Raw genomic sequence first — 115,343 nt, forward strand, 5'->3', positions numbered from 1 at the left:
TCGCCCCACCATATCGGCTTCGATCTGCGGACCACGGTGGAGCTGTTCGCCCGGATATTTTCGTTTCAGCTCGAAGCGCGCGAGCGCGAAACCGAGATCGCCTATGAGGCGCGGGCGCAAAAACTGCATCAGCGCCTGGTGACGACGATGGCCGCCGAGGCCGCCGTGATCGAATCGCTGGTCGACCATCTGGACGACATCGCCGACCTGTTGCTGTGCGACGGCATCGGGCTGTGCATCGACGGCCGGGCGACGTTGAAGGGGCTGACGCCGACGACCGAGCAGTTTCTCGGGTTGGTCAAGCATCTGAGCGCCGCCGAGATTGCCGAGGTCTATTCGAGCTATGCGATCGCGGCGGACTATCCCGAGGCCGAGGCGTTCGGCGACCGCGCCGCCGGAATGCTGGTGGTGCCGCTGTCGCGGGCCCCGGGCGACTATCTGATCTTCTTTCGCAAGGAGACGCTACGCGGCGTGAACTGGGCCGGCGACCCGGCCAAGCCGGTCACCACCGGGCCGATGGGCAGCCGCCTGACGCCGCGCAAGAGCTTCGAAATCTGGAAGGAAACCGTGCGCGGCCAGAGCGCGCCATGGCTTGCGGTTGAGCGCCGGATCGCGGAGAGCCTGCGCGTGAGCCTGCTGGAAGTGATCTTGCGGCTGTCCCATGTGACAGCCAAGGAAAGAACGCTCGCGCAAAACCGTCAGGAACTGCTGATCGCCGAGCTCAACCACCGGATCCGCAACATTCTCAGCCTGATTCGCGGCGTGGTCCATCAAAGCAAGAATGCCCAGGGCAGCGTCAGCGAATTCACCGCCGTCGTTGGCGGGCGGATTCAGGCACTTGCCCGGGCGCATGATCTCATCACGGCGGAAACATGGGGGCCGGCCTCGCTCAAGAGTCTGATCGAAGCCGAGGGCGCCGCCTATCTGGGCGGCAGGGGCGACCGGATCGTGGTCAGCGGGCCCGACGTGCATCTGGAGCCGCAGGGATTCACGACAGTCGCGCTGGTGTTGCACGAGATGATGACCAATTCGGCCAAATATGGCGCGCTCAGCGTCGCCGTCGGCCGTGTCGAGATCCGGCTTGCGCTCGACACCCAGGGACGGCTCGACATCCACTGGCAGGAATTCGACGGTCCGCGGGTCGCTCCGCCGACGCGGCGCGGCTTTGGCTCGACAGTGATTCAGCGCTCGATTCCGCATGATCTGAACGGCGAGGCTGAGGTCACTTACGCGTTGAGCGGTCTGCAGGCGCGTTTTCTGGTGCCTGATACGTATGTCAGAACCCCGAGCGCGACCGCCGCGCCTCTCGGTCGGCCCCATGTTAAGGCCGAACCGAACGAGCCCGATGGGGCACTGATACCGGCCATGAAAGTGTTGCTGGTGGAAGACAACATGATCATCGCGCTCGACACCGAGGAATTGCTGATTGAGATGGGCGCCGCCGTCACGGTTTGCAGCGGCGCGAGCGCGGCCCTTGAGGAGATCTCCCGGCAACGGCCGGATCTTGCGCTGCTGGACGTCAATCTCGGCGTCGAGACCAGCTTTCAATTGGCGCACCATCTGCGCAAGATCGGCGTGCCGGTCGTGTTCGCCACCGGCTATGGCGAGCAGATCGCCTTTCCCACCGAGTTTGTCGACGTCCCAAGGCTGCGCAAGCCCTATTCGTCGGACGACCTGCGCAAGGCGTTGGTGCGCAACGCGCCGGGCCGCAGCGATCCGCTGCCTTGAGGCCGTGATCTGGCTTGTGCGCCCCGCTTCGGTTCGCCTGCCTTGCTAGTCGTCCCCTGACCGGGGCAGAGCCGCGGGATTCAACCCCATCCTTGATGCCGTTTTGAAACGGCAGGCGCGAACGGCCTTTAGGGCTGGCAGGGGTACGGCATGTCGGCCGCGTTGCCGGGGCATTCAACCCGCATCGACGTCGTTGTCTTGTCCTGACCGGCGCCGGAAAGTCGAAATACCTACGAAATTAACATGGAATTTACTCCTCCTCTTCTATCGATGGTGAGTGGATACGAGAGCAGTAGGCCGCTGACACCGATGCGCATCGCGACAAGTCCCAAGGCGGCCGATCCATCCTGCGCCGCGTCCTTGTAAGGTCTGGTTGTATTAAAATGGACATTGATTCTGATCCATTGCGACTACTTCGTCTTCCCGCGGACTTCAGTATCGCCGGCATTCGTGACATCCATGATCTGATCTGCTCCACGCTCGGCTCGCAGGACGCCCTGGAGATCGACTGCTCGGGCGTCGAAAAGGCTGACGTCACCGCGGTCCAGCTGCTGCTGTCGACCGCCAAGACTGCACAGCAGCAGGGCTTTCGTCTCAATCTGACCGCCATCTCGCCGGTGCTGCAAGCGACGATTGAGCGCGCCGGCGTTTCCAGCGAATCCATGGGCGACGAAGCCGCCGAACCACAGGGCGAAGCAAGCTAATGGCCAATATCCTCACGGTCGACGATTCTCCGAGCATCCGCCAGATGATCAAAGTGGTGCTCGCGCCCGCCGGTCACAACGTGGTGGAGGCCAGCGACGGCGCCCAGGGGCTTGCCAAGGCGAAGGCGACCAAGTTCGACCTGGTGATTACTGATCTCAATATGCCGGTCATGAACGGCCTGGAATTGATACGCGCGCTGCGCAAGGAGCCCGCACTGGTCGGGCTGCCGATCGTGTTCCTCACGACCGAGTCCAGCGACGCGGTCAAGACCGAGGCCAAGCAGGCCGGCGCCACGGGGTGGATCACCAAGCCGTTCAAGCAGGAGCAACTGCTCGCCGTGGTGAGCAAGCTGGTGCGATCATGACGACTTTGGACCCGACAGAAATATTCCGACAGGAAGCCAGCGACTTATTCGACGTGCTTGAGTCCGCTCTCCTCGACCTCGGATCGCGACCGGACGACCGCGAGCTGGTCGATACCGCGTTCCGCGCTCTGCATACCATCAAGGGCTCGGGTGCAATGTTCGGGTTCGACGCGGTCGCCGCGTTCACTCATGAATTCGAGAGCGCGTTCGACCGCGTGCGCAAGGGTGAAATCAAGCCGACCCAGGATCTGATCTCGGTGGCGCTTTCCGCCAAGGATTATATCCGCGCGCTGATCGAAGAGCCGGAATCGACCGACAGCATTATCGGCGACGCGATCCTCGACGATTTGCGCCACTTTGTCAGTCCTGGCGAGCATGTCGAGACCGGCTCGTCCGCGGTCCAGGAAAGCCCCGTTGCCGAGGGCGGCGGGATCGGGTGGCAGCTGCATCTGGAGTTTGACGGCGATATCCTGCGCAACGGATCGAACCCGCTCGATTTGCTAGACGATTTGCGCAAGCTAGGCGCCTGCTTCGTCATCGCGCAGACCGATGACGTGCCGCTGCTGGATAAATTGGAGCCGGAATACTGCTTCCTGAAATGGGATGTCACGCTGCATAGCGATTGCGATCGCGCCGCGATCGACGACGTCTTCATGTTCGTGATGGATGAAATCAAGCTCGATTGCACCCCGCTGGTCGCGGCCGATGAAGCTGCGCTGGCACCCAGCGACAAGCAGGCGGGCTACACGTTGCAACTCGACGCTGAGCCGCCGGCTGAGCCGGACCACAAACCAGCGGCCTCGCCGGAAATTGCAAAGCCCGCCGCTGCCTTGCCGGAAAAAAAGCAGGACGAGCAACGCCGCCATGATGACAAAGGCATTGCGACGGTCCGCGTCCAGGCCGAGCGGCTCGACGAGTTGATGGACCGCGTCGGCGAGTTGGTGATCGCGCAGGCGCGGCTCAGCCAATTGGCCGCTGCCACCGACGATATCGCCATAAAGGGCATCGCCGAGGAAATTGAACGGCTCGCCTCCAGCCTGCGCGACACCACGATGGGGGCCCGCATGGTGCCGATCGGATCGTTGTTCGGCCGCTTCCGGCGGCTGATCCATGATCTGTCCCGCGACCTCGGCAAGCCCGTGGACTTCGTCACCACCGGCGAGGAAACCGAACTCGACAAGACCATGATCGAGCGTCTGGCCGATCCGCTGGTCCATCTGATTCGCAATGCGATCGACCATGGCATCGAGGCCACCGAGACCCGCAACGCATCGGGCAAGACGGACATCGGCCGGATCGAGATCGCGGCGATTCATTCCGGCGCTCAGGTGTTGGTGACGGTGCGCGACAACGGCGCCGGGCTCAACACCGCGCGGATCCGCGCCAAGGCCGAAGAGCAGGGCCTGATCGCGCCGGGCGTCGCGATGTCCGATCAGGACATCTATCAGCTGCTGTTCGCTCCCGGCTTCTCCACCGCGCAGACGATTTCCGCGTTGTCGGGCCGCGGCGTCGGCATGGACGTGGTCAAGCGCACCATCGAGGCGATGCGCGGATCGATCGATATCGGCACCCAGCCGGGTCAAGGCACCACGGTCACGCTGCGACTGCCGCTGACGCTGGCGATCATCGAGGGCCTGCTGATCCGGGTCGGCGAGGGCCGCTACATCATCCCGCTGTCGGCTGTCGAAGAATGCGCCGAGATGACGGCCGACGACCAGCGCGTCCGCGGCCGCGACTTCCTCAATATGCACGGCGATCTGGTGCCGTTCCTGCGGCTGCGCGGGCTGTTCGACGCCGTCGGCGAGCCGGACCAGCATCAGAAGATCATCATCGCGTCTTCGGGCGAAAGCCGGGTCGGCCTGATCGTGGACCAGATCATCGGCAGCCATCAGTCGGTGATCAAGTCGCTGTCGAAATTGCACTCCGGCGTCACGATGTTTTCCGGCGCCACCATCTTGGGCGATGGCAGCGCCGCGCTGATCCTGGATGTCGCCCAACTGATCGTGACCGGCCAGAGCGCGGCGGAATCCCACTCGGTCAGCGAGGCGGCCTAAATGGAACAGATCGTGAATGAGCGCGGCGCAGCCGACCACGCACTGGCCGGCCTGCACCAGGTGGTGATGCTGGGCATCGGTGACGAAGTGTTCGCCCTCGACACCCGGCTAGTACGGGAAATCATCGACCCGGTGCCGGCGACACGGGTCGCGGGCGCCCCGGCGTTCCTGCCCTGCGTCATCAACGTTCGGGGCAATGTGATTCCGCTCGCCGATCTGCGCGCGCGATTCGGCATGCCGAAAACCGAGGACACCGCCGATACCCGCGTCGTGGTGCTCGAGATCGAGATCGAAGGCGACCCGGTGCTGGTCGGCGTGGTCGCCGACAGGGTCTACGAGGTCACCGAGATATCCAACGCCGACGTCCAGCAGACCCCTCGGGTGGGAATGCGCTGGAATCCGGAATTCATCCGATTCATCGCGAAGTGGCGGGAAGAGTTCGTCATCGTCCCGAACATGGAACGCATCCTGAGCTGAACCCGACTTTGCATCGGATAATTGGGGCTAGAAATGAGACTCACGGTCAAGGCTAAGCTCGCCGGCGCGTTTGGCGCCGTGATCCTGCTGTCGATGATTATCGGCGGCATCGCCTATATGAAACTGACGACCCTCGATGCCTCGCAGCACGCCATTGTCGAGCAGGGTACGCGCGTGCAGAGGGTCGGCGAGTTGCTGGCCGAGATGCAGTATCAGGTCCGCTCCGAATTTCGCATGCTTCTGGCGACTTCAGACCAGGACACCATCGACAACCATAAGCACATGATCGAGCGCCAGGACAAGGCACTGAAGATCGCCGAAAATCTCTTCGCCATGGCAAGCGAAGATGGCAAGCGCCTGATGGATGTTGCGACGGCAAAGCTGAAGCGCCTGAACGACCTGCAGCAGCAGGCCGGCAAGTTCGCGCTGCTGAACTCGAACAATCACGCCAACAGACTTTGGAAGACGGAAGGCCTGGCCGGACTGGCGGATCTCAACGCCGCGGCGGATACGGCCTTCGCCGAGGTCGAAAAATCAAGCGGAAAAGTCGCTGGTGCGCAGGCGCTGCTGGCGATCGAGGCCGCAAAGTTCGAGATCGCGCGGCTGTCGCGTTACGTGCTCGCCACCTTCACCGCCTCGAGCGTCGAGGAACTCGACTCCCTATACAACACCGCGTCGCAGGAGGTAGGCAGACTTAAGATTGCTGTTGCGCAGGCTTCGGCGCAGATGATGACGGTCGGGGTTGCTGGCACCGGGATCACGACCCAAAGCGAGCGCTACACCGCCCTGGTCGAAAAAATCCTGGCGACTGCGCATCAAGGCGGCACGTTGCACGCATTCGCGATCACCAACGGCGAAGGCCGCAAGGCGCTCAACGAGGCGCTGTCCGCGTTCGATAATTATGTTGGCTTCGTCAACAAGCGAATGGCCGATCTTGCGGCTGCCGGCACGGAAGAGGCAGCCTTCGCCAAGCTGCTGCTGATCAGCAGCATCATCGCCGCACTGCTGATTGCAGTCGGATCGGCGCTGTGGATCGCGCTCAATATCAGCCGCGGCCTCGGCCGCGCTGTCGGCCTGGCCAACGCGGTTGCGATCGGCGATCTCAGCCAGACGATCGAGGTCTCCAGCAACGACGAGATCGGTGACCTGGTGAAGGCGCTGAACAGCATGACCATCAATCTCAACGCAACCGCGAAGATCGCCGATACGCTGGCCAGCGGCGATCTGACGGTCGACGCCAAGCCGCTGTCGGACAAGGATACGCTCGGCCTGGCGCTGGAGCGCATGGTGGAGAAGCTGCGCGCCGTCGTCAGCGACACGATGATCGCAACGCAGAACATGTCCGCCGGCAGCCAGGAACTCTCTGCCAGCGCCGAGCAGCTGTCGCAGGGTGCCACCGAACAGGCCTCTTCGTCCGAGGAGGCCTCGTCCTCGATGGAGGAGATGGCGGCCAATGTGAAGCAGAACGCCGAAAACGCCAGCCAGACCGAGAAGATCGCGCACCAGTCGTCGCAGGACGCCGAGGCCAGCGGCGCGGCCGTCAGCCGCGCAGTCGAGGCGATGCAGACTATCGCCGGCAAGATCACCATCGTGCAGGAGATCGCCCGGCAGACCGACCTGCTGGCGCTCAATGCCGCGGTCGAAGCCGCCCGCGCCGGCGAACACGGCAAGGGGTTCGCCGTGGTAGCGTCCGAAGTGCGGAAACTGGCTGAACGCAGCCAGACCGCGGCCGCTGAAATCGGCGCGCTGTCGAGCGAAACCGTGAAGGCTGCGCAGGAAGCCGGCGCGATGCTGTCCCGCCTGGTGCCGGACATCAAGAAGACCGCGCAACTGGTCGAAGAGATCACCGCCGCCTGCCGCGAGCAGGATGTCGGCTCCTCTCAGATCAACCAGGCGATTCAGCAGCTCGACAAGGTCGGCCAGCAGAACTCCGCGGCGTCGGAGCAAGTGTCGTCGACGGCCGAGGAATTGGCGTCGCAGGCCGAACAGCTGCAATCGACCATCAGCTTCTTCAAGATCGATCAGGAGGCGCATCAGGACGGCGGGCGTCCGCCGATCGCCACCGACAGGGCGGTGGCACAACTGCGCGCCAAGGCTTCGCACATGTCGGCCGCAGACCGCGGCAAGAGACCGTCCGCCAAGCCGGCGCGGGCGCTGAAGGTGGCCAGCGGCGGCTTCGCACTCGAAATGGATGCCGGCGATGAGCGCGACGCCGAGTTCCATCGCTGACGATTCAATCGGCACGGCCCGTCTCAAGCGGGTCGTGCAGACGTTACCGGCGACGCGCCGGGCAGAACGCGGCCTATCGCCGAACCAAACGCCTAGTGATGGTCCGATAATCGCTCGGCGAAGCGTCTCCAGCAAAGTGAACGACTGAACCGATTTGGACTATTATCGCAGGGGCTGATCATGAGATTTTCCATCAAAGCAAAACTGGCCATTGCCTTCGGTGCCGTGACCATCTTGTCCGTCATCGTCGGCGGCGTCGCCTACCGCGAGCTGACGTCGCTCGACACATCGCAGCAGGCGATCGTCGGTCAGGGGGTTCGGCTGAAGAAGACTGCGGCCTTGATGGACCAGATCCAGTTCCAGCAGCGTGACGAAATGAGAATGATCACCGCCGCTACCGACAAGGATACCGCGGACAGTACCCGCGACATGATCCTGCGCCAGGAAAACACCATCAAGCTCAAGGACGAGCTGTACGGCCTTGCCTCCGAGCAGGGCAAGCGCATGCTCGAGACAGCCAGCGCCAAGCTGAAGCGCTTCGATGAGTTGCAGCTGCAGTCCAGCAAGTTGGCGGCATTGAATTCGAACAACCGCGCGGTCGAGATGTGGCATGCGGTGGGATTGCCGGCCCTGGCGCAATTCAATGCGGCGCTCGAGACCGCGATGGCTGAACTGAAGAAGTCGCCGACCGCCGATCATCTGCAAGGCATCCTGGCGCTGCAATCGCCGAAGTTCGAGGCGGCCCGGCTGTCGCGACTGCTTGCGACCACGTTCGCAGTGTCGCGCATCGAAGACCTGGAGCCCGCCATCAAGGCCGTCAACGGGCAGCTCGCCGTGATGAAGGCGAGCGCAGCCCAGGCGGCGACGCAGGTCGCACCGCTCGGCATCGCGGTCGACGCCATCAACGCCCAGGTCGAGCGCGTCGGATCTGCCACCGCTCAAATCGCCGCCATCGTCGCCGAAAGCGGCAACATCAAGGCGCTGGCTTTGACGGGCGGTGAGGGGCGTGCCGCCTTCAACGAGGCACTGAACGCCTTCGAAGCCTATGGCAAATTCGCCAACGACCGGATGTCCGAGCTTGCCGCTGCGGGCACCGAGGAGGCGGCGTTCGCCAAAATGCTGCTGATCAGCATCATCATCGGCTCGGTGCTGATCGCGATCGCGTCCGCGACCTGGATCGCGCTCAACATCAGCCGCGGCCTCAACCGCGCGGTCGGTCTCGCCGATGCGGTCGCCACCGGCGACCTGACCAGGACGCTCACCGTGACCGGCGACGACGAGGTTGCCGACATGGTCCGCTCGCTCAACAACACCGTCGAGCGGCTCCGTGCGGTGGTCGCCGACACCATGATGGCGTCGCAGAACATGTCCGCCGGCAGCCAGGAACTGTCGGCCAGCGCCGAGCAGCTGTCGCAGGGCGCCACCGAACAGGCCTCGGCGTCCGAAGAGGCCTCGTCCTCGATGGAGCAGATGGCCGCCAATGTGAAGCAGAACGCCGAAAACGCCAGCCAGACCGAGAAGATCGCGCACCAGTCGGCGCAGGACGCGGAAGCCAGCGGGGTCGCCGTCAGCCGCGCCGTCGAGGCGATGCAGACCATCGCCGGCAAGATCACCATCGTGCAGGAGATCGCCCGGCAGACCGATCTGCTGGCGCTCAACGCGGCGGTCGAAGCCGCGCGCGCCGGCGAACACGGCAAGGGGTTTGCCGTGGTGGCGTCCGAAGTGCGGAAACTGGCCGAGCGCAGCCAGACCGCGGCCGCCGAAATCGGCGCGCTGTCCGGCGAGACGGTGAAGGCCGCGCAGGAAGCCGGTTCGATGCTGTCCCGCCTGGTGCCGGACATCAAGAAGACCGCGCAGCTGGTCGAAGAGATCACCGCCGCCTGCCGCGAGCAGGATGTCGGCTCCTCTCAGATCAACCAGGCGATTCAGCAGCTCGACAAGGTCGGCCAGCAGAATTCCAGCGCCTCCGAACAGGTGTCATCGACCGCGGAAGAGCTCGCGTCGCAAGCCGAGCAATTGCAGTCGACCATCGGCTTCTTCAAGGTCGATGCTGCCGGCCAAAGCGAGCCGGCGCGCACCTCCGGCACCGACAAGGCGGTGGCCCAACTGCGCTCCAAGGCTGCCCAGATGGCGGCGCGCGGCGGCCGGACTCCTGCCAAGGCCAGGCCGGCGCGCGCGCTGAAGGTGGCGGGCGGCGGCGGCTTTGCGCTCGAGATGGATGCCGGCGACGAGCGCGACGCCGAGTTTCATCGCTGATCGACGATTCGGCCTCGCCGCTCGGCGAGGCCGCCCAATCTGACCAACCGGGTGGAGCGTAACATGGCCGAAACGGCGCAATATCTGACGCTTGGTCTCGACGGCGAGACATTCGGGATCAGCATCCGCAACGTCCGCGAGATACTCGACATGCGGCCGATCGCCAAGATCCCGCATGCGCCGAACTTCCTGCTCGGCATGATCGACGTCCGCGGCTCAAGCTATCCGATTGTCGACCTGCGCACCAAGCTGGACCTGCCGAGCGTGCCGGCGACCGAGGCCACCCGCATCATCATTCTCGACGTCCCCATGAACGGTCGGTCGGTCGGCGTCGGCTTTGTCGCCGATTGCGTGTTCGAGGTCACCGGGATCGACGAGAGCCAGATCGAGCCGCCGCCCTCGGTCGGCGGACGCTGGCGTTCGGATTATCTCGCCGGAATCGGCCGCAAGGGCGACGGCTTCGTGATCCTGTTCGATCTGGAAAAGCTGATGGCGGCGACCGAGACGCTGGCGGATCGCGAGCCGGTCGCGGCGTTCGCGGCGGCTTGATATCATGCCGACCGCTGCGCCGGATCTGATCACCCATCTGAGCGACCGGCACTTTCGCTCGATCGCCGAACTGATCGAGCGGGAGGTGGGCATTCGGCTGCCGTCGTCGAAACGCATGATGCTTGAAGGCCGGCTGCAGAAGCGGGTCCGGGCGTTGCGCTATTCCGACATCAACGCGTATGTCGATCACCTGTTCGACGCCGAGCATTTCGCCATCGAACTGGTCCACCTGATTGACTGCGTCACCACCAACAAGACCGACTTCTTCCGCGAGCCGGCGCATTTCGAATTCATGCGCGCCTACGCCGTTCCGCAGATCCTGCACAGGTCGCGCGGCGTCCGTAGCATCAAGGTCTGGAGCGCGGCGGCCTCGACCGGGATGGAGGCCTACACCATCGCCATGGTGCTCGACGACATGGCGCGAACCGGACCGAATTTCCAGTTTCGCATCCTCGGCACCGATATTTCGTCGGGCGTGCTGCGGGTGGCCGAAGACGGCATCTACACCCACGCGATGGTCGAGCCGGTGCCAGGCGAGATGGCGAGGCGCTATTTGCTGTCGCCGAAGGTGCCTGCGCGAGGCGAGGTCCGGGTGGTTCCCGAACTGCGTCGGTCGGTGAATTTCATGCGGATGAATCTGATGGACCCGGTCTATCCGGTGGATCGCGACGTCGACATCATCTTCTGCCGCAACGTGCTGATCTATTTCGACAAGGCGACCCAGCGCAAGGTCGTCGACAGGCTGTGCGAACATTTGCGGCCGGGCGGTTACCTGATCGTCGGCCATTCCGAATCGATGGTCCCCAACGAATCGGGCAGGCTGAAGCAGGTCCTGCCCACAATTTTTCAGGTCTAGGCAACGGAAGGCGGTCAGATGCTGCGGCCCATGATTCGCGTCCTGATCGTCGACGATTCCGCTTCGGTGCGTCAGACGCTGAGCGCAATTCTCAACGACGACCCCGAAATCGAAGTCATGGGGGCGGCGGCCGACGCCTTCGCGGCGGCGCGCCGGCTGCAGGTCGAAGTGCCGGATGTGATCATTCTCGATATCGAGATGCCGCGGATGGACGGCATCACCTTCCTGCGCAAGATCATGGCGCAGCATCCGATCCCGGTGATCATTTGCTCGACCTTGACCGAGGAAGGCTCGGACGTGATGTTCGAGGCGTTCGAGGCCGGGGCCGTCGATATCCTGCCGAAGCCGCGGGTCGATACCCGACAGGCGTTGCAGGAATCCGCCGCGCGGCTGCGCGAAGCGGTGAAGAGTGCGGCGCGCGCGCGGATCCGCCCGCGCCGGCTGCCGCGCACGGTGATCGAAAAGAAGCTGACGGCCGACGCGATCATGCCGCCGCCGGTCGAAGGGCGCACCAAGGTATCGACCGAGCGGATCGTCTGCATCGGGGCGTCCACCGGCGGCACCGAAGCGTTGCGCGACGTTCTGGAAGTGCTGCCGCGCCGGGCGCCGGGAATCCTGATCGTGCAGCACATGCCGTCCGGATTCACCGAGGCGTTCGCCAGGCGTCTGAACGGGCTTTGCGAAATCGACGTCAAGGAAGCCGCCGACGGCGACGTCGTGGTGCAGGGTTGCGCCTATATCGCACCGGGCGGCCGGCACATGCTGCTGCAGCGCACGGGCCAGCGCTATCGGATCGCGATCAAGGACGGCCCCCCGGTGTCGCGGCATCGGCCTTCGGCCGACGTGCTGTTCCGCTCCGCCGCGCAATATGCCGGCCGCAACGCCCTCGGCATCATCATGACCGGAATGGGCGACGACGGCGCCAGGGGGCTGTTGGAAATGCGCAAGCTCGGGGCGACGACTCGCGCGCAGGACGAGGAAAGTTGCGTGGTGTTCGGCATGCCGAAGGAGGCGATCGCCTGCGGCGCCGTGGAAAAGGTGGTGTCGCTGTCGCAAATTCCGAAGGAGATCATGCTTTGGCAGGATGCCCGTCACCCGATCGCGGTGGACTGATCATGGCCGGCGCCGACCTCACGGACATCGCGGCCGGTGCGATCGCGTCGATCGAAGATCTCGGCGGCCAGATCGAGAATGCCTTCGCGCAGGTCGGCGGCCATCTCGGCCGGACCCATTCGATCTTCGGCGACCTGAATTCCGGGCTGGAATCGCTGTCGCAGGAACTATCCGGATCGAAGATCGAGGGCGCATCGGTCGCGTTCCAGGAGATCGCCGCGCGGTTGCGGTCGCTGGTGGAGATGCTGCCGCAGGAAGCCGCGTTGCTCGGCACCATCGGAACCGGCGCCGCGCAGGCCTCGAAGCTGTTGACGCTGCTGATCAAGCATACCGGGATGGTGAGCGTGATCGCGCGCAGTTCGCGGATCGAGGCCGCGTCGCTGGAGGGAGATCGGGCCGACTTCGTCAGCTTCACCCGGGAGGCCTCCGATCTTGCAACCTCGGTGCAGAATTCCATCGTAGCCTGCGCCAAGGATCAGGAGAAGCTGTCGGCGGCGATCGCCAAAGTGCAGGGCGAGCAATTGCAGTTCGATCGGAACTATCGGCATCAATTGCAGTCGGTGAGCGACGAACTGATGCTGTCGTCGTCGGACATCACCGGCCGTCAGGTGCGGAGCGGCCAACTTGCGGAGTCCGCCAAGGCCAGCACTTCGCGAATCGGCAGCGCGGTCGGCGGCGCCATCGTCTCGCTGCAGGCCGGCGACAGCACGCGACAGCGGCTCGAACATATCTGCCTCGGCCTGCGCATGATCACCGCGTCCGCCGGCAGCATCGTGCCGGCCCAGGTCGTGCTCGATCCGACGGCGGCGCAGCGGCTGGCGACGTTGCAGGCGGCGCAGCTGAAGGACGCGATATCCGGGTTCACGGTCGATATCGCCAGCATTTCCCAGACGCTGACCAGACTCGCCGCCAGTTCGACCAGCATTGTCGGACAGGGTCATTCGCTTTACGGCGGCGAAGGCGCCGATGCGAATTCGTTTTTCGAGGTGATGAAGCAAAGGCTGGCGCGCGCCACGGTGCTGATCTCCGCCAGTGCCCAAGCCAAGCAATCGGTCGACGACTCGCTCGCGGTGCTCGAAACCATGCTCGGCAAGTTCCGGGCGGCGATCGCGGAGCTGGACGAAACCGTGATCGACATCACGCTGATCGGCATGAATGCCGGGCTCAAGGCCGGCCATCTCGGTGGCAAAGCCCGCGCCTTCGTGGTGATCGCCAATGAGCTGAAACTCTCTGCCGACCAGATTTCGGAAACGGCGAAACGGCTCGATCCCGTGCTCGACCAGATCGGCCAGGCGGCGGACCAACTCAAGAACATGCGGAGCGACGATGGGGCGACTCGGGTGGCCGACCTCGAAAGCCAGATCATGCTGGCGATGCGGGAGATCGAGCTCGGCAACGGCCGACTCGTCCAGATGATGGATCACCTGACACGCGAAAGCGCAGAATTCGAATCCCTGATGCTGAGCGCCAGGACGATGATGGCGACGCTGGGCGACAAGCTTGCGAACCTTCCCGGTATCGCCACCGACCTCGAGCGACGCGACGCGACGATCAAAACGCTGGCGCCCGATCAAGCGCTGGCGATTGGTGGACTATTCGACGAGCTGTACCTGCAATATACGATGGATGCCGAACGCGACGTGCATCTGAAATGCTCCGGCCGGCTCGGCCTGCCGCACACCGCGGTGGCGCCCGCGGCGGTATCCGACGAGAGCGAAGACGCGCTGTTCTTCTGAACCTGCGTCGTGCTCCGGTTTGATCCGTGGTCTGACCGCACCGATCCCCTCGGCCGCCCTGGTTGGCAATTGACGCCTTGCTAATCGGTCTCGATCGGAGAAGACTCGTCCGCTCCCTCATGAACGCGATCGAGGCCGTTTTTGATTGACAAGCTCGAACTGCTTCTGGCGTTGGCCAAGGAGCGCCATTTCGGCCGCGCCGCCGAGGTCTGCGGCGTGACCCAGCCGACGATGTCGACAAGCATTAAGCAGCTCGAGGAAATCCTCGGCGTGATGCTGGTGCAGCGCGGCTCGCGGTTCCAGGGCTTCACGCCGGAGGGGGAGCGGACGCTGGACTGGGCGCGCCGAATCGTCGGCGACGTCCGGGCGATGCGTCAGGAGATCAACGCTCTGAAGCAGGGGCTATCGGGCGAAATTCGGATCGCCGCGATTCCAACCGTGCTCGGCATGGTGGCCTCGCTGACCACGCCCTTTCGGGCACGGCATCCGGATGTCCGGTTCCGGATCGTGTCCTGCACCTCGTCGGCGGTGCTCGGGCTGTTGGAAAATCTCGAGGTCGACGCCGGACTGACCTATATCGAGAACGAGCCGCTCGGGAAGGTGCGGACCATTCCGCTATATCAGGAAAGCTACCGGCTGGTGACCTCGCCGGAGGGCCTGTTCGGCGATCGCGACCAAGTGAGTTGGCGCGAGGTCGGCCAGGTTCCGCTGTGCCTGCTGACCCCCGACATGCAGAACCGCCGCATCATCGACCGCGCGCTGAAGGCGGCGGGCGCTGAGGAGATGCCGACCTTGACCTCGAATTCGATCATCGTGCTCTACACCCACGTGAAGACTGGGCGCTGGGCCAGTGTGATGCCCGGCAAGCTCGCCGAAACACTGGGGCTTGGCGACGCGGTGCGGACCATTCCGATCGTCGATCCGGTGGTGTCGTTCCGGATCGGCTTGGTGGTGCCACCGCGCGAGCCGCTGACGCCGCTGATCGCCGCGCTGGTGCAGACCGCGCGGGAAGTGGCGCCGACGCTGGAGTCGTAGGCGCTGCAACGACGTTTGCATCGCAACATGAGCGGTCGTTGTCTATTCCGTATCGCAGCATTGGTTTGCTTTATTGATCTTTGGAATGATTCTGCTTTTGATTGTCAGGTAAATCACCACGACCAAAGAGTGCAGATGCAAGAGGAAACCTGGGAGACCGCCCGCGCGGCTGAGATCATCGCCACGCATGCAGGCAAGGAAGGAGCCACACTGGTCATTCTGCACGCGCTGCAGGAGGCATTCGGCTATGTGCCGGAGCCGGCGATTCCGATGATCGCCGAGGCGCTCAACCACTCCCGCGCCGAAGTCCATGGCGTGTTCACCTTCTATCACGACTTCCGGAAGCAGCCGGCCGGCCGTCATGTGCTGAAGCTGTGTCGCGCCGAGGCCTGCCAATCGGCCGGCGGTGATGCGCTCGCCGCGCGCGCCGAGGACAGGCTCGGGGTTGCGATCGGGAACACGACGCCTGATGGCGGCGTTACCCTGGAGCCGATCTATTGCCTCGGCCTGTGCGCAACGGCGCCGGCCGCCATGATCGATGGTCGCGTGGTCGGCCGGCTCGACGCCGCACGGCTCGATGCTCTGTTGACGGAGGCGCAGCGATGACGCTCCGGATCTTTATTCCGCGCGATGCCGGCGCGGTCGCGGTCGGCGCCGACGATGTCGCGCAAGGCTTGGCCGATCTCGCGCAGCAGCGCGGCCTAGCGCTCGATCTGGTCCGCACCGGCTCGCGCGGGCTGTATTGGCTGGAACCGATGCTGGAAGTCGCCACCGATGTCGGCCGCATCGCCTATGGGCCGATGACAACCGACGATCTCGGCTCGGTGCTTGACGCCATCCTCGCCGACGGACCGCATCCCCTGCGGCTTGGCCTCACCGAGGAGATCCCCTGGCTGAAGCGACAGACACGGCTGACCTTTGGGCGTTGCGGCGTGATCGATCCGCGCTCCAGCGACGATTACCGCGCCCATGGCGGCTATAAGGGGCTTGAGCGCGCGCTGGCGATGAGCTCCAAGGACATCATCGACGACATCGTCAAATCCGGCCTGCGCGGCCGCGGCGGCGCCGGCTTCCCCACCGGGATCAAATGGCAGACCGTCGCCAATGCCGGGCGTGGCCAGAAATATATCTGCTGCAACGCCGACGAGGGCGATAGCGGCACCTTTGCCGACCGCATGATCATGGAAGGCGATCCCTTCATGGTGCTGGAAGGCATGACCATCGCGGGCATCGCGGTCGGCGCCACCAAGGGTTACATCTACATCCGCTCCGAATATCCGCACGCCATCGAGGCGATGGAGGCGGCGATCGCCGCGGCGCGGCGCACCGGCTATTTGGGCGCCAATATCTGCCGCTCCGACGACAGTTTCGACGTCGAGGTTCGGGTCGGCGCCGGCGCTTATATCTGCGGCGAGGAAACCGCGATGCTGGAAAGCCTCGAGGGCAAGCGCGGCGTGGTCCGCGCCAAGCCGCCGCTGCCGGCGCATAAGGGCCTGTTCGGCAAGCCGACCGTGATCAACAATGTATTGTCCTTCGCGGCGGTGCCGTTCATCCTGGCCGGCGGCGCCCAGGCCTATGCGGATTGCGGCATGGGCCGCTCGCGCGGCACCAAGCCGATCCAGCTCGCCGGCAACATCAAGCATGGCGGGTTGTTCGAGGTCGCCTTCGGCATCACGCTTGGCGAACTGGTCGACGAGATCGGCGGCGGCACGCTGAGCGGACGCCCGGTGCGGGCGGTGCAGGTCGGCGGCCCGCTCGGCGCCTATTTCCCGCGCGCTTTGTTCGATACCCCCTATGACTATGAAGCCTTCGCAGCGCGCAGCGGCATGGTCGGCCATGGCGGCATCGTGGTGTTCGACGACAGCGTCGACATGGCCAAGCAGGCGCGCTTCGCGATGGAGTTCTGCGCCATCGAATCCTGCGGCAAGTGCACCCCATGCCGGATCGGCTCGGTGCGCGGGCTCGAGACCATCGACAAGATCATCAATGGCGATCGCTCCGTCGCGAACATCGCCGTGCTGGAAGACCTCTGCCAGACCATGAAATTCGGCTCGCTCTGCGCGCTCGGTGGCTTTGTGCCGTTTCCGGTGCTGAGCGCGCTGCAACATTTTCCTGAGGATTTCGGCCTGACGCCGACACGGCTGCAGGCCGCCGAATAGGAGTCCGCCATGTCACTGATTGAAGAAATCGATTTCGGCACGCCGCGCTCGAAGTCCGAGACGATGGTGACGCTCACGATCGACGGCCAGAGCATCACGGTGCCGGAGGGCACCTCGATCATGCGCGCCGCGATGCAGATGGGCACCGCGATTCCGAAACTCTGCGCCACCGACATGGTCGACGCCTTCGGCTCCTGCCGGCTCTGCCTGGTCGAGGTCGAGGGCCGCAACGGCACCCCGGCATCGTGTACCACGCCGGTCGCCGACGGCCTTGTCGTGCACACCCAGACCGACCGCCTGAAGACCATCCGCAAGGGCGTGATGGAGCTTTATATCTCCGACCATCCGCTGGACTGCCTGACCTGTTCGGCCAATGGCGATTGCGAATTGCAGGACATGGCCGGCGCGGTGGGCTTGCGCGAGGTGCGCTACGGCTATGACGGCGATAAGCACCCCAATCCGGGACTCGACGTTTCGAATCCCTATTTCACTTACGATCCGTCGAAATGCATCGTCTGCTCGCGTTGCGTGCGCGCCTGCGAGGAAGTGCAGGGCACTTTCGCGCTGACCATCGCCGGCCGCGGCTTCGATTCGGTGGTATCGGCCGGGATGCAGGAATCGTTTCTGGGCTCCGAATGCGTGTCCTGCGGCGCCTGCGTGCAGGCCTGCCCGACCGCCACGCTGAACGAGAAGTCGGTGATCGAGATCGGCACGCCGGAGCATTCGGTGGTGACCACCTGCGCCTATTGCGGCGTCGGCTGCTCGTTCAAGGCGGAGATGCGCGGCGAGGAAGTGGTCCGCATGGTTCCCTACAAGGACGGCAAGGCCAATCGCGGCCATTCCTGCGTCAAGGGCCGCTTCGCTTGGGGCTACACCAACCACAAGGAGCGTATCCTCAACCCGATGATTCGCGCCAAGATCACCGATCCGTGGCGCGAAGTGTCGTGGGACGAGGCGTTCAATTACGCCGCTTCCGAGTTCAAGCGCATCCAGCAAACATACGGCCGCGACTCGATCGGTGGCATCACCTCGTCGCGCTGCACCAACGAAGAAACCTATCTGGTGCAGAAGTTGGTCCGCGCCGGCTTCGGCAACAATAATGTCGATACCTGCGCCCGCGTCTGCCATTCGCCGACCGGCTATGGATTGTCGACCACTTTCGGCACTTCGGCGGGGACGCAGGATTTCGATTCGGTCGAGCACAGCGACGTGGTGCTGATCATCGGCGCCAATCCGACCGACGGCCATCCGGTGTTCGCCTCACGGCTGAAGAAGCGGTTGCGCGCCGGTGCCAAGCTGATCGTGGTCGATCCGCGCCGCACCGATATCGTGCGCTCGGCCCATGTCGAGGCGGCGCATCATCTGCCGCTGCTGCCGGGCACCAATGTGGCGGTGCTGACCGCGTTGGCGCATGTCATCGTCACCGAGGGCCTCGCCGACGAGGCCTTCGTGCGCGAGCGCTGCGACTGGAGCGAGTTCGAGCACTGGGCGTCGTTCGTGGCGCAGCCGCATAACAGCCCGGAGGCGACCGCGATCGCCACCGGCGTCGATCCGAAGGAATTGCGCGAAGCCGCCCGGCTATTCGCCACCGGCGGCAATGGGGCGATCTATTACGGGCTCGGCGTCACCGAGCACAGCCAGGGTTCGACCACCGTGATGGCGATCGCCAATTTGGCGATGGCCACCGGCAATATTGGTCGTCCCGGCGTCGGCGTGAATCCGCTGCGCGGCCAGAACAATGTCCAGGGCGCCTGCGACATGGGCTCGTTCCCGCACGAACTGCCGGGCTATCGCCACATCGGCACCGATGCGGTGCGCGAGAGTTTTGAATCGATGTGGGGCGTGCAGCTCAACAAGGAGCCGGGGCTGCGGATTCCCAACATGCTCGACGCCGCGGTCGACGGCTCGTTCAAGGGGCTCTACGTCCAGGGCGAGGACATCCTGCAATCCGACCCCAATACCAAGCACGTCGCCGCCGGGCTGGAAGCGATGGAATGCGTCATCGTCCACGACCTGTTTCTCAACGAGACCGCCAACTACGCCCATGTGTTTCTGCCGGGCTCGACCTTTCTGGAGAAGGATGGCACCTTCACCAATGCGGAGCGCCGGATCCAGCGGGTCCGCAAGGTGGTAGCGCCGCGCAACGGATTGGAAGACTGGCAGGTCACGCTCGGGCTGGCCAAGGCGATGGGCTTCGAAATGACCTACGAGCATCCGTCGCAGATCATGGACGAGATCGCGGCGCTGACGCCGACCTTCGCCGGCGTGTCCTATGCCAAGCTCGAGGAAATGGGATCGGTGCAATGGCCGTGCAACGCGGCGGCGCCCGAGGGGACCCCGGTCATGCATATCGATCACTTCGTCCGCGGCAAAGGCAAATTCGTCATCACCGAATATGTCGCCACCGACGAGCGCACCGGGCCGCGCTTCCCGCTGCTGCTGACCACCGGGCGCATCCTCAGCCAATACAATGTCGGCGCTCAGACCAGGCGGACCGAGAATGTGGTGTGGCACCAGGAGGACCGGCTCGAGATCCATCCGCACGACGCCGAGCAGCGCGGCGTGCGCGACGGCGACTGGGTTCGGCTCGCCAGCCGCGCCGGCGAGACTACGCTGCGGGCGCAGATCACCGAGCGCGTGGCGCCCGGCGTGGTCTACACCACCTTCCATCACCCCGACACCCAGGCCAATGTGATCACCACCGACTTCTCCGATTGGGCGACCAATTGCCCGGAATACAAGGTCACGGCGGTCGAGGTCGCGCCCTCGAACGGGCCGTCGGAATGGCAGAAGGCCTATGACGAACAGGCCCGGCAATCGCGGCGCATCGCGCACGCGGCCGAAGCGGCGGAGTAACGATGCAGGAAGCGGTTCGCACCATTGCCAACACGACCTGGCGTAACGGCGACGCCAGACGCGCCGCGCGGGCGGTTCCCGAGGAGACCGCCGTGGCGATCAGCTATAATGGCGGCAGCTATGCGGTGATGATGGCGTCGCCCTGCGACCTTGAGGATTTCGCGATCGGCTTCAGCCTGAGCGAAGGAATCGTCGAGCACGCTTCGCAGATCGAATCGCTCGACATCGTGCCGCTCGACGACGGCATCGAGTTGCGGATGTGGCTGGCGCAATCGCATGCCGACCGGCTCGCCGAACGTCGGCGCCATATCGCAGGCCCGACCGGCTGCGGATTGTGCGGCATCGACTCGATCGCCGAAGCGCTGCGGCCGACCGCGCTGGTGCGTTCCAATGCCCGGTTCCTGCCGCAGCAGATTATGACGGCCGTTCAGGCGCTGCCGTCGCTGCAGGCGCTCAACATTGCCACCAGGGCGGTTCATGCCGCGGCGTTGTGGACGCCCGCGCAGGGCATCGCCTGCCTGCGCGAGGATGTCGGTCGCCATAATGCGCTCGACAAGCTCGCCGGCGCGTTGGCGCGCGGCGGGATCGCGGCGGCCGACGGCATGGTGCTGCTGACCAGCCGGGTCTCGGTCGAGATGGTGCAGAAAGCCGCTGCGATCGGCGCGCCGCTGCTGGTCGCAGTGTCGGCGCCGACCGCGCTCGCGGTGCGGATGGCGGAGGCCGCCGGCATCACGCTGGTGGCGATTGCACGCGGCGATGGCTTCGAAATATTCACCCGTCCCGACCGGATCGGCGTGGGCATCGGCCGCGGCGACGGCGGAGGAGTTGTCGATGTCGCCTGACAACCTCGTCCACATGGCCAACCAGATTGGCACGTTCTTTAAAAGTCAGGGGGCCGACGCGACCGTCCCTGGCATCACCGAACATATCCGGAAATTCTGGGATCCGCGGATGCGCACCGCGATCCTGGCGCATCTCGACGCCGGCGGCGAAGGATTGCAGCCCGAGGTGCGCAGCGCAGTGGAGGCGCTCAGAAACTAGGCTTCATAGGGATCAGACGTGTCCATCAAGGACGCGCTGTAAAAGGGGAGACGCAAGATGGGTCTGTTTTCGATGCTGGACCGGGAGCACACAGTTGCCGAGCCCGGCTATAGCCGCTGGATGGTGCCCCCCGCGGCGTTGTGTATTCATCTGTGCATCGGCCAGGCCTATGCGCTGAGCGTGTTCAACCTGCCGATGACCAGATTGCTCGGCATCACCAAATCCGCGCCCGACGACTGGAAGCTGACCGATCTCGGCTGGATTTTCTCGATCGCGATCGTCTGCCTCGGCCTGTCGGCGGCGCTGTTCGGCCGCTGGGTCGAAGAGGGCGGCCCGCGACGGGCGATGTTCACCGCCGGGCTGTGCTGGGGCGGCGGCTTCCTGGTTTCGGCGCTCGGGATCTACGTGCATAATCTGTGGCTGGTCTATCTCGGCTATGGCGTGCTCGGCGGCTGCGGCCTCGGGCTCGGCTACATCTCGCCGGTCTCCACCCTGATCAAATGGTTTCCTGATCGCCCCGGCATGGCGACCGGCATGGCGATCATGGGTTTTGGCGGCGGCGCCTTCATCGCCTCGCCATTGTCGGTGTGGCTGATGGCGAAGTTTTCGACGCCGACCCATGTGGGCGTTGCCGAGGCTTTCATCGTGCTCGGCATCGTCTACTTCCTGTTCATGATGGTGGGCGCCGCGATCGTGCGGGTGCCGGCGCCGGGCTGGAAGCCGGAGGGCTATGTGGCGCCGGTGGTGGCGCAGAAGCTGATCACCCGCAACGACGTCTACGTCTATAACGCGATCAAGACGCCGCAGTTCTGGCTGATCTGGTGGGTGTTGTGTCTCAACGTCACCGCGGGCATCGGCGTACTCGGTCAGGCCTCGGCGATGAGCCAGGAGATGTTCCCGGGTCAGGTGACCGCGGTGGCGGCCGCCGGCTTCGTCGGATTGCTCAGCCTGTTCAACATGCTGGGGCGCTTCTTCTGGGCCTCGATCTCGGACGTCATCGGCCGCAAGAACACCTATTCCTGCTTCTTTGCGATCGGCCTGGTGCTGTACTGCCTGGTGCCGTGGACCGGCGCGATCGGCAGCGTGGCGCTGTTCGTGGCGTGCTTCGTCGTCATCATGAGCATGTATGGCGGCGGCTTCGCCACCGTGCCGGCCTATCTGAAGGACATGTTCGGCACCCGTTATGTGGGCGCGATCCACGGCGTGCTGCTGACCGCATGGTCGGCCGCCGGCGTGTTCGGCCCGGTGCTGGTGAACTACATCCGGCAGTACCAGATCGACCACGGCGTGCCCAAGGCGCAGGCCTACAACACCACAATGTACATCATGGCCGGCCTGCTGGTGGTGGGCTTCATCTGTAACCTGATAATCAAGGCGGTGCATGCCCGCCACCACATGGATGACACCGAGTCCCCACGCCATCCGGCCTCCACCCCCACCCGCAACGCGTCGCCCGAACTGGCCTGAGGAGCACACCATGCAGACGAGCAATCAAAACGGTTCGATGAAACTGAAGCTGTTTCTGGCCTGGGGCTTTGTCGGCATCCCGCTGATCTGGGGCGTGCTGCAAACCGTCAGCAATGCGATGAAGCTGTTCAAATAGCCGCATACGGCGACGCATCGCCAGGCTCAGCGGAAAGGCCCCCCCAGCGGGCGCCTTTTCATCGCTCGGGCGCCGGACCCAAACGAGAGCGTTTCGAGCGAAGTGGATCTCGGTTCGCGTGAAGAAAACGCGTCAAAACAAGAATCTAGAGCTCCGGTTCTGATCTATCAGAACCGGAATTGCTCTGGCCTGCGGCTGAGCCTTCGGCCGGTTTTGCGCCGCTCAGTCCGATGCTGTGCCGCGAGCGCAAATTCCGGGCTTTTCCCGTCGTGGACAGGCGACGTGGCTTCGTTCCGGACCGCCGTCTCGATTTCCGCACGGGCGGCGCGTTTCGAATATCCAGGCCGGCAGGTCGGTCTTAATTCTTTCTTCAGAGCCATTCGTAAATATGCGCGCCAAAGTAGTTTCGACCGCAAAGGCCGTCTTGATTGCCGGACGGGGTGGCGCCCCCCAAAATCCAGGTCAAGAAAATTGGTTTTCAATTCCTTTATTTTTGTCCTTGGCTTCCTGCCGGTCGCGTTCGTCGCGTATTTCCTGACATCGCAGATCCGCCCTACCTGGGGCGTCGTGGTTTTGGCGGTCGCCTCGCTGGCCTTCTACGCCTATTGGGACTATCGCCTGGTGCCATTGCTGCTGGCATCGATCCTGACGAATTATGTGACGGGGCTTCTGATCGCAGGCGCACGGGAGCGCAATCCGGTCGCCGCGAAGGCGTGGCTGATCGCGGGGCTTTCCCTCAATCTGGGCTGTTTGTTCTTTTTCAAATATATGAACTGGCTGATCGATGCGTTCGACCAGGTCTCCGGCGGCGGCCTGGGCCTCGTCAGGGTCGTTCTGCCGCTCGGAATCTCGTTCTATACCTTTACCCAGATCGCCTTCCTGGTCGACATGTACAAGGGCAAGGTGCGGGATCGCAGCTTCCCGAATTACTTGCTGTTCGTCACTTATTTTCCGCATTTGATCGCCGGGCCGATCCTGCACCATTCGGAAATGATGCCGCAATTCGCCGATCCGGCGAACAAGCGCGTCGCCGTGAACAATCTGGTGTTCGGCATGACGCTGTTCTTGATCGGTGTGATCAAGAAGGTCGTGTTCGCGGATTCGGTGGCGCCGCTGGCCGATCGCGTCTTCGACGGAAGCGGCGCATTGAACGCCTATGAGGCCTGGTCCGGGGCCCTGGCTTACACCGCCCAGATCTATTTTGATTTTTCCGGCTATATCGACATGGCGCTCGGGATCTCGCGGATGTTCAATATTCAGCTGCCGCTGAATTTCGATTCGCCCTACAAATCCAAGTCGATCGTCGAGTTCTGGCGACGCTGGCACATCACGCTGTCGCGGTTTCTGCGCGACTACCTTTACATTCCCCTGGGCGGCAACCGTAAGGGGGCGCCGCGGCGCTATCTGAACCTGTTCGCCACCATGGTGCTCGGCGGCCTCTGGCATGGGGCGGGCTGGACCTTCCTGATCTGGGGCGCGCTGCACGGCAGCTATCTGATCGTCGATCACGCGATGTCCGCGTTCGGCCGATCGCTCGGAATTAAACCGGGCTGGTGGCTGGGCCGGCTGACGCAGGCCCTCACCTTCCTGGCGGTGGTGGTCGGATGGGTGTTTTTCCGGGCCACGACGCTGGATGGCGCCTTGCGGGTGCTTCACGGCATGATTCGGTTCGGCGCGCCCGCCGGCGATGGCCTGATTCGCGAATATCCCGACACGCTGCTCGGGGCCTTGAGCGGCGCCAATTGGGGTTGGATCGTCACGCTATTGTTGATCGCGTTCCTCGCTCCCAATTCGCAGCAGATCATCGCCTGGGCGGAAGACAAATGGGCGCGGCGCGCGACGGTCGCGGCGTCGTTCGCCCCGTTGGGTTATGTCGGCTTTGCGACGACCGTCCTGCTGTTCATCGTCTCACTTTCAGGGATGCGACATGGCGTTTCGCCGTTCATCTATTTCAATTTTTAGGACGGTCGTCGCTGGCGTAAGCGCCGTCGCGCTCGGCGTCGTTCTGGCGTTGGCGGCGATCGAACTGGGGATGCGCGCGGCGGGTTATGGCGCAGTGCAGACGCTGGCCTATGGCCGCGCCAATTATAATTCCGATCTTCCGGAAGTCGGCTATGCCGGTCGGCCGAACGCGCGCGGGGTGCAGTCAAACGAGGGAATGTCTCACGTCAGGCTCAACAGCCATGGCTTCAACGATGTCGAGCATGAGTTCCACAAGCCGCGCGGCGCATTTCGTCTGATGGTTGTCGGAAACTCCTACTCGATGGCGCTTCAGTCGGATCGCAAGGATGGCTATGTCGAGCGCCTGGGTGCGGACTTGCAAGCTTGTCCCGCTTTGGTTGGGCGCAACATCGAGACGATCAATCTTGGCGTCGATGGCTTCACCATCCATCAGCAATATCTGATGCTGCGCGACTATGGCATGTCGCTGGCGCCGGATTTCATTCTGTTGCAGACCAACTCCTTCGTCGTTCCGGGCGACCTCGATCCTTTGCGAAACCTGTCGCCGCGCCTGGAAAGGCGGCCCGACGGCTCGCTGACGGTGGATTATTCCTATCTGGATCTGCCGGAGTTCAAGCTGAAATCCTCGGCCGCGGCGGCGCTGCTGCAGGCCGTCAGCGACCAGAGCCGGCTGGTGCAATATGTGCTGCAATATCGCCGCGCCAATGCGCAGGCGGCGCTCAGCCCCGCCAAGACGCCGCCTGACGCTGCAAATGACGCCGCGACTTACCAACGCTACCAGGAAGGACGCGATCTGGCGTTCCTCGAAATGGCCAAACTAGCGCAGGCGCATGACGCTCGCTTCGCGGTGGCCGTAACCCCCGATGCCGACGCTTTGAGCAGTCAGCCGTTCGAGCCCAATCCCCTTCGCAGGGAGTGGGCGGCTCTCGCGGCCCAAACCAACACACCTTTTTTCGACGTCGAGGAGCAAGCCCGGGCTCATGTCCGCGCCACCGGGGCCTATCTGCATGGCTTTGGCGCGCAGTCCGGATCAGGCCATTTGAATCGCAACGGCAATGCCTTTTTTGCCAGCGCGCTCGCTCCGAAAATTTGCGCCTTGGTCGGCCATCCCCGCACTGCCATGCAACTGCCGTAACGGCCTGACGATTGGTGCTTCTGCGGATCGGCACGGCAAGCTCGACAAGGTCTTCAGCGAAGAGGACTGGACGGACATCGCGGGCGCGAGTTTGACGAGGGCGAGATAGTTGGCGTCGTGCTTTTCGAAGCTCGTCGTGACGGCGGGGAAATGTCTGAGCTTGACGAGGCGCTCGACCATGTTGCGAAAGCGACAGAGGTAGCGATTGAACCTGGGGACTTTGACGTGCCCGGGCATGGGTTGGATGTGGCCCCATGCGCCTCGCCTGGCGAGCTGCGCAAGAAAACCCGTCGCGACGCGTTCAGGCTTGCCGTTGAAAGATGAACGCGATTCCGTTACCCGAAATCGGCGTTTGCGCGTCATCTGGTCTAGTATCGCCACGTCCAAGGAATCGCTCGCGCGATATCAACTCGCCAGCGTCGGTCGCATCGCTGAGGCTCTCGACACCGAGGGACTCACCAAGGCCACCACCAGGTTCCCAGCCGCGCGCCACTCAGTCTGGCTGCCAGCTGACGAAATGCTTTCCGGAGTTTCGCGTCGCGTTTGCCGAACGCAGCGACCGGATCAATTGTCCCAGTGTTCTCCTTGATCTGATCATGAGTCAGAGTCAGCGTCGGCCTGACGGTAACCGGTCCCATTTTCAGGCCTTTGAGCACCTGCTTGAGCTGACGGCCACACTTCCCGCCACCATGTCCGCCATAGGTCACGATCACGGCGGGCTTTTTCGCCCATTCTTTGTAAAGGTGATCCAGCGCATTCTTCAAAGGTGCGGGATATCCCCAATTGTATTGGGGCGTGACGAAGACGAAGCCGTCCGCAGCCGCGACCTTTCGGCTCCAGGCGCGCGTATGCTCGAACATATAGTCGTCGATTGCGGGGATACCCGGCTCTTCGCACATAGGCAGCGGCCAGTCTTTGAGATCGACGACCTCGAATTGTACGTTGTCCACGACATCCCGGCCGATCTGGGCGACCCATTCGGCGACATGCGGACCGATGCGGCGGGCGCGAACGCTCCCAATGATAACGAGAACCCGCCGGGAAGGCGTTTGCCTGCCTTTCTGAGGACCGGCGTTCACGAAGCACCTCCCGGGCAGAGGCCGAGACCAACCGATTGAAGATAGGTTTCCAGCGCTGTGGTCTCCTGCGAGGAGACGATCGCGCCGACATAACCATCGGGACGGATCAGCACCCAATCCCCCGGAGACACTTTATAGGCGTCGCGGAAATGGCCACCATCGTCGAGAAGGTCGCCGCACTGACCGATTGTGCGGATATGCAGTCCCGGCCGCGCTGCCGGAGCTCGACACTCGACCTGGTAGCCGAGAAGCGTCCAATGCCGCCCCTTGAAGATCTCGAACAGGCGCGTCTGCTGGCCGGCAGCGCCTCGAACCGGCGCATCGGGGGCGCGGTCGCCTGCGAGCAGGCCGCTGCTTCGTTGCGGCTGCTCCAGCGCAAGTGAGGATTCCGGATAGCCGATATCGAGTTGATGCACGTCGCCGCCGCGCCGCATCTCGCCGCGTTTGAGGGCGTCGAGCAGCTTGGTCGCAAGGCCGAGCATGGCAGCAGCAACCGGTCGGCGTTCTTCCTCATAGCTGTCAAGCAGCGCATCGGGCGCGCCGCCGGCGACCGCCGCCAGCTTCCAGCCGAGATTATAGGCATCCTGCACACTGGTATTGAGACCCTGCCCGCCGGTCGGCGGGTGGGTGTGCGCGGCGTCGCCGACAAGGAAGACGCGGCCGACACGGTAGCGGTCGGCGAGCCGGGCGTTCATGTGAAAGGCTGATGCCCACGACACCGACGGGATGCGGATATCATCGCGGCCCGTCCGCTCGGCCACCAGCGCGGTCAGCCCTTCAGCGGAAAGATCGACATCGCCTTCAAGCGGAATCGGGCCCTGGAGTTGAAACATGTCGGTGCCGGCGAGCGGGCAGAACGATATCTGCCGTTCCATGTCACCCTCTGCGAAACGGTGCCAGACATCGCGGCCAAGCCCGGTCAGTTCCACATCGGCGACAATGGCGCGGACGCCAAGGGTCTTGCCGGAAAAGCCGATATCCAACGCCTGGCGCACGAAGCTGCGACCGCCATCGGCGCCGATGAGCCAGCGCACTCGGACGGTCTGTTCGCCATGCTGGCCCCTCAAGCGCGCCGTAACGCCGTCCGCATCCTGTTCAAAGCCGATCAGTTCGCAGCCGAACTCCGGTCGATGCCCAAGCTCGAGCAAGCATTCGCGCATCACGGCTTCGGTCAGGAATTGCGGGACCATGAGGCGCAGATGATAAGGTTCCGCCGGCGTCGCCTCTTCATGCTCGACGACATCGGAATCGGTGAAGGTTCCGTCGGCGCGGTACTCCCGCTGCTTGGGATAGACCCCGCCGGCCGCGACGACCCGGTCGAGAATGCCGAGATCCTCGAACACTTCCTGCGTACGCGGCTGGATGCCCTTGCCGCGTGAACCGCGAAACGGATCGTCCAGCTTCTCGATCAAACGGAAGGGGATGCCGCGTCGCGCCAGCTCGATGGCGAGCGTCAGGCCAGCCGCTCCCGCGCCGCAAATCAACATATCGGTTGCAAATCGCTCTGTCATTATTGGCTCCATATGTGTAGAATGCACATAACAGGAGCGATGGCATGGCGTCAACCAAGAAAGTGCAAAATACACGCATCAGCAAGCCGCTGCGCGGACTGCGTGGCGACATCGCGATCAAGTCCCTTTGGATCTGGCGTTGACGGCCAGCATTCGGCGGCCGCTGGCGATGCGAGCACTCAAGCGTCGCCGTAAGCCGGTGGTCATTCCAGGCCTGCGACTGAGAGCAGCAACCCAGAGCCTCATGTCAGCACCCGCTCGCTCAATCTGAAACCCGCACTTGATGAAGCGCTCGAGCTGAATGGATGCGCGATGATCGAACTCTCGGAAGCAGGAGCAGTCCAAACACCCAAGCCTGGTGTCCATCAAACCGGCAGCAGCTCACACCAAAAATCTGCGCTCTCAGAGCTCACGCCACGGGAGGGCAATGCGTTGGATGGCGCTGCGATCAACCACCTCGATCCGCTTGTAATGCAAGCTTACTAGTCCTCGTCGCTCAAAATCGCCAAGTATCTTGTTCACGGTCTGCCTGGTGACGCCAACTATCATCGCGAGCGCCTCTTGCGTCAGTTCGTGTTGTCCTGTTTCGCCGCCGTTTGCTCGCTTCCCTATGTCAATCTTAAGCAGAGCTTCCGCCAACCGAACTTGGGCAGGACGCGTCGCCGTGGATTCCAATCTGATGAAAAGGTCACGGACACGTTGCGCCATGAGATTGGCGAACGCTTCCCAGTGGCGGGGGGGCACTCTCGACAATTGATCGGAATGATTGATGCGAAAGGTTGAATAGTCCTACCTCGTTCACCGCAATTGCGTCTTGAATCCTCGGACCGCCATCAACTTCGCCTGCACGCAATCCCGAAGCAGGCAGCACAGGCAATCCGTAAGATCGGCGAGATCGGATGGCATCCGACGTTCTTCCTCGCTGCAACAACAACCTCGGTGTCGACCGTGTTGAAGCCTGCTGGCTTGGAGTATGCCAAAGGAATCATCACTACATATTACATGAAAGATCCAAACGATCCGCAATGGCAGAACGACAAAGGCGTCCAGGACTGGAAAGCCTTCAGGAAAAACTATCTTCCCGACGGAAATATTCAGGATCAGTCCAATGTCTACGGCTACACCGTCGCGCAGGCGATGGTTGAGGTGATCAGGCAGTGCGGAGACGACCTCACCCGGGAAAACATCATGAAGCAGGCGACAAATCTGGATCTTGCGTTGCCGATGCTACTGCCCGGAATAAAGGTGAAAACCTCGCCGACAGACTATTTCCCCATCGAAGCCCAAAGTCTGCGACGCTTCAACGGAGAAGCGTGGGAGCTTTTCGGCGAAGTGAGCGGGGATTGATGGCCGACCAAGAATCTTCGAACGCAAGAGAGGTTAAGGCTGCTTTGACCAGCAAACGGGCGCATCGATATCAAGGTTGGCCAACTCATAGCCCCGCCGGAAATCGACGATGTGCTTATCCATCCAAACGCGCGCTTCGACTGCATTGCGCGTGCGCAAAGCCAGCAGAATCTTTTCATGCGCAAATACCAGTCGTTCGCCGGCATTCAAGCGGGAGAATACGTTCAGGAACGCCGGATAAAACAGTTCGCCGATCGGTTGGCGGCTGAGCTGCAATGCGCGATTGCGGGATGCATGGGCAATAGTCTGGTGAAACTCGATATCGAGCTGCACCAGACTTTGCTTGTCCTCGAACGCAGCTCGCGTTTTCTCGACGTTGGCCTGAAGAACATCAAGTGTATCGTCGTCGATTCGTTTCGCGGCGCATTCAGCCAGCATCGGTTCCAGACAGCGCATGCTCTCCCACAGCTCGAAAAAGCTGATTTCGTGCAGCACGATCGCGGCTGTGATCTTTGAAGAAATGTCCGCTTCGCGGGGCGCCGTGACGTAAAGAAGTTTGCCGCCGTCATGGCGACGCACCAGGCCATTTTGCTCGAGCACGCGAATGGCTTCCCGGACCGTCGACCGATGCACTCCGAAATCAGCGGCCATGGCCAACTCCGCGGGCAGGCGGTTTCCCACGGACCATTGGCCGGACATGATTTTCGATTCAATGCTGCGAACAATCCCCCGATAGGCCGGTTCATTGCGCAATGAGGCGGTCGCCAAGTCAGATTGGGCCATTTTTTAGTCCGACAGAAAGATGCCAAGACGGCACTCTACCATCATTTTAGGCCCGCCTAGACATTTGACAGGCTTAGGCAACAGATATTATTGTCGGACAATAAAATGCCAGGGAGGAATCATGAACGCTTTAAAGGCGACGGGCCTGCTCGTTTTGTTCAATCTCGTCTTGTTCAATTTCGTGACGCCGGCATCGGCGCAGATCTCCGATGATGTCGTGAAGATCGGTGTTTTGAGCGACCAATCAGGTCTGTATGCGGATATTGGTGGCCCGGGGTCAGTGCTCGCCGCAAAAATGGCGGTGGAGGACTTCGGCGGGTCCGTACTTGGCAAGCGGATCGAGGTCACTTCTGCCGATCACCAGAACAAGCCCGATATAGGCAGCGCAATCGCGCGTCGATGGATTGACGCCGACAAGGTTGACGCAATCGTCGACGTCCCTCATTCGGCCACTGCGCTAGCCGTGCTTAGCGTCACCCGGGAAAAGAACAAGGTCCTGCTGCTGTCGGGGCCGGCCTACGTCGAATTCACCGGCAAGGAATGCGCGCCGACGACCGTCCACTGGACATATGACAGCTACGCCATGGCAAATGGAACGGCTAGCGCGGTCGTCAAGCAGGGCGGCGATAGCTGGTTCTTCATCACCGGTGACAACGCCGGCAGCCATTCGCAGGAGCGCGACGCGATGGCGTTCGTGCAGAAGGCCGGCGGGAAAGTGCTCGGCAGTGTCCGGCACCCGCTCAATACGTCTGATTTTTCATCGTATCTGCTTCAAGCCCAGCAATCGGGAGCCAAGGTGATCGGCCTCGCCAATGCCGGCGGCGACACCGTGAATTCGATCAAGCAGGCCAATGAGTTCGGACTGATCCAAGGTGGACAGAAGCTTGCCGGCCTCCTGATGTTCATCAGCGATGTGAAAGCGGTGGGGCTTGAGCAGGCCAAAGGACTGATCATCACCGATGCCTTTTACTGGGACGCCGACGAGCGCACACGAACGTGGTCGCGGCGCTTCATGAAACTGCGTGACGGGCGCGCGCCGACATCGGCGCAGGCAGGCGTGTACAGCGCCGTGACGCACTATCTCAAGGCCATCGAGAGCGCCAAGACTGACGATGGGCTCGCGGTCTCCGCGATGATGAAAAAACTCCCGGTCAACGATTTCTTTAGCGACAACTACACCATCCGACCAGACGGACGTCTGGTCCGGGATATGTATCTGTTGCAAGTCAAGACCCCAGAGGAGTCCAAGGAGCCATGGGACCTGTTCAAGATCCTGGCTCGGATTCCCGGCGATGAAGCCTATCGTCCGATGACGGAAGGTCAGTGCCCGCTGGCCAAATAGCCCTTGGGAAGACGAGGAAGCGTTCGTCTCGTTTGGATGTCGAAGAATGGCGGCCTGCGATCCCGGTCGGATCGGGCCGTCCCCGAGCAAGGACGCGCGGCGCCATTTAAAGCATCCAACCCGATAACCGATGCTCGTATGCGTGGAGAGTTGAAATGAACGATCTTGATTTTGCTGGCAAAACCGTGCTCGTGGTCGGCGGATCTAGCGGGATCGGAAATGCCATCGCGCAGTCGTTTCGCGCGCGCAACGCGGATGTCCATGTCTGGGGGACCCGGCCGCAGGCATCTGATTACAAGGCCGACGAGGGCTGCGACCTCTCCGGCCTTCAATATACCCAGATTGATGTCGCCGATTTCAATTCGATCGCGGCATTGCAGCCCGCCTTCGGCCGTCTGGACGTGCTGGTCCTTTCGCAGGGCATGGTCCTCTATGGGCGCCGGGAATTCGAGATCGAGGGGTTTCAGCGCATCATCGACGTCAATCTCAACAGTCTGATGGCGTGCAGCAGCAAGTTCCAGGATATGTTGAAGGCAAGCAGAGGATCACTGATCATTCTCAGTTCGATGGCGGGGTTTCGGTCCACCAAGGGCAATCCGGCCTATAATGCCTCCAAGGCGGGCGCCGTCGGTCTGACCCGCACGCTCGGTGAAGCGTGGGCCGAAGACGGCATTCGAGTCAACGGTATCGCGCCCGGACTGGTTGATACGAAGCTTACCAAAGTGACGACGGATAATCCCAAGCGGCGCGAGGGAATGGAGCAACGCGTGCCGCTGAAAAGGCTGGGCCAGCCTCAAGACATCGCGGGCACGGCGCTTTTCCTCGCCTCCCCGCTCTCGGCCTATATCGTCGGCCAGACAATCGTCGTCGATGGCGGCCTCACCCTCGCCTGAACCCAGGCTCGCGGATTTTCCTGCCCGGCCCGACCGGCATCATCACTTTTTTTCTGCCTGACGGGACAGTTCGAGATCGCGCAATACGCGCCTCCGGATCTTTCCCGCGATCGTCATCGGCAGTTCTGCGATGAACTCGATGGCGCGAGGATATTTGTACGGTGCCGTCACCGTCTTGACATGGTCCTGCAACTGACGCGTTAATTCCGGCGTCGGCTCGACGCCGGCGCGTAGCACAATGAACGCCTTGACGATCTCGCCTCGCTCAACGTCCGGACTAGCCACCACTGCGCAAGCCTGAACCGCCGGATGCTCGACGAGGGCATTTTCGACCTCGATCGGGCCGATCCGGTAGCCCGCGGAGTTGATAACATCGTCGGACCGCCCGCGGTACCAGAAATAACCGTCAGCATCTTTCTCTGCGCGATCGCTGGTCAAGTACCACCGGCCATCGGGGCCGTCGACGAAGCATGATTCCGTCTTCTCCTGGTCTTTCCAGTAGCCCAGCATCAACTGGGGGTGAGGAACTTTCAGTGCGAGATCACCCTCACGGCCGGCAGGCAGCCGCTGGCCGCTGGAATCGATCACGTCGAGATCCCCGCCCGGCGACGGCCGTCCCATGGATCCATAGCGGACCGGTTCATTGGGATAGTTCAAGGCGATCATCAGCGTTTCGGTCTGCCCATAGGCTTCGTCGATGCGGATGCCCGTGGCTTCTTGCCATCGCTCGGCGACGATTGGATTCATGGCTTCGCCCGCCGTTACCACGCGGCGCAGTGAGCCAAGGTCGCCTCGCTGAACCTCATTCACGACACGCGACAGTTCCGTACCGGGCGCGCAATAGACCGTCACCTTGAACTTGCGCAGAAGGCGCGGCCGCTCCTTCGGATCGAACGCTCCGTCGTAGAAGAACGAGCAGGCGCCGCAACTTAGCGGGCCGAAGATGATGCTGGTGCCAGCCTTGCTCCATCCCGTATCGGCCGTGCACCAGATGACCTCGCCCGGCCGCAGGTCGAGCCAGTAGATGGCCGACACTCGCCACGCGTAGATCGCGCGCGCCGCATGAATGACGGCCTTTGGATGGCCGGTTGAGCCCGACGTGTAGTACATGATTGCCGGATCCTCGGCCCCGACGGTCGCAGACGCGATCGTATGGGCCGCGCGCGGCACCTCGTCGGACCAGTCGAGCCAGCCCGCCACTTTGCCCAGCGCAATCTTAACCGGGATCGCGCTTGCCACCGCGCCGAATTTGGTGGCGTGTTCGGGCCGGCAAATCACCGCCTTGGCCCCGGCATTTTCGACACGATATTCGATGTCACGCGGGGTCAACATCTCGATGCAGGGGATTGGGACCGCGCCGATCCTCATCGCCGCGATGACGGAAATGAACCACTCCGGCAATCGCGGCAGCATGATAATGACGCGATCGCCTTTTTCGACGCCTTGGTCGCGCAAGACATTGGCAAGCTGGTTCGACAGCTGTGCGAGGTCCGAATAGCTGAAGGTGCGCTCGTCACCGGCCTCGTTCTGCCAGATCAGCGCCGGACCGTCCTGCTCGCTCGCCCATCTGTCGATCACGTCGGTTGCGAAGTTGAATGTGTCCGGAACCTGCCAGCGAAAGTTAGCGCGCATCGCCTCGTAGCTTTCCAACGACGCATCTTGTGTGGGCGACCAGACATCACGCATTGCATCCTCCCTGAGATTTATTCTTTTGGCGCTGCGCGTGCAGCCTAACCGGCGCGTTGCTTCATGATGCGGCGACCAAGAGCCCAACGGTGGACTTCCGACGGCCCGTCATAGATTCGAAAGGCGCGCACGTCTCGATAGAAACGTTCGACGATTGTGTCTCGCGTAGTCCCCAACCCGCCAAGAATTTGCAGCGAGCGGTCGGCGACGCGGGCGATAGCCTCGGAGCAAATGACCTTCGCCATGGAGCTCTCGGTCGCGGCGCGCTCGCCCTTGTCGAGAATCCACGCCGTGTGCCAGATCGTCAATTGTGCGGTATGGATGTCCATCGCGTTATCGGCCAGCATGAATGAAACGCCTTCGTGCTCGCCGATGGCTTTTCCGAATGCGGTTCGGCGGCGCGCAAATTCGGTGGCTATCTCCTGAGCTCTGATCGCTGATCCGAGCCAGCGCATGCAGTGCGTCAGCCGCGCCGGGGCGAGGCGAACCTGGGCGTGGCGAAGGCCGCCTCCGATCTCGCCCAAAACCGAATCCGCAGCAAGGCGCAGGCCGTCGAAGCGAACGACGGCATGACCGCCGACGAAGCTGGAATCGATGGTGTCGAGCGTTCGTTCGATCTTGATGGCCGGGTCGGGCATGTCTGCGAGGAACATCGTGGCGGCGCCGTCCGCATCCCCTCCGACGACCTTTGCCATGATGATCGCAAAGCCAGCTCCTTCTGCGCCGGTGATCAACCATTTCTCTCCCTCGATCACCCAGCTATTGCCATCACGACGCGCGGTGGTCTGAAGCTGCCCCGGATCGGAACCGGCACCGGGCGCGGGCTCGGTCATGCAGAAACAGGAACGGCTCACGCCGGTTGCCAGAGGCTTCAAATAGCGCTGGCGTTGATCGGGGCTCGCGATCACGTCCAGAAGATGGATATTCCCTTCGTCGGGCGCTGCGCAATGCAGCGCTATCGGGCCCAGCATCGAATATCCCGCAGCGGTAAACACCGCGGCCCGGCCGATGTGAGAAAGTTTCTGACCGCCGTATTCGCTTGGCGCATGCGGCGCCAGCACGCCGGCCTGCCTCGCCAGTTCGTTCAATTCCCGTCGCAAATCGTCGGTGGGACCGTGCGATGTCCATCGCGGATCCTGCTCGTACGGTATGACCTTGTCCTGAACGAATTCTTTGACCTTTGCGGCCAGTTCGAACACGTGCGACGGAAGGGAGAAGTTAAGATCGAGATCGGTCATTTGAAACTCCATGCCCGACATCCCGGGCGATTAACAACAGGTCTTCGCCCAGGCGTCCAAATTCAGCATAACGATTGTCTTTCACCGCGCCGTTCGTCCATTGCCGGTGCAGTTGCAGAAAGACGACGCCGAGCTTGAAGAGAGCGAGGACGCGCATTGCCGCCAAGTCGTCGAGATCTTGTCCAGTCAAGGCGGCATAGTATTCCGCGACTTCGGACCTTCGCCAAAACCCCGGATGCGCCGTGGGCATCTGCCGAAGTTTTTGCATGGCCGGTGGATCGCCAGGCTCTGCCCAGTAGCTAAGTAACGTTGCGAGATCGAACAACGGATCGCCGCGTGTGCCCATGTCCCAATCGACCAGCGCCAGAGGCGCCAGGCTCACCGGGTCGAGGATCAGGTTGTCGAGCTTGAAATCGCAGTGCAGAACGGCAGCCGGCCGCTCCCGGAAACGCTGCTCCGACAGCCAGTTCGAGATCTCCTTGAGAAGGCTTTGCGTCGAAGGCGATTCAGCAACCAGCGCACCCCGCTTCGACCAACCTGCGATCGCGCGTCCGATGAATCCTTGAGGCTTTCCGAGATCATCAAGCCCAACCGATCGCGCATCGACAGCGTGAAGGCTTGCCAGCGTCGATACCAGCATCTGGCATAACACAGGCGCTGCGTCCGGACGCCCTTCGACCGGCGACAAGTCATCGCCCCGGATCACAATCCCCGGGCGATACTCAATCAACTGAAACGGAACGCCGATCACGTTGCGTCGGTCACAGTAATGCAAACTCCGCGGAACGAAGGTGAGTGCATCGGCGAGCCGCGACAGAATCTTGTGCTCGCGCGCCATGTCGTGCGCACCGGGCGGCAGTTCTCCGTCAGGCGGACGGCGCAGCACGGCGTTTTGACCATCGACGACGACAAGATAATTACGGTTTGCGAGCCCCCCCGCAAATTGCCTGACGGGCTGCGCCGAATCGAACGTCATGCCCTGCGTCCGCAGGTACTGCGCGACGCGATCCCAATTCGCCGGTGCGGTGTCCGCCTCCGACAGCAATTCTGGACCTCGCGTCGCTGACGCCGGTTGGATGTGGTTCAAGGCCAACCTCGAAATATTGTCGGACAATAATGGATATGCGGAAGTGCCGCGAGGGTGTCAAGACCCAACAACAAAGACCTAAACCGTCAGCCAACTGGACGTTGGCTATCGTTTTTGTCCGACAATCATGCTACCATTCAGGAAAAGCGTTGCTGGCATGTCATCAACAGCAACTATGAATTGGGAGGTTAAATGACCATGAGCGCAACCGAGGGCGCGGACGCCGCCATCGCGGCAGGCTCTTTGGCAATGCTGCGCCAACCGACGGTCCATTACGGCGTCCATGCCGAGGAGGCCATCCCGCGCCTTGCAAGGGAACGAAACAGCCGCCGCATCCTTCCGATCGTCACGTCCTCGCTCCTGAACAGTCCCAAGGTAAAAGGCAGCCTCGCCGCTCTCGGACCATCGACGCTGCCGATCTTCAGCGACCTGAAACCCCACACGCCCTTCGACGGCGTGATCGCGTTGATCGAGACGATCGAGCGCACGAAGCCCGACCTGATCGTCGTTTTCGGCGGCGGCAGTGCGATCGACGCGGCCAAGATCGCCGGGCTCGCGGCCGGAAACACCGCTCGCGACCGGGAGGCGCTGCTGGCGCTTCGTGCCGTGCCGGACAGTCAGGGCGTGACGCAACCTTCCCCCGGCTGCCGCGCCGTTCCGATCCTCGCCGTGCCGACCACGCTTTCCGCCGCGGAGTTCGGCATTATCGGCGGCGCCACCGACGTTCAAACCGGCATCAAACACATCTTCAAGTCCGACACGCTGGCTCCCGACATCATTGTCTATGACCCATGGCTTGGCGCGCAAACGCCGCTCGATCTTTGGCTCTCGACCGGCATTCGCTCGGTGGATCACGGCATTGAAACCGTGCTCTCGCGCGACGCAAATCCGTTGACCGACGCGCTCGCGTTGCGGGGGCTTGCGCTGTTGCGCGAGGGGCTGGCTTCCGCGCACGTCGCTCCCGACAACATCGCGGCGCGCCACCATTGCCAGCTGGGTGTATGGCTCGCCGGTTCCAGCATCGGCCGGGTGCGTTACGGCGCGAGCCATGGGCTCGGCCATCAGCTTGGTGCCGTGGCGGGCGTACCTCATGGGATGACCTCCTGTGTACTTCTGCCGGCGGTTCTCGCTTTCAATGCGCCGGTCTCGGCCGCTCGCCAGGCCGAGATCGCCACCGCACTCGGCCAATCGGGAAAACCCGCCGCCGACGTGGTCCGACAGTTCATCCACTCGCTGGGCCTGCCGACGCGACTGTCGGAGTTGGACGTTGACGAACGGACTCTCCCTCGCGTGGCCGAGACCGGCTTGAACAATGCTTTCGTCAAGGCCAATCTTCGACCGATTGAATCGGTCGAAGACGTCATGGCCATCCTTCGCGCGGCGTCTTGATTGCTCAGAATTTACGGCTTCTTGATCATCGGACACTCACTATCGGCGAGCGGCCGGGCTGCCTCTTCGGCCGGAATCGTCGCAATCTTTTCGTAGTAGTCCCATGGGCCCTTCGACTCTTTCGGGCTCTTAACGCGGAACACGTAAAAATCGCGGAGTACGCGGCCGTCTTCGCGGATACGTCCGTTCTTGGTCATGAAGTCGTTGATTGGCAACTCCTTCATCTTCGCCATCACGACCGCGGAGTCCGTCGTCCCCGACGCCTTGATCGCCTTGAGATAATGCATGACGCTGCCATAGACGCCGGCGGGCACCATGTGCGGCATGACCTTGTTGCGCTCGAAGAACCGCTTCGACCAGGCGCGAGTTTCGTCGTTCATGTCCCAATAGAACGATTCGGTGACGAGAAGTCCCTGCGCCGTGGCGAGCCCAAGACCGTGAACATCGGGCAGCAGCGTCAAAAGCCCGACCATTTGCTGCTTGTCGGTGATGCCGAATTCTCTGCCGGCCTTGACGGCATTCTTGGTGTCCTCGCCGGCATTGGCGAGGGCGATGACCTTGGCGCCGGAGGTTTGCGCTTGAAGAATATAGCTGGCGAAATCGGATGAATTGGCCGGATGTAACACCTCGCCTAGCACCTTGCCGTTTTCGGCCTCGACCGCGGTCGAGGAATCGCGGGTCAGAGCGTGCCCAAAGGCGTTATCGGATGAGATGAAAAACCAGCTGTCCCCGCCACGCTTCACGATCGCTCGGCTGGTACCGGCCGTGAGCGCATAAGTATCGTAGGTCCAATGCACGCTGGTCGGAGAACATGCCTTGCCGGTTATGTCGGAAGACCCAGCCCCGGAGTAGATCACAATCTTGCCTCGCTCGCGCGCGAGTTCCTGCACGGCCAAAGCGACCGACGAAACCGCAACGTCGAGAATCGCCGTCACGCCGTCAACGTCGAACCATTTACGGGCGATCGTCGCGCCGATGTCAGGCTTGTTTTGATGATCCGCGGAGACCACCTCTATCTTGCGGCCGAGAACCGTTCCGCCGAAATCCTCAACCGCCATTCGGGCAGCATCGACCGAGCCCGGGCCGTCGATCGCCGCATAGGGGCCGGATTGGTCATTGAGGATTCCAATCTTGATCGGACCATCCTTGGCGGCAAACGCCGGTGATCCCAGTAGCGCAATCACGGCTCCTATACAGAGCACATTCATATTTCTCATTATCTGCCTCCCTTTCTGATCTTGGATTTGCCTTCTCAACTGCCGTCTTGCGGCCGCAGCTTGATCAGCGCATCGGAGCGTCCACGCTGGATGATTTCGTGGCGCTGGTTTCGAACCTCGAATTCTCGGTCGATCACACCGCCGGTTCCATTTTTGGTGAGGCGCTTTCCGATGATGGTCATGCGAACGCTGAGCGTATCGCCGACGAATATGGGGCCGAGGAATCGCCACTGATCGACCGAAAGCATCGCGACAACGGAGTCTTCGAAGATGCCCCAGCGGCTCATCGCGCCTGTGACGAGAGCTATGCCGAAGACACCGCCCACGACCCGCCGGCCGAATTGAGTGGTCCTGGCGTATTCCTCGTCGGAGTGCAGAGGATGCCAATCGCCCGACAGCATGCAGAAAAGGGAAAGGTCGGTTTCCGTCACCGTGCGGCCGGGGCTGTCGAAGGTCCGCCCGTCGTCGAAATCCTCGTAGTAAAGCGACTTCATTTCCCAGCTCCCGTACTCGGCGCGCCAGAGCGCTCGGCCCGCGCATCCCATGCCTTGTCGTTCGGCAAGGCCCGCAGCTTGTGCCGTTCGATCTCCTGTTTGGCGGCCGACCGCGGCAACGTGGGAACAAACTCCACGAATCGCGGCACCTTGAAGCGTGCAAGTCGCGCCGTGCACCACGCGATGACAGCATCGGGCGTCAGCGCGGCGCTCTCGGCCGGAATGATGAAGATCTTGACGTCTTCCTCGCCGAGTTCGGCGGGTACGCCCACTACGGCGGCCTCGGCTACGCCGGGACATGCGCACGCGACCGACTCGACCTCATAGGCCGAGACGTTCTCGCCCCGACAACGGAGCCAATGCGCCTGCCTGCCGACAAAATGCAGGAAGCCCTTCTCGTCGACACGCCCGAGATCACCGGTGTGCAGCCAAAGGTTCGACCAGCACTCGAGCGTGCGGACCGGGTCATTGTGATAACGCAGCATGAAGGTGTAGGGCAGGCGCGGGCGAAGCACGATTTCCCCGATTTCACCGGGCGCTTTTTCCTGATCGACCGAATCGACGACCCGGAAATCCGCCCAGCGGCCCGGCTCGCCATGCGCATCAGGTTGAGCGCTATCCGGCTTCGTATAGGTGATCAAAACGCCTCCCGCCTCGGTGAGAGAGTAAAGGTTCACCATCTTGATGCCGAAGCGGCGGCTGAAGGTCGGAGCCACGCCCGGCGGCACCTGGCCCGTTACGCCGACCGAGGCGCGAACACGATGATCGCGATCGGCTGGGCTTTCAGGTTGTTGTGTCAGCACGGTTACCATGGTGCCGACGGGATCGATCAGGGTTGCGCCTCTCGACTTGGCGCGTGCCCAGAAGCGCGTTGCGCTGAAACGCCGCTCAAGGGTGGTCGGAATGTCGGTCACAAGCGGACCCATGACGCCAAGCATTGTGCCGCCGACATGGAACAGGGGCAGCACGGAGTATTGGTGATCTTCCGCCCCGACATCGAACGCATCCTGGAACCGGTATCCCGCCGCCAGGAAAGCAAAATGCGGCATCACGACGCCCTTCGGTCGTCCTGTCGTCCCGCCGGTGTAGATGATCACGCCGGCGTCCTGCGGCGCGACGTCGACCTGCGGCGCGCTCGCGCCGCTCGAAAGGAAGCCGCCCCACGACTGAAATCTGTCCGCGCCTTCTGTCGAAATGCGCGTCGTCGGAAGTGGTACATCCTCGGGACAGTCACGAAAGCGAGCCGCAGTGTCCGCCTCGACAAAGAGCGCCTTCGGCGCGGCATCGCGCACGGTGTAGAACAGGTCGTCGCCCACGAGACCGGTATTGAGAGGGACCCAAATCGCGCCGAGTTTGACCGTCCCGAACCACACAATGAGCTGCTCGATCCGCCCGTCCATCATGCTGCAGACCCGGTCGCCCGGACCGACTCCACTGGCGGACAGCCCAGCCGCCATCCGGTCGGACTCCCGATCGATCTCGCCCCAGGACGTCAGCGTTCCGGCGACGTCCACACGGGGTGCATCGCCATGTTGTTCGGCGCGCGCGCGCATCAGCGCGTGGATGGAATTCCAGGGTACCTCAGTGCCAAGAATGCGCATTGATCTCTCGCTTGTTTTCTTACAGCTTTTGAGCTGCCGGAGTGCCCAACAGGCCGGTTGGTTTCACCAAAAGAACCGCGATGACGATGAGGTAGCTGAGGCTTGGCGCCCACAGGGCGGGCAGCACCGCGATCCACAGGCTCTCGCAAATGCCGAGAATGGTCCCGCCGATCACCGCACCGGGAAGGCTTGTCAGCCCGCCAAGCGCCGCAGCCGCGAAGCCCTTGATCAGAAGCCAACCGAAGCCTGGATCGACAAGCGTCAGCGGCGCATAGAGAATGCCCGCGATGGCGCCAAGTGCCGTCCCCATCGTGACAGCAATGGCGAAAACCATGCTGGTGCGAATGCCACACAAATTTGCGCCCATCTCGTTCTGCGACAGCGCCCGCATCGCCTTGCCCCAGCGCGTCCAGCGAAAGAAGGCCGCAAGCAGCACCATCACTACGACGGCTCCGGCAACAATGAGGAGTTGCTGACCGGTGATCACGACGGGTGTGGAAAATACAGGCCGCAACCGTTCGCTCGGCGGAAAGTAATAGCTTCCGGCCCCCCAGATAATCGTCGCGGCGCCGTTGATGATGTTGGCGACCGCGAGCGTCGCCAACACCTGAATCATATGGGGTGCAGTCAGAAGCCTCCGGTAAGCCAACTCGCTGACCATAAGGCCGACTGCAGTCACCGCGAGGATGCCAAGAAGTCCGGCGACCGGATAGCTGAGGCCAAACCGGTTGACCCCAGTCACGCACACATAAGCGCCGAGAAGAATGGCGCTGCCGTGGGCGAAGTTGATGACCCTGGTCGCCTTGAAAACGACGACCAGTCCGAGGCCGACCAGTGCATAGATCGCACCGCTCACCACCCCGGCCACCAGCAATTGTGGAAGCATCAACAGCGACATTTTATTCAATCGCAACCGGAGCCGCCGCCTTTTCGTCGCCCGGCCAATAGCCGGGCATGGCGAGCGTTTCGACCCCATCGACAATCTTGTAGATGCTCAGGCCGCGCCCTCCCGCATGATTTCCTGGTGTGAATGTCAGCGGATAACTCAAGGCGTGGCTATTCAGATTGGTAATGTGATCGAGTGCTGCCGCAAGCTTGTCGGGCGTGACATCCTTTCCGAGACTGCGGATCGCCTCGACCAGAGTTTCGGCAGCTCCGACGCCGGACACGACCAGCGGGTTGAACGTTACGTCGGGGTACTTCGCGCGCATTTCGTCCATCATCGGTTTCATCCGCGGGCCGTCGAGGACGTCTCTGGCGAGCATGCTGCCGAAATAATGCGCGAGCGCGCTCTGTGGGAGCGAGCGGTATATGCTGCTGTCGGTTACGGATGCCGAGGTCACAATCGTCGCTTTGAGGCCAAGGTCCTCGGCCTGACGGAGCAGGATTTGCGCCGGCACCTGGTAGAGAAAGGCAATCACCACATCTGGATTGGCGGCCTTGAGCTTCAGAATTTGCGCGGTCGCGTCGGTACCGCGCGACTCCAACGTCTCGTCGGCGACGATCTTCTGTCCGTACTGCGCCAGCATGGCATCAACGCCTTGGCGGCCTTCCTTGCCATACACGTCGGTCTGACCGATGAATGCCACTCTTTGCGGTTTGAGAACGTTCATCGCAAAGTTGACGAGGGCTCCGCCTTGCGCATGCACGGACGGCGCCACGAAGAAGAAGTTCGGCTTCAATCCGCCGAGTTGCGACGAACTGGACGTATAGCCACCGCTCGAGAACGACATGAACGGCAACGGCGTCGTTGGTGCGACAGCATCGCGAACCGCGACAGCGGCTGACGAACACGTCAGCCCGAGCACCGCGACGACCGAGCGCTCCGAGGCAAGCTTGGTTGCGACACCGACCGACTGTTTGGGCGAGCATCCGTCGTCTTCAGCGACGACTTCCAGCTTGCGCCCGTTGATACCGCCTGACGCGTTGACCTTGTCGAAGACGTAGCGAACGCCGGTGAGGCTGGGTACGCCATATTGCGAATAGGCGCCGCTCAGCGAATCCTGCACGGCAACGCGGATGCTGGTGTCGGTTACGCCATAGACGCCTTGTGCCCAACCGGCAGCTGGTGCAAGTGCAACAACCGTCGCCAAAATCACCGCTCTCATTTCGTTCTCCCTTTCAGATCACGGCTTGTTTTGCCAGTTTCTTGAGTTCAAATTTTTGGACCTTGCCGAGTGGCGTCATTGGGAAGTCCTCGACAAAGTGAAATCGCGCCGGAATTTTGTATTTGGCGATCCGTTCCGTACAGAAGCGCGTCAGATTGTCTGGATCGGGCTTCGCTCCCGCGCGAAGCTGGACGAAAGCAACGGGCAGCTCGCCCATGCGCTCGTCGTTAATTCCAACAATGTGGGCCTGAACGACATCGGGATGTTCGGCCAATAGCGCTTCGATCTCGACCGGATACACGTTGAACCCGCCCACGAGAATCATGTCGGTGACCCTGCCGGTAATTCGAATGTTGCCGTCGCGGCCCAGCACGCCCAGATCGCCGGTTCGAAACCAGCCGTCGCTGAAAGGCTTGGTCAGGCCGTCGTGCCCAGCAAAATAGCCCAGCATGACGTTGGAGCCGCGAACGCAGATTTCGCCATCGATCTCCGGCGCGAGAACGGCCGGGGACGCCGGCTCACAAATACGGACTTCCACGCCGGGCAGCGGCCGGCCGACAGTCCCCGTGACGATCTCCACCGGATCGCCGATACGGGTGAGAGTGATGACCGCGCAAGTTTCCGACATTCCGTAGCCGCTGAGGAGATCGCGTACTCCAAGTTGGCCGATGATGGCGTCTGCAAGTTGCGGAGGGCAGGGCGCACCGCCGACGATCCCCGTGCGCAACGAAGCGGTTCGCTCCGGACGAAACTCGGGATGATTCAGCAACATAAGATACATGGTCGGAACGCCGTAAATGACGTTACAACTCTCGCGCTCGATCGTCGCCAACGCGGCGCCGGCCTCGAAGGTTGGCATGACGACCAGGCAAGCATCATGGGTCCAGCTGGCGACCAGCGCATTGCAACACCCGAACACGGAGGGCAATGGCGCGCCGTACAGGACGCGTTCATTCGGAGAGATCCGCATCACGTCACCCACACTGCGCTCGGTCGAGATGATGGCGCTGTGGCTCAGCATGGCCCCTTTAGGCACACCCGTGGTTCCGCTGGTAAAAATGCAAACCGCCGGGTCGTCGGGCTCGACCAGCGCGGTCGCAAGATCGAAATACGCCTCATCGAGTTCCTCGGCGCTGGCCAGGAACTTCGACCATCCCACGACGTCACGATGACGGCTGCCGTCAAACGAGACGAGCCGACGCAGCGACGGTGCGCGCTCGATCTTTCCTTCGCCGATGTCGGGAAACGCAATCTGCAGAATGGAGTCGAGATCGACTTTGAGATAGGTTTTTTGAAAGAACAATATGGTCGGCTCGGCGCGCTCCACGATATTGCCGAGTTCGGTTGCGCCGTAGCGACTTTGAATCGGGACAAAGATCGCACCGATCAGCGTCGTCGCCAATTCGACGAGCACGAACTCCGGCCGGTTCGGGACCCAGATGCAGACGCGGTCGCCTCGTCGTACGCCTGCGCTCAGCAGAGCGCGCGCTACGCGACGCGCTTGCGTAACGAATTCCTGGCCACTGAAGGTGCGTCCTTCGTACGACAGAACAGGACGATCTCCGCGTGCGGCAACCTGTTCAGCCAGCTCCCGAAAAGTCTGCATCGCTAGACACCTGCTCGACGGAAACGCGGGAGGGTGACATCACCGACGTCCTCGAAGACGACCTCCACCCTGTCGTCGATCTTGGTTTGAAGCGCGTTCGGGCCGACGATGTTGCTCATCATGATCGGGCCTTCATCGACTTCGATCAGTGCCAAGGCATAAGGCGTTGCCGATGCAAAGACGGGCGTCGCCGGCCGGTGCACGACGGTCACGGAATGGACGCGGCCGCGGCCGCTAAGCTCGGTCCAGGCCAGGTTCTCGCTGGAGCAGACCGGGCAGATATAGACCGGGTAGAAAGTCAGATTGCCGCAATCTTCGCATTTCTGCATCAGCAGCCGGCGATCTCGGCAACCGTCCCAGAACGGCTTCGAAACGTCGGTCGGACGGGGGGCGATGGTGGGCATAACAGAGCTCATGGATCAGTCCCTTCCAAGGATGCAGACGGAATGGTTTGAGGCCACCGCGCTGACGTTGGTGACCAGCGCGATTTTCGCGTCCGGTACCTGACGTGGTCCACATTCGTGACGAAGCTGCCGGACACCTTCTATGAGGTGAAAGATGCCGCCCGGCATGCCGGGGTGGGCGAAAGAGAGAAGGCCACCGTGGGTGTTCACCGGCAAGGCGCCTCCAAGCTCGATTCGGCCGCCCTCGACGAACGAGCCGCCTTCACCTTTCTTGCAGAACCCAAGATCCTCGAACTGCATCAGTGCGGTGATCGTAAAGCTGTCGTAGATTTCGGCCACGTCGATGTCGTCGGTTGTAACACCCGCTTCCCCGAAGGCATCGCGTGCCGCAACTTTTTGAACGGTGTTGGTGAGATTGAACTCGCCTCTGCGATCGAGGGGATGCCCGATGGCTCCGGCGAGATGTCCCATGTGATAGTAGGATTGTGCCTGCCCTGCGCCCAGCAGCCGAATCGGACGGCGTCGCAATTCGCGTGCACGTTCGAGCGTAGTCACGATGAATGCGCCGCCACCGTCCGAGATCAAGCTGCAGTCGAGCATATGCAGCGGCGAGGAAATCATTCTCGAGTTGAGAACGTCGTCGATCGTGATCGGCTGGCGCTTCTGCGCGGCCGGATTGAGCGAGGCGTGCTTGCGGCAGGCAACCGCGATGGCGGCAAGTTGCTCCGGGGTGGTGCCGTATTCGTGCATGTGCCGCTGCGCGACCAACGCGTAAAATGCTGGGATATGCGCGCCGAAGGGCACCTCGAATTCGAGGGAGTGCGCACCAAGCTCGGTATAGGCAGCGACACCCTGTCCGAGGCCAGGTCCTGAAAGAAGATTGTCGGCTGCTACCACCAGAACGGCCCGACATCTCCCGGATTGCACTGCCCACTGCGCGAGCTGCAATGCGTAGCCGAACGCAGCCCCGCCAGTCCGCAACGTGTCGCACAGAGTCTTGCAAAACAGGCCAAGGTGTTCGGCAATGACCATGTGATGCCGCACATTGTCATCGACAACCGATGCGGTGGTGAGCAGGCCGTCGATCTCGTTTTTGTCGATCCCAGAGTCTTCGATCGCGCGCTTCGCAGCCTGGATGTAAAGTCCCGTTGAATGTATTCCCGGCAAGTTGCCGACGGCAGTCTCGCCGACTCCCGCGATAGCAACTTCGACATTTGACCTCAAACCCATTCATGGTCTCCTGTTGTATGAGAGTGGATGCCGGGACGCCGCCTAGCCGAGATACGCCTTCTGGACGAAGCTGCTGGCGGCGAGTTCATCGCCGGTGCCACCGGCGATGACGGCGCCGTTTTCAAGGACGAAGCTTCGCGCCGCCACGGATAGCGCCCTGGTCATGTCTTGCTCGGCCAGCAGGATGGCAAGCCCATCTGCGGCCAACCGAGCGATGACCGCGTAGACCGCATCGACCATGATCGGCGCGAGGCCGAGCGAAGGCTCGTCGAGGATCAGCAATTTCGGTCTCGCCATCAGTGCCCTGCCGATCGCAAGCATCTGCTGTTCACCCCCCGACAGGGTCCCCGCCGACTGCTGCGAGCGCTCAGCCAGCCGCGGAAAAATATCGAAGACCCGGGCCATCTCGTTCTTGATCTCTCGATCCCGCCGAACGAACGCGCCGAGCTCCAGATTTTCAAGCACGCTCATCTGCGCGAAGACCTGACGTCCTTGCGGCACCTGAACGATTCCAAGCTGCACCAGGCGCTCATTGTTGAGATTATGAACGGGCGCGCCGTTAAAGATGATGACTCCGCTGCGTACCGGCAAAAGTCCGGAAAGCGCCAGCATGGTGGTGGTCTTGCCGGCGCCGTTGGCGCCCAGCAGTGCCGTGACTTGCCGCGGCAACGCCTCGAACGTCGCGCCTCGAACTGCGAGGGCAGCCCCATAGGAAACCGTCAGATTTTCAACCCGTAACATCGTCAATGCTCGATCGCGGCGCTATGGCCGCCGAGATAAGCCTCAACCACCGCGGGATCAGCCAGAACGGTGGCGGGCGTACCTGACGCGATCACGAAGCCATGGTGCATGACGGTGATGTGGTCGGCGATCTGCCGGACCAGCGGCACATTATGTTCGACAATCAGAACCGCGATGGCGAATTGCGACACGATCAGTTTGAGCAGCCGAGAAAGACGCTCGATATCTTCCGACGCAAGCCCTGCCGCGGGCTCATCGAGCAGCAGAAGTCGCGGCGATGACGCCAACGCGCGGGCGACTTCAAGCAGCCGCTGTTGGCCATAGGCCAGCGTGTCTGCCTGGCGGTCCGCGAGGTCCGCCAAGCCGACAAGTTCAAGCAGATCGCCGACGCCGAGACCGGTCTCGGTCTTACGCCTGCGGGCGACGCGCACATTGTCGCCGACGCTGAGGCGGCTGAACAGTTGCGGGGTCTGAAACGATCGGGCAATGCCGTGGCGCGCAACGCTCGCCGCGTCGAGCGGCGGAAGCACTTGGCCATCGAGCCTGATCTCACCCGACGAGCGGCGCTGAAAGCCGGAAATGCAATTGATCACTGTGCTTTTGCCGGCGCCGTTCGGTCCGATCAGGCCGTGGATTTCGCTCGCGACGAATGCCATCGTCGCGTCGGCCACGGCCGTGAGGCCACCAAAGCGAACTGATACTTCCTGAAGTTCAAGAATGGCGCTCATGTCGAGCTCCTGCGCCGGGAAAACAAGCCCGCGAGTCCGCCGGGAAAAATCAGAAACACGGCCATCAGGCACAGGCCGTAACCAAGTTCGCGAAGCCCCGGAAAGTCGATCAGTACCCGATCGACGAGCGTCATAGTCACGCTGCCGAGGACGGAGCCGGCGAGACTGCCGAAACCCCCGATGGCGATGGCTGCGAGTTGCTGCAGCGTCACGGACAGTCCGAAGGAATAGGGATCGATGAAGCCGACGGCGGCAGCAAAGAGAGCGCCCGCGAGGCCCGCATAGGCACCCTGGATGGCGAAAGCGGCCGTCTTGATTACCCGGTGATCATATCCGATGCTGGCCAACGCTGGCTCCGAGTCACCGAGCGCCACGAACAGGCGGCCCAGAGACCCTGTTTCGATATATCGATAGGCAATCAGCGCCAAAACCGTCAGCGGCAGAAACAACAGATAGAGCTGCCCTGGCGCCGCCAACAATGCGCCTGCCACCGCCGGCCGCGGGATTGCGAGACCATCGGGACCATTGGTCAAGCTGTCGGCGTGCACCAAAACGAACTGGAAAATCTCGCCGAATCCGAAGGTGATCATGGCGAGATAGAGATCGCCGGCTCGCCAGGCGATCAGGCTGATCGCGGCAGAAGCGACCGTCGCCACCGCCACCGCCAATGGCAGCGCGGCGAAAAAGGACAGACCATAGCGCACCTGGCAGATTCCCGAGACGTATGCGCCGATTCCAAACAGCGCTCCGGTAAACAGCGCGAACTGCCGAGCGACCCCGATCACGAGGTTCAAACCGACGGCCAGGAGAATGTTCACCAGCGCGAGGTTGAGGGTGTAGAGCTGGTAGTCGGAAAACAGCGACGGCGGCAGCAGGAAAAGCCCGGCCGCAGCGAGAATCCAGGCTCCGCCGACGGCCATCCTCCCGCGCATCTTCGCCGCCTGCTCCCGGCTGCCTGCCAGGCTATCGCTCGACTGCAACAATTTTCCTCCCCGTCTGTTATGATGATTTATGATTCACGGGTCACCAATCATGATGCAGACGGAGGATGTGGTTGTCAATATCCGAACAGGAAGGTATCGCTGGACCCGAGGGTGAGGTTGAACCCGCCGCCTGCAACCGGGTCCAACGTCCCCAAGCGGGAGTCAGAGAACCGAAAGGACAAAAGTGGCAATTTCCAAGAAATCGCGGCGATCGCGAAAGAATCGGGCGGAAAGATCCGAGGAAATTCGCCAAGCTATCTTTCTCGCCGCGGCACGTGTGGTCGGACGCTACGGCTATGCCGACGCGTCGATCAGCAAGATCACTACGGCAGCGAAGGTGGCTCACGGGACGTTCTATAATCATTTTGAATCGCGTCAGGATTTGTTCGAGCAATTGCTTCCCGCGCTCGGGCAACTGCTGCTGTCGCACGTCACCAGCGAAGTCGCTCCGGTTGCCGAGGGGCTCGCGCGGGAAGAAAAGCGGTTGCTGGCCTGGTTCGATTTTCTCCAGGTCCATCCCGAGTTTTACCGAATTCTCAACGAGGGCGAGGTTTTTGTGCCGGCCGCGTTTCGGCGGCACGTGGAAGCATTCGGGGCCGGCTACTTGCGCGCGCTTCGCCGGGCGAAGCTGCGTGGAGAGCTTCATGATTTCGCTGACGAGGAGCTTGAACCGATCGCTTACATTCTGCTTGCGGCCCGTTCGTATCTCAGCTTCAGGTACGGATCCGTCGCGAGCGCGGCCGAGCCGCAGGTGCCCGACTATGTGCTGACGGCTTACATGAAGCTGCTTCGTCACGGCCTGTTTATTGATTCCCCAAAACCTGACGCTCCAAAACTTGACGCTGCAAAACCTGGCGCTGCAAAACTTGGCGCTGCAAAACCTGGTGCTCCAAAACCTCGTGCTCCAAGACCCGGCAAGATCGATCGCGCGGTATCAAAAAAAGCCCGCAAGGAAGCCGAAGCAGATTAGCCACGATACGACCTTGCCGCCAATCCCTCTGGAAAGCCTGACATGCGCAACGCTGTGAAATATGAAGTCATCGACCAGCACATCGCCCTGGTCACGATTAATCGCCCCGAGGCGCGCAACGCGGTGAACGGCGATGTAGCGGCCGGCCTTGAAGCTGCCGTCGATCAAACCAACGACGATCCGCGCATTCGGGTCTGCGTCCTGACCGGCGAAGGCGACAAGGCTTTCTGCGCCGGCGCGGATCTCAAGGCCGTTCGTGCGGGCGAAGTCAAATCGATCCGGACGCAAAGAGGCGGATTCGCCGGGTTCGTGTTCGCTGATCGGCGCAAGATATGGATTGCCGCCGTGAACGGCTTCGCACTCGGTGGAGGCCTCGAGATTACGCTCGCTTGCGATATGGCCGTCGCCGATCCGGCGGCGCAGCTCGGATTGCCGGAGGTCAAGCGCGGCCTGATGGCTCTGGCGGGAGGATTGGTGCGGCTTCCGCGAGCGATCCCTAAGGCGGTTGCCTACGAGGCAATTGCGACCGGTGAGCCCTTCACCGCCCAGCGGGCGTTCGAGCTGGGTCTCGTCAATTATGTCTCCGCACCGGGCCGCGCCCGCGAACGGGCACTCGAACTGGCGCATTCCATCGCGACGAATTCGCCGATCGCAGTGCAGGAAAGCATGCGGATCGCACGCAACCGGGGTGAAGTCGCCGAGGGCGAGTTGATCGACCTCGGCATGAGAGCGCGCGGTGAGCTCGAACGAACCGATGACTATGCCGAAGGACTTCGCGCGTTTGCCGAGAAACGCAAGCCTAATTGGACGGGCCGCTAACAGATTAAGCGGAAGGGAGGGATCCGGGTTCACACATGACTAACAGATCAAGATTACCGGTCATCGTCGGCGTCCATCAGATTACGGATACCAATTCGCCACCCGCCAGTGCACGCAGTCCCAAGGAGCTGATGGTCGCGGCCGCGCGCGGCGCAGCGATGGATTCCGGCGCGTCCGATCTCCTCAAGGCGATCGATGGCGTCACTGTGGTTCGTCAATTCTCCGATACGCTGCCCAGATTTGCCAGCCCGTTCGGTCGAATGGAGAATCCGCCCTGGAGCGTGGCACGCGCACTCGGATGCAATCCCCGGGAACTTCTCTACACCACGGCCGGCGGCCACACTCCCCAAGTCGTGGTCACGCGCTTCTGCGAGGAGATTGCGGCCGGACGGTTGAGTTGCGCATTGATGGTCGGGGCCGAGGCGCTTCGCACCCAGCACGCCGCTCAGAAAAATGGGACAGACCTCGACTGGTCCGAAGCTGCGCCGACGCCGCCAGAATCGTTCGGCGTGGAGCGGGCCTCGTTTTCGGACCTGGAGGGCAAATACGGTCTGAACGCGGCAATCTACGGCTATCCAATTGTTGAGCAGGCGATCCGCCGTCAACGACAATTGAGCCCGTCGGTCCATGCGCATCGCATGGGCGCCCTGATGGCGCGCCTTGCCGAGGTGGCAAGTTCGAACCCGCTGGCAACCCGGCGCACCCCGCTGACGGCGGCGGAAATTGCCAGCGTTTCGGAAAAGAACCCCTATATCGGCTATCCCTACACCCGATACATGAATGCCAATGTATTCGTGGACCAGTCGGCGGCGATTCTTGTCTGCTCGGCGAAGATGGCTGACGACTACGGCGTTCCCGATGCAAAGCGAGTCTATCTCCACGGCGCGGCGGCTGGTAACGATCACTGGTACGTCACCGAACGGGAGCCGATGCAACGCTCCCCCGCAATCCGCGAAGTGGTGCGGCGGACGCTCTCCAGGGCCGGCGTTGGCGTCGAGCAGGTGTCGTTCTTCGATCTCTACAGCTGCTTCCCCTCGGCGATCGAGATCGCATGCGCCGAGATCGGCCTGTCCGAGGACGATCCCCGCAATTTCACGATCACCGGCGGACTGCCCTTCTTCGGCGGCCCCGGCAACAACTATGTGACCCATTCGATCGCCGCGATGGTCGAGAAACTTCGTTCGTCTCCGACCGCGTATGGATTGGTGACGGCAAATGGCAGCTATCTGGCCAAGCATGCCGCGGGGCTGTATTCCGCCCGGATGCTCGAGGGGCCCTGGGACCATACAAATTCGCAAGGGCTTCAGGCGCAGCTCAATGCTGTCCCGATGGCACCGTTGATAGACGGTGCCGGCGGTGCGGCATCGATCGAGAGCTACACGCTCGCGGTCAGGGCCAATGTTGTGGAAAAGGCAATCATCGTCGGACGGCTGCGCGACGGGAATCAGCGCTTCCTCGCAAACATCGAAAATGACGACCAGGCATTGCTGCAATCCTTCATAGAGAGCGATCGCCTAGGCGCCGAAGGAACGGTCCGGACCATCGACGGCAAGTGCCGTTTCGCCCTCTAGCAACCGCGGTGAGCATTGGCCACGTACGCTGGAATCTGTCGCGCAGCGAGCGGCACCAGCTGACCCGTGCTGCATTTGGGTTGAATGCGCTTCTGCATTCGCCCTGAAAGCGCAGCTCGTGGCCCGACAGCGTAGCGACTCCCATTGGCTTGGCGCGACAGCCTGATCTGGTCCCGCTCCAACGTCCGCCGGAGCGACTGACCCCGACTCCAATGCCCCGTCCGGCTGATCCGGGCGGAGCATTAACTTGGCCGCATTGCGGACCCCAACGTCACCCTCCCTCAATTTCGAGGCGCACGCGACGATTATCGCTTGCCTCCTAGCTAGCGGCCGCCGGGAAAGGCGTTTTCGCGGCCTCCAGATACGAGCGGGACATAAAAATGAGTTGCTGTTGGAGGCCACACGCCCACGGCTTTGGCAAGCTGCGATCAAACAAGCTGCGAATAGTCCCAAAAAGCGAATTGAGGAGTGTGAGGTTGACGATCGCAAGATCGACGAACTCGGCGTCTGCCGCGGTCGCGAACATCGCGGCGGTGGCGATTTCAACGCGCTTGAAGAAATGCTCGACCAGGGCCGCGGTGTCTACCTCCGCTGCAACCAGATAAAGCGCGCGGGTCGCGTCGCATCGCACGACATTCGCGTGCCAAAGGGCCTCCACAAGCGCCTCGGCCATCTGTCCAATCGGTGCGCCGTGATGCTGCCGGCAGGCTTGTTCCACGCTGTCCGCTACGATGCCCAAATACTGCTCGGTCACCGCATACATTAGCGCCTGCTTGTTGGGGAAATACTGGTACATCGTGCCAACGGAGACACCGGCTCTTTCCGCCACGCGCGTCGTGGTCAGCCGAGCAGGGCCCGTCACCACCAAAACCTGAATGGTCGCCTCCAAAATCGCTTCCAGCGTCGCCGTTGCTCGTGCCTGACGCGGCGATTTCCGAGGGGTTAGGCGGGTCGGCGAAGCCGTAGCCATAAGCGAATCCCGTAACTGAAGAAGCCTTCATATAATGGATCGAACGCGGCTGACCAACCATGGAGTTCATATGACAACCACAAACCGCATCGCACTCGTCACCGGCGCAAACAAGGGCATCGGATTGGAGATCGCTCGCCAACTCGCGCAGGCCGGTGTCTCCGTCATCATCGGCGCCAGAGATGCCGAACGTGGCGAGGCCGCGGTCAAAGACCTGGCGTCCCAAGGCCTGAACGCAACGTTCGTTCGGATCGACCTTCTCGATGAAGCAAGCATAGTCGCCGCCGCCACCGCGATCTCTGACCAGTTCGGGCATCTCGACATTCTCGTCAACAATGCCGGAATCGTGGATTGGACCGACAGCGTTCCAAGCCGCGCCAAGCTACAAGCCGTCCGTCGAGTGTTCGAAACCAACTTTTTCGGCACTCTAGCGGTGACGCAGTCTATGTTGCCCCTGCTGCGGAAATCGACGGCGGCTCGGATCGTGAATCTGTCCAGCACTTTGGGCTCGCTAGCTGGGAACGGCGATCCGTCGTCTCCCTTTTATTCGGCGCAGCTGATCGGCTACAATGCTTCAAAGGCGGCGCTCAACATGCTGACCGTTCAACTCAGCGAAGAGTTCCGCAACACTTCGCACGTCGTGAACTCGGTAAGCCCGGGATACGTAAAAACCGATCTCACCGGCGGCAACGGCCTCTTGACACCGGACCAAGCAGCGAAGACGCCCGTCCAATTCGCGCTGCTCGGAGATGATGCTTTGTCCGGTCGGTTCGTGACATCGGACGGTGAAATCGCATGGTGAATGGCCGCGTGGGGATACGACCGATCTCGTCCATCCCGACGGCATATCCATGGCCCAAACACGTATCAGGCGGCGATTCGACAAAGTTGGGAACTCGTGGCCGTCGCTGAGTCCAGACCCGTATTTCCGAGCTTGATGTATTGCATGTCGCTCCCCTCAAGCCGCCAAAAGCGCGCGGACATTCCCTTCAAATATCTGCGTCATTTGTTGCTCCGTGAGCCCGCAGTTGCGGATATATCCCACCGTCTCGGCGTAGCTTTCGTACGATGTCAGGAAGGGGTAATCGCTCCCTACCAAGATGCGGTCGGCGCCGAGGATTTCGGCGCCCATTTTCAAAACGGGGATCGATCCGTGAATGCAGCTGTCGTACCACATACGCCGCGCAGCGTCGCTGGGCCGCTCGGCGAGGGCGTGGGTCGCGCTCAATTGATTGTCGAGGCGGGCGAGCATTGCGGGCAACGCGCCGCCCAGATGCGGAACGATGATCTTCATATTGGGAAAGCGGGACGGAATGTTAGCTGCGATAAAATGGAGCCCAATGAGCGTATCCTCGAGGACAGGCCCTGCGGCTGTTTCCAGCTTCCAGTCACACACAAAATGCGAGCAGATCCCGTTGATGCAGGGATGCAAGAAAAGCACCGCGCCTCGCCGGTTCAGTTCAGCAAAGATCGGCTCGAAATAAGGGGCGGCGACGGAGCGTTTGCCGCAGGCGCAGTTTAGCGTCACCCCGGAAAATTTCAGATCGTCCAGCGCTCGCGCCATTTCTTTCAACGATGCGTCGAGGTGAGGCAGCGGAAGCGACGCAAACGCCTTCAAGGCCGAAGGGGCCTTCGCGACAAAGGCGGCGAATTCGTCGTTGATGACCTGGGCAAGGCCGATGCCAGCAGCTTCGTCCGCCTGGTAAGGCGAGAAGCCCGGCGAGAGGAATTGCGTCTTCACGCCGGCCTCGGACATCAAGGAAAGCCGCGATTCCAAATCAGATGCCGAATCCGACCAGGGAGCCATCGTCCGCCTTGGGGCATCATCGGCGCGCGGCGGCGGCCCAAGGGGGAGTGCGGCGCCCCATTGCTTCAACGCCTGGATATATCGCTGCGGCAAAAGATGTGCGTGGACGTCAAACATGCGGAGGCTCGGTCACTGTGGCGGGGTCATTCGGGCGAATGCTTTCAGCCCTGGCCAGCGCTTCCAGACCGCCCACAGCAAAGGCGATCGCGCGTTCGATCACCATTCCATTCGCCGCCCGCAAATCGAACGCGGGAAAGACCCGGTTCAGCATATTGTCCGGAGAGACAATCATCAGCTGCCAAGGCGCGAAGGCACAAATGCATCCCTGGGCTACCGCCGGGTGATCGACGGGCAAACCCATGATTTCCGCGACGACCTGCCTGAGAATTTGCCCTTTCGGCAGGATCTCCGCTTCCAGGAACAACCTTTCAAACGTCGGGGACGGAGCGACCAGCTCGCGCAACAGAACGCGGATGACCCAGGTTTCAGTGGTTCGCTCGGTCGCCGCGGTGACCAAAAGGCTGATGATCGCGGAGAGCTGCTCACGAGCACCGTTGCCCATGACAGCAATTTTCGAGAGTGCTTGAATCTTGCCGACCTGCTGAAGCGCGTCGGCAAGCACGGCTTCGTATAAGCCAATGAGCCCGCCAAAATAATAGTTGACCGCAGCAGTGTTCACACCCGCGCGCCGGCAGATTTCCTGCCCCGTAGACGCGTGGATTCCCTTCTCCCCGAACACCTCACCCCCCGCCCGCAATAGCTCACGCTGCGTGTCGGGCCGCGGCGGCTTGTTGCGCACGCGCGTCCGGGCTGGACCATCAACCTTCGTAGTTCTCATGCGGCCAACATATACCCCCGCTTTCGCCCTTGTGCAATTCAAAATTTGAATTTAAAATCGGCATTGGAAATCGACATGCGCGCCGCGCAGGGTCGGCTTCCCCTAACGTGTAAGGAGACACCCATGTTCACGACGACCTTTGGCGGCAAAACCTACGACGACGGTGAAATCGACCTAATGGAAATGCAGCATGCGCGCGGAGCACTGAAACTGTGGAAGGAGCGGGGGCGGCCGGCGCCGGAAATCTTCACCGCGAGCGAGCTTGCTGCAACGGACGCGCTCATGAAGAAATGGATCACGGACGCCAACGGCGACCTGAAACCCAGTGACGTCATGATCGCGGCGACTGGGATGACCGCGGAGGAGTTCATCGCGCAATTCCACGAGATCACAATGGACAAGCAGTTGATGCTCGCTTCCGAACCCGAGCATTACCTGATGAGCGTTGAGAACGGAAAGATCCGCGGCATCGAAATATGCGGAGGTGAGCCTCTCGAGCTCACAATGACGATCAGCGACGAATTCCTCAGCGAAGTCGCCCCTGATCCAGATTTCCCGACGCGCCTGGTCGCAAAGGGCTTTACGCGGGCGGGTGATTTTGTCACCGCGGGAATGCATCAGTTTCGCACTACGCCAGACGGTTTCGAGGCGAAGCTCGCGCTGTACTTTGGCGGCGCCATTCCCGACCACAATGTACATCATCACCGCGAGCATCTCGCGGTAGAGCACCGTAACTGGTATCGGTTTGCTCTGGAGAAGCTTGGCAGAACGGGGTGAGCGTCTAAGCGAGCGTCGGCTGCAACCGGATAGGCATCTCGTTGGGGCTCCTGAAAACCTGGAGCCCCATGGCCTAGCCACCCTTAAAGCAGCCATTTGCAACTTGGGTGGGACGTGCATCGAGAACGCGCCCACATAGTGCGCTTGAATCACGGCGATCGGTTGGGTGGGCTTCGAGAGAGTCCGGCCAGCTCTCCAAGCAAGCCGATTTCCAAGCCAGCGCATAGGTCCTGCTTGGAAAGTTGAATGGTTGGCGCGCCCGGCGCGATTCGAACGTGTGGCGTCCAGCTTCGGAGGGCGAGGCATAGACGCCGATCGTCAATTGGCCATTTTCGCCGCGACTCCGAGTTTCCAGTTTCTGGAACGCAGCCTCGGCCTCGGCGAGGATGCCGGCGGGCGGTCTCGATGAACTCCAACCCTGCAACAGTCGGCCCGGTGCCTCCATTGGTTAGTTCAAACAATTCGGCGCCAAGCCAATATTCGATGAGGCGAAGCCGGCGGCTGAGGTGGGCTGACGAATGTTAGACTTTCCGTAGCTTGCCTAAGGCGGCGATGCTGCGACGCGATAACTTCCCATCTCAAATGTCGAAGCGCAAAGGTCTCCACTCTCGTCATTTCCTATCCGCTGAGCGGAGGTATGCGCGTCGAGGTTATGATCGCGATAGTCTGGTCGAGTATCGCCACGTCCAAGGCATCGCTCGCGCTATCCTGACTGCAAAGCAACGCGTGTAGCCGTGGCAACCCGGTAGCCACGTCGACGAAGAGCCTCGCCTGTACCGCCGTGTCGCGAGCAGTCAGTCGCCGCTCGGCGATGCACCGGTCAAGATAAGCCGCGACAGCCTGCTCTGCGCCCAGGATCGAAGTAGAACGCGCGGCCGAGGTCCGGCTGGCGTTCGGCCTCCGCAATAATCAGGCGCTGAAAGCGGATGGCATCGGGCGAGTTGACGAGTTCGCATAAAGCCGGCAATCCGCCCGGGCCGGTTCACGACGCCGCGGCACGTCTCTTCGCCTCCATGACCGCCCTCGTGACCACAGCGGTCGGCCACCGTGTTAGTGACACCGCAATTATCGCGCGCCTCACGCTCATTTTGTCGGCGACAATTCAGGGAATCTCCTCCCTCGTGGTCTCCGGACGCATTCCGGCCGCTCAGGGCGACATCCTTCTCGACGACGCCATCCGCGTCTTCTTGGCCGGAACCCCTAGCGATATGCCTTAGGAGTGGAGGGCGCCTCCAGCAGAGGCCGGTGGAGCGCTGCCTCAGCAGCGGGCCGACGGAGCCGACGCGATGGCGAACTCTTAGACCACGGAACTGCCCATTTGCTTGATAAGGGCGCTCTCCCGTCCATAGCGGGCGGGAGACTGTCCCATGGTCCGGCTGAAGGCGGTACTGAAAGCGCTGGCGGACCCGTAGCCTATCGCCTCCGCGATTTGATCGAGCGACTTCAGTCCGGCGCGCAGGGCATCGCGCGCGCATGCCATGCGCCAGTGGAGCACGTAGCTCATCGGCGGCTCGCCAACCGTCTCCATAAAGCGCCGAGAGAACCTCGATCTCGACATGCCTGCCGCACCGGCGAGGGCTTCGACCGACCAGTCCCCGCGCACATCGGCGTGAAAAGCACGCAACGCTCTGCCGATCTTGGGATCGGCAAGCCCAGCGATCATGCCCCCAGGCCAATCGCCCGCGCGCGCGAGCGGGGTCCGAAGCATCTCGATCAGCACCATCTCCATTAACCGGGTCAGCATCGACAATCGGCCGGGACGATCGGCGGAGGCCTCGCGATCTATCATGGCAAAGATGTCGGTGAGACGGCGCTGTTCTTCTCCGTCGCCGGGCTGTACGACCACAATCGGCGGCAACAGAGCGGGCAGCAGGCCTTCGTTCGCGGAGTCGAAGTCGAAATGCCCACCGACGATGTGAACCTCACCCTCGTCGGCGGTCTCGGGCCAGGTGCCGGACGGCAGCACGGGATGGACATCGTCGAAATCCAATACTGGAGCACCATCACCGTTCTGCAATGTCCATGTCGACGGCCCCGTGATGAACAGGCAGTCGCCGACACCCAACGGGCGTTCCCCGCCGTCCCGCGGTCGCAAGCGACAGGCGCCGCGCACGACCAGACCGAATGCCACGCCGCTTTGACTGTGGAAGCGCCAAGCCCAATCGCCCCGCCCCATCATCCGTTTCCAGGCCAACGCCTTCGGTCGGAGCAGTTCGACGAGTTGGGTCAAGGGGTCCATGAGATGATCTATAACGAAAATAGGAGATCTGGCTATAGAACATCCCGGAAATGGGCGTAGCGTGAAACCTCAGATCGAGGAGATTTTGAAATGGCACGGACTATTCTCATCACCGGCTGCTCGTCCGGCATGGGCCGCGCCGCCGTTGCGGCATGTCGCAGCGCCGGCTGGAACGTCGTCGCGACCATGCGCAACCCGGACGATTGGACAGGGGAAAAGGAGGACGCAGGGCTGCTGGTATGCGCCCTAGACGTGACCGACACAGCCTCGATCGATACGGCCTTCTCGACGGCGATCCAGCGCTTTGGCCGGGTGGATGCGGTCGTGAACAACGCGGGCCGCGGTCTCCTCTCAATATTCGAGGTGACGCCAGTGGAAACGATCGAGGCGGTGTTCGCAACCAACACCTTCGGCCCGATGAACGTCATGCGGGCTGCGATCGATCATATGCGAGAAGCGGGAGGTGGCCGAATTATCAATGTCACCTCTGGCTCGGCGATCGTCCCCGAGCCATTGATGAGCATCTATTCGGCGTCCAAAGCGGCGCTGGACACTTTCACCGAGTCCGTGATGTTCGAACTCGCGCCCCTGGGGATCGTGCTCAAGCTGATCGTCCCCGGTTTCGTGCCTGGAACCAGCTTTGTCGAGCAAACGCAAGCCGCCGCCCAGGCTGTCCCCGTGCCGCCAGCGTACATGAGCTACATGACTCAACGTCTCGCATCCTACTCCGCCACATCCCCCATTGCCTTTGCCACCGACGTAGATGTCGCGAATGCCATTCTCGCGGCCGCCGGTGATGAGACGGACCAGTTTCGTCGCCTGGTTGGCCCAGATGCCGCTGAGTTCGCGCATATGCGATGGGAGACGTCCGAAATTGAGTATGCGGCGTGGACGAAATCCAGATTCGCGCTGAGTGAGTGCACGTGAAGGCCGGTTCGAGATCATATCGGTCGAACGACCACGGTTGATTATTGGCCGCGATCAAATGCCGCGCAACAAGCCGAAGGGCGGGTGATGGCCGGCGGGCCCTACCAAGGCACGATTTGACCGGCGCGATCCAGGAACCGCAGCCCAGGCCGTTCGCGTTGTGCAATGAGCACGTCGACGATCTGCGGAACGGTTTCCTCGACGCCGAACGGTGCGTCGGGCCCGCCCATTTTCGTACGGATCCAACCCGGCGCCATCAGGATCGTCGCCCGCGCGTCGATCGCGTGCCGGCTTGCGTAGCTCGACATGGCCTGGTTCAGAGCCGCCTTGCTGGCGCGGTAGATGTCGTTCACGCCGCTCGCGTTGTTGGCGATGCTGCCCTGCCCGGACGACATCGCGCCGATCACGCCGCCGGTTCGGACAAGGACGCCAAAGGCTTCGACGGCGCGCATCACGCCAAGAACATTGGTAACCATGACGCGCACGAACTCGTCCGTCGACACGTCCGCCATCGTGTCTGCGGGCGAGCGATTAACGGTCCCTCCGTTGACGAACACGATGTCGAACTTGCGGTCACAAAGCCGGTCCCGGAGAGCGAGCATCTGGCCGTGGTCGGTCAACTCGATCGTTGCGATCTCGACGAGGTCGGGTCGATCGGCTGCGAGGCTGTGCAATGGGGTTCTGGCTGCGCGAACCGTGCCGAGCACGCGCCATCCGCGTTTCGCGAACTCGGCCGCCATCGCAAAGCCCAAACCGCGCGACGCGCCAACGATGAGGATGGATTGACCAGTATCGGCTGGGTTAGTGGGTTCAGTCATCGCGTGGCTCCCATGCCATCTCGTCTTACGCCTATGAGCCGTAGTCCATGTCACGCAGGTCGGTCAGCAGGTCTGGCCCCGTGGTAGCCCACCCCAGTTCCTCGCGCGTCAAAGCGCTGGAAGCGGAAAGGTCGGTTTGGGCAAGATCAGCCAGCCAGCCAAAATACGCCTTCCCCTCCTCTTGCGTGAGCGACACCACCGGCAGATTCAGACCCGCGCCAATCACCTCACAGATGTCGCGCAGGGGCACGCCTTCCTCGCCCACGGCATTGTAGCGCGCGCCCGGCCGGCCCTTCTCCAGCGCCAGTCGAAACAGCCGCACAGCGTCGGTGACGTGCACGGCGGCTAAGCCGTTCTGTCCCTCGCCGACATACGCCACTTGCCCTTTTTCTCGGGCAAGCTTGATGTGCAAGGCGATCCGGCCCTGGTGGCGTGTGTCGTGCACCTGCGACAGGCGCATAACCACGACGTGTCCGCCCTTGTCTGCAACGGCGTCGGCCGCCTCTTCCGTGGCGGCGCGCGCGACTTCGACCGAGCTGACATGGGGATCGGTTTCAAGCGCCGGGCCGCTACCGTTTGAGCGCCGCGCGAGGCCCGTCCCGGAGGCAATGACCAGTGGACGGTCCGAACCGGCCAACGCCTGCCCGAGTGCCTCGATGACCTTGCGGTCCTCTTCGCTGTGCTGTTTCAGTTTGGAAAAATCGTGGTTGAAGGCGGCGTGGATGACGCCGTCTGATGCCCCCGCGGCAGTGCGCAGGCGGTCCCAGTCGTTCACATCACCACGAAAGGCTTCCGCGCCGGCGCGGGCGAGCGTCTCGGCGCCCGCATCGGAGCGGGTGAGGCCAACCACATGATGCCCCGCCTGGATCAGCTCCGGAACAAGATAGGAGCCGATGAACCCCGTGGCGCCGGTCAAGAACACTCGCATGGTGAAATCCTCCTGATGAGCTGACTTTCGTAGCGCGGCCCTTTGGCCCCTAGCTTGCTGGCGGGAACTGATTTACCAATAAACGGAATGGCTGTCCACGTATATGGAATACCATTCCGGTTATTGAGGAGACTGACGGCGGCTATGGGCCACGAGGACGAAATTGAAGGCGCGGCAAACTGGCAGCTTCCCGTTCGCGCGGATGCCCGGCGAAATATCAACGCGCTGCTCAAAGCCGCCATGACCGTGTTCGCCACATCAGGCGTGGACGCCCCGATGCGCGAGATCGCGGAACAGGCTGGGGTCGGAGTCGGCACGATTTACCGGCACTTCCCTGTGCGGGCAGACCTGATCGTGGCGGTCTGCCGGAACGAGGTCGACACCTGCGCGGAGGCCGCCGCCACCCTGGCTGCCCAGCATCCGCCAAGGAAAGCGCTGAGCTGCTGGATTGATCGTTACATCGCTCTTGTTTCGGCGAAACGCGGCCTAGCCGCGGCGTTGCATAGCGGCGATCCCGCCTATGACGGGTTGCCCGCCTACTTCGAGAACCAGCTCAGTCCCGCGCTCGATCGCTTGTTGAAGGCGGCCGCCGCGGCGGGCGAGATTCGAAGCGATGTAAGCGCCCGGGATCTGCTTTGGGCTGTCGCCGGCCTCTGTGCGCCGAGGCGGACCGACAATTTTGAGTTGGCGCGGCGGATGATCGACTTATTGCTCGACGGCCTGCGGGCTGCGCCGGACGCTGCGATTGACGCCTTCGCCACTAAGATTTGATCTTTTACTTGATCTTCCACCGGACCGTTTCGTCCATGAAGCGGAGAACTTACCGACCGGGCAAAGAACGTTGATTTAAAGTCGCCGTTGGACCCCCGCGGTCGATCTCGGCAGTCGCTCTACGACAGAACGCAATCCGAGTCGTTCCCGCTTTGGCGCCGTATGTCGCCATGCCTTCAGCTCGCGAAGACCGACCGACCTGGCCCAGCTCACTGGGCGCGGCGCGTCACTCGGTCAAATTCCCCGTTAGATCTCGATCACGATCTTGCCGAAGTGGGCGCCGGATTCCTCGTAGCGGAACGCATCCGCCAGCTTGTCGAGCGCGAAGCTACGATCAAGAATAGGCCTGATTTCGTGCGCGCCGAGAAAGTCGACGAGATCAATCTGGTCCTGGCGGCTGCCGTCGAGGCATCCTTGCAACCGAATCTGCTTGGCAAGGATGGGAATTATCGGCAAATCGACCGAGAGGCCGCCGAGAAGGCCGATCATCGCGATATGGCCTCCAACCTTCACGGCTTCGAGGGATTGAGCCAGCGTTGTCGGCCCTCCCACGTCGATGACATGATCAATACCCTTGCCGCTCGTCCATTGATGGGCCAACCGGCCCCATTCGGGTTCGTTGCGGTAGTTGATAAGATGGTCGGCGCCAAGCGCGCGGAGCCGAGCAAGCTTTTCGTCGGACGAAGAGGTCGCGATTACGGCGGCCCCCGCTGCCTTGGCGATCTGCAACGCAAAGAGGGAGACGCCACCAGTACCCTGGATGAGCACAATCTCACCGGCTTTCAGCGGACCGTTCACCATCAGCGCGCGCCAAGCTGTCACGCCCGCCGTCGGCAAGGTTGCAGCTTCGGCACTGCTGTAGCCTGCCGGAGCGTGTGTGAACGCGCGGGCAGGGGCCGTTACCAACTCGCACGCAAAGCCGTCGACGCCGTCGCCCGGCGTTTGGGAGAAGTCACTCACTTGCGGCGAACCGGACTGCCATTGCGGGAAGACACAGCTCACGGCTGCTTCACCGGGCGCGAATTCCACGACACCGCTGCCCACTGCCTCGACAATGCCGGCGCCGTCCGTCAGAAGGATGCGTCCATCGGCGGTCGGTGACCGACCGGCCGCCACGCCGTAGTCATGATAATTCAGACAGCTCGCGCGGACCCGTACGGTGACCTCGTCCGACGCAGGCGACGGCGGCGGAGCGGTCTCGACGAGTTTTATCCGACCAAGGCCGCCAGGAGCCTCAAGAACCATTGCTTTCATCGATATATTCCGTTGCTGGGACCACCCGTGGCCGGCAGTCCGGCCGAATTGTCTATTGATCGGCGCTTTCTGAAGACGCCCAGGGCCTTTCTCGGACAAGCGACTTGGTCTCGTGCGGGGGGCTCTCAGATGCCCTTCAGCGACGGCCGCTTTAGACGAAAATTCCATTGTCTCCCGATGCGCGGTTTGATGTTGCCGTATTTTTAATTGCTACATTCTGTCGTGGCCAGTACCCACAAAAATGTGCCTATTGTGGAATTGAGAGCTTTGGGGACAGGAAATGCCGAAACGTGCGAAGGATGAGCCGATACGATGCGCAATCGAATCGGTGATCGACGTCATTGGTGGGAGATGGAAGTGCGTCGTGCTGTTTCATCTGCGAGACGGCAAAAAGCGCTTCGGAGAGCTACATAGGCTCCTCCCGAACGTCACGCAGCGCATGTTGACCCTTTCGCTACGCGAGCTCGAAGCGGATGGACTCGTCGAACGGACGGTGTATGCCGAGGTCCCGCCCCGCGTCGAATACGCCCTCACCACATGGGGCAAGAGTCTGGAGCCGACCCTCGCGGCGATGCGCGAGTGGGGCGATCGCTACAAGCGCCGCCTTGATGCGATATCGGACTCGACCGCTCGGCGCGCGAGTGGTGGCGCCTAAATTACTGAGGTTCAAGCTAGCTGGCGCAGACGATCGGCGGCGGCATTCAAAGATTGGCATGCCGATCGAGCGCTCCAATTTGGAATTGCGCGGCTCAACCTCGATTGTTCGATGCCTAGGATTCAGGCCGCTCGGTAGAAGCTGCCGTGATCCGCCGCCGCTATGGCGTAACGAAGTTGTCGAATATCAAATGACATATTAACAGCTACAGGCCGGTCCCTTTGTAGACCGACTGGCGATGTCGTGGCTCATACTAGCTACTTGGCTGCCTTGTCGCACATGATGCGACGGCTGCCCCACCATTACGTGTAGCGGGGAAACACGAAGTCCTTCGCAACCCTGGCGTTTCGCTTGGCGTCGCTCGGCTTCAACAGCCGCTGGATGACGCGGCTTGTCACCAGCCTTTGCACCAGTCGGAAAAACGTTAGGCCGAATTGCGTCTTCATATGCAGGGCGCGGATGACGGTCGGGCTCAGGCGCTTTTGCGACTTCTCGACATGAGGCCGAACAAGATTTTCATAAGCAGAAAAGGCGTCTTCAAAACCCGAACTGCGCTTGAGCTCGCCGGCGAGAACATAAGCACCGATCAAGGCGAGCGCCGCACCCTCCCCGGTGAACGGTGTCGGGCAATAAGCCGCATCTCCAATCATGACGAACCTTCCTTTGGCCCATCGGGATGCCTGGACCTGGCTCATCGGACCGCACCAAAAATCACTGACTGCGTCCAGCTCCGAGCGAACCCGCTCGGCGATCGTGCCCCTCCCTTCGAGCGCCTTGGCCACTAACGCCTTGCGAGTGGCTGCATCTTCTTGTTCGAATCCATGATCTTCTCTGAGGAAGGTCGTCAGGACCGTCGTCTCGTGGTTCTTGCCAGGCCTGAGCGTCACGAGCGTCCCCCCTGTTCCACTGACGGAACGAGCCCAATTGTCATCCTCCGAGCGCTGCGGGATATTGAAGAACGACATGTAGGCACCGAGGTAGCGAAAATGCGTCTGCTCCGGCAGCACCATCGTCCTGGTCGATGAGCTTATACCCTCCGCACAGATCACGAGTTCGAACGCTTCGACCCGACCGTCATTGAAAGCGACGGTGATACCGTCACTGGTTTCCTCAAGTGCGGTGACGAATGTGCCGAAGCGATATTCGCATCTGTCTTGCGTGGCCTCGAACATGATTTGCGCGAGATCACCACGAAGGATCTCGAACTCGGCGGTAAGGCTGGGAAACCCGCCTTTGGGAAAGACTGCTACGATATTGCCGGATTGATCGAGACATTTGACGCCTTGCTCCATCGTGTCCTTGGCCGCAATCTTATCGGCGATGCCCATGATAAAGATGATCTGTTGGGCGGCTCCTTTGATATCTACGTTCTGGCCGCCATCCCGCAGGGCTTTCGCCCGCTCGGCAATGACGACCGAAAAGCCATGCTGGTCCAACCAATATGCGCACGCGGGACCGGCGATACCGGCGCCGCAGATCAGGATTTTCTTCTCAGCTCTCACGCAGCGATCCTCGATTAACAGACCTGATGGCTTGCACGGTGCAAACCTGCGCTCAGTCCATTCCCGTCTTGCCGGGGGCCCAATATGCCTTGGTGACGACCCGGTTCGCCGGGACGCCCCGGCGTTTCAGCTCGTGGCGCAGCCGCTGTACGGTGCTAGCCTTGCCGGTCAGCACGAACGCCGCACCGGCGTTGAGGACGGGAGACAAGGCGGCCTCCATCTGTGCTAGATGGGCATCGCCCTCGCTACGCAGGAACAGGGTGACATTGCGAATCTGGAGCGCGGTGCGAACATGCTCGGCGCTCGCCTTGTTTCCAATCTCGAAATAGCTGGAGATGGATCGCGCCGGATCCTGCTGCGCCAACGCGTAAGCGAGCCCGATCGAGGTTTCGTCGCCGAACACCCCCAGCGCTCCCGTCCCATGCCCCGCATCGAGCGAGGCGCGAGGGCCGAGGATATCGCACCCATCGCCGGCGCCGACGCCTCGCACCCACGCGCTCCCCGGGCCATCGCCATGTGCAAAGCATAGGATGCGCGTGCGCCCCTGCTCCGGATCCCAGTCGATCGGCGTATAGGTTCGCGTGGCCAACGCCGTCCCCACCGCGACCTGCACCTTCTGCCCCGGCGTCCACACGACCCCTCGCAATGCTTGCCCTTCGAGGGTGACGAGCCGAAAACCCTCGGCCAGCCAATCGGCTGCGACGATCGTTGCACGCCGCATCAGCAGCCGCCTGAGCACGTTGCTCAAGCGGCTTTGCTTCGTCGAGGAAGGACGGTCATGGGAGGCGAGCGGGGGCGTCATGCGATGCACCTCGTGAACTCGTTGCTGCGGCCTTCGTCGAGCAGGAAAGCCTGCGCGAGATAGCCGTCGCGTGGATTGCCGACGTAGTCGAGATAGTTCGCCGCAAAGCCGTTCTCGGCGAGGATTGCGGCGTTGGGCAGCAGTGGGGGCTCGATGAGCTTGAGCCCGGAAGGTCGAACCGCCAGGCGCCATTGATGTGTGCAAGGTCCCGTCTCGCCACCAATTCCTGCATCCGCGCGCTGGACGCCAACTCAGGCTCTTGATGAAGCTGCATCACCAATCGAGGGACGGGTCCGCTGCTCAACGTCTCCACACTGTCTCCTTCCCGATCAGGACTCCCGGCGGGGGAGTGCACTCTGGTATAGGCGGATCGGGATATGGCGTCATTCCGTAGAACAGCCATTATATTATTCATAACCGCCATTGATGCGGTAAGGTCCACGATGCCATTTCTGAACCATGAGCTGGACGCCATCGGGTGGGTCGAGCCAGATGATGTGCCGCGCCCGTTCGTCGCCTACGGGATCGAGGAATCCAGGTCGGCGTGATCGAACTGCCCGCCCACCGACACCAGAAGGGGCAGCTAATGCTGGTCCAGCGCGGCGCCCTCAGTCGCGAAGTCGAAGGTGGTCTGTGGATCGTGCCGCCACGGAGCGCCATCTGGATACCGAGTGGCGTGACCCACGCGGTCAAGGTCGCGGGTGTGCTGGAGGGCTATGACGCCTTCCTGGATCCTGCCTTGTCGAACAAGTTAAGGCCGCCAAATCTAAAGAACCATCGTCTTTCGCGCAGTTCTTGCAGGCTGTCTTCGTAGCGCGCAATCACGTCCATGTACCCTTTTCGAACATCATGATAAAATTCTGGAGGGTAGCCGGGAACGCGAACATTCGACACGTCTTGTCCCCGCGCGGTGAGGCTCCGATAAACCTCCTCCGCCGTATAGTGCCGAAAGTAAGCTGCGAAGCTTTCAGGCATCACTCGACCTTCGAGAAGATGAACGTTGCTTTTAAGGATCGCGTTGATTTCTTCATGAATTGGGAGAAAGAACTGATCGTAAACTAGCCCAGAAACGACGCCACTTTCGTCCGGGCTCTTTCCGGCCACCATAGTGTCGTTTATGTCTGCGGTCGTATTCAGTTGGTCGGTCAACGCCACGAGTGGGGCGTAGAAATCTTTCATCTGGGCTGATGAGTGGTCTAGTTCGATCTGCAGCCGTTTGGTTCGATCCTGCCGCCAACCGTTCAGGACATAAGCAATTAGCCAACCGATGGCGGCGGTCGCAGTCAAAAACAGGGCCGGAGATTCGGGCACCACAACCTCCCAAATGAATTTGGGTTGCTTACCCTAAGCTTACCTAGAGGGAAGCCCGAAGAAACAATCGCCTTCTAAGTCCTTGATTTGGCTGGCGCACCCGACACGATTCGAACGTGTGACCTTTGCCTTCGGAGGGCAACGCTCTATCCAGCTGAGCTACGGGTGCTTGGCTGTCCATTTAGCCGATCGGTTGGCCGTCGGCAACGGGCTGGTGAGGGCGATTTGGTCTAAAATGGGCCGGCGGGGTGGCTCGGACCTCCGAGGGGCATAGGCCGGGCGTTCGAATCGTGTCCGGTCGGCCCAATGGTGGTCTCGACCCGCCGCGGCAGCTGGCGAACCGGGCGGCCGCCGCGTCAATCCCCGCGCAGGCGATAGCCGATGCCGGTCTCGGTCAGAACGAAGCGCGGCCGGTCCGGGTCCGGCTCGATCTTCTGCCGCAGCTGCCGGACATAGACCCGCAAATATTGCGGGTCGGTGGTTTCGTCCCACAGCGCCTTGAGCAGGAAGCGGTGGGTCAGCACCTTGCCGGCGTGCTGCACCAGCACGCGCAACAGCTCGTATTCCTTCGGCGACAGCTTGATCTCGTTGTCGCCCAGCTTGACGATGCGCCGCACCAGATCGACGCTGAGCTCGCCGACGCGAAACGCCGGGCGTTCGCCCTGGATCTGGAGTTGATGGCGCAGCGCCGTGCGCATCCGCGCCAGCAATTCCTCCATCCCGAACGGCTTGGTCACGTAATCGTCGGCGCCGAGATCGAGCGCCTGCACCTTGCCGGCCTCGTCGTCGCGGCTCGACAGCACCACGATCGGCACATGGTCGTTGCGCTCCTTGATCATGCGGAGCAGGTCATGGCCCTGGATGTCGGGCAGCCCGAGATCGAGGATGATCAAGGCCGGCTGCTGCTCGAGCAATTCCAGCGCGGCCCGGCCATTGCCGGCTTCGAGCACCTCGAACCCCTGGGTGCTCAGCCCCATTCGCAACAATTTGCGGATCGGCGGTTCGTCGTCGATCACCAGCACCTTGATCGGGCTTGCGCTCATGCGGCGGTCTCCAGCGCCGCGCCGGCCGGCGGCACCGGCAGCCGGATGGTCAGCACCACGCCGCTGCGGTCGTGGCGATTGGCGGCCAGGATCGTTCCACCCAGCGCCTCGACGAAACCGCGCGAGATCGCCAGCCCAAGCCCGGTGCCGGCCCGCACGTGATCGGCTTTCTGTGCCCGGAAGAACTTGTCGAACACATGGTCGAGATCGTCGGGCGGAATGCCCGGACCTTCGTCGATCACCTGCAAGGCAACAATGCCGTCGTCGCGCCAGGCCTTGATGTCGATGGTGGTCTGCTCGGGCGCGTATTTCGCCGCATTGTCGAGCAGATTGAACAGCACTTGCTCGAACAGCACCGCGTCGAGCGCCAGCATCGGCAGGTCCGGCGCGATGTCCAGCCGGACCTGATGGCGGGCGAGAATGCGGCCGGCGCGGCGCAAGGCGCTGCCGACGATCTCGCCGAGATCGTGCTTGGCGGCATTGGGGACGACGGCGCCGGATTCCAGCCGGGTCATGTCGAGCAGATTGGCGATGAAGCGGTTGAGCCGCTCGGATTCCTCGATCACAGTGCCGAGCAGTTCGGCCTTTTGCGCGTCGGTCAGATCGGCGGCGAGGTCGCGCAGCGTGCCGGCGGCGCCAAGCACCGAGGCCAGCGGCGTCTTGAGGTCGTGCGAGATCGACGTCAGCAGCGCCGCGCGCAACCGATCCGATTCGATGTCGCGCTTGGCCCGATCCATGTCCTCGACCAGGTGCACCCGTTCGATCGCCAGCGCGCCCTGGTCCATCAGCGCATCGAGCAGTCGGCGTTGATCGGGCGTCAACAGCGGCCCGCTGCGGTCGTCGTCGATCCCGATCACCCCGATGGGGCCGCGGCCGGTGCGCATCGGCAGGAACAGGCGCCTGGCGCCCGGCAGGGTGTCGGAGCCGCGTCCCGCGGGGCGATCATTGCCCCAGGCCCAATGCGCGGCGGCGAGATCGGCCTTGTCCAGCTGATCCTCCGGCGGGTAACCAGCCTTCACCGTCAGCTCGCCATCCTCGGGCAGCAGCAGCACGACGCGAACCTTCAACATCAGCGCGGTTTGATAGGCCGTGGCCCACAGCACGTCGTCGAGGGCGGCGGTGCCGGCGAGCTTGCGGCTGAACGCGTAGAGCGATTCGGTGGTCCGCATCCGATCTGACGAGGTGATCGCCTGGGCGCGGACGCGCGCGGCGAGGTTCGACACCAGCAGCGCGATCAGCATGAACAGGAAGAACGCCGCCACATTGGTCGGCTCGGCGATGGTGAAGGTGTAGAACGGCGGCATGAAGAAGAAATTGTAGCACAGCGATGCGGTCACGCTCGCCAGCATCGATGGCCATAGGCCGTAGCGCACCGCGGTGCCGACCACCGCGGTCAGAAACACCAGGTCGACATTCTCGATGCCGAAGAACGGCTCGATCAGTTCGGCGAAGCCGAGCCCGATCGCGGCGAGCAACACCGCCATCAGATAGGGCTTTGGGTCCAACGCTTCGCTACGCTCGGCAGCGCGCAGCGCGGTAGTCGGCGCGGGTTCGGTGGCCAGCGCGTCGCCGGCGATGACGTGAACGCTGATATTGCCCGCGTCGCGCACCAGCGCATGCACGATGGAGCCGCGGATCAGTTCGGACCACCACGAGCGCGGCGAGCGGCCGACGATGATCTGGGTGATGTTGTTGCCGCGCGCAAAGCTCAGCACCTCGTCGGAGATGCCGTGGCCGGATCCGGGAATCGACAGTGCCTCGGCGCCGAGCGATTCGGCGAGCCGCAGGGTGTCGGCCAGCCGGTCGCGCTGCGCTTCACTGACATGCAGGTTCCGGCTGGTCTCGATATTGATCGCGGTCCAGGGCGCCCGCAGCCGGTCGGCCAGACGCTTGGCGTAGCGCACCAGACCGGCGGAGCGCGGCTCGTCGCTGACGCAAACCAGGATTCGCTCGCCCACCGCCCAGGGGCCGGCAATCGCATTGGCCTGCATATGGGTGAGCAATTGCTCGTCGACCCGCTCGGCGGTGCGCCGCAAGGCGAGCTCGCGCAGCGCCGTCAAATTGCCCGGCGAGAAATAATGCTCCAGCGCGCGCTCGGCCTGCTTGGGGACGTAGACCTTGCCTTCGCGCAGCCGCTGGATCAGGTCGTCCGGCGTGAGATCGACCAGTTCGATGGCGTCGGCGCGGTCGAACACCGAATCCGGCACGGTCTCGCGGACCCGCACATGCGTAATCTGGGCGACGACGTCGTTGAGGCTCTCGATGTGCTGGATGTTGACGGCGGTGTAGACGTCGATGCCGTGGCTCAGCAGTTCCTCGACGTCGAGATAGCGCTTGGGGTGGCGGCTGCCGGGGGCGTTGCTATGGGCGAGTTCGTCGACCAGCGCGAGCTGCGGGCGGCGAGCCAGCAACGCGTCGAGATCCATTTCCTCCAGGATATGATCCTTGTAGCCGAGCGCCCGGCGCGGGATCACCTCGAGGCCATCGAGCAGCGCCTGGGTCTCGACGCGGCCATGGGTTTCGACGACCCCGACCACGACATCGACGCCGGCTGCCATCTTGGCATGGGCGCTTTGCAGCATTTCGTAAGTCTTGCCGACCCCGGGGGCGGCGCCGACGAAAATCTTCAGACGGCCTGCGCGATTGTCCTCCCGCCGCGCCGCCTCCAGCAGCGCGTCTGGCGAAGGTCGTTGATCAGGATCGCGGCGGGGATTTGCCATGGGGCTATATAGTCTCGCTGCGGCCGTAAGCCTAGCTCGCACTAGTTCGCGGCAAGGCGATCGAGCGCCAGATTGAGCGCCAGCACATTGACCCGCGGCTCGCCGAGCAGGCCGGCGAAGCGGCCGTGAATTTCCGCCATGACGAGTTGCTGCACCCGATTCTCGGGAAGGCGTCGCGCCGATGCGACCCGCGGCACCTGAAACAGCGCGGCCTCCGGCGAGATGTCGGGGTCGAGCCCGCTGCCGCTGGTGGTGACAAGGTCGACCGGAACGGCGAGCGCCGGATTTTCCGCCTTCAGCTTTTCAACGTCGCCTTTGACCCGGTCGATCAGCGCCTGGCTGGTCGGCCCGAGATTGGAGCCGCCGGATGCAGCCGCGTTATAGGGCGCCGGCACGGTCTTGCTGGAATCGGCGGGGTCGGCGGCGGAGGTCGCCGACGGACGGCCGTGAAAATATTTGGCGTCCTTGAAGTCCTGGCCGATCAGCGTCGAGCCGACGATGCTGCCGTCGCGTTCGATCAGGCTGCCCTGCGCCTGCTGCGGAAACAGCACGCCGGCGAGGCCGGTGATGCCGAGCGGATAAGCGAGGCCGGTGATCAGCGCGAGCGCGACCAGGATGACGATGGCGGGACGGATTTCTCTCAACATGATAAACTCCTCAAATTCCAATGTCGTCGCGTCTTGTCTCGTCATTGCGAGGAGCGAAGCGACGAAGCAATCCAGTCTCTTTTTGTCGCTTTCTGGATTGCTTCGCTGCGCTCGCAATGACGACTCTCCTCAGACCAAATGCAAGGCAGTGACCGCAAGGTCGATCGCCTTGATGCCGGCGAAGGGGATCACGATGCCGCCGAGGCCGTAGATCAAGAGATTGCGGCGCAGCAGCGCGCCGGCGCCGACCGCCCGATAGGCGACGCCCTTCAGCGCCAGCGGAATCAGCGCGATGATGATCAGCGCGTTGAAGATGATCGCCGACAGGATCGCGCTTTGCGGACTGGCCAGATGCATCACATTGAGCACGCCGAGCTGCGGATAGAACGCCAGGAACATCGCCGGGATGATGGCGAAATATTTCGCCACGTCGTTGGCGATCGAGAATGTGGTCAGCGCGCCGCGGGTCATCAACAATTGCTTGCCGATCTCCACCACCTCGATCAGCTTAGTCGGGTTGGAATCGAGGTCGACCATGTTGCCGGCCTCGCGCGCCGCTTGCGTGCCGGTGTTCATGGCGACGCCGACATCGGCCTGGGCCAGCGCCGGCGCGTCATTGGTGCCGTCGCCGCACATCGCCACCAGCTTGCCCTTGGCCTGTTCGTCGCGGATCAGCCGCAGCTTGTCCTCGGGCGTCGCCTGCGCCAGGAAATCGTCGACGCCGGCCTCGGCGGCGATCGCAGCGGCGGTCATCGGATTGTCGCCGGTGATCATCACGGTGCGGATACCCATCCGGCGCAGCTCGGCGAAGCGCTCGCGAATGCCTCCCTTGACGATGTCCTTGAGATGGATGACGCCGAGCAGGCGGCCGTCCTTCGCCACCGCCAAAGGCGTTCCGCCGGCCTTGGCGATGTCGTCGGCGATGCTCTGGATTTCGCGCGCCGCTTCGGAAACCACGCCTGAGTGCAACGCGCGCGCCGCATTGCCCGACGCCAGGGTGGTCTGATCGCCGCCCGCGACATAGTTCAGCACCGCGTCCACCGCACCCTTGCGGACCGAGGAGTGGCCGGCATCGACGCCGCTCATCCGGGTCTGCGCCGTGAAGGGGATGAAGGCAGCCGACAGTTCGGCCATGTCGCGGCCGCGCAGGCCATATTTTTCCTTCGCCAGCACCACGATCGAGCGCCCCTCCGGGGTTTCGTCGGACAGCGACGCCAGTTGCGCCGCATCCGCCAGCTCTTCCTCGCTGACATTGCGCACCGGCCGGAACGCGGTCGCCTGCCGGTTGCCCAACGTAATCGTCCCGGTCTTGTCGAGCAGCAGCGTATCTACGTCGCCGGCGGCTTCTACGGCGCGGCCCGACATCGCCAGCACGTTGAAGCGCACCAGCCGGTCCATGCCGGCGATACCGATTGCCGACAGCAGCGCGCCGATCGTGGTCGGGATCAGCGTGACGAACAGCGCCACCAGAATCACAACGGAGATCTGGCCGCCCGCATAGGCGGCGTAGCTCGGGATCGTCACGGTGGCGAACACGAAGATGATGGTGAGGCCGATCAACAGGATATTGAGGGCGATCTCGTTCGGCGTCTTCTGCCGCTGCGCGCCCTCGACCAAACCGATCATGCGATCGAGGAACGAGGCGCCCTTCGCCGCCGTGATCCGCACCACAATGCGGTCCGAGATCACCATGGTTCCGCCGGTGACGGCGGAGCGGTCGCCGCCGGATTCGCGGATCACCGGCGCGGATTCCCCGGTGATGGCCGCCTCGTTGACCGAGGCGACGCCTTCAATCACCTCGCCGTCGCTCGGAATGATATCGCCGGCCTCGACCAGCACGATATCACCGCGATCGAGGTGCTCGGCGGGCACGCCCTCATAGAGTTCGTGATTGCCCTCGATCAGCAGCCGCTTGGCCCTTGTATTGGTCAGGGTCTGACGCAGCGTGTCGGCCTGGGCCTTGCCGCGGCCTTCCGCGACGGCTTCGGCGAAATTGGCGAACAGCACGGTAAACCACAGCCACAGGATGATCTGGAACGCAAAGCCGAGATCGCCGCCGCCACTGATGATCGTCTTGATGAAGATCACGGTGGTCAGCGCGGCCACGACTTCGACCACGAACATCACCGGGTTCTTGACCATCAGTCGCGGATCGAGCTTGACGAAGGCCGACCGAATCGCCGGGACGACGATCGCCGGATCGAGCATCGCCGATCCGCCGCTCCGGCTTCTGGTTTTGACAGTTTGCATGGATTTCACTCCGTAAGATCGATCAGAACAGCTTGTTCGCGGTCATCGACAGATGCTCGACGATCGGCCCGAGCGCGAGCGCGGGCAGGAAGGTGAGGCCACCGATGATCAGAATGACGCCGATCACCAGGCCGATGAACAGGGGACCGGTCGTCGGCAGGGTTCCGGCCGATGGCGGGATCGTGCGCTTGGCCGCCAGCGAGCCGGCCAAGGCCATCGCCGGGATGATCATGAAGAAGCGGCCGACCATCATCGAACTGGCGAGCGTGAGATTGTAGAAGAAGGTGTTTCCGCTGAGGCCGGCGAATGCCGAGCCGTTATTGCCGGTCGCCGAGGTGAAGGCATAGAGCACCTCGGTAAAGCCATGCGGCCCGGCATTGGCCATCGCCGCCACCCCGGACGGCAGCACCACCGCGACCGCGGTCCAGCCCAGATACATCAGCGGCAGCACCAGGATCGCCAGCATCGCCATCTTGACCTCGCGGGCTTCGATCTTCTTGCCGACATATTCCGGCGTGCGGCCGACCATCAGCCCGGCGACGAAGATCGTCAGCACCACGAACAGCAGCATGCCGTAAAGGCCGGCGCCGACGCCGCCGACGATGATCTCGCCGAGCTGCATGTTGATCAGCGGGATCATGCCGCCGAGCGCGGTGAAGCTGTCATGCATGGCGTTGACCGCGCCGCAGGACGCCGCAGTAGTGATCACGGCGAACAGCGCGGAGGCCACGATGCCGAAGCGGACTTCCTTGCCCTCCATGTTGCCGCCGGTGAGCCCCAGCGCGTTGAGCCCGGTGGTGCCGCTGGCCTCCGCCCAATAGGTGACGCCGACGCCGACAACGAACAGCACGCCCATCACCGCGAGGATCGCCCAACCCTGGCGTTGGTTGCCGACCATGCGGCCGAAGACATTGGTGAGGCCGGCGCCGAGCGCGAAGATCGAGATCATTTGCACGAAGTTCGTCAGCGCCGTCGGGTTTTCGAATGGATGCGCGGCATTGGCGTTGAAAAAGCCGCCGCCATTGGTGCCGAGCATCTTGATCGCGACCTGCGACGCTACCGGGCCGACCGCGATGGTCTGTCGGGCGCCTTCCAGCGTGGTGGCGTCGACATAGGCGCCGAGCGTCTGCGGGATGCCCTGCGAGACCAGGAACAGCGCATAGACGATGCATATCGGGAGCAGGATGTAGAGCGTGCAACGGACCAGATCGACCCAGAAATTGCCGACGCTGCGCGCCGAGGCCCGGGCGAAACCGCGGATCAGCGCGATCGCCAATACGATGCCGGTCGCGGCGGACAGGAAATTCTGCACCGTCAGCCCGAGCATCTGCGCCAGATAGGACAGCGTGCTCTCGCCGCCATAGTTCTGCCAGTTGGTGTTGGTGAGGAAACTGATCGCGGTGTTGAACGCCAAATCCGGCGCCATCGCCGGCTGATGCGCAGGATTGAACGGTAGCCCCGCCTGCAGCCGCAGCACCGCGTACAGCAACAGAAAGCCGAATACGTGGAACAGCAGCATCGCCACCGTATAGGTGAGCCAATGCTGCTCGCTCTTGTCGTCGATGCCGCCGGCCCAATACAGGCCCTTCTCGACCGGCCGCAACAGCGGCGACAGCAGCGTGGCTTCGCCGTTGAAGACGCGGGTCATATACCAGCCGAGCGGTTTGACCAGCGCGACGACGATCGCGCAGAACAGGATGATTTGAATCCAGCCAATCAAGGTCATGACGATACGCCTTTCAAAAACGCTCGGGCCGCAGCAGGGCGTAGGTCAAATAGATCAGCAGCCCGACCGCGACGAGGCCGGCAAGTGTGTAGTCGAAGGTCATGGTGGTGGTCCTCACAGCCATTCGCAGCCATAGGCGTAGCCGACCGCCAGCGCGAACATGCAAAGGCCGATGGCAAGCATGAGAAGGTCGAGCATGGGGGGCTCCTTGGGCTCAGTGATCGCTGGCGGACGATGGGTCGTCCCGCAGCTTGCTGGCTCAACAGGTGCCACCCGGCGCGTAGGCTTTCGAGATGGGAGAGCGGGCGATGTTATAGGAATCTCATAAAGACGCCGGCTTCCGCAGGCTCGGAGAGCTGAGCGGGGAAGGGCGCCAACCTCATTGGCTGACCGTTATTTTGATCGCGCGAGAATTTTTGGGGTCAAAGCCACACGCAACACAGCATGCGTCTGAGGGGGCTACCCGGCACTCGCCGGACATGACGTGCCGGCTAAAGCCGCATCGCGAATTAAAGCGCGCGCCGCAAAATGCGGAAATCAGGTCGCGGCCGCAGATGCAGCAAGGCGGCGCAGCTCCGCCAGCCGGGTGATGGATTGTCCCGCCAGCCGCTGCGCGAATTCCAAGCTGTCGTGGTTGGTGGCCCTCTCGGCCTCTTCGAGATAGAGGGAGGTCAATTGTTCCGCACGTCGCAAGGCCCGATGTTTGATCTCTTCGAGAGTCTCGGTCGGGGGCTGCGCTTCTGCGGGATCGGAGGCGGGGAGCGGGGACGATCCGAGTTTCGACAAGACCTCTCGCGCGTCTGCCGGAATTCGCCGCGACCATTGTTCGATGTCTTTGGACAGCAGACTTTCGAGCATCGCCGCCGATAGGGCCTCGCCGCCCTCGGCGTCGATTTCAGATGCTGTCTGATCGCGGGCGGCGTGCCATGCCAGACGACGTTCGCGTCGCAACAAGTTGCAATCGTGCAGCGCCTCGCGCGCGAATTCCTCGGCGGCGGCGCGAATGCGCGGGTCCTCGGTATTGGCCGCGACGTAAGTCCAGAAGATGAAAGCGCGATCGCCACGGCGAACCGCAATCCCCCAGGCAAGATATGGCGTCGAGAGCGACGAGTTCGCAAAATTGGACAGCTCTTGCGCGAATATGCGGTCCGTCGGAAGCGATCGCAGCTGTGTCGGATCAGGTCGGGTGCCGAAAGTTGCAATACAGCGCGACGCAACTAATTCACCGCGTTGGCGCTCCCGTCGTGTCAGGGACTGCCAGATTCGCTGCACCGGCTTAACGGAATCTTCATCGGGCGCGGCGAGCCGTTCATCGAGTTCTTCATATTGTCGTGCCGCTGTATCGGCTTGTTCGAATGCGATGGCGTAAAGTTCCGCGAGATCGTTCACCGGTCCAGGCGGATCTATCGTCAACACGGGTTCACTACGCATTGCAGACTCTTTCCATTGAATGGACATTAGGCCCGGCGGAAAGCGCGACGAGCTTGCTCTAGCGCAAAGTCGCATCAGTTTCGAGTGCTATTGGAAGCGGCAAGTCACGCACATCAGAACAGCGGCGTTCTGCGCAGATTGGACCGTGCCGTTGCGAAAAGACTCCAAAATTCACATCGTCTTCGCATTCGTTGTCGTCGCTTGCTGTTGGATGGTCAGTATTGACCCGTCCGCGGCGGCCGGTCGGCTCAACGAATATATCGGCAAGGCCGCGCCAGGCGAGCTCGTCTCCGGCGCCGATCGGCTCGGTCCGCTGCAAGGCGATCCGGCCATCGCGCCCGCCTACAAGGACGACCGGCTGCTCGGCTATATCTATCTCAGCTCGGACTTCACCAACACCACGGGCTATTCCGGCAAGCCGATCGAAATGCTGGTCGGCATCGATCCCAAGGGCGTGCTGACTGGATTCAAGCTGGTCGAGCATAAAGAGCCGATCATCCTGCTCGGGATTCCCGAACAGCGCATCATGGACGTGCTCAACAAGCTGATCGGGGTCGACATCAGCCCGGTGGCGCGTCGTCAGGCGAAGCCACCGCGGGTCGATATCGTCAGCGGCGCCACCGTGACCGTTCTGGTGATCGGCGACAGTATCGTCCGCTCGGCGATCAAGCTGATTCGCAGCGGTCGGATTGGCGGCGGGAGCGTCGGCGACAGCGCCGCCGCTCTGCCCGCGGCGACCAAGACCGTCGACATGGACAAAAGCGAAGTCCGCGACTGGCTGGGCCTGCTCGCCGATGGCGCGGTGCGGCGGCTGCATCTCACCGCCGGCGACGTCAACCAGGCGTTCGAGAAGTCCGGCAATGTCGGTGCTGCGGCGCATCCGGAAGAGGGCGATCCCGATGCGACGTTCATCGATCTCTATGCCGCTGATGTCGCGGTGCCGACGATCGGCCGCAGCCTGCTCGGCGACGCCGGTTATCAGCGGCTGAAGGCAAGGCTGAAACCCGGTCAGCAGGCGCTGGTCGTGGCGGGCTCCGGCAAATATTCGTTCAAGGGCTCCGGCTATGTGCGCGGCGGCATCTTCGACCGCATCGAACTGATCCAGGACGGCAACGGCATCCGATTCCGCGATCACGACCATACCCGACTTGGCAGTTTTGCCGCCGCCGGCGCGCCGGAGTTTCCGGAAATCGCACTATTCAGAGTGCCGACCGAATTCAGCTTCGATCCAACGGCGCCGTGGTCGCTGCAGCTGGTGGTCCAGCGCGTCATCGACGTACGCGACAAGGCAGCGCTGACCTTCGATCTCGGCTATGCGCTGCCCGATGCCTTGCTGAAGATCGAGCAACTGGCGCCCGCGGCGACCGCGGCGTGTGCTGCGACCGCGGCACGTGCTGCGCCCGCGCCTGCCGCTGCCGCCAAGACGCCGCGCGTCGGCGAATCGCCCGGCGCCGACGAAGACCCGTTATGGATGCGGATCTGGCGCGGCGACATGGTTCGCATCAGCGTCACGGTGGCGGCACTCGGCGTGCTGACCCTGATCTTCTTCTTTCAGAACGTGCTGGTGCGCCGGCCGGTGCTGTTCGGCTGGGTTCGTCGCGTCTATCTGCTGTTCATCCTGGTCTGGCTCGGCTGGTACGCCACCGCGCAATTGTCGGTGGTCAATGTGATGACCTTCGCCAACTCGCTGCTGAGCGGCTTCAGCTGGGAGTATTTCCTGTCCGCGCCACACATCTTTATTCTCTGGACCGCGACCGCCGCCGGGCTGTTGTTCTGGGGGCGCGGGCCGTTCTGCGGCTGGCTGTGTCCGTTCGGCGCGCTGCAGGAATTGCTGAGCGATATCGCCAAGGCGCTCAAAGTGCCGCAATACAGGTTGCCCTGGGGCCTGCACGAGCGGCTGTGGCCGATCAAATACATCATCTTCCTCGGCCTGTTCGGGTTGTCGCTGTATTCAACCGCGCTGGCCGAACATTTCGCCGAGATCGAACCGTTCAAGACCGCGATCATTCTGAAATTCGCGCGCGAGTGGCCTTACGTTGTCTACGCGCTGACCTTGCTCGCCGCGGGGCTGTTCGTGGAGCGTTTCTTCTGCCGCTATTTGTGCCCGCTCGGCGCGGCGCTGGCGATTCCCGGTCGCATCCGGACGTTCGAGTGGCTGCGGCGCTGGAAGGAATGCGGTTCGCCCTGCGCGCGTTGCGCCAATGAATGCCCGGTGCAGGCGATTCACCCCGAGGGCCAGATCAACGTCAATGAATGCATCTACTGCATGCATTGCCAGGAGCTGTATTTCGACGACCACCGTTGCCCGCACATGATCCAGGTCCGGCTGAAGCGCGAGAAGCGCGACGCGCTGTCGTCGCCGTCGATGCGCTCAGCCAAAGGTCCCGACACCCTGATCACCGCCGCGGGCCGGCCCATTCCCGGGCTGTCCGGCGTCCGCACCGTTCCAACCCCACCCCTACCCTGAAAGCCGAGGAGGCCAAATTGACCAACAAAGAAACCAAACCAGGCGTCAGTCGTCGTACCATATTGGGAACCAGCGCGGCCGCGGCCGGCGTCGGTCTCGCCGGCGGCATCAGCCTCGCCACCAACACCACCGCGCAAGCCCAGAGCACGGCCGTGCCGAAAGCAGCGCGCGCCGGCACCCAGAAGGCCGAGGTTCTGCCCGGCGAGCTCGACGAATATTATACGTTCTTCTCCAGCGGTCAGACCGGCGAGATGCGGATCGTCGGATTGCCGTCGATGCGCGAATTGATGCGCGTGCCGGTGTTCAACCGCGACAGCGCCACCGGCTGGGGCCTCACCAATGAAAGCCTGAAGGTTCTGACCGAGGGCCTGCTGCCGGAATCCAAGGAATTCCTCAAGAACCGCGGCGGCACCTATGTGAACGGCGACCTTCACCATCCGCATCTGTCATTCACCGAGGGCACCTATGACGGCCGCTACGCCTTCATGAACGACAAGGCCAATACCCGTGTCGCCCGCGTCCGCCTCGACGTCATGAAGTGCGACAAGATCATCCAGCTGCCGAATCAGCATTCCGTGCACGGTCTGCGGGTGCAGAAATATCCGCGCACCGGCTACGTGTTCTGCAACGGCGAAGATCGCGTGCCGATCCCGAATGACGGCAAGATCCTCGACGACAAGGCCCAGTATCACGCGATCTTCACCGCGGTCGACGGCGACACCATGAAGGTGGCCTGGCAGGTCATGGTCGACGGCAATCTCGACAATGTCGATGGCGACTACCAGGGCAAATATGCCTTCGCGACCTGCTACAATTCCGAAGGCGGCGTCACCTCGGCGGAGATGACCGCCAACGAGCAGGATTGGGTGACGATCTTCGACATCAAGCGGATCGAAGAGGCGGTCAAGAAGGGCGACTTCAAGGAGATCGGCGGCGTCCCGGTGATCGACGGCCGCCACGGTTCGCCCTACACCCGCTACGTTCCGGTCTCCAACAACCCGCACGGCATCAACACCGCTCCCGACGGCATCCACATCTGCGTCGCGGGCAAATTGTCGCCCACCGTCACCGTGATGGATGTCCGGCTGTTTGAACAATTGTTCGACGACAAGATCAAGCCGCGCGACGTCGTGGTGGCCGAGCCCGAGGTTGGACTGGGGCCATTGCACACCGCCTTTGACGGCCGCGGCAACGCCTACACCACGCTGTTCCTCGACAGCCAGATCTGCAAATGGAACATCGATCTGGCGAAGCGGGCCTTCAAGGGCGACAAGGTCAGCCCGATCATCGACAAGATCGACGTGCACTACCAGCCCGGCCATAACCACTCCTCGATGGGCGAAACCAAGGAGGCCGACGGAAAGTGGCTGATCTCGCTGAACAAGTTCTCCAAGGACCGGTTCCTGAACGTCGGTCCGCTGAAGCCGGAGAATGATCAGCTGATCGACATCTCCGGCGACAAGATGGTGCTGATGCATGACGGTCCGAGCTTCGCCGAACCGCATGACGCAACCATCGTGCATCGCTCCAAGATCAACCCGATCTCGATCTGGGATCGGGCCGATCCGATGTTCGCCGACGCGGTCAAGCAGGCCAAGGCGGACGGCATCAAGCTCGAAGAAGACTCCAAGGTGATCCGGGACGGCAACAAGGTGCGGGTCTACATGACCTCGCAGGCGCCGGTCTTCGGCCTGAGCAGTTTTCAGGTCAAGCAGGGCGATGAGGTGACCGTCCACGTCACCAACATTGATGACATCGAAGACCTCACCCATGGCTTCGCGATCATCAATTATGGCATCCAGATGGAGGTCGCGCCCCAGGCGACGGCGTCGGTCACCTTTTCGGCCGACAAGGCCGGTGTGTATTGGTACTATTGTTCGTGGTTCTGCCACGCGATGCACATGGAAATGAAGGGCCGGATGTTCGTCGAGCCGAAATCGGCTTGAGGCGGGCCTGACAGATGCATCGCTTGCTGCACATCATCCCGGTGGCGCTCGTCGCCACCGGCGTTTCGGGCCTTGCGGCCGCGGAAACGCTGCGAACGGGTCCGGACCGGCCGCTACAGGCCGTGCTGGATCAGGCGCGGGATGGTGACGTGGTCGAGCTTGCGCCTGGCACCTACCGAGGGACGGTCCGGATCGAGCGTCCCATCGAATTGCGCGGCAAGCCGGGTGCGACGCTGGTCGGACCCGGCACCGGCACCGTCGTCAGGGTCATCGCCCCCGACGTGACGATTCGCGGCCTGATCATCAAGGGATCGGGCGGCGATATCTCCCAGATCGATTCCGGCGTGTTTCTCGCGCAATCGGCCAAGCGGGCCGTAGTCGCGGACAATCGCCTGGAGGATAATTTGTTCGGCGTCTATGTCCACGGCGCGGGTGGATCGCTGGTTCAGCACAATATCATCGACGGCCTGCGCAACATTCGGCTGAACGAGGCCGGCAACGGCGTCTCGGTGTGGAACGCGCCCGATGTCGTGGTCGAAGGCAACCACATTCGCTACGGCCGCGATGGCATCTACACCATCAACAGCAAGCGCGATCGTTTCATCGACAATCGGCTCGAGCAGGTCCGCTTCGCGGTGCATTACATGTACACCGACGACAGCGAGGTCAGCGGCAATGTCTCGATCGGCAATCATGGCGGCTTTGCCATCATGTTCTCCAACCGGCTGGTGATCCGCGGCAATGTCTCCGACCGCGACCGCGATTACGGCCTGCTGTTCAATTATGCCAATTACGCCGCGATCGAGGGCAACAGGGTCAGCGGCGGCCTGCTCGACAGCGTCAAGAAAGACAGCGACAAGAACGGCGGAGACGACGGAGCGGACGACGACAAGGGCATGCTGCCGAAGGCCGAACCGACGCGCGGCGCGCGCAGCGGCCCCGAGAAATGCGTGTTCATCTATAACGCCAACCACAATGTGTTCCGCGACAACTGGTTCGAGGGCTGCGGCATTGGCGTGCACTTCACCGCAGGCTCCGAAGACAACGACATCGTCGGCAACGCATTTATCGGGAATCGCAATCAGGTGAAATATGTCGGCACCCGCAATCTCGACTGGTCGAAGGGCGGTCGCGGCAATTACTGGAGCGACAATCCGGCCTTCGACCTCAATGGCGACGGCATCGCCGACACCGCCTATCGGCCCAACGACATCGTCGACCGGGTGTTGTGGACCGCGCCGTCCGCCAAGGTGCTGATCAACAGCCCCGCCGTGCAGGTGCTGCGCTGGGCGCAGAGTCAGTTTCCCGCGCTGTATCCCGGCGGCGTCATCGACACCCATCCGCTGATCGCGCCGCCGCCGCGACCGCAGGCCTCGGAGAGCCAGCCATGAGCGCGGCGATCTCGGTCATGCACGTCGAAAAGAACTTCCGCGCGGTGCGCGCGCTGCGCGACGTCTCGTTCGAATTGGCGCCCGGCCGACTCAGCGCGCTGGTCGGGCACAATGGCGCCGGCAAGACCACGCTGATCAAGCTGATGCTGGGATTGATCCGGCCGACCCATGGTGAAGTCCGCTCCCTCGGACAGGATCCGGCGGCCGGCGAATTCTCGGCGCGGCGCTGGCTCGGCTATCTGCCGGAAAGCGTGGCGTTCAATTCGGCGCTGACCGGGCGCGAGACGCTGTCGTTCTACGCGCGGCTGAAGCAGATCAGCCCGGCCGCGGGTGACAGTCTGTTCGAGCGCGTCGGGTTGAGCAATGCCGCCGACCGCAGGGTCGGCACCTATTCCAAGGGCATGCGGCAACGTCTCGGCCTGGCGCAGGCGCTGCTCGGACAACCGCGCGTGCTGCTGCTCGACGAGCCGACCACCGGGCTCGATCCGGCGCTGCGCCAGACCTTCTATGAAATTCTCGGCGAGCTGCGCGATGCCGGCGCCACCGTGCTGATTTCGTCGCATGCGCTGGACGAACTCGAGGGCCGCGCCGAACACGTGCTGATCATGAATCAAGGACATCTGGTGGCGCAGGGAACCATGGCCGAGTTGCGCACGATCTCGCAGCTGCCGATCCGCGTGACCGTGGATCTCGACGGCGAGAATGCGGCGCCACCAGCCTGGCTCACTGATGGCTTTCGCCCCGGCGAACGGCGCCAGACCGTGCTGGCGGCCGACGACCGCGCCAAGATGCAGCTTTTGCGCGCGGCGGCGAATGATCCGCGGGTCGGCAATATCGAGGTCGCGGCGCCGACGCTGGATGATCTCTATGCGCATTTTCTTCGCGCGGGGGCGCGCGCGTCATGAGAACGATCGCCATCATCGCCGCCAAGGAGATCCAGGAAGGCCTGCGCAATCGCTGGGTGCTGGCGACCACGCTGCTGCTGGCCGCTTTGGCACTGTCGCTGACATTTCTCGGCAGCGCGCCGACCGGCAATGTCGGCGTCGGCGCGCTCGACGTCGTGATCGTCAGCCTGTCGAGCCTGACGATCTTCCTGCTGCCGCTGATCGCGCTATTGATCTCGCACGACGCCGTGGTCGGCGAGATGGAGCGCGGCACCATGATTCTGCTGCTCAGCTATCCGGTCGGCCGCAGCCAGGTGATCCTCGGAAAATTCGCCGGTCATGTGCTGATCCTCGGCTTCGCCACCGTGATCGGCTACGGCGCTGCGGCGGTCGCGCTGGCCATGACCGGGGCCTCGGTGCTGGCGGCGAGCTGGGTCGCCTTCGCGGCGATGCTCGGCACCTCGGTGATGCTGGGCGCGGTGTTCGTGGCGCTCGGCTATCTGATCAGCAGCATGGTGCGCGATCGCGGCACCGCGGCCGGGCTCGCGGTCGGGGTCTGGCTGCTGATGGTGCTGGTGTTCGACATGGCGTTGCTCGGCGGGTTGGTGGTCGATCAGGGCCGCTTCATCACCGCCCATGTGCTCAACGCGCTGCTGTTTCTCAATCCGACCGATCTCTACCGCCTGGCCAATCTGAGCGGCCTCAAGGTCAGCCAGTTTTCCGGGATGTCGGGCTTGGCGGCGACCGCCAGCCTGGCGCCGTCGGTCCTGCTGCTCGGTTTGCTGGCCTGGATCGTCGCGCCGCTCGGGCTGGCAATGCTGTTCTTCACGCGGAGGGAATTATGATCCGCAAACTATGCGCCGCTATCGCGATCGCGGTTTTGCTGGCGGGTTGCGGCAAGGATGGCGGCCCAGCCGTGGTGCCGCCGCCGGTGGCGCTCAACAGCGATGCGATGGGCGTGTTCTGCGGCATGAATGTGATGGAGCATCCCGGCCCAAAGGGACAGATCATCACCGGTGGCCGGATCGATCCCTATTGGTTCACCTCGGCGCGCGACGCGGTGGCGTTTTCGCTGATGCCGGACCAGCCGCGCGACATCAAGGCGATCTATGTCTCCGACATGGCCAAGGCGCCGAGTTGGAATGAGCCGGGCGAGACCAACTGGATCGACGCCCACAAGGCGTTGTTCGTGATCGGAAGCCGCAAGCAGGGCGGCATGGGCGCGGCGGAAGCGATTCCGTTCGGCGTGCGCGCCGCCGCCGAGGCTTTCGTGGCGGGCAATGGCGGGCGCATCGTGGGCTTTGCCGAGATTCCGCCATCCTATGTGCTCGGCAGCGACGTCGATCAAGGCGCGACTGATGCTTCGCGCCCGGCCAAATGACGGAGACCACGATGACCCAGCCAATTCTCACCCGGCGGCGGATGATCGCGATCACCGCGGCGCTGTCGGCGTCAGCGTTGCTGCCGCGCGGCGCCATCGCGGGCGTCGATGGCCCGGTGCGCTGGAGCGGGTCGGTGCTCGGCGCGCAGGGCTCGATCGAGATCTTTCATCCCGATCGCCGTCTGGCGCAGCGGCTGGTGCATGATGCGCTGGTGCAGGTGCGCCGGCTGGAGCAATTGTTCAGCCTGTACCAGCCCGATTCGGCGATCTGCACGCTGAACCGCAGCGGCGTCCTTGCGGCGCCCGATCCCGATATGGTGACCTTGCTCAAGGCCAGCCTGGAATTCGCGGCGCTGACCGACGGCGCCTTCGACCCGACCGTGCAGCCGCTCTGGGCGCTTGATGCGGATTTCTTCGCGTCGGAGCGGGCGAGCGCCGACGGACCGTCTCAGAGCGAACGAGCCGAGGCGCTGGCGAAGGTCGGCTATCGCGGGCTGCTGGTCGATGCCGACCGCGTTGCGTTGCTCAAGCCCGGCGCCGGCATCACCCTCAACGGCATTGCCCAAGGCTACGCCACCGACCGGGTGGTCGAGATGCTGCGCCGGGCCGGGCTGTCGACCAGCCTGGTCAATATGGGCGAAATCCGCGCCATCGGCGCGCGTCCGGATGGCACGCCGTGGCGGGTCGGCCTCGACGATCCGGAGCGGTCGGGCGCGATCACCGAGACCATCGACCTGGTCGACCGCGCCGTCGCCACCTCGGCCGGTTCCGGATTCAGCTTCGATTCGCAGGGCCGCTTCACCCATCTGTTCGACCCGGCCACCGGCCGCAGCCCCTCGCTCTATCGCACCGTCAGCGTGGTCGCGCCGACCGCCACCGAGGCCGACGCGCTGTCGACGGCGTTCAGTGCGATGCCGATGGATCGCATCGCGGAGGTCGTCCGCTTGCGAGCGGGGGTGCGGGTTCATGCGATGGATTCGGCCGGCAGATTGAAGATCTGCGGCGCCTGAGACGCGGCGCGGTCACGCCGCCCGCGTGCGCTTGCCGCGGAGCCGACCGACGGACCATGCCGTCGGGGCAATCGAATTTGACCCGGCTCAAGCTGAACCGCGTTTCTGCCGATATAACAGCAGCAATAGGGCGGCCGCCGCATCGGCTGGCCGCGCGAATGATTGCGCGTGGCCAAGCAGAATGCAGGCCGTCGCCAGTCGTTCTCGCCATGGATACGATGATGGCCAATCAATTTGGTTTGTGCCGCGAAATTCTGGCGACCGATTCCAGTGTCCACCATCGGAGCGCCATGCAAATAGTTCGCATTTGCTTGGTGAAGAGGCCAAAACAGCCCGCAATACTCGTGATATAAGAAATACTTTGGTGGTAACGTTGAAATTAGCATTTTCTTATTTTGCTGATCCAGCCGATAGCTGCGGCGCGCACGCGGACGCATTGATGTCGCGACTGGCAATCGATCCGGGGACATGACGATGGAACAGGGGCAGACGCTTTCGCGTCGTATCGATCTATATGCGGGTTCAGACCCGCTTCGTATTGCGGTTGCGGCGGCGGTTCGGGCGATCGCGGCGGCGTCGATCGAGATTTCGGAGCTGATCGGGCAGGGCGCGCTGGGCGGGATCACCGGCCAGGCGCAGGGCTCGGCCAATGCCGATGGCGACGTGCAGAAGGATCTCGACGTCCGCGCCGACCAGATGGTGATCGCGGCGCTGAAGGATGTGCCGTTCGCGGTGCTGGCGTCGGAGGAATCCGAGGAGCTGGTGGAGGGCGATCCGAAGGCGCTGATCTCGATCGCCTATGATCCGCTCGACGGCTCGTCCAATATCGACACCAATATGACGGTGGGGACGATCTTCTCGATCATCCCCAATGCGCCCGGTGTGGCGCCGTTCTCGGCGCCCGGCAGCTGTCAGCTGGCGGCGGGCTTTGTGGTCTACGGGCCGCAGACCTCGCTGGTGCTGACGCTCGGCTGTGGCGTCGACATCTTCACGCTGGACCGCGCCGCCAGGACCTATCGGCTGATCCGCGAGAAGGTCCAGGTCTCGCACGACACCGCCGAATACGCCATCAACGCCTCCAACCATCGGCACTGGGAGCAGCCGGTGCGCGACTTCGTCGACGAATGCCTGGCCGGCGCCGACGGCCCGCGCAGCAAGGATTTCAACATGCGCTGGATCGGTTCGCTGGTGGCGGAGGCCTATCGCATCCTGACCCGCGGCGGCGTGTTCCTGTATCCGGCGGATTCGCGCCCGGGCTATGGCGAGGGCCGGCTGCGGCTGTTGTACGAGACCCACCCGATGGCCTTTGTGATGGAGCAGGCCGGCGGCGGCGCCTCGACCGGGCGCGAGCGCGTGCTCGATCTCGCCGCGTCATCGATCCATCAGCGCTCGCCCTTGATCATGGGCTCGCTCGACAAGGTCGAGCGCATCGAGCTGCTGCACAATGATCCCGATGCCGCCTCGCGCACCGCGCCGCTGTTCGCACGCCGCGGCCTGTTCCGGGTCTGACGTCGTCCGAATCCGAACTAATCGAGTCCGAACAACCCGAGGCTTAAGTATCCGGAGTCTGAAAGTCACACATGTCCCGCAAGCATCCGATCATTTCGATCACCGGTTCGTCCGGCGCCGGCACCACCTCGGTCAAGCGCACTTTCGAGCAGATCTTCCGCCGCGAAAACGTCAACGCCGCCTATATCGAGGGCGACGCGTTCCATCGCTACAACCGCGTCGACATGCGCAACAAGATGGCGGCGGAGTCCGAACTCGGCAATCGCCATTTCAGCCATTTCAGCCCCGAGACCAATCTGTTCGAGGAGCTCGAGACCACCTTTCGCGACTATGCGGCGACCGGCACCGGCAAGACCAGGCACTATGTCCATGACGACACCGAGGCCAAGCTGCACGGCGTGGCGCCGGGCAATTTCACCGACTGGGCGTCGCTGCCGCCGGATTCCGATCTGCTGTTCTACGAGGGCCTGCACGGCGCGGTGATGACCGACACCGTCAATGTCGCCCAGCATGCCGATCTGAAGATCGGCGTGGTCCCGGTGATCAATCTGGAATGGATCCAGAAGCTGCACCGCGACCGCAGCGACCGCGGCTATTCCACCGAGGCCGTCACCGACACCATCCTGCGCCGGATGCCGGATTATGTGCACTACATCGTGCCGCAATTCGGCGAGACCGACATCAATTTCCAGCGGGTGCCGACGGTCGACACCTCGAACCCCTTCATCGCGCGCTGGATTCCGACCGCGGATGAATCGATGGTGGTGATCCGGTTCAAGAGCCCGCGCGGCATCGACTTCGCTTATCTGCTGTCGATGATCCAGGGCAGCTTCATGTCGCGCGCCAATTCGATCGTGATCCACGGCTCGAAAATGGATCTGGCGATGCAGCTGATCCTGACGCCGCTGATCATGCAGCTGATCGAACGCAAGCGGGGCGCCAAATGAGCGCGCAAACAGGGCTGACGCGCCATAACGAGAATCTTGGGAGGTTGGTTTGAATATTTCGACGCGTGACATTCACGAACAGGTGTCGCATCGCGACATGGCGAATGCGATCCGCTTTCTGGCGATCGACGCGGTGGAGAAGGCCAAGTCGGGCCATCCGGGCATGCCGATGGGCATGGCCGATGTCGCCACCGTGCTGTTCAGCCGATTCCTGAAGTTCGACGCCGCCGATTCGGCGTGGCCGGACCGCGACCGCTTCGTGCTGTCGGCCGGCCATGGCTCGATGCTGCTCTATGCGCTGCTGCATCTGACCGGCAATGACGACGTCACCATCGACGAGATCAAGGCGTTCCGGCAATGGGGCTCGAAGACCCCGGGCCATCCGGAATATGGCCACACCAAGGGCGTCGAGACCACCACCGGGCCGCTCGGCCAGGGGCTGGCCACGGCGGTCGGCATGGCGCTGGCGGAGCGGCTGCTGAATGCGCGCTATGGCGACGCCGTGGTCGATCACCATACTTACGTCATCGCCGGCGACGGCTGCCTGATGGAGGGCATCAGCCACGAGGCGATCTCGCTGGCCGGGCATCTCAAGCTCGGCAAGCTGATCGTGCTGTTCGACGACAATCAGATCTCGATCGACGGCGCCACCTCGCTGTCTTGTTCGGACGATCAGGTGGCGCGCTTTGCCGCCTCGGGCTGGAATGCGACGCGCATCGATGGCCATGATCCCGAAGCGATCGCGGCCGCGATCGAACAGGCCAAATCGAGCGATCGGCCGTCGCTGATCGCCTGCCGCACCAAGATCGGCTTCGGCTCGCCCAAGGTCGAGGGCACCGAAAAGGCCCATGGCGCGCCGCTCGGCGCCGAGGAGATCGAAAAGACCCGCGCCGCGCTGGGCTGGCCCCATGCGCCATTCGAAGTGCCGGACCCGGTCCTCAAAGGCTGGCGCGCAATCGGCGCCCGCGGCCAGGGCGCGCATGCCGCCTGGACCGGGCGGCTCGGGCAGCTCGATGCCGCCACCCGCGCCGCCTTCACCGACGCGCTGGCCGGCAAGCTCTCGGCGAATTACGAGACGGCGCTGCGGGCGCTGCTCGACAAATTCGCCACCGACAAGCCCTCGATCGCCACCCGCCAGGCCTCGCAGCTGACCATCGACGCCATCGTGCCGGCCTCGCCTAATATTCTTGGCGGCTCGGCGGATCTGACCCATTCCAACCTGACCCACGCCAAGGGCACCAAATCGGTCACACCGAGCGATTACAGCGGCAGCTACATCCATTATGGCATCCGCGAATTCGGCATGGCGGCGGCGATGAACGGCCTCGCGCTGCATGGCGGCTTCATCCCGTTCGGCGGCACGTTCCTTGCGTTCGCCGATTACAACCGCCCGGCCATTCGCCTGGCGGCGCTGATGGGAATCCGGGTGATCCATGTGATGACGCATGATTCCATTGGCCTGGGCGAAGACGGCCCGACCCATCAGCCGGTCGAACACGTCGCCTCGCTGCGGGCGATCCCCAACCTGCTGGTGTTCCGCCCGGCGGATGCGATCGAGACCGCGCAGGCCTGGGATTGCGCGGTCAAATCCGAACACCGCCCCTCGGTGCTGGCGCTGTCGCGCCAGGCGCTGCCGGCGCTGCCGCGCGACAACACCAACGACAATCCGGTGGCGCGCGGCGCTTACGTCGTGGTCGATCCGGGTGCGCGCGACGTCACGCTGATCGCCACCGGCTCGGAAGTGGCGATCGCGCTCGACGCCTCGACCAAGCTCGGCGCCGCCGGCATCAAGGCCGCGGTGGTGTCGGCGCCGTGCTTCGAACTATTCGCCGAGCAGCCGGAGGCCTATCGCGCCGCCGTGCTCGGCCAGGCGCCGCGGATCGGCGTCGAGGCCGCGATCGCCTCGGACTGGTACCGCTGGATCGGCGATGGCGGCGCCTTCGTCGGCATGACCGGCTTCGGCGCCTCGGCGCCGGCCAGCGTGTTGTATCAGAAATTCGGCATCACGGCGGAGGCGGTGATGGAGGCAGCCCGGGGCGCGATCGCGCGCGCATCGCACTGAACCACAATGTTCGCAACCCACATTCAACAGGAGGCATCATGGCCCGCATCACTTTGAGGCAATTGCTGGATCACGCCGCCGAGCACGGCTACGGCGTGCCGGCATTCAACATCAACAATATGGAGCAGGGCCTCGCCATCATGGAGGCGGCAGCCGCGGTCGACGCCCCGGTGATCATCCAGGCCTCGCGCGGCGCGCGCGCCTACGCCAACGACATCATGCTGGCCAAGATGATCGAGGCGTTGAGCGAGATCTATCCGCAGATCCCGCTATGCATGCATCAGGACCACGGCAATGACGAAGCCACCTGCGCCACCGCGATCCAGCACGGCTTCACCTCGGTGATGATGGACGGCTCGCTGAAGGCCGACGCCAAGACCGCGGCGGATTACGACTACAATGTCGACATCACCAGCCGCGTCACCGACATGGCGCATTGGGTCGGCGCCTCGGTCGAAGGCGAGCTCGGCGTGCTGGGCTCGCTGGAACATGGCGGCGGCGAGCAGGAAGACGGCCACGGGCTGGAAGGCACCGTCAGCCAGGATCAGCTCTTGACCGATCCCGACCAAGCCGTCGACTTCGTTCGCGCCACCAAGGTCGACGCGCTGGCGATTGCGATGGGCACCTCGCACGGCGCCTATAAATTCTCGCGCAAGCCCGACGGCGATATCCTGGCGATGAAGGTCGTCGAGGAGATCCACCGCCGGCTGCCCAACACGCATCTTGTCATGCACGGCTCGTCTTCGGTGCCGCAGGAATTGCAGGACATCTTCAATGAATTCGGCGGCGGCATGCCGCAGACCTTCGGCGTGCCGGTCGAGGAGATCGTGCGCGGCATCAAGCACGGCGTGCGCAAGGTCAATATCGACACCGATTGCCGCCTCGCCATGACTGGCGTGTTCCGCAAGGTTGCGACGCAAAACAAGGCCGAGTTCGATCCGCGCAAATTCCTCAAACCGGCGATGGACGCCATGCGCGACCTCTGCCGCCAGCGCTTCGAACAATTCGGCACCGCCGGCAACGCCTCCAAGATCAAGGTGATCCCGCTGTCCGAAATGGCCAAGCGCTACAAATCCGGCGCGCTCGATCCGCAGATCAGCGCCTCCGCCGCGCGCGCCGCCGAATAATTCGCGCCGGTGCGAACCGCCGGCCTCAGACATTGTTGGAGACCAAAATGGACCAATCCGACCGCTACGCCAATCTCAAGCTGACCGAAAAAGACCTGATCGCCGGTGGCCGCCACGTGCTGTGCGCCTACATCATGAAGCCGAAGCCGGGCTTCGGCAATTATCTGCAGACCGCGGCGCATTTCGCCGCCGAATCCTCGACCGGCACCAATGTCGAGGTCTCGACCACCGACGATTTCACCCGCGGCGTCGATGCGCTGGTCTATGAGATCGACGAAGCCAAGCAGCTGATGAAGATCGCCTATCCGATCGAATTGTTCGACCGCAACATCATCGACGGCCGCGCCATGATCGCCTCGTTCCTGACGCTGACGATCGGCAACAATCAGGGCATGGGCGACGTCGAATACGCCAAGATGTACGATTTCTACGTGCCGCCGGCCTATCTGAAGCTGTTCGACGGCCCCTCGACCACGATCAAGGATCTGTGGCGCGTGCTCGGCCGGCCCGTCGTCGACGGCGGCTTCATCGTCGGCACCATCATCAAGCCGAAGCTCGGGCTGCGGCCGCAGCCCTTCGCCAATGCCTGCTACGATTTCTGGCTCGGCGGCGACTTCATCAAGAATGACGAGCCGCAGGGCAATCAGGTGTTCGCGCCGTTGAAGGAAACCGTGCGCCTGGTCAACGACGCGATGCGGCGGGCCCAGGACAAGACCGGCCAGCCAAAACTGTTCTCGTTCAACATCACCGCCGACGATCACCATGAAATGGTGGCGCGCGGCCATTACATCCTCGAGACTTTCGCCGACAATGCCGACCACGTCGCCTTCCTGGTCGACGGCTATGTCGCAGGCCCCGCCGCGATCACCACCGCGCGGCGCACCTTCCCGAAGCAATATCTGCATTACCATCGCGCCGGCCATGGCGCGGTGACCTCGCCGCAGGCCAAGCGCGGCTACACCGCCTTCGTGCTGTCGAAGATGGCGCGGCTGCAGGGCGCCTCGGGCATCCACACCGGCACCATGGGCTATGGCAAGATGGAAGGCGAAGCCGCCGACCGGGCGATGGCCTATATGATCACCGAGGATAGCGCCGACGGGCCGTATTACCATCAGGAATGGCTCGGCATGAACCCGACCACGCCGATCATCTCCGGCGGCATGAACGCGCTGCGGATGCCGGGCTTCTTCAAGAATCTCGGCCATTCCAACCTGATCATGACCGCGGGCGGCGGCGCCTTCGGCCATATCGACGGCGGCGCGGCCGGCGCCAAATCGCTGCGCCAGGCCGAGCAATGCTGGAAAGAGAGCGCGGATCCGGTGGCCTTTGCCAAGGACCACCACGAATTCGCCCGCGCCTTCGAAAGCTTTCCGCACGACGCCGACGCGCTGTATCCGAACTGGCGCAGCCAATTGGGGCTGGCGGCCGCCTGATCGCCGCGGCAATGCAATTTCTTCCGGGCTGAGTGCTGGCCCGGAAGCAAGATCTCAAACCAAAGACGATTGGTTTCGACTCTACCACGCGTCATGGCCGGGCTTGTCCCGGCCATCCACGCCTTTGACCCAAGCACAGCTTTCAAGGCGTGGATGCCCGGCACAAGGCCGGGCATGACGAACGACAGGCCGTGCCATGACTCAGCGGATGCCGGCGCGCAGGAAGCTCTGGATGAAGGCGCGCTGAAACAGCAGGAATGCGATCATCAGCGGTGCCGAGCTCATCAAGGCGGCGGCGCAGATCACCGACCAGTCGATGCCCTGATCGACCGAGGCGAACACCTGCAGGCCGACGGTTAGCGGCCTGGTCTCGACTGAATTGGTGACGATCAGCGGCCACAGGAAATTGTTCCAGTGGTAGCTGACCGAGACCAGCCCATAGGCGATATAGATCGGCTTCGCCAAGGGCAGATAGACCCGCCAGATAGTCTGCAAGGTGCTGGCGCCTTCCATCCGGGCCGCGTCGTCGAGTTCCTTGGGGATCGACTTGAAGGTCTGGCGCAGCAAGAAAATGCCGAAGGCCGAGGCCACATAGGGCAGGCCGATTCCGGTCAGCGTATCGATCAGGCCGAGCGACTGCAGCGTGCGGTAATTCTCCAGGATCAGCACGTCCGGCGTCACCATCAGCTGAATCAGGATCAGGCCGAACAGCACGTCGCTGCCGAAGAATTTCCACCGCGCCAGGCCGAACGCCGCCAGCGTGCAGATCAAGAATTGCGCCACCATGATGCCGATCACCAGCAGGATAGTATTGAGGAAATAGCGCGCGAACGGCGCGGCGGTCCAGGCATGGACGAAATTCTGCAGCGTCAGCGGCGCGGCGAGGTCGAAATGCGTGGCGTAAGCCGACGGATGAAAGCTGGCCCACAGCGCATAAAGGATCGGCAGCGCCCAGAGCAGGCCGAACAGCCAGGCGGCGCCGGTGCCGGCTATGGTGGCGAGGCGGTTCATCGATAGTGAACCTTGCGGTCGAGCAGATAGAATTGCGCCAGCGCGACGCTGCCGAGTACGCCGAGCAGCACCACCGACAGCGCGGCCGCATAGGCGGAATCCCAGAAGCTGAAGCCGACCTGATAGATATAGAACAGCAGCAACGTGCTGGCATTGTTGGGGCCGCCGCCGGTCATGGCGATGACCTGATCGACGATGCGAAACGCATTGATCAGCGCGTTGATGGCGACGAACAGCGTGGTCGGCATCACCAAGGGCCAGGTGATGCGGCGGAACACGGTCCAGCGCCCGGCATTTTCCATCCGCGCGGCTTCATACAGATCGGGCGGCACCTGTTGCAGCGCCGCCAGGAAGAAGATCATGAAGAATCCGGCCTCCTTCCAGATCGTTACCGCCATCAGCGACCACAACACGGTGTCGGTGCTGCCCAGCCAATTGACGCTGGCAAAGCCGAAGGCGCGGCCGATCTGATTCAGCAGGCCGTAATCCGACGTGTAGAAGAACAACCAGATATTGGCGGCCGCCACCATCGGCAGCACGGTCGGGGTGAAGAAGGCGAGCCGCAGCGCGGTTCGGCCCTTGATCTGGCCATTGACCCACAACGCCATGCCGAGCGCCAGCGCGATCGCCACCGGCACCGTGACGGCGGCATAGAGCAGGTTATTGTTGAACGCCTTCCAGAAGATCGGGTCCGCCAACATGGTGTGATATTGGTCGAGGCCGACGAACATCGCCCGCCGTCGCCCTCGCGGGGTCGAATAGAAGCTATCGATGATGGTGACGATCGCCGGAATGTGCGTGAAGGCTGCCAGCAGCAGCACCGCCGGCAATGCCAGCAGCCAGCCTTGGAGATGGATATTCACTCGGGTGCTGCGTGCGGCCATCGGGTCTCGTCGAGCAAAGAAAGAAAACGGCGGGAGCCGGACAGCTCCCGCCGCGCGGCGCTTACTTCTGATACGGCTTCAGGATGCGGGTGGCTTCGGCCTGGGCTTGGTCCAGCGCCTGCTTGGCGGGCTTTGCCCCGGTCAGCACCGCCTGCAGCGCGTCGTTGAGCGTCTTGGTGACGCGCTGGTTGTCGTGGGTCGACAATTCGGCCACTGCCTCCTTGAGCTGGTCGCGCGCGACCGCGGCGGGCGGGAAGTCGGTGGCGTAGCTCTTCATCGCCTCGGTCTGCCAGGCATCGGGGCGCACCGCGATGTAACCGGTGGCCATGCCCCAGTCGGCGGCTTTTTCCGGCGTGGTCAGGAAGCGGGCGAAGGCGAGCGCGGCCTGTTGCTTGGCTTTGTCCTTGCCCTTGAAGATATAGATATTGCCGCCGCCGGTCGGCGAACCGCCGCGCACCTTCGTCGGCAATGGCGCCACGCCGAATGCGAATTTCGCGTTCTTCTTGACGTTGGTGAGGTTGCCGGTGGTGGTCCACATCATCGCGGTCTTGCCCTCGAAGAAATCCTTCGGCGTGGTGCCCCATTCGATAATGCCCTTGGGCATCACTTGGTATTTCTGGCCGAGGTCAGCGAAGAATTGCGCGGCCTCGATCACCTTGGGGTCGTTGAACGCCACCTTGGTGCCGGTATCGTTGGCCAGGATGGCGCCGTTCTGCGTGGTCAGAGCCTGGAACAGCCAATAGGGGAAACCCGAGGACGGGATTTCGATGCCCCATTGCGAGACATTGCCGGACTCATCCTTCTTGGTCAGCTTCTTGCCGAACGACACCATCTCGTCCCAGCTGCCGGGCGCCCTGTCCGGATCGAGGCCGGCGGCCTTGAACAGATCCTTGTTCCAATATTGCACGATGGTGCTGCGCTGGAACGGAATGCCCCAGCTATGGCCTTCGGACTGGCTGTTTTCCATGAAGGCCGGATAGAATGCCTTGATCCAGGCCTTGTCGTCGGCGCTGGTGGCCAGCGTGTCGATCGGCACGATCAGATCGTCGTCGATCAGCGAGAACATGTCGGTCGACAGCAGCACCGCCAGGTCGGGGGCGCTGCCGGCCTTCGCCGCCGTCATCGCCTTGACCACCGAATCCTGATAGCTGCCGGTATAGACCGGCTTCACGGTGATATCCGGATGCGCCTTGGTGAATTCGGCGGCATAGCCATCGACGATCTTGGTGATCGGGCCGCCGACCGCGATCGGGTAATAGAAAGTGATCTCGGTTGCGGAGGCGACCGAGCCGCCGATCAGCAGTGCTGCGATTGCGGCACCCGTCATGCGGGCAAAATTCTTCATGCTGTGATGCTCCCCTGTCGTTGGGTGGAAGGATGGAACGCCGAGGCGGGCGTCGCGCCGGCGAGACGTTGGCCGCTTGCGGCATCGAAAACATGCGCCGCCATTGGCTCCCAGAAGAGGCCGACCTTGGCTCCGACCGAGGGCGCAGCGGCGCCGCGGCTGCGGGCGAGGATGGTCCGGTCGCCCAATTGGCAGCTAACCAGCGCCTCTGCGCCGAGATATTCGACCGCTGTGACAACCGCGTGAATTTGCGCGCGCAAGCCACCGCTATCGATGGCGACATCTTCCGGGCGCAGACCGAGCACGCGGCCGCGGCCGGGCGCGTTCGGCATGATCAATGACTGCGTGCCGGCGATCACGGCGCCGGCCTTGCCATCGTCGAGATCGAGCATGGTCATCGGCGCGCCGCCGATGAAGCGCGCGGTGAACATCGTGGCGGGGCGCTCGTAGAGATCCGCCGGCGTGCCGTTCTGCTCGATCTTGCCGGCGCGCATCAGGATGACGCGGTCGGCCATGCTCATGGCTTCGGTCTGGTCGTGGGTGACATAGACCATGGTGATGCCGAGCCGCTGCTGCAGCGCGCGGATTTCGTGGCGCAGATCCTGGCGCAGCTGCGCGTCGAGATTCGACAGCGGCTCGTCGAGCAGGCAGACCGGCGCCTCGGCAATCAGGGCACGGCCGAGTGCGACGCGCTGCTGCTGGCCACCGGAGAGTTGTCCGGGCTTGCGCCGCAGCAGCGGTTCCAGCCCGAGCAGCTCGGCGATCTTGTCGAGCCGCTGTCCCGTCTCCTGCTTCGACACGCCGCGCACCGACAGGCCGAAGGTGATGTTGTCGGCCACGCTCAGATGCGGAAACAGCGCATAGGATTGAAACACCATGGCGACGCCGCGCGCCGAGCCGGTGAGGCCGGCGACATCGCGGCCCTCGATCTCGATTCGACCGGAGCGCGGCTCGTCGAGCCCGGCGATCAGCCGCAACATGGTCGATTTTCCGCAGCCGGACGGTCCGAGCAAGACGACGAGTTCGCCTTTTTCAACGACGAACGAGACGTCGTCGAGCGCCCGCGTCGCCCCCCACGCCTTGGTGATCGATCGAATCTCGACGCTCATCATGATTTTCTCCGATCGGTTGGCGGCGTGCGCCAACGCTCGATATGATTGTCTGATGAAGCTTATGTGACATTCATCCAGCGCGACCCGAGGAGAGGTGACTCGCAGGGAGAGTCGCAACAACCGCAGATAGCGGGAGGGTTTTTCGCTCGCTCGGCTGCCGGCAAACATCGACCGGCTTGTGGGCCGGCGGCGCGCCGTCCAAAGTCGTAGCGCACATAAAAAGGGTAAAGCACTTGGCTGAATCACGCGAGCCGGCGAGCCGGTTCTATCAATCCCAGGGCCTGCAATTGCATTATGCTGACTGGGGCAATCCAACCGCGCCGCCGCTTGTGCTGATTCATGGCAGCCGCGATCATTGCCGCAGCTGGGACAGTGTCGCGCGCGCCCTGCAGCCGCACTTCCATGTGCTGGCGCCGGATCTGCGCGGCCATGGCGATTCGGAATGGGCCAGGGGCAGCAGCTACAGTCTCGCCGATCATCTCTATGATGTCGCCGGCTTGCTGCAGGCCGAAGCCATCGACGTGGCCACGGTGGTCGGACACTCGCTGGGCGGGATGATTGGATTAGCCTTCGCGGGGACCTATCCGCACAAGGTGTCGCGCCTGGTGGTGCTGGACGGCGCGTTCCTGCCCAGTCCGCCCGCGATTCCGATCGACCAACAGATCGCCGCCTGGGTGGCGCAGCTCGATGGCATTTCGAATGCAAATGCGCGCAGCTTTCGCACCCTCGACGAAGCGGCAGAGCGCATGTCGGCGCACAACAGACGATTGACGCCTGAGCAGGCGCTGCATCTGGCGCGCCACGGCGTCAGAAAGAATCAAGATGGCAGTTTCAGCTGGAAGTTCGACAAATATCAGCAGGTGCGGGCGCCATACCGATTGTCGGCAGAGGATTACATCGCGCTGTGGTCGCGTATCGCTTGCCCGACCCTGTTGTTGTTCGGCGACGAGAGCTTTCTTTCGGGGCCTGACAGAACGGGGCTGCTGCGGCACTTCAGTCAGGCTGAGGCGAAGACCATCGCGGGCGCGGGGCATTGGCTGCATCACGACAGGCTGGATGATGTTGTCGCCGCGCTGCGTTCGTTCCTCGAGATCGGTGGCCGTATCGAATAGGCGTTTGCACCAACACCTGTGCCGTCGGCAATGTGCAAGCCGCGCTTGGGTTGAGCGAGAGCATCCAGGGGTGTATACGGGAGTTCCAATCGATCGTGCGGGCATATGCCGCAGCGCGTGAGGCAGTCGTCGTTACCCTAAGATTGTAGGGTCGAGTGCCATAAAGATTTGTGCCGTCACTCTGTGACACGGACATCAGCGTCGGATCGAGGTCCGTCGTGTCGCAGGAGTGTGGATGAGATTGAAGCCGACCCTTGCCTGTTTGACGATTCTAAACTTGCTCGGCTCGGTGGCGTGGCCCGCGACAGCGCAGGCTTTCGATTTTTTCGGTCTGTTCGGCACATCGGTTCCCGAACCTTCGCAACAAGCGCTGCCCTATCAGGTCAAGATCGAGGTTTCGGGTGCCGCTGACGGTCTCGCGGACATTCTGCAGCAGGCCTCGGTTCTGTACCGTCTGCGCCTGAAGCCGCCGGTTGACGGGCAGGCGCTCGGCCGGCGCGTGAATGAGGATTTGACCTCGCTGATGGATGCGGTGTGGAGCGCCGGCTATTACGACGCGCGCCTGCATATCTATGTGGCGGGAACCGAGATCGGCAAGAGCTCCGGTTCCAGCCTCACGACGGCGGCGGAGAGTTTCCGCGGCCGCGAGGTGGTGCCGATCCGAATCGCGGTCGAGCCCGGACCGCTGTATACGGTGCGCAATATCCGGATCGTCGATGCGGCGACGCAACGGCCGTTTGCCGAAGATCAGCGTCTGCGCGGGCAAATCAAGCTGCAGCCCGGCGCGGCTGCGCGCAGCAACGATTTGCGCGACGCGGCGGTTGGGATCATCGAGTTTTTCCGCGCGCAGGCCCATCCGCTGGTCAAGATCCAGCGGATCGAGCCGGTTGTGTTCCATACGCTCAACGTGGTGGATGTGACCTATCAGGTCGCGCCGGGCGCCGAGGCGACGTTCGGCGATGTCGCCGTCACCGGCAATTCCGACGTCGATCCGGCGGTGGTGCGCTCCTATATCTATATCGAGCGTGGCGATCCCTATTCGCCGGTGGCGCTCGAGCAGACCCGCAAGTCGATCCAGACACTTCCGGCGATCGGATCGGTGCGTCTGCGCGAAGCCGATGGGCTCGATGCCGCGGGTGCGCTGCCGGTGTCGGCCGAACTGACCGACCGCAAACTACACGTGGTCGGATTCGGCGCGCAATATTCCACCCTCGACGGCCCGGCGCTGCGCGCCTACTGGCAGCATCGCAGCCTGTTCGGCGGTGCCGAGAGCCTGCGCGTCGAGGGCAATTTCTTCATCCCGCCGCGCAATACGACCTCGCTGCTCGATACTCTGAAGGACCTTCGTCCATCGGATATCGGCGGGCGGGTCAAGGTCGGCTTTATCAAGCCGGCGCTTCAGGGCAGCCGCAACGATCTGTTGCTGGATGCGATGGTCGAGCGCGACCGCACCGGCGGCGATGTCTATGGCGGCTATAGCAGCGACCGCGTCGTCACTACGGCGGCGGTTCGCCATCGTTTCAGCTATCATCTATCGGCCCAGATCGGGGCGGAGTATGAGCGCGGACGCTCGATCGATACGTTGGGAACGCTGGACTACACGCTGGTCGGCATTCCGGTCTCCGTCACCTACGATTCGACGGATCATCTGCTCGACCCGACCAAGGGCATGCGCGTTACCGCGGCGGTGACGCCCTATGCCTCGTTCCTGGGGTCGTCGGTGGATCTGGTTCAGAGCAGTATCCGCGCCTCGACCTATTATTCGCTCGACGAGAAATCGCGCCGGATCCTGGCCGGCCGGGTGGCGCTGGGCTCGATCCTCGGCGCCGGCATCGGCGACATTCCGGCCACGCATCGATTCTATGCCGGCGGCGGCGGATCGGTGCGCGGCTTTCGTTATCGCAGCCTCAGCCCGCTCGGCCCCACGGGCCAGGTGATCGGCGGGCGCAGCCTGCTCGAAGCGTCGTTCGAGGCGCGGCTCAAGGTCACCGATACGATCGGCGTCGTTCCGTTCATCGATATGGGCGGCGCGTTCCAATCGGCCTATCCGGATTTCAAGGAGCCGTTGCGCTACGCGGCCGGGCTGGGGCTGCGCTACTACACGGCGATCGGTCCGATCCGGCTCGATGTCGCCTTGCCGCTGAACCGGCGCCCGGGCGACGATGCCTATGGGGTGTATTTCGGCATCGGACAGGCTTTCTGACATGACGCTGATTCGCCCACGCAGCCTGGTCTATGGATTCGTCGCCACCGTGCTCCTCGCGGCGATCGCGTTTGGCTCCACCATGGTCTCCTATGGGGCTAGCGATGAAAAAGGCATTCTGGCCGCGACGATCTCCCGGGTGCTGACGACGCCAACCTCGTCGGTGTCGATCGGCGAAGTCGAGGGCGCATTGTCGTCGAACGCAACGGTGCGCGATATCGCGATCGCGGATCGCGACGGCGTGTGGTTGAAGCTCGATCAGGTGCATCTGGTGTGGCGGCGCACGGCCTTGCTGCTCGGTCGCATCGAGATCGACAGTCTCGAAGTCGGGACCTTGCAGATCCTGCGTCGGCCGGTGCCGTCGGAGGACGTGGTTGCCAGCGACGAGCCGATCCTGCCGACGCTGCCGGTCAAACTCGTCGTCAAGAATTTCAACCTTCAGACCCTCGATCTGGGCGAGCCCGTGGCCGGCGTCGCGGCGAAGCTGTCGGCCACCGGCAACGTCACATTGGGCAATCCGTCCGAAGGCCTCGCCGTCAATTTCGACGCCAAGCGCATCGATGCCGACGGAACCTTCACGCTGCGGCTGTCGCTGGTGCCGGAGACGTCGAAGCTCGATATCGCGCTGAAGCTCGACGAGCCCGCCGGCGGCCTGGTGGCGCATGCCATCAACCTGCCGGGCGATGCGCCGATCGTCGGCACGGTCAAAGGCGCCGGCACGCTGGACGATTTCGCGGCGCGGCTCGATTTCGATGCCGGCGACGGCATTCAGGCCAATGGGTCGGCGCGGCTGCTCCGCCGCGGCGACGGCCGCGATCTGGCGCTCGATCTTGCGGCGAAGATCGCCGGCATGCTTCCGGCTCCCGCGGCCCCGGTGTTCGCCGGGACCACGCGCCTCACCGGCAATATGACCTTCGCCGATAGCAGCGCGGTCGACATCTCGGCGCTGTCGCTGGTGTCCTCGGCGGCGCGTCTCGACATTCGCGGCCAGCTGTCGTCGGACCAGATCGCCGATCTGACGATCTCGGCGCGCGCGATGCCCAATGACGGCCAGCAGACCAGCCTCGACCGCGCGGCGATCAAGACCCTGACATTCGACGCCACCGTCAAGGGCGCGCTGGCCGGCCCGCGGGTCGATGCGTCGCTCGCGCTGGAAGACGGCCGGATCGACGGCTACAGGCTGGGCAGTCTGCGCGCGGCATTTCATGCCACGCCGAGCGGCGGCCTGACCGACGAGGCCACGTCGGTTCCGTTCCAGGCCAGCGCCAGCGCCAGCGGCCTCGCCTTCGCCGACCCGGCGATGACGCGCGCGATCGGCCCGACCCTCTCCGCCACATTCGAAGGCGTCACCAAGGGCGGTGTCGCCGAGATCGCCAATTCGGAAATCCGCACCGAGACCGCGCGTGCGACATTTGTCGGCACGGCGGGCTCGGCGCAGCTGCGCGGGCGGCTGTCGCTGCAGGCACCGGATCTCGCCCGCTTCGAACGTCTGCTCGACACCAGACTGCGCGGCCGGCTCGATCTGACCGCCGATTTCGACGGCACCCCGAAGACCGGGGCGATCGGCGCGCAGCTCGATGGCAAGGTCCAACGCTTCGCCTCCGGCATCGCGGCGATCGACGGGCTGCTCGGCACGGATCCGACGCTCTCCGGTTACGCCGGCACGATTGCCAAGGGCGGCTACAGGTTCCGCGACTTCAAGCTGAGCAGCGCCCATGCGGTGGCGCGGATCGATGGCGCGGCGGACCCCGCGCAGGCCGCGATCAAGGCCTCGGTCGAGATCGACAACCTCGCCAGCGCCGACAAGCGCCTGAGCGGGGCGCTGTCCTCGGCCGCCACCATCTCCGGAACGCTGGCGCGGCCAAATCTGTCGGCTTTGGTCGGCATCGATCGCGGCACCGCGCTCGGGCGTCCGCTGCGCGATATCAAGCTGCGGATCGAAGCCACCGACCTGCTGCAGGCGCCCAGCGGGCGCGCCTCGCTGGGTGGCATGATTGACGGCAAGCCGGCGCGTGGCCAGGTGCAGGCCGCCCGCGGAGCGGATCTGGGATGGCGGCTCGACGGCATCGATCTGCGGATCGGCTCGGCGACCGCGGTCGGTCAGGCGGCGCTGACGGCGGACCGGCTGGCGAGCGGCCAATTGCATCTCGACATTCCCAGCCTCGACGATCTTGCGCCCTTGTTGCTGACGCCGATGTCCGGCCAGCTTGTCAGCGACCTTGCGCTGTCGGCGGCCGATGGGCGGCAGGATGGCCGTTTCACCGTGCGCGGCACCGATCTGAAATTCGGCGCATCCCGCGTCGATCGGATCGACGGCGACATCGCCGTCAGCGATCTGCATCTGCATCCGGTCGTCGACGGCACGATCTCGATCGGCAAGGCGGTGGTGGGCGGCGAGGTCTTGAGCAAGCTGCGCTTGACCGCCAAGGGGGCGACCGATGCCAGCGACATCGCGATCACCGCGCAAGGCCGCGGCATCGCGCTGGAGGCGCGCGGCCGGTTGCTGGCCACCCAGGCCTTGCAGTTCGATCTCGCAAGCTTCTCGGCCCGTCGCGGCGCGCATCGCATCGGCTTGCAGCGTCCGTCCTCGTTGCGCTGGAGCGACGGCGATTTGCGGATCAGCGATCTGGCGCTGAGCCTCGATCGCGGCCGGCTGGCGCTCGACGGCCGGTTCGGGACGTCGCTCGACGTCACCCTGCGCGCCGACAAGGTGCCGCTCGCCATCGCCGACATGGTGGCGCCGGAGCTTGGGCTGGTGGGCTCGCTCGATGCCTCGGCGCGGCTGACCGGCACGACGGCGCGCCCGACCGGTCCGTGGACGATGCGCATCGCCGGCGTGGCCGCGGCGCAGACCCGGCAATTCGGGCTTCCGCCGGCGACCATCGTCGCGCGCGGACAATTGGCCGACGGCAAGACCACGATCGATGCGTCGGTCGCTGCCAGCGGCGCCGGAACGCTCAAGGTACAAGGCGTCGTGCCGATCGATGGCGGCGCGATGGATCTGACGGTGCGGGGCAACGGCAACGCCAAGATCGCCAATTCGGCGATCGGCGCCACCGGCCTCGCCGTCGGCGGCGACGTCGCGGTCGATCTGCGCGTTCGCGGCACGCCGAGCGAGCCCGACATCGCCGGCACCGCCACGCTGGCGCGCGGCAGTTTCAGCGACCTCGATACCGGCATCAAGCTGACGGATATCAATGGCCGGCTGTCGGCGAAGGACAAGACGATCACGATCGTCAAGCTCACCGCCCATACGCCAAAGGGTGGCGTGGTGAGCGGCAGCGGCACTGTCCGCCTCGACGCCGATGCGGGCTTTCCCGGAAAATTGCAGCTCAGCGGCAAGCGGGCGAGCCTGACCAAGGAGGATCTCGTCAGCGCGGTCGCCGATTTCGAGATGCGCTTGTCCGGGCCGCTGGCGCGCGATCCGAATATTTCCGGACGGGTCGACGTGGTCTCGCTCGACGTCACCATCCCCGAGAGCCTGCCGATGACGGTGCGGCCGATCGCCGGCACCCGGCATGTGAATGCGCCGCCCGCCGTCAAGCGCCGCCTCGCCGCCAAGGCCAAGGCCCGGCGTGACAGTCACAAGGCAGTGCCGTTCGACGCCGCGCTGGATCTGACGATTTCCGCGCCGAACCGGATTTTCGTGCGCGGACGCGGCGTCGATGCCGAACTCGGTGGCCAGCTGCGGGTTGGCGGACGGCTCAGCCAGCCGACCACGTTCGGCGCCTTCGAGCTGCGCCGCGGCCGGTTCTCGATCGCCGGCAATCAGCTCGACTTCACCCGCGGCCGGCTGACATTCGAGGGCGACCTGACGCCGCAACTGGATTTCGCGGCCGATACACGCCAAAGCGATATCACCGCGCATATCCTGATCACCGGCAGTGCCGCCAGCCCGCAATTCGCGTTCTCCTCGGACTCCGGTCTGCCGCAAGACGAGGTGCTGTCGCGCATTCTGTTCTCAAAGGCGTCCGGCAGCCTGTCGCCGATCCAGGCCTTGCAGCTGGCGCAGGCCGCCGCGCAATTCGCCGGCGCCGGCGGACCCGACGTGTTCGATCGGATTCGCCGCTCGCTCGGCGTCGACAGTCTGAACATCTCGCAGAGTCAGAACGGCGACCCGACTGTCGGGGTGTCGCGCGCGATCAACAACCGTCTCAGCGTCGGCGTCAAAGGCGGCGCGCGCCCCGAAGACAATGGCGTGTCGCTGGATTTCGATCTGACGCGGCGCTTGCGGCTGCAGGGCGAGGTCAACAGCAAGGGCGGCATCGGCGCCGGCGTCGGGGCCGAGTGGGAATATTGAGGTAACGAGCTGACAGCGGCACATTGCGCGCTTTGTCGCTGGCAACGGCCGCGACCATGTTCCGCGACCGCAGGACAGCCAATCAGCTGTCCTTCTTGCCGCCAAAGAGTCGCTTCAACAGGCCCGGCCGTTCCGGCCCCTTCACGGTCTCGAACCCGGCCTTGCGCCACGCCAGGATGCCGCCGCTGATTGCATAGGCCGCCTCGCAAACGCCCTGCGCCTTGGCGGCGATCTGCCCGGAATACATCCGGGTCCGTGCACCCGAATGGCAGAAGAAGATCGCCTTGCGGCCGCGGGCCGCTTGCAGATCGGCGCTGTTGAAAGCGGTCAGCGGCATCGCCACGGCCCCATCAATATGCTCGCGCGCGATCTCATGGCGTTCGCGGATATCGATCAGCACCGCGCCCTCGGCAACGAGGCGATGGGCCTCGAGCGCAGATATCGGTTTCACAGTCATGGCGTTGGTGCTCCGCAAAATTGAGGTCGGTCGGATCGGTAGTCGTTCAGGTCCGGGCTCGCGCCGAATTGAATCGCGCGGCGCCGGCTCGACACCGCAACGCCGTCGCGGCGCACGGGCTGCAAATCCGAGCCGCAGCTTGTGATATGCTTCTTCCGCTGGCGTCCCTGGACGTATTGGCTTGGGCCAATACCTCTTGATTCCACGCGCAGGCCGGCGCGTCTGTGACGATGTCACTGCGGCTGTTGCCGCGCAGGATTATGCGCTCAGGTTACGCCGGCGTGATCTCGATCGCGCAATCAACCGAGGGCCGAGGCGATCATGACATCCGAAGAATTCAACCGCTGGGAAGCCAGGTTCTCGAGCCCCGATTTCGTGTTCGGCACCGAGCCCAATGCCTTTCTGGCCTCGTGCCGCGAACTGTTGCCGAGCCAAGGGCGGGCGCTGGCGATCGCCGACGGCGAGGGCCGCAACGGGGTGTTTCTGGCGCAATGCGGATTGTCGGTGACGTCGGTCGATTTCTCACCGGCGGCGCAGCGCAAGGCGCAGCGTCTGGCCGAAGCAAAGGGGGGTTCGATCGCGGCGCAGACTGCCGACATCCTGGCGTGGGATTGGCCGACCGGCTTCGACGTCGTCGCCGGAATCTTTTTTCAGTTTGCCGCTCCGGAAGATCGCCGGAAGATTTTCAGCGGCATCCGCCAAGCCCTCAATCCGGGCGGGCTGCTGCTGATCCAGGGCTATCGGCCAAAACAGCTGATCTACAAGACCGGCGGCCCGAGCCGCGCCGAGAATCTCTACACCAGGCAGATGCTCGAGGAGGTGTTTGCGGATTTCGACAATCTGTCGATCAAGGAGCACGACAGCGTCATCCATGAAGGCGCCGGCCATGGCGGCATGTCGGCGCTGATCGATCTGATCGGCTGGAAGCGCCCCTGAACAACAGCGCCGCGCGCTTGCGGCGCTCAGGCCTGCGCCACCGCCTCGCTCCAGGGGTGGGCGATCTCGGCGGCGCCGCTATTGGTGTCGCCGTCGCGCTCGACCACGCTGGGGCAGGCGAATTTCATCGGGAAGGTCTGCACGCGCGCTTCTTCAAAGTCGAAGCGCTGCCGCAGCTGGTCGCGGATCGTCGCAGGCAGCCGGGCATCGCCGATCACCACCGCGCCTTCGCTGGCGTCGATCCGCGGCTGGTGGATCGCCGCGTCCAGATCCATGCCGTAATCCATCATGAAGGACAGCATCTGCGTCACCGCCGGCAGGATGCGGCGGCCGCCGGATGCGCCGAGCGCCATGCGCCGGCCATCGCCGGCCTGCGCCAGCACCGGCGTATAATTGGTCAGGCAGCGTTTGCCCGGCGCCAGCGAATTGGTGCCGCCCGGCGTCGGATCGAACCACATGATGCCGTTGTTCACGGTCACGCCGCTTTCCGGCAGCACGAATTTGGAGCCGAAGGTCGACAACAGGGTCTGGGTGACCGCCGCCATATTGCCGTCGCGATCGACCACCGAGAAATGCGTGGTGCAGGCCGGTGCGAGATATTCCGCGCCGAGGGCGCGGCGGCCGGCGGCGTCGCCCATGTCCTGCAGGCGTTCCAGATAGGCCGATTGCAGCGCCAGCGCATAGGCGATGTAGGCCGCCGCGTCCGGGCCGCCATCGCCGGCCTTCAGGTCCTGCTGCAGCAGGCGTAGCGCATGGGCCAGCGTCGGGCCGGCGGTGAGTTCGGGCGTGGCGTAGACCGTGCCGCCGCGATAGGGGATCGCCAGCGGCTCGCGGCCGTAAGCGCGGAACGCGGCGAGGTCCTCGACGGTCAGGGCGCCGCCATTGGCCTTCATGTCATTGGCGATGCTGCGCGCCAGATCGCCCTCATAGAAATCGCGCGGTCCCTGTTGGGCCAGCTGCGCCAGCGTCGCCTTCAGGCGATCCTGCGGCAGCCGGACCTCGGATTTGATGCCCCAAGGCGCCTGCGGCGGCAGGCCGTCTTTCAGATAGGCCGCCGCGCTCGCCGGATAGCGCCGCAGATCCGCCGCCGCGCTGCCGATCATCAAGGTGGTCCACCAATCGACCGCAAGGCCCGCATCGGCAAGTTCGATGCTCGGGGCCACGAGCTCCTGCCAGGGCAGCCTGGCGTGGCGCCGATGCGCCTCTTCCATGCCGGCCACGACGCCCGGCACCGCGACCGAGCCGGGGCCGTGCAGATTGCGGTCGTCCTTCACCCGCGGCCAGGGAAACAGGTCGGAGGCCGCGCCGGCGCCGCTCAAGGGATAATCTTCGGGGCGCAGGCTGTTCGGCGCGCGCATGCCGTAATCGATCACCTCGTAGCGGTCTTCCTTGGCGCGGTAGAGCACCATCGCGCCGCCGCCGCCGATCCCGCTCATCCACGGCTCCAGCACGCCCAGCGCGAAAGTCGTGGCGATCACCGCGTCGATGCAATCGCCGCCGGCCGCCAGCACCGCGGCGCCGACTTCGGCCGCCTTGCGCGACTGCGCGGCGACGATGCCGCCTTTGGACATCACCGCCGGCTTGCGGATTTGCTGGGCGTTGCTGAACTGATCGCGCATGGACCTGCTTTCGCCGCTCATGGATAAGTTGTCGGGATTGCCAATATCGATGCTTTGGGATTAGCCGATTGCCCGATCGGCGGCAACGGTCGACCACGCGAGCTTGGCGTTGGGATCGCTGCTCTGCATCTGCTGCAGCTCTGATACCGTTCTGGTTGTGGTGGCGGCGGCGCGCCGCCTCCTCTCACAGATGCGCGAGATAATGCGCCAGCGCGTAAATCTCTTCTTCGCTGAGCTGGTAGGCGACGTCGGCCATCGCCGCCATGCCGCCGCCGTAGCGCTGGCCGGATTTGAATTCGTTGAGCGCCTTGATCAAATATTCCTCGCGCTGTCCGGCGATCCGCGCGGCGGCCTTGGCGCCCGCATAGCTGTCGGTGTGGCAGGAGGCGCAGCGCCGCCCGGCCGCGGCCTCGGCCCCCTTGCGCGACAGCTCTGGGTTGTCGTCGGGCTTCTTGCCCTGCATCGGCGGCAGTGAGGCAAAATAGGCGCCGAGATTGCGGATGTCCTCATTGCTGAGCTCCTCGATGATCGGCCGCATCTGCGCGTTCTGCCTGGTGCCGCTGCGGAAGAACACCAGCTGCCACTGGATGAACAGATCGGGCTGGCCGGCCAGCGACGGCGTGTATTCGGTGTTCGAGATGCCGTTGTCGCCATGGCAGCCGGCGCACAGCTCGGCCTTTTCCTTGCCGGCCTCAATATCGGCGGCGCGAAGCGGGGCGGTGAACACGGCAAGGCCGAGTAAAGCGGCGGCCAGGCCGCGAGTGGTGATCCGCATTCTATTTTCCCTGAAAGTCCGACCGAAGAAGAAACCACAAAAATCAAGCTTGATCCGTCATTGCGAGCCGAGGTCGGCGCGCAGCGCTGTCCGACAGCGAAGCAATCCAGGGGCGCCAGGCAGGGACTGGATTGCTTCGTCGCAAGAGCTCCTCGCAATGACGGTCTTGAAGGCTTGGTTTCATGGACCGCATCTTGAGTCAGCCTCGGAGGCCGTTAGTCCGGGTGAATGTGGCGAGACGAGCCTGGCAATCGAACCTGCTCACCAACACCGTCATGGCAGGGACAAGGCCGGCATGACGCGAGGCAATGCCGAAACGGTGCGTCGACCACGCTGCGCACGCAGCTGCGGGATCGCCGCAGCCGCGTGCATCGCTGTTACTTGCTGTAGCTGATGCGATAGATCGCGCCGGCCCAGTCGTCCGCGACCAGGATCGAGCCATCCTTGTCCAGCAGGATATCGGTGGGGCGGCCGAGATAGCCCTGGTCGCCCTCGATCCAGCCCGACGCGAACACTTCCTCTTTGGCGTTCTTGCCGTCCGGATCGACGGTCACCTTCATGATCCGACCGCCCTGATATTTATGCCGGTTCCAGGAGCCGTGCTCCGCGATCAGGATGCTGTTCTTGTAGTCCGCCGGAAACTGATTGCCGGTATAGAACTTCATCCCGAGCGGAGCGACGTGAGCGCCGAGATTCAGCACCGGCGGAGTGAACTCCGAGCATTTGTGGCCCATGGCGAATTTCGGATCCGGCATGTCGCCCTGGTGACAATAGGGATAGCCGAAATGCTCGCCGAGATGCGAGCTCATGTTGAGCTTGTCGCTCGGCTTGTCGTCGCTGATCCAGTCGCGGGCGTTCTCGGTGAACCAGTATTTGCCGCTGCGCGGGTCGATGTCGCCGCCGACCGAGTTGCGCACGCCGAGCGCCACCAGCTCGGCATTGCCGGTCTTCGGATCGACCCGGCGGATCTGCGACACCGAGGTCGGCGGAATGCCGATGTTGAAGGGAGGTCCGAACGGGATGTAGAACCAGCCATCCTTGTCGGCCACCAGATATTTCCAGCCATGGGCGACGTAAGACGGCATGTCGTCATACACCACCTTGCCGTCGCCGACCTTGTCCAGATTGGCTTCGACATTGTCGTAGCGGATCAGTTTGTCGATATCGATCACGTAGAGCGCGCCGTTTTGGAAGGCGAGGCCGGTGGGCATCTTCAGGCCCTTGATGATGGTCTTGACCTCGCGCTTCTCGCCCTTGGGACTGATGGCGTAGACATCGCCGAGTCCGAACGAGCCGACGAACAGCGTGCCATTGTCGCCCCAGGCCATTTGCCGCGCCGCCAGCACGCCTGACGCATAGACCTCGATCTTGAAGCCGTCCGGCAGCTTGATCTTCTTCATCATCGATGCGAGTTCAGCGTCGGAGGCACCGGTCGGCGGACCGGCCGGCGGCGCCAGACCCTTCTGGGCCTCGGTTTCGTCGCCGAGGAACCAGTCGTCCGGCGGGTGAGTCCAGAATTCCTTGGTGCCGGATTGATAGCTCTTGAGCTTGCCCTCCGCGCTGGCCTGGCCGATCGTCGCTATCGCGAGGATCGCCGCGCACGCGGCCGCAGATCGACTGAGGATCGATTTCATGGCGCCACTCCCTTGGGCGACCGTCTAGCCGGCCGCATATTGTTTTGATCTTATGTTTTGAAGGTCGAAACTAAGTACTCAAACGTGAACATTCTGGGCTGCACAGCAGATCAGCGCGGCAATGCTAACATAACTTCTGCCGCTGTGAAGCTTGCCGCGCTGCTCCAGCCGGTCGCCATGATCAAGCGTCGGGACAACCGGCAGGGAACTCTCGACATTGCTCCACGTTGTGCCTTGCAACGAAGATTGTTGCGGCGCGCGCGTGCGCTGCGAGGACCGGGTTTGCAGCAAGGGACCGCAACTACGCGCTTGCGCGTCAGTTGTTGTCGACTTATCTTTCAATTGAGTGCGGCGACAGCACCGCAACCAACCGGGAGGACGAAAATGGCTTGGAAAACTCCGAGGATCGTCGAAGTGTCCGTGGGAATGGAAATCAACATGTATGCTTGCGCGACCCGCAAGTAACAATCGGCCACGCCCTGTGCGGGCGGGTCGGCCGAGAGCTTAGGCTGTCCCGTTCTGTTCAGGTCGATATGTTGATGCGTCGAGACTTCCCGGGAGACGAGTGATGTTGCACGCCGTCATTCTGGGGGCCGGCGCGGGTGGCGGCGTGCCGCAATGGAATTGCGGTTGCCCGGTCTGCCAGGAGGCACGCAGCGGCGTTGCGCATCTGATGCGCTCGCAGGCGTCGATTGCGGTCAGCGCCGACAATGAACACTGGTTTTTGATCAACGCCTCGCCGGATCTGCGCCAGCAATTGAATGCGACGCCGCAGTTGCATCCGAAGGTGGGGCATCTGCGACACAGCCCGGTCTGCGGCGTGATCCTGACCAATGGCGAGATCGATGCCGTCGCGGGGCTGTTGTCGATGCGCGAAGGCTCGCCATTTGCGATCTACGCCCATCCCAAGGTTCTGGCGATCCTGAAATCCAACAGCATCTTCAACGTGCTCGGTGACAGAGTGCGGCGTGAGCCGATCGCGATCGATCGGCCATTCGAGCCGGCGCTGCAGGACGGTACGCCGTCGGGTCTGGAGATCACGCCGTTCGCGGTCGCGGGGAAGGGCGCCTGGTATCTGGAGGGTCAGGCGCATCCGGGTGGTACCGACGACGCGGGCGATACGCTCGGATTGCGCATCAGCGACAAGGCGACCGGCAAGCATCTATATTTCGTCGCGGCCTGCGCGGAGGTGACGGACGACCTCAAGGCGCGCCTCGCCGGCGCACCATTGGTGTTGTTCGACGGTACGGTGTGGCGCGACGACGAATTGATCGCCGCCGGCCTCGGCCACAAGACCGGCCAGGCGATGGGACACATCGCGATGTCGGGAGACAATGGCGCCATCGCCGCATTGGCCGATCTCGGCATCGGCCAGAAGATCTTTCTGCATATCAACAATTCCAACCGGGTGTTACTGTCCGGGTCGACGGAATTTCAGATCGCCGAGCGCGCGGGATGGCAAATTCCGGTCGACGGGCTGGAGGTCATAGTATGAATGCGATGACAGCCTTTTCCCTTGCCGGGGCCGCGCCCCTGCAATCCGCCGCCGACCTCGAAGCGGCGCTGCGCCAGATCGGCGCGACGCGCTATCATAATCTGCATCCGTTTCACCGCCTGCTGCATGGCGGCAAGCTGAACAAGGGGCAGGTGCAGGCCTGGGCGCTCAATCGCTATTATTATCAGAGCTCGATTCCGATCAAGGACGCGGTGGTGATCTCGCGGTTTCGCGATCGCGCCACCCGGGTCGAATGGCGGCACCGGATCGAGGATCATGACGGCGATCTCGGCGCCGAGGGCGGCATCGAGCGCTGGCTCAAGCTGACCGATGGGCTCGGCCTCGACAGCGCCTATGTGCAATCCACCGAGGGCATTCTTCCGGCGACCAGGTTCGCGGTGGATGCCTATGTGCATTTCGTCCGCGACAAGACCCCGCTCGAGGCGATCGCCTCGTCGCTGACCGAGCTGTTCGCGCCGAACCTGCACGAGGAGCGGATCGCCGGCATGCTGGCGCATTACGACTTCGTCAATCCCGACATCATGAGTTATTTCAGTCGCCGGCTGACGCAGGCACCGCGCGACGCCAATTTCGCGCTCGACTACGTCAAGCAACATGCCACTACCCCGGCGGAGCGCGAGGCAGTGTGCAATGCGCTGATCTTCAAGACCAACGTGCTGTGGGCGCAGCTCGACGCGCTGCATCACGCCTATGTGGAGGGCTTCGTGCCGCCCGGCGCCTTCGTGCCGGCGGCGAGTTGAAGGTCGGCCGATGACGTTGCGAAGCCGCCATATCAGCGTCAGCGAGATCAGCCGCCCGATATTGCCGCGGCATGCGAAACTGCGCTTCGACGAGACGCGGCAGCGCTGGGTGGTGTTGGCGCCGGAGCGCGTGCTCGCGCCCGATAATATCGCGGTTGAAATCCTGCAGCTGTGCGACGGCGTTCGCTCGGTGGCGCAGATCATCGATCAGCTGGCGGCCAAATATGTGGCGCCACGCGAGCTGATCGGCGCCGACGTCATCGCCATGCTGCAGGATCTCGGCGACAAGGGGTTTCTGACCGAAGCACGGGAGCCGGCACCATGAGCCCGACACTGCGCGATCCGCCGCCCGCAACCGCCGATCCGTCGGATGGCGTCGCCATCCTGGAGCAGGGCAGATCGGTCGCCGAGACTTTTGGCATCCCGCTGGCGGTGCTGGCCGAACTGACGCATCGCTGTCCGCTGCAATGTCCCTATTGCTCCAATCCGCTTGAGTTGGAGCGCAGCCGCGCTGAACTGAGCACTGAGGAATGGAAGAAGGTACTCAGCGAGCTCGCCGACATCGGCGTGCTGCAGATCCACTTTTCCGGCGGCGAGCCGGCCGCGCGCAACGATCTGGTCGAGTTGGTGCAGCACGCCAGCGACGTCGGGCTTTACTCCAACCTGATCACCTCCGCGGTGCTGCTGACCCGCGAGCGGCTGAAGGCACTGGCCGATGCCGGCCTGTGCCATATCCAGATCAGCTTTCAAGGCAGCGAGGCCGGCGTGGCCGATCGCGTGGCCGGGCTGGACAAGGCGCATGACAAGAAACTGGAGGTCGCGCGCTGGAGCCGCGAACTGGATCTGCCATTGACCGTCAATGCGGTGATGCATCGGCAGAATCTGCATCAGCTTGCCGACATCATCGAGATGGCGGTGGCGCTCGACGCCGACCGGCTCGAAGTGGCCAATGTGCAATATTACGGCTGGGCGCTGAAGAACCGCGCCGCGCTGATGCCGACGCTGGCGCAGATCGACGACGCGACCCGGATGGTCGAAGCGGCGCAAGCGCGGCTGAAGGGTGTTCTCACCATCGACTATGTGGTGCCGGATTATTACGCGTTGCGGCCGAAGAAATGCATGGGCGGCTGGGGCCGGCAGTTTTTCAATATTTCGCCGACCGGCAAGATTCTGCCGTGCCACGCTGCCGAGACCATCACCGGGCTGGAATTCGAATCGGTGCGCAGCAATCACTCGATCGCCTGGATCTGGCAAAATTCGCGAGCGTTGAATCGTTATCGCGGCACCGGATGGATGAAAGAGCCTTGCGCAAGCTGTGCCTATAAGGAGATCGATTTCGGCGGCTGCCGCTGCCAGGCCTTCGCGCTGACCGGCGACGCCGGCAACACCGACCCGGCCTGCACGCTGTCGCCGATGCACGAGGACGTTTTCAAGATTGCCG

At 63.1% G+C, this 115,343-nt stretch carries 101 protein-coding genes and 1 tRNA gene (2 of these 102 only partly in view); 56 read left to right on the plus strand and 46 right to left on the minus strand.

Annotated features, from left to right (window positions below):
- The 21 genes from RBJ75_RS22770 to RBJ75_RS22870 all read left to right on the plus strand — a co-directional run.
- A protein-coding gene (locus RBJ75_RS22770) for an HWE histidine kinase domain-containing protein (RefSeq protein WP_411194482.1) crosses the window boundary here: on the plus strand, positions 1-1,728 show its 3' portion. 783 nt of this gene lie to the left of the window's left edge; only the last 1,728 of its 2,511 coding nucleotides appear in the window; the start codon falls outside the window, past its left edge; the stop codon is at positions 1,726-1,728.
- Between the two features lie 383 nt (positions 1,729-2,111).
- Positions 2,112-2,432 (plus strand): lipid asymmetry maintenance protein MlaB, encoded by a 321-nt coding sequence (locus RBJ75_RS22775; RefSeq protein ID WP_276156504.1) that lies wholly within the window; start codon positions 2,112-2,114, stop codon positions 2,430-2,432.
- Positions 2,432-2,797, plus strand: a complete 366-nt coding sequence (locus RBJ75_RS22780; RefSeq protein ID WP_044418575.1) for a response regulator — start codon at positions 2,432-2,434, stop codon at positions 2,795-2,797. Before RBJ75_RS22775 ends, RBJ75_RS22780 begins: the two co-directional genes overlap by 1 nt.
- Complete coding sequence (locus RBJ75_RS22785; RefSeq protein ID WP_044418574.1) at positions 2,794-4,851, plus strand: chemotaxis protein CheA; 2,058 nt, start codon at positions 2,794-2,796, stop codon at positions 4,849-4,851. Before RBJ75_RS22780 ends, RBJ75_RS22785 begins: the two co-directional genes overlap by 4 nt.
- A complete protein-coding gene (locus tag RBJ75_RS22790; RefSeq protein WP_152647909.1) occupies positions 4,852-5,328 on the plus strand; it encodes a chemotaxis protein CheW in 477 nt (158 codons plus the stop codon). It begins immediately after the preceding gene.
- Between the two features lie 33 nt (positions 5,329-5,361).
- Entirely contained in the window at positions 5,362-7,557 is a 2,196-nt protein-coding gene (locus RBJ75_RS22795) for a methyl-accepting chemotaxis protein (RefSeq protein WP_276156503.1), read from the plus strand.
- A gap of 180 nt (positions 7,558-7,737) precedes the next feature.
- On the plus strand, positions 7,738-9,813 hold the full coding sequence (locus tag RBJ75_RS22800) for a methyl-accepting chemotaxis protein (protein ID WP_317528537.1): 2,076 nt from the start codon (positions 7,738-7,740) through the stop codon (positions 9,811-9,813).
- Positions 9,814-9,876: 63 nt separating this feature from the next.
- The gene (locus tag RBJ75_RS22805; protein ID WP_044413264.1) at positions 9,877-10,362 is read left to right on the plus strand and encodes a chemotaxis protein CheW; all 486 of its coding nucleotides are present in this window, start codon (positions 9,877-9,879) and stop codon (positions 10,360-10,362) included.
- A 4-nt stretch (positions 10,363-10,366) separates the two neighbouring features.
- Positions 10,367-11,218, plus strand: a complete 852-nt coding sequence (locus tag RBJ75_RS22810; RefSeq protein WP_044413267.1) for a CheR family methyltransferase — start codon at positions 10,367-10,369, stop codon at positions 11,216-11,218.
- An 18-nt stretch (positions 11,219-11,236) separates the two neighbouring features.
- Positions 11,237-12,331 (plus strand): chemotaxis response regulator protein-glutamate methylesterase, encoded by a 1,095-nt coding sequence (locus RBJ75_RS22815; protein ID WP_044413270.1) that lies wholly within the window; start codon positions 11,237-11,239, stop codon positions 12,329-12,331.
- A 2-nt stretch (positions 12,332-12,333) separates the two neighbouring features.
- Positions 12,334-14,067: a hypothetical protein gene (locus RBJ75_RS22820; protein WP_044413273.1), complete on the plus strand. Its 1,734-nt coding sequence runs from the start codon at positions 12,334-12,336 to the stop codon at positions 14,065-14,067.
- Between the two features lie 141 nt (positions 14,068-14,208).
- A complete protein-coding gene (locus RBJ75_RS22825; protein WP_044413275.1) occupies positions 14,209-15,102 on the plus strand; it encodes a LysR family transcriptional regulator in 894 nt (297 codons plus the stop codon).
- Positions 15,103-15,237: 135 nt separating this feature from the next.
- Positions 15,238-15,708, plus strand: coding sequence for a formate dehydrogenase subunit gamma (locus RBJ75_RS22830; protein ID WP_044413277.1), 471 nt, complete (start codon positions 15,238-15,240; stop codon positions 15,706-15,708).
- Entirely contained in the window at positions 15,705-17,261 is a 1,557-nt protein-coding gene (locus RBJ75_RS22835) for a formate dehydrogenase beta subunit (RefSeq protein ID WP_044413280.1), read from the plus strand. Before RBJ75_RS22830 ends, RBJ75_RS22835 begins: the two co-directional genes overlap by 4 nt.
- 9 nt (positions 17,262-17,270) lie before the next feature.
- A complete protein-coding gene (gene fdhF, locus RBJ75_RS22840; protein ID WP_276156275.1) occupies positions 17,271-20,117 on the plus strand; it encodes a formate dehydrogenase subunit alpha in 2,847 nt (948 codons plus the stop codon).
- Positions 20,118-20,119: 2 nt separating this feature from the next.
- Positions 20,120-20,959 (plus strand): formate dehydrogenase accessory sulfurtransferase FdhD, encoded by an 840-nt coding sequence (gene fdhD, locus RBJ75_RS22845; RefSeq protein ID WP_044415490.1) that lies wholly within the window; start codon positions 20,120-20,122, stop codon positions 20,957-20,959.
- Positions 20,949-21,158, plus strand: a complete 210-nt coding sequence (locus RBJ75_RS22850) for a formate dehydrogenase subunit delta (protein ID WP_044415488.1) — start codon at positions 20,949-20,951, stop codon at positions 21,156-21,158. Before fdhD ends, RBJ75_RS22850 begins: the two co-directional genes overlap by 11 nt.
- Positions 21,159-21,215: 57 nt before the next feature.
- On the plus strand, positions 21,216-22,625 hold the full coding sequence (locus tag RBJ75_RS22855) for an OFA family MFS transporter (RefSeq protein ID WP_044415486.1): 1,410 nt from the start codon (positions 21,216-21,218) through the stop codon (positions 22,623-22,625).
- Positions 22,626-22,635: 10 nt separating this feature from the next.
- Positions 22,636-22,761: a hypothetical protein gene (locus RBJ75_RS22860; RefSeq protein ID WP_276156274.1), complete on the plus strand. Its 126-nt coding sequence runs from the start codon at positions 22,636-22,638 to the stop codon at positions 22,759-22,761.
- Between the two features lie 102 nt (positions 22,762-22,863).
- Positions 22,864-24,723 carry an MBOAT family protein gene (locus RBJ75_RS22865; protein ID WP_317528538.1) on the plus strand — a complete coding sequence of 620 codons (1,860 nt, stop codon included), beginning with the start codon at positions 22,864-22,866 and terminating at the stop codon, positions 24,721-24,723.
- Positions 24,689-25,858: a hypothetical protein gene (locus RBJ75_RS22870; RefSeq protein ID WP_152647687.1), complete on the plus strand. Its 1,170-nt coding sequence runs from the start codon at positions 24,689-24,691 to the stop codon at positions 25,856-25,858. The genes RBJ75_RS22865 and RBJ75_RS22870 overlap by 35 nt, the downstream gene beginning before the upstream one ends.
- A gap of 455 nt (positions 25,859-26,313) precedes the next feature.
- On the opposite strand, the gene RBJ75_RS22875 is transcribed toward RBJ75_RS22870, so the two are convergent.
- The 3 genes from RBJ75_RS22875 to RBJ75_RS29525 all read right to left on the minus strand — a co-directional run bounded on the left by RBJ75_RS22875 (position 26,314) and on the right by RBJ75_RS29525 (position 29,156).
- Positions 26,314-26,937 carry an NADPH-dependent FMN reductase gene (locus tag RBJ75_RS22875; protein ID WP_044409725.1) on the minus strand — a complete coding sequence of 208 codons (624 nt, stop codon included), beginning with the start codon at positions 26,935-26,937 and terminating at the stop codon, positions 26,314-26,316.
- The gene (locus tag RBJ75_RS22880; RefSeq protein WP_044409727.1) at positions 26,934-28,448 is read right to left on the minus strand and encodes an FAD-dependent oxidoreductase; all 1,515 of its coding nucleotides are present in this window, start codon (positions 28,446-28,448) and stop codon (positions 26,934-26,936) included. Before RBJ75_RS22880 ends, RBJ75_RS22875 begins: the two co-directional genes overlap by 4 nt.
- A 402-nt stretch (positions 28,449-28,850) precedes the next feature.
- Positions 28,851-29,156 (minus strand): Crp/Fnr family transcriptional regulator, encoded by a 306-nt coding sequence (locus tag RBJ75_RS29525; protein WP_044409728.1) that lies wholly within the window; start codon positions 29,154-29,156, stop codon positions 28,851-28,853.
- Between the two features lie 99 nt (positions 29,157-29,255).
- On the opposite strand from RBJ75_RS29525, the gene RBJ75_RS22885 reads away from it, so the two are divergent.
- On the plus strand, positions 29,256-29,795 hold the full coding sequence (locus tag RBJ75_RS22885) for an ABC transporter substrate-binding protein (protein WP_052628895.1): 540 nt from the start codon (positions 29,256-29,258) through the stop codon (positions 29,793-29,795).
- Positions 29,796-29,828: 33 nt separating this feature from the next.
- On the opposite strand, the gene RBJ75_RS22890 is transcribed toward RBJ75_RS22885, so the two are convergent.
- Complete coding sequence (locus tag RBJ75_RS22890; RefSeq protein WP_044409730.1) at positions 29,829-30,578, minus strand: FadR/GntR family transcriptional regulator; 750 nt, start codon at positions 30,576-30,578, stop codon at positions 29,829-29,831.
- Between the two features lie 121 nt (positions 30,579-30,699).
- Between RBJ75_RS22890 and RBJ75_RS22895 the strand changes: the two genes are divergently transcribed.
- A complete protein-coding gene (locus tag RBJ75_RS22895; protein ID WP_080900990.1) occupies positions 30,700-31,920 on the plus strand; it encodes an ABC transporter substrate-binding protein in 1,221 nt (406 codons plus the stop codon).
- A 155-nt stretch (positions 31,921-32,075) separates the two neighbouring features.
- Entirely contained in the window at positions 32,076-32,813 is a 738-nt protein-coding gene (locus RBJ75_RS22900) for an SDR family NAD(P)-dependent oxidoreductase (protein ID WP_044409732.1), read from the plus strand.
- Between the two features lie 42 nt (positions 32,814-32,855).
- Here the strand turns inward: RBJ75_RS22900 and RBJ75_RS22905 are convergent, their stop codons facing one another.
- Genes RBJ75_RS22905 through RBJ75_RS22915 form a run of 3 tightly spaced genes read right to left on the minus strand, consistent with a single transcriptional unit; the run spans position 32,856 to position 36,824 of the window.
- A complete protein-coding gene (locus RBJ75_RS22905; RefSeq protein WP_044409735.1) occupies positions 32,856-34,499 on the minus strand; it encodes an acyl-CoA synthetase in 1,644 nt (547 codons plus the stop codon).
- 44 nt (positions 34,500-34,543) lie between these two features.
- Positions 34,544-35,737 (minus strand): acyl-CoA dehydrogenase family protein, encoded by a 1,194-nt coding sequence (locus RBJ75_RS22910; protein ID WP_044409738.1) that lies wholly within the window; start codon positions 35,735-35,737, stop codon positions 34,544-34,546.
- Positions 35,718-36,824, minus strand: coding sequence for a phosphotransferase family protein (locus tag RBJ75_RS22915; RefSeq protein WP_152647688.1), 1,107 nt, complete (start codon positions 36,822-36,824; stop codon positions 35,718-35,720). Before RBJ75_RS22915 ends, RBJ75_RS22910 begins: the two co-directional genes overlap by 20 nt.
- Positions 36,825-37,016: 192 nt before the next feature.
- Here RBJ75_RS22915 and RBJ75_RS22920 point away from each other — a divergent pair, with 192 nt between their 5' ends.
- Positions 37,017-38,213: an iron-containing alcohol dehydrogenase gene (locus tag RBJ75_RS22920; protein WP_052628896.1), complete on the plus strand. Its 1,197-nt coding sequence runs from the start codon at positions 37,017-37,019 to the stop codon at positions 38,211-38,213.
- 11 nt (positions 38,214-38,224) lie between these two features.
- Here the strand turns inward: RBJ75_RS22920 and RBJ75_RS22925 are convergent, their stop codons facing one another.
- The 11 genes from RBJ75_RS22925 to RBJ75_RS22975 are packed head-to-tail and all read right to left on the minus strand — an operon-like array spanning position 38,225 to position 49,322.
- On the minus strand, positions 38,225-39,430 hold the full coding sequence (locus RBJ75_RS22925) for an ABC transporter substrate-binding protein (RefSeq protein WP_317528539.1): 1,206 nt from the start codon (positions 39,428-39,430) through the stop codon (positions 38,225-38,227).
- 35 nt (positions 39,431-39,465) lie between these two features.
- Positions 39,466-39,924: a MaoC/PaaZ C-terminal domain-containing protein gene (locus tag RBJ75_RS22930; RefSeq protein ID WP_044405498.1), complete on the minus strand. Its 459-nt coding sequence runs from the start codon at positions 39,922-39,924 to the stop codon at positions 39,466-39,468.
- Positions 39,921-41,525: an AMP-binding protein gene (locus RBJ75_RS22935; protein ID WP_080900847.1), complete on the minus strand. Its 1,605-nt coding sequence runs from the start codon at positions 41,523-41,525 to the stop codon at positions 39,921-39,923. Before RBJ75_RS22935 ends, RBJ75_RS22930 begins: the two co-directional genes overlap by 4 nt.
- Before the next feature lie 19 nt (positions 41,526-41,544).
- On the minus strand, positions 41,545-42,423 hold the full coding sequence (locus tag RBJ75_RS22940; RefSeq protein WP_044405494.1) for a branched-chain amino acid ABC transporter permease: 879 nt from the start codon (positions 42,421-42,423) through the stop codon (positions 41,545-41,547).
- Between the two features lies 1 nt (position 42,424).
- Positions 42,425-43,633, minus strand: a complete 1,209-nt coding sequence (locus tag RBJ75_RS22945; protein WP_080900845.1) for an ABC transporter substrate-binding protein — start codon at positions 43,631-43,633, stop codon at positions 42,425-42,427.
- Between the two features lie 13 nt (positions 43,634-43,646).
- Positions 43,647-45,239 (minus strand): class I adenylate-forming enzyme family protein, encoded by a 1,593-nt coding sequence (locus RBJ75_RS22950; protein WP_276156271.1) that lies wholly within the window; start codon positions 45,237-45,239, stop codon positions 43,647-43,649.
- A 2-nt stretch (positions 45,240-45,241) separates the two neighbouring features.
- The gene (locus RBJ75_RS22955; protein ID WP_052629055.1) at positions 45,242-45,643 is read right to left on the minus strand and encodes a Zn-ribbon domain-containing OB-fold protein; all 402 of its coding nucleotides are present in this window, start codon (positions 45,641-45,643) and stop codon (positions 45,242-45,244) included.
- Between the two features lie 15 nt (positions 45,644-45,658).
- Positions 45,659-46,873 (minus strand): thiolase family protein, encoded by a 1,215-nt coding sequence (locus RBJ75_RS22960; protein ID WP_044417646.1) that lies wholly within the window; start codon positions 46,871-46,873, stop codon positions 45,659-45,661.
- A gap of 42 nt (positions 46,874-46,915) precedes the next feature.
- On the minus strand, positions 46,916-47,614 hold the full coding sequence (locus tag RBJ75_RS22965; RefSeq protein WP_044417648.1) for an ABC transporter ATP-binding protein: 699 nt from the start codon (positions 47,612-47,614) through the stop codon (positions 46,916-46,918).
- 2 nt (positions 47,615-47,616) lie between these two features.
- Entirely contained in the window at positions 47,617-48,342 is a 726-nt protein-coding gene (locus tag RBJ75_RS22970; RefSeq protein ID WP_044417650.1) for an ABC transporter ATP-binding protein, read from the minus strand.
- The gene (locus RBJ75_RS22975) at positions 48,339-49,322 is read right to left on the minus strand and encodes a branched-chain amino acid ABC transporter permease (protein WP_152647885.1); all 984 of its coding nucleotides are present in this window, start codon (positions 49,320-49,322) and stop codon (positions 48,339-48,341) included. The genes RBJ75_RS22970 and RBJ75_RS22975 overlap by 4 nt, the downstream gene beginning before the upstream one ends.
- 187 nt (positions 49,323-49,509) lie before the next feature.
- On the opposite strand from RBJ75_RS22975, the gene RBJ75_RS22980 reads away from it, so the two are divergent.
- Genes RBJ75_RS22980 through RBJ75_RS22990 form a run of 3 tightly spaced genes read left to right on the plus strand, consistent with a single transcriptional unit; the run spans position 49,510 to position 52,685 of the window.
- A complete protein-coding gene (locus RBJ75_RS22980) occupies positions 49,510-50,295 on the plus strand; it encodes a TetR/AcrR family transcriptional regulator (RefSeq protein WP_080901247.1) in 786 nt (261 codons plus the stop codon).
- A gap of 42 nt (positions 50,296-50,337) precedes the next feature.
- The gene (locus RBJ75_RS22985; RefSeq protein ID WP_044417653.1) at positions 50,338-51,114 is read left to right on the plus strand and encodes an enoyl-CoA hydratase-related protein; all 777 of its coding nucleotides are present in this window, start codon (positions 50,338-50,340) and stop codon (positions 51,112-51,114) included.
- 35 nt (positions 51,115-51,149) lie between these two features.
- Positions 51,150-52,685 (plus strand): acetyl-CoA acetyltransferase, encoded by a 1,536-nt coding sequence (locus RBJ75_RS22990; protein ID WP_276156270.1) that lies wholly within the window; start codon positions 51,150-51,152, stop codon positions 52,683-52,685.
- Between the two features lie 319 nt (positions 52,686-53,004).
- Here the strand turns inward: RBJ75_RS22990 and RBJ75_RS22995 are convergent, their stop codons facing one another.
- Positions 53,005-53,574, minus strand: coding sequence for a TetR/AcrR family transcriptional regulator (locus tag RBJ75_RS22995; protein WP_234707353.1), 570 nt, complete (start codon positions 53,572-53,574; stop codon positions 53,005-53,007).
- A gap of 151 nt (positions 53,575-53,725) precedes the next feature.
- Here RBJ75_RS22995 and RBJ75_RS23000 point away from each other — a divergent pair, with 151 nt between their 5' ends.
- Positions 53,726-54,457, plus strand: a complete 732-nt coding sequence (locus tag RBJ75_RS23000) for an SDR family oxidoreductase (protein WP_044408295.1) — start codon at positions 53,726-53,728, stop codon at positions 54,455-54,457.
- A gap of 156 nt (positions 54,458-54,613) precedes the next feature.
- Here RBJ75_RS23000 and RBJ75_RS23005 read toward each other — a convergent pair whose 3' ends face one another.
- Positions 54,614-55,579 (minus strand): amidohydrolase family protein, encoded by a 966-nt coding sequence (locus tag RBJ75_RS23005; RefSeq protein ID WP_080900946.1) that lies wholly within the window; start codon positions 55,577-55,579, stop codon positions 54,614-54,616.
- Positions 55,572-56,261, minus strand: coding sequence for a TetR/AcrR family transcriptional regulator (locus RBJ75_RS23010; RefSeq protein WP_160297924.1), 690 nt, complete (start codon positions 56,259-56,261; stop codon positions 55,572-55,574). The genes RBJ75_RS23005 and RBJ75_RS23010 overlap by 8 nt, the downstream gene beginning before the upstream one ends.
- Before the next feature lie 162 nt (positions 56,262-56,423).
- On the opposite strand from RBJ75_RS23010, the gene RBJ75_RS23015 reads away from it, so the two are divergent.
- The gene (locus RBJ75_RS23015; RefSeq protein WP_152647653.1) at positions 56,424-57,077 is read left to right on the plus strand and encodes a hypothetical protein; all 654 of its coding nucleotides are present in this window, start codon (positions 56,424-56,426) and stop codon (positions 57,075-57,077) included.
- Between the two features lie 820 nt (positions 57,078-57,897).
- On the opposite strand, the gene RBJ75_RS29530 is transcribed toward RBJ75_RS23015, so the two are convergent.
- Positions 57,898-58,044: a TetR/AcrR family transcriptional regulator C-terminal domain-containing protein gene (locus RBJ75_RS29530; RefSeq protein ID WP_160297923.1), complete on the minus strand. Its 147-nt coding sequence runs from the start codon at positions 58,042-58,044 to the stop codon at positions 57,898-57,900.
- Here RBJ75_RS29530 and RBJ75_RS23020 point away from each other — a divergent pair.
- On the plus strand, positions 58,004-58,294 hold the full coding sequence (locus RBJ75_RS23020) for a hypothetical protein (RefSeq protein ID WP_044408283.1): 291 nt from the start codon (positions 58,004-58,006) through the stop codon (positions 58,292-58,294). The genes RBJ75_RS29530 and RBJ75_RS23020 overlap by 41 nt on opposite strands.
- Positions 58,295-58,374: 80 nt before the next feature.
- Here the strand turns inward: RBJ75_RS23020 and RBJ75_RS23025 are convergent, their stop codons facing one another.
- Positions 58,375-59,316 (minus strand): AraC family transcriptional regulator, encoded by a 942-nt coding sequence (locus tag RBJ75_RS23025; protein WP_044408280.1) that lies wholly within the window; start codon positions 59,314-59,316, stop codon positions 58,375-58,377.
- Positions 59,317-59,406: 90 nt separating this feature from the next.
- Between RBJ75_RS23025 and RBJ75_RS23030 the strand changes: the two genes are divergently transcribed.
- A complete protein-coding gene (locus tag RBJ75_RS23030; protein ID WP_044408277.1) occupies positions 59,407-60,243 on the plus strand; it encodes an SDR family oxidoreductase in 837 nt (278 codons plus the stop codon).
- A gap of 101 nt (positions 60,244-60,344) precedes the next feature.
- On the opposite strand, the gene RBJ75_RS23035 is transcribed toward RBJ75_RS23030, so the two are convergent.
- Both RBJ75_RS23035 and RBJ75_RS23040 read right to left on the minus strand, forming a co-directional pair.
- Positions 60,345-61,061 carry an SDR family NAD(P)-dependent oxidoreductase gene (locus tag RBJ75_RS23035; protein ID WP_044408274.1) on the minus strand — a complete coding sequence of 239 codons (717 nt, stop codon included), beginning with the start codon at positions 61,059-61,061 and terminating at the stop codon, positions 60,345-60,347.
- Between the two features lie 31 nt (positions 61,062-61,092).
- Positions 61,093-61,989 (minus strand): SDR family oxidoreductase, encoded by an 897-nt coding sequence (locus RBJ75_RS23040; protein ID WP_044408271.1) that lies wholly within the window; start codon positions 61,987-61,989, stop codon positions 61,093-61,095.
- A 144-nt stretch (positions 61,990-62,133) separates the two neighbouring features.
- Here RBJ75_RS23040 and RBJ75_RS23045 point away from each other — a divergent pair, with 144 nt between their 5' ends.
- Positions 62,134-62,760: a TetR/AcrR family transcriptional regulator gene (locus RBJ75_RS23045; RefSeq protein ID WP_044408301.1), complete on the plus strand. Its 627-nt coding sequence runs from the start codon at positions 62,134-62,136 to the stop codon at positions 62,758-62,760.
- Positions 62,761-63,006: 246 nt separating this feature from the next.
- Here RBJ75_RS23045 and RBJ75_RS23050 read toward each other — a convergent pair whose 3' ends face one another.
- Positions 63,007-64,014 (minus strand): zinc-dependent alcohol dehydrogenase family protein, encoded by a 1,008-nt coding sequence (locus tag RBJ75_RS23050; protein ID WP_044408268.1) that lies wholly within the window; start codon positions 64,012-64,014, stop codon positions 63,007-63,009.
- A 280-nt stretch (positions 64,015-64,294) separates the two neighbouring features.
- Between RBJ75_RS23050 and RBJ75_RS23055 the strand changes: the two genes are divergently transcribed.
- Positions 64,295-64,669: a winged helix-turn-helix transcriptional regulator gene (locus tag RBJ75_RS23055; protein WP_044408265.1), complete on the plus strand. Its 375-nt coding sequence runs from the start codon at positions 64,295-64,297 to the stop codon at positions 64,667-64,669.
- A gap of 302 nt (positions 64,670-64,971) precedes the next feature.
- Here RBJ75_RS23055 and RBJ75_RS23060 read toward each other — a convergent pair whose 3' ends face one another.
- Positions 64,972-66,171 (minus strand): FAD-dependent monooxygenase, encoded by a 1,200-nt coding sequence (locus RBJ75_RS23060; RefSeq protein ID WP_276156269.1) that lies wholly within the window; start codon positions 66,169-66,171, stop codon positions 64,972-64,974.
- A gap of 52 nt (positions 66,172-66,223) precedes the next feature.
- A complete protein-coding gene (locus tag RBJ75_RS23065; RefSeq protein WP_052629040.1) occupies positions 66,224-66,973 on the minus strand; it encodes a siderophore-interacting protein in 750 nt (249 codons plus the stop codon).
- Positions 66,974-67,559: 586 nt separating this feature from the next.
- Between RBJ75_RS23065 and RBJ75_RS23070 the strand changes: the two genes are divergently transcribed.
- Positions 67,560-67,787 (plus strand): hypothetical protein, encoded by a 228-nt coding sequence (locus tag RBJ75_RS23070; protein ID WP_234707521.1) that lies wholly within the window; start codon positions 67,560-67,562, stop codon positions 67,785-67,787.
- On the opposite strand, the gene RBJ75_RS23075 is transcribed toward RBJ75_RS23070, so the two are convergent.
- The 9 genes from RBJ75_RS23075 to RBJ75_RS23115 all read right to left on the minus strand — a co-directional run bounded on the left by RBJ75_RS23075 (position 67,688) and on the right by RBJ75_RS23115 (position 78,101).
- Positions 67,688-68,284 (minus strand): hypothetical protein, encoded by a 597-nt coding sequence (locus RBJ75_RS23075; protein WP_152647863.1) that lies wholly within the window; start codon positions 68,282-68,284, stop codon positions 67,688-67,690. The genes RBJ75_RS23070 and RBJ75_RS23075 overlap by 100 nt on opposite strands.
- Before the next feature lie 92 nt (positions 68,285-68,376).
- A tRNA-Arg gene (locus RBJ75_RS23080) sits at positions 68,377-68,453 on the minus strand.
- Positions 68,454-68,640: 187 nt separating this feature from the next.
- Positions 68,641-69,327, minus strand: a complete 687-nt coding sequence (locus RBJ75_RS23085; RefSeq protein WP_044417012.1) for a response regulator transcription factor — start codon at positions 69,325-69,327, stop codon at positions 68,641-68,643.
- Positions 69,324-72,047, minus strand: coding sequence for a sensor histidine kinase (locus RBJ75_RS23090; RefSeq protein ID WP_044417011.1), 2,724 nt, complete (start codon positions 72,045-72,047; stop codon positions 69,324-69,326). Before RBJ75_RS23090 ends, RBJ75_RS23085 begins: the two co-directional genes overlap by 4 nt.
- Positions 72,048-72,088: 41 nt before the next feature.
- Positions 72,089-72,694 (minus strand): K(+)-transporting ATPase subunit C, encoded by a 606-nt coding sequence (locus tag RBJ75_RS23095; protein ID WP_044417020.1) that lies wholly within the window; start codon positions 72,692-72,694, stop codon positions 72,089-72,091.
- 129 nt (positions 72,695-72,823) lie between these two features.
- A complete protein-coding gene (gene kdpB, locus RBJ75_RS23100) occupies positions 72,824-74,944 on the minus strand; it encodes a potassium-transporting ATPase subunit KdpB (protein WP_044417009.1) in 2,121 nt (706 codons plus the stop codon).
- Between the two features lie 22 nt (positions 74,945-74,966).
- The gene (gene kdpA / locus RBJ75_RS23105; RefSeq protein WP_044417007.1) at positions 74,967-76,670 is read right to left on the minus strand and encodes a potassium-transporting ATPase subunit KdpA; all 1,704 of its coding nucleotides are present in this window, start codon (positions 76,668-76,670) and stop codon (positions 74,967-74,969) included.
- Between the two features lie 13 nt (positions 76,671-76,683).
- Positions 76,684-76,773, minus strand: coding sequence for a K(+)-transporting ATPase subunit F (locus RBJ75_RS23110; RefSeq protein ID WP_080901225.1), 90 nt, complete (start codon positions 76,771-76,773; stop codon positions 76,684-76,686).
- A 434-nt stretch (positions 76,774-77,207) separates the two neighbouring features.
- Complete coding sequence (locus RBJ75_RS23115) at positions 77,208-78,101, minus strand: hypothetical protein (protein WP_044417006.1); 894 nt, start codon at positions 78,099-78,101, stop codon at positions 77,208-77,210.
- A gap of 211 nt (positions 78,102-78,312) precedes the next feature.
- Between RBJ75_RS23115 and RBJ75_RS23120 the strand changes: the two genes are divergently transcribed.
- Genes RBJ75_RS23120 through RBJ75_RS23150 form a run of 7 tightly spaced genes read left to right on the plus strand, consistent with a single transcriptional unit; the run spans position 78,313 to position 87,180 of the window.
- Complete coding sequence (locus tag RBJ75_RS23120; RefSeq protein WP_044417004.1) at positions 78,313-80,568, plus strand: NosR/NirI family protein; 2,256 nt, start codon at positions 78,313-78,315, stop codon at positions 80,566-80,568.
- A 17-nt stretch (positions 80,569-80,585) separates the two neighbouring features.
- A complete protein-coding gene (gene nosZ, locus RBJ75_RS23125) occupies positions 80,586-82,514 on the plus strand; it encodes a TAT-dependent nitrous-oxide reductase (protein ID WP_276156268.1) in 1,929 nt (642 codons plus the stop codon).
- Between the two features lie 14 nt (positions 82,515-82,528).
- Positions 82,529-83,905 (plus strand): nitrous oxide reductase family maturation protein NosD, encoded by a 1,377-nt coding sequence (locus RBJ75_RS23130; RefSeq protein ID WP_044416318.1) that lies wholly within the window; start codon positions 82,529-82,531, stop codon positions 83,903-83,905.
- A complete protein-coding gene (locus RBJ75_RS23135; RefSeq protein ID WP_044416316.1) occupies positions 83,902-84,810 on the plus strand; it encodes an ABC transporter ATP-binding protein in 909 nt (302 codons plus the stop codon). Before RBJ75_RS23130 ends, RBJ75_RS23135 begins: the two co-directional genes overlap by 4 nt.
- Entirely contained in the window at positions 84,807-85,634 is an 828-nt protein-coding gene (locus RBJ75_RS23140) for an ABC transporter permease subunit (RefSeq protein WP_044416314.1), read from the plus strand. The genes RBJ75_RS23135 and RBJ75_RS23140 overlap by 4 nt, the downstream gene beginning before the upstream one ends.
- Positions 85,631-86,170 carry a nitrous oxide reductase accessory protein NosL gene (locus RBJ75_RS23145; RefSeq protein ID WP_080901196.1) on the plus strand — a complete coding sequence of 180 codons (540 nt, stop codon included), beginning with the start codon at positions 85,631-85,633 and terminating at the stop codon, positions 86,168-86,170. Before RBJ75_RS23140 ends, RBJ75_RS23145 begins: the two co-directional genes overlap by 4 nt.
- Positions 86,171-86,181: 11 nt before the next feature.
- Entirely contained in the window at positions 86,182-87,180 is a 999-nt protein-coding gene (locus RBJ75_RS23150) for an FAD:protein FMN transferase (RefSeq protein WP_044416322.1), read from the plus strand.
- Here RBJ75_RS23150 and RBJ75_RS23155 read toward each other — a convergent pair.
- Positions 87,135-87,617 (minus strand): hypothetical protein, encoded by a 483-nt coding sequence (locus tag RBJ75_RS23155; protein WP_152647842.1) that lies wholly within the window; start codon positions 87,615-87,617, stop codon positions 87,135-87,137. The two genes, RBJ75_RS23150 and RBJ75_RS23155, sit on opposite strands and share 46 nt — an antisense overlap.
- Before the next feature lie 37 nt (positions 87,618-87,654).
- Here RBJ75_RS23155 and RBJ75_RS23160 point away from each other — a divergent pair, with 37 nt between their 5' ends.
- From RBJ75_RS23160 to RBJ75_RS23180, 5 genes are all read left to right on the plus strand, one after another.
- Complete coding sequence (locus RBJ75_RS23160) at positions 87,655-88,689, plus strand: class 1 fructose-bisphosphatase (RefSeq protein WP_317529045.1); 1,035 nt, start codon at positions 87,655-87,657, stop codon at positions 88,687-88,689.
- Between the two features lie 71 nt (positions 88,690-88,760).
- A complete protein-coding gene (locus RBJ75_RS23165) occupies positions 88,761-89,636 on the plus strand; it encodes a phosphoribulokinase (protein WP_317528540.1) in 876 nt (291 codons plus the stop codon).
- A gap of 49 nt (positions 89,637-89,685) precedes the next feature.
- Complete coding sequence (tkt, locus tag RBJ75_RS23170) at positions 89,686-91,698, plus strand: transketolase (RefSeq protein ID WP_044415879.1); 2,013 nt, start codon at positions 89,686-89,688, stop codon at positions 91,696-91,698.
- A gap of 38 nt (positions 91,699-91,736) precedes the next feature.
- Positions 91,737-92,825 (plus strand): class II fructose-bisphosphate aldolase, encoded by a 1,089-nt coding sequence (gene fba, locus RBJ75_RS23175; protein WP_317528541.1) that lies wholly within the window; start codon positions 91,737-91,739, stop codon positions 92,823-92,825.
- A gap of 47 nt (positions 92,826-92,872) precedes the next feature.
- Positions 92,873-94,258, plus strand: a complete 1,386-nt coding sequence (locus RBJ75_RS23180; protein ID WP_044418808.1) for a ribulose-bisphosphate carboxylase — start codon at positions 92,873-92,875, stop codon at positions 94,256-94,258.
- A 201-nt stretch (positions 94,259-94,459) separates the two neighbouring features.
- Here the strand turns inward: RBJ75_RS23180 and RBJ75_RS23185 are convergent, their stop codons facing one another.
- The 4 genes from RBJ75_RS23185 to RBJ75_RS23200 form a co-directional block, all read right to left on the minus strand.
- Positions 94,460-95,269, minus strand: a complete 810-nt coding sequence (locus RBJ75_RS23185; protein WP_044415362.1) for a carbohydrate ABC transporter permease — start codon at positions 95,267-95,269, stop codon at positions 94,460-94,462.
- Positions 95,266-96,153 carry a carbohydrate ABC transporter permease gene (locus tag RBJ75_RS23190; RefSeq protein ID WP_044415360.1) on the minus strand — a complete coding sequence of 296 codons (888 nt, stop codon included), beginning with the start codon at positions 96,151-96,153 and terminating at the stop codon, positions 95,266-95,268. The genes RBJ75_RS23185 and RBJ75_RS23190 overlap by 4 nt, the downstream gene beginning before the upstream one ends.
- 61 nt (positions 96,154-96,214) lie before the next feature.
- Positions 96,215-97,498 carry an ABC transporter substrate-binding protein gene (locus tag RBJ75_RS23195; RefSeq protein ID WP_044415359.1) on the minus strand — a complete coding sequence of 428 codons (1,284 nt, stop codon included), beginning with the start codon at positions 97,496-97,498 and terminating at the stop codon, positions 96,215-96,217.
- Positions 97,495-98,610, minus strand: a complete 1,116-nt coding sequence (locus RBJ75_RS23200) for an ABC transporter ATP-binding protein (RefSeq protein ID WP_080901160.1) — start codon at positions 98,608-98,610, stop codon at positions 97,495-97,497. The genes RBJ75_RS23195 and RBJ75_RS23200 overlap by 4 nt, the downstream gene beginning before the upstream one ends.
- 176 nt (positions 98,611-98,786) lie before the next feature.
- Between RBJ75_RS23200 and RBJ75_RS23205 the strand changes: the two genes are divergently transcribed.
- The 3 genes from RBJ75_RS23205 to RBJ75_RS23215 all read left to right on the plus strand — a co-directional run bounded on the left by RBJ75_RS23205 (position 98,787) and on the right by RBJ75_RS23215 (position 106,225).
- Positions 98,787-99,722 (plus strand): alpha/beta hydrolase, encoded by a 936-nt coding sequence (locus RBJ75_RS23205; RefSeq protein WP_317528542.1) that lies wholly within the window; start codon positions 98,787-98,789, stop codon positions 99,720-99,722.
- A 235-nt stretch (positions 99,723-99,957) separates the two neighbouring features.
- Entirely contained in the window at positions 99,958-101,925 is a 1,968-nt protein-coding gene (locus RBJ75_RS23210) for an autotransporter assembly complex protein TamA (RefSeq protein WP_276156884.1), read from the plus strand.
- 1 nt (position 101,926) lies between these two features.
- On the plus strand, positions 101,927-106,225 hold the full coding sequence (locus RBJ75_RS23215; protein ID WP_052628773.1) for a translocation/assembly module TamB domain-containing protein: 4,299 nt from the start codon (positions 101,927-101,929) through the stop codon (positions 106,223-106,225).
- Positions 106,226-106,307: 82 nt separating this feature from the next.
- Here the strand turns inward: RBJ75_RS23215 and RBJ75_RS23220 are convergent, their stop codons facing one another.
- Positions 106,308-106,682 carry a rhodanese-like domain-containing protein gene (locus RBJ75_RS23220; RefSeq protein WP_044404865.1) on the minus strand — a complete coding sequence of 125 codons (375 nt, stop codon included), beginning with the start codon at positions 106,680-106,682 and terminating at the stop codon, positions 106,308-106,310.
- Positions 106,683-107,003: 321 nt separating this feature from the next.
- Here RBJ75_RS23220 and RBJ75_RS23225 point away from each other — a divergent pair, with 321 nt between their 5' ends.
- On the plus strand, positions 107,004-107,618 hold the full coding sequence (locus tag RBJ75_RS23225) for an SAM-dependent methyltransferase (protein WP_044404867.1): 615 nt from the start codon (positions 107,004-107,006) through the stop codon (positions 107,616-107,618).
- A gap of 26 nt (positions 107,619-107,644) precedes the next feature.
- Here the strand turns inward: RBJ75_RS23225 and RBJ75_RS23230 are convergent, their stop codons facing one another.
- The 3 genes from RBJ75_RS23230 to RBJ75_RS23240 form a co-directional block, all read right to left on the minus strand.
- Positions 107,645-109,237, minus strand: a complete 1,593-nt coding sequence (locus RBJ75_RS23230) for a gamma-glutamyltransferase family protein (RefSeq protein ID WP_044404922.1) — start codon at positions 109,235-109,237, stop codon at positions 107,645-107,647.
- 184 nt (positions 109,238-109,421) lie between these two features.
- The gene (locus tag RBJ75_RS23235; protein WP_044404870.1) at positions 109,422-110,012 is read right to left on the minus strand and encodes a c-type cytochrome; all 591 of its coding nucleotides are present in this window, start codon (positions 110,010-110,012) and stop codon (positions 109,422-109,424) included.
- A 377-nt stretch (positions 110,013-110,389) separates the two neighbouring features.
- Complete coding sequence (locus RBJ75_RS23240; RefSeq protein ID WP_044404873.1) at positions 110,390-111,646, minus strand: PQQ-dependent sugar dehydrogenase; 1,257 nt, start codon at positions 111,644-111,646, stop codon at positions 110,390-110,392.
- 384 nt (positions 111,647-112,030) lie between these two features.
- Between RBJ75_RS23240 and pqqA the strand changes: the two genes are divergently transcribed.
- The 5 genes from pqqA to pqqE all read left to right on the plus strand — a co-directional run.
- Complete coding sequence (gene pqqA, locus RBJ75_RS23245) at positions 112,031-112,111, plus strand: pyrroloquinoline quinone precursor peptide PqqA (protein WP_152647564.1); 81 nt, start codon at positions 112,031-112,033, stop codon at positions 112,109-112,111.
- Positions 112,112-112,214: 103 nt separating this feature from the next.
- Positions 112,215-113,141, plus strand: a complete 927-nt coding sequence (pqqB, locus tag RBJ75_RS23250; RefSeq protein ID WP_044404875.1) for a pyrroloquinoline quinone biosynthesis protein PqqB — start codon at positions 112,215-112,217, stop codon at positions 113,139-113,141.
- Positions 113,138-113,902 carry a pyrroloquinoline-quinone synthase PqqC gene (gene pqqC / locus RBJ75_RS23255; protein WP_044404878.1) on the plus strand — a complete coding sequence of 255 codons (765 nt, stop codon included), beginning with the start codon at positions 113,138-113,140 and terminating at the stop codon, positions 113,900-113,902. The genes pqqB and pqqC overlap by 4 nt, the downstream gene beginning before the upstream one ends.
- 16 nt (positions 113,903-113,918) lie before the next feature.
- Positions 113,919-114,227 (plus strand): pyrroloquinoline quinone biosynthesis peptide chaperone PqqD, encoded by a 309-nt coding sequence (gene pqqD / locus RBJ75_RS23260; RefSeq protein ID WP_173427310.1) that lies wholly within the window; start codon positions 113,919-113,921, stop codon positions 114,225-114,227.
- Positions 114,224-115,343: the 5' portion of a pyrroloquinoline quinone biosynthesis protein PqqE gene (gene pqqE / locus RBJ75_RS23265; RefSeq protein ID WP_044404884.1), read on the plus strand. It continues 92 nt past the right edge of the window; 1,120 of the gene's 1,212 nt are visible here — the first part of the coding sequence; the start codon lies at positions 114,224-114,226; the stop codon falls past the right edge of the window. The genes pqqD and pqqE overlap by 4 nt, the downstream gene beginning before the upstream one ends.

Origin of the sequence: Rhodopseudomonas sp. BAL398 (assembly GCF_033001325.1) — a bacterium.
In the GTDB taxonomy this organism is placed as follows: domain Bacteria; phylum Pseudomonadota; class Alphaproteobacteria; order Rhizobiales; family Xanthobacteraceae; genus JARJEH01.

Bases quoted from the DNA above. Each gene is read 5' to 3' on its own strand.
- RBJ75_RS22800 (WP_317528537.1), top strand. From the start codon at position 7,738: ATGAGATTTTCCATCAAAGCAAAACTGGCCATTGCCTTCGGTGCCGTG.
- pqqA (WP_152647564.1), top strand. From the start codon at position 112,031: ATGGCTTGGAAAACTCCGAGGATCGTCGAAGTGTCCGTGGGAATGGAA.
- fdhF (WP_276156275.1), top strand. From the start codon at position 17,271: ATGTCACTGATTGAAGAAATCGATTTCGGCACGCCGCGCTCGAAGTCC.
- RBJ75_RS23000 (WP_044408295.1), top strand. From the start codon at position 53,726: ATGACAACCACAAACCGCATCGCACTCGTCACCGGCGCAAACAAGGGC.
- RBJ75_RS23215 (WP_052628773.1), top strand. From the start codon at position 101,927: ATGACGCTGATTCGCCCACGCAGCCTGGTCTATGGATTCGTCGCCACC.
- RBJ75_RS23145 (WP_080901196.1), top strand. From the start codon at position 85,631: ATGATCCGCAAACTATGCGCCGCTATCGCGATCGCGGTTTTGCTGGCG.
- RBJ75_RS23235 (WP_044404870.1), bottom strand. From the start codon at position 110,012: ATGCGGATCACCACTCGCGGCCTGGCCGCCGCTTTACTCGGCCTTGCC.
- RBJ75_RS22900 (WP_044409732.1), top strand. From the start codon at position 32,076: ATGAACGATCTTGATTTTGCTGGCAAAACCGTGCTCGTGGTCGGCGGA.
- RBJ75_RS23230 (WP_044404922.1), bottom strand. From the start codon at position 109,237: ATGCGCGATCAGTTCAGCAACGCCCAGCAAATCCGCAAGCCGGCGGTG.
- pqqC (WP_044404878.1), top strand. From the start codon at position 113,138: ATGAATGCGATGACAGCCTTTTCCCTTGCCGGGGCCGCGCCCCTGCAA.
- RBJ75_RS22990 (WP_276156270.1), top strand. From the start codon at position 51,150: ATGACTAACAGATCAAGATTACCGGTCATCGTCGGCGTCCATCAGATT.
- RBJ75_RS22880 (WP_044409727.1), bottom strand. From the start codon at position 28,448: ATGACAGAGCGATTTGCAACCGATATGTTGATTTGCGGCGCGGGAGCG.
- RBJ75_RS22985 (WP_044417653.1), top strand. From the start codon at position 50,338: ATGCGCAACGCTGTGAAATATGAAGTCATCGACCAGCACATCGCCCTG.
- RBJ75_RS22815 (WP_044413270.1), top strand. From the start codon at position 11,237: ATGCTGCGGCCCATGATTCGCGTCCTGATCGTCGACGATTCCGCTTCG.
- RBJ75_RS22905 (WP_044409735.1), bottom strand. From the start codon at position 34,499: ATGCGTGATGTCTGGTCGCCCACACAAGATGCGTCGTTGGAAAGCTAC.
- RBJ75_RS23045 (WP_044408301.1), top strand. From the start codon at position 62,134: ATGGGCCACGAGGACGAAATTGAAGGCGCGGCAAACTGGCAGCTTCCC.
- RBJ75_RS22920 (WP_052628896.1), top strand. From the start codon at position 37,017: ATGACCATGAGCGCAACCGAGGGCGCGGACGCCGCCATCGCGGCAGGC.
- RBJ75_RS23200 (WP_080901160.1), bottom strand. From the start codon at position 98,610: ATGATGAGCGTCGAGATTCGATCGATCACCAAGGCGTGGGGGGCGACG.
- RBJ75_RS22940 (WP_044405494.1), bottom strand. From the start codon at position 42,423: ATGTCGCTGTTGATGCTTCCACAATTGCTGGTGGCCGGGGTGGTGAGC.
- RBJ75_RS23025 (WP_044408280.1), bottom strand. From the start codon at position 59,316: ATGGACCCCTTGACCCAACTCGTCGAACTGCTCCGACCGAAGGCGTTG.
- RBJ75_RS23085 (WP_044417012.1), bottom strand. From the start codon at position 69,327: ATGAGCGCAAGCCCGATCAAGGTGCTGGTGATCGACGACGAACCGCCG.
- RBJ75_RS22860 (WP_276156274.1), top strand. From the start codon at position 22,636: ATGCAGACGAGCAATCAAAACGGTTCGATGAAACTGAAGCTGTTTCTG.
- RBJ75_RS22890 (WP_044409730.1), bottom strand. From the start codon at position 30,578: ATGGCCCAATCTGACTTGGCGACCGCCTCATTGCGCAATGAACCGGCC.
- RBJ75_RS23240 (WP_044404873.1), bottom strand. From the start codon at position 111,646: ATGAAATCGATCCTCAGTCGATCTGCGGCCGCGTGCGCGGCGATCCTC.
- RBJ75_RS23220 (WP_044404865.1), bottom strand. From the start codon at position 106,682: ATGACTGTGAAACCGATATCTGCGCTCGAGGCCCATCGCCTCGTTGCC.
- RBJ75_RS22830 (WP_044413277.1), top strand. From the start codon at position 15,238: ATGCAAGAGGAAACCTGGGAGACCGCCCGCGCGGCTGAGATCATCGCC.
- RBJ75_RS23140 (WP_044416314.1), top strand. From the start codon at position 84,807: ATGAGAACGATCGCCATCATCGCCGCCAAGGAGATCCAGGAAGGCCTG.
- RBJ75_RS23050 (WP_044408268.1), bottom strand. From the start codon at position 64,014: ATGAAAGCAATGGTTCTTGAGGCTCCTGGCGGCCTTGGTCGGATAAAA.
- fdhD (WP_044415490.1), top strand. From the start codon at position 20,120: ATGCAGGAAGCGGTTCGCACCATTGCCAACACGACCTGGCGTAACGGC.
- RBJ75_RS29525 (WP_044409728.1), bottom strand. From the start codon at position 29,156: ATGGCGCAACGTGTCCGTGACCTTTTCATCAGATTGGAATCCACGGCG.
- RBJ75_RS23155 (WP_152647842.1), bottom strand. From the start codon at position 87,617: ATGCGTCCGCGTGCGCGCCGCAGCTATCGGCTGGATCAGCAAAATAAG.
- RBJ75_RS22775 (WP_276156504.1), top strand. From the start codon at position 2,112: ATGGACATTGATTCTGATCCATTGCGACTACTTCGTCTTCCCGCGGAC.
- RBJ75_RS22810 (WP_044413267.1), top strand. From the start codon at position 10,367: ATGCCGACCGCTGCGCCGGATCTGATCACCCATCTGAGCGACCGGCAC.
- RBJ75_RS23115 (WP_044417006.1), bottom strand. From the start codon at position 78,101: ATGCGTAGTGAACCCGTGTTGACGATAGATCCGCCTGGACCGGTGAAC.
- RBJ75_RS22960 (WP_044417646.1), bottom strand. From the start codon at position 46,873: ATGGGTTTGAGGTCAAATGTCGAAGTTGCTATCGCGGGAGTCGGCGAG.
- RBJ75_RS23065 (WP_052629040.1), bottom strand. From the start codon at position 66,973: ATGACGCCCCCGCTCGCCTCCCATGACCGTCCTTCCTCGACGAAGCAA.
- RBJ75_RS22805 (WP_044413264.1), top strand. From the start codon at position 9,877: ATGGCCGAAACGGCGCAATATCTGACGCTTGGTCTCGACGGCGAGACA.
- RBJ75_RS22925 (WP_317528539.1), bottom strand. From the start codon at position 39,430: ATGAGAAATATGAATGTGCTCTGTATAGGAGCCGTGATTGCGCTACTG.
- RBJ75_RS23165 (WP_317528540.1), top strand. From the start codon at position 88,761: ATGTCCCGCAAGCATCCGATCATTTCGATCACCGGTTCGTCCGGCGCC.
- RBJ75_RS23020 (WP_044408283.1), top strand. From the start codon at position 58,004: ATGGCATCGGGCGAGTTGACGAGTTCGCATAAAGCCGGCAATCCGCCC.
- RBJ75_RS23130 (WP_044416318.1), top strand. From the start codon at position 82,529: ATGCATCGCTTGCTGCACATCATCCCGGTGGCGCTCGTCGCCACCGGC.
- RBJ75_RS23180 (WP_044418808.1), top strand. From the start codon at position 92,873: ATGGACCAATCCGACCGCTACGCCAATCTCAAGCTGACCGAAAAAGAC.
- RBJ75_RS22780 (WP_044418575.1), top strand. From the start codon at position 2,432: ATGGCCAATATCCTCACGGTCGACGATTCTCCGAGCATCCGCCAGATG.
- RBJ75_RS22855 (WP_044415486.1), top strand. From the start codon at position 21,216: ATGGGTCTGTTTTCGATGCTGGACCGGGAGCACACAGTTGCCGAGCCC.
- RBJ75_RS23150 (WP_044416322.1), top strand. From the start codon at position 86,182: ATGACCCAGCCAATTCTCACCCGGCGGCGGATGATCGCGATCACCGCG.
- RBJ75_RS22950 (WP_276156271.1), bottom strand. From the start codon at position 45,239: ATGCAGACTTTTCGGGAGCTGGCTGAACAGGTTGCCGCACGCGGAGAT.
- RBJ75_RS22835 (WP_044413280.1), top strand. From the start codon at position 15,705: ATGACGCTCCGGATCTTTATTCCGCGCGATGCCGGCGCGGTCGCGGTC.
- RBJ75_RS23070 (WP_234707521.1), top strand. From the start codon at position 67,560: ATGCTGGTCCAGCGCGGCGCCCTCAGTCGCGAAGTCGAAGGTGGTCTG.
- RBJ75_RS22795 (WP_276156503.1), top strand. From the start codon at position 5,362: ATGAGACTCACGGTCAAGGCTAAGCTCGCCGGCGCGTTTGGCGCCGTG.
- RBJ75_RS23035 (WP_044408274.1), bottom strand. From the start codon at position 61,061: ATGACTGAACCCACTAACCCAGCCGATACTGGTCAATCCATCCTCATC.
- RBJ75_RS22785 (WP_044418574.1), top strand. From the start codon at position 2,794: ATGACGACTTTGGACCCGACAGAAATATTCCGACAGGAAGCCAGCGAC.
- fba (WP_317528541.1), top strand. From the start codon at position 91,737: ATGGCCCGCATCACTTTGAGGCAATTGCTGGATCACGCCGCCGAGCAC.
- RBJ75_RS23040 (WP_044408271.1), bottom strand. From the start codon at position 61,989: ATGCGAGTGTTCTTGACCGGCGCCACGGGGTTCATCGGCTCCTATCTT.
- kdpB (WP_044417009.1), bottom strand. From the start codon at position 74,944: ATGCAAACTGTCAAAACCAGAAGCCGGAGCGGCGGATCGGCGATGCTC.
- RBJ75_RS23090 (WP_044417011.1), bottom strand. From the start codon at position 72,047: ATGGCAAATCCCCGCCGCGATCCTGATCAACGACCTTCGCCAGACGCG.
- RBJ75_RS23160 (WP_317529045.1), top strand. From the start codon at position 87,655: ATGGAACAGGGGCAGACGCTTTCGCGTCGTATCGATCTATATGCGGGT.
- RBJ75_RS22935 (WP_080900847.1), bottom strand. From the start codon at position 41,525: ATGCGCATTCTTGGCACTGAGGTACCCTGGAATTCCATCCACGCGCTG.
- RBJ75_RS23210 (WP_276156884.1), top strand. From the start codon at position 99,958: ATGAGATTGAAGCCGACCCTTGCCTGTTTGACGATTCTAAACTTGCTC.
- RBJ75_RS23225 (WP_044404867.1), top strand. From the start codon at position 107,004: ATGACATCCGAAGAATTCAACCGCTGGGAAGCCAGGTTCTCGAGCCCC.
- RBJ75_RS23195 (WP_044415359.1), bottom strand. From the start codon at position 97,498: ATGAAGAATTTTGCCCGCATGACGGGTGCCGCAATCGCAGCACTGCTG.
- RBJ75_RS22910 (WP_044409738.1), bottom strand. From the start codon at position 35,737: ATGACCGATCTCGATCTTAACTTCTCCCTTCCGTCGCACGTGTTCGAA.
- RBJ75_RS22790 (WP_152647909.1), top strand. From the start codon at position 4,852: ATGGAACAGATCGTGAATGAGCGCGGCGCAGCCGACCACGCACTGGCC.
- pqqB (WP_044404875.1), top strand. From the start codon at position 112,215: ATGTTGCACGCCGTCATTCTGGGGGCCGGCGCGGGTGGCGGCGTGCCG.
- kdpA (WP_044417007.1), bottom strand. From the start codon at position 76,670: ATGACCTTGATTGGCTGGATTCAAATCATCCTGTTCTGCGCGATCGTC.
- RBJ75_RS22820 (WP_044413273.1), top strand. From the start codon at position 12,334: ATGGCCGGCGCCGACCTCACGGACATCGCGGCCGGTGCGATCGCGTCG.
- RBJ75_RS23015 (WP_152647653.1), top strand. From the start codon at position 56,424: ATGTTCACGACGACCTTTGGCGGCAAAACCTACGACGACGGTGAAATC.
- RBJ75_RS22970 (WP_044417650.1), bottom strand. From the start codon at position 48,342: ATGAGCGCCATTCTTGAACTTCAGGAAGTATCAGTTCGCTTTGGTGGC.
- RBJ75_RS22870 (WP_152647687.1), top strand. From the start codon at position 24,689: ATGGCGTTTCGCCGTTCATCTATTTCAATTTTTAGGACGGTCGTCGCT.
- RBJ75_RS23120 (WP_044417004.1), top strand. From the start codon at position 78,313: ATGGTCAGTATTGACCCGTCCGCGGCGGCCGGTCGGCTCAACGAATAT.
- RBJ75_RS23030 (WP_044408277.1), top strand. From the start codon at position 59,407: ATGGCACGGACTATTCTCATCACCGGCTGCTCGTCCGGCATGGGCCGC.
- RBJ75_RS22895 (WP_080900990.1), top strand. From the start codon at position 30,700: ATGAACGCTTTAAAGGCGACGGGCCTGCTCGTTTTGTTCAATCTCGTC.
- RBJ75_RS22930 (WP_044405498.1), bottom strand. From the start codon at position 39,924: ATGAAGTCGCTTTACTACGAGGATTTCGACGACGGGCGGACCTTCGAC.
- RBJ75_RS23005 (WP_080900946.1), bottom strand. From the start codon at position 55,579: ATGTTTGACGTCCACGCACATCTTTTGCCGCAGCGATATATCCAGGCG.
- RBJ75_RS23135 (WP_044416316.1), top strand. From the start codon at position 83,902: ATGAGCGCGGCGATCTCGGTCATGCACGTCGAAAAGAACTTCCGCGCG.
- RBJ75_RS22945 (WP_080900845.1), bottom strand. From the start codon at position 43,633: ATGAGAGCGGTGATTTTGGCGACGGTTGTTGCACTTGCACCAGCTGCC.
- RBJ75_RS23055 (WP_044408265.1), top strand. From the start codon at position 64,295: ATGCCGAAACGTGCGAAGGATGAGCCGATACGATGCGCAATCGAATCG.
- RBJ75_RS23095 (WP_044417020.1), bottom strand. From the start codon at position 72,694: ATGTTGAGAGAAATCCGTCCCGCCATCGTCATCCTGGTCGCGCTCGCG.
- RBJ75_RS23185 (WP_044415362.1), bottom strand. From the start codon at position 95,269: ATGAACCGCCTCGCCACCATAGCCGGCACCGGCGCCGCCTGGCTGTTC.
- RBJ75_RS23190 (WP_044415360.1), bottom strand. From the start codon at position 96,153: ATGGCCGCACGCAGCACCCGAGTGAATATCCATCTCCAAGGCTGGCTG.
- RBJ75_RS22955 (WP_052629055.1), bottom strand. From the start codon at position 45,643: ATGCCCACCATCGCCCCCCGTCCGACCGACGTTTCGAAGCCGTTCTGG.
- RBJ75_RS22965 (WP_044417648.1), bottom strand. From the start codon at position 47,614: ATGTTACGGGTTGAAAATCTGACGGTTTCCTATGGGGCTGCCCTCGCA.
- RBJ75_RS22850 (WP_044415488.1), top strand. From the start codon at position 20,949: ATGTCGCCTGACAACCTCGTCCACATGGCCAACCAGATTGGCACGTTC.
- RBJ75_RS23110 (WP_080901225.1), bottom strand. From the start codon at position 76,773: ATGACCTTCGACTACACACTTGCCGGCCTCGTCGCGGTCGGGCTGCTG.